At 58.8% G+C, this 114,718-nt stretch carries 104 protein-coding genes (2 of these 104 cut by a window edge); 45 read left to right on the top strand and 59 right to left on the bottom strand.

The annotated features are described in order from the left end of the window. The 4 genes from KQ933_RS27585 to KQ933_RS27570 all read right to left on the bottom strand — a co-directional run. A protein-coding gene (locus KQ933_RS27585; RefSeq protein ID WP_216759178.1) for a carbohydrate ABC transporter permease crosses the window boundary here: on the bottom strand, positions 1–833 show its 5' portion. Its footprint begins 79 nt before the window's first position; the window shows 833 of its 912 coding nt (coding positions 1–833); its start codon is at positions 831–833; the stop codon falls past the left edge of the window. Positions 834–915: 82 nt separating this feature from the next. Beyond that, positions 916–2,154, bottom strand: a complete 1,239-nt coding sequence (locus KQ933_RS27580; protein WP_216759177.1) for a sugar ABC transporter substrate-binding protein — start codon at positions 2,152–2,154, stop codon at positions 916–918. A gap of 40 nt (positions 2,155–2,194) precedes the next feature. Beyond that, on the bottom strand, positions 2,195–3,229 hold the full coding sequence (locus tag KQ933_RS27575) for a LacI family DNA-binding transcriptional regulator (RefSeq protein WP_216759176.1): 1,035 nt from the start codon (positions 3,227–3,229) through the stop codon (positions 2,195–2,197). A 176-nt stretch (positions 3,230–3,405) separates the two neighbouring features. Beyond that, positions 3,406–3,759, bottom strand: coding sequence for a hypothetical protein (locus tag KQ933_RS27570; RefSeq protein WP_216759175.1), 354 nt, complete (start codon positions 3,757–3,759; stop codon positions 3,406–3,408). Positions 3,760–4,325: 566 nt separating this feature from the next. Between KQ933_RS27570 and KQ933_RS27565 the strand changes: the two genes are divergently transcribed. Beyond that, entirely contained in the window at positions 4,326–5,300 is a 975-nt protein-coding gene (locus KQ933_RS27565; RefSeq protein ID WP_216759174.1) for an alpha/beta fold hydrolase, read from the top strand. A 52-nt stretch (positions 5,301–5,352) separates the two neighbouring features. On the opposite strand, the gene KQ933_RS27560 is transcribed toward KQ933_RS27565, so the two are convergent. Both KQ933_RS27560 and KQ933_RS27555 read right to left on the bottom strand, forming a co-directional pair. Beyond that, positions 5,353–6,249 carry a LysR family transcriptional regulator gene (locus KQ933_RS27560; protein ID WP_216759173.1) on the bottom strand — a complete coding sequence of 299 codons (897 nt, stop codon included), beginning with the start codon at positions 6,247–6,249 and terminating at the stop codon, positions 5,353–5,355. A 109-nt stretch (positions 6,250–6,358) separates the two neighbouring features. Beyond that, the gene (locus tag KQ933_RS27555; RefSeq protein ID WP_253958352.1) at positions 6,359–6,685 is read right to left on the bottom strand and encodes a hypothetical protein; all 327 of its coding nucleotides are present in this window, start codon (positions 6,683–6,685) and stop codon (positions 6,359–6,361) included. 360 nt (positions 6,686–7,045) lie between these two features. Here KQ933_RS27555 and KQ933_RS27550 point away from each other — a divergent pair, with 360 nt between their 5' ends. The 5 genes from KQ933_RS27550 to queE all read left to right on the top strand — a co-directional run bounded on the left by KQ933_RS27550 (position 7,046) and on the right by queE (position 11,023). Beyond that, positions 7,046–8,149 (top strand): NADH:flavin oxidoreductase/NADH oxidase, encoded by a 1,104-nt coding sequence (locus KQ933_RS27550; RefSeq protein WP_216759171.1) that lies wholly within the window; start codon positions 7,046–7,048, stop codon positions 8,147–8,149. 252 nt (positions 8,150–8,401) lie between these two features. Further along, positions 8,402–8,911 carry a peptide-methionine (S)-S-oxide reductase MsrA gene (gene msrA, locus KQ933_RS27545; RefSeq protein WP_216759170.1) on the top strand — a complete coding sequence of 170 codons (510 nt, stop codon included), beginning with the start codon at positions 8,402–8,404 and terminating at the stop codon, positions 8,909–8,911. Between the two features lie 320 nt (positions 8,912–9,231). Further along, positions 9,232–9,942, top strand: coding sequence for a 7-cyano-7-deazaguanine synthase QueC (gene queC / locus KQ933_RS27540; protein WP_216759169.1), 711 nt, complete (start codon positions 9,232–9,234; stop codon positions 9,940–9,942). Next, positions 9,942–10,298, top strand: a complete 357-nt coding sequence (gene queD / locus KQ933_RS27535; RefSeq protein ID WP_216759168.1) for a 6-carboxytetrahydropterin synthase QueD — start codon at positions 9,942–9,944, stop codon at positions 10,296–10,298. The genes queC and queD overlap by 1 nt, the downstream gene beginning before the upstream one ends. Beyond that, positions 10,295–11,023 (top strand): 7-carboxy-7-deazaguanine synthase QueE, encoded by a 729-nt coding sequence (queE, locus tag KQ933_RS27530; protein WP_253958351.1) that lies wholly within the window; start codon positions 10,295–10,297, stop codon positions 11,021–11,023. The genes queD and queE overlap by 4 nt, the downstream gene beginning before the upstream one ends. Positions 11,024–11,214: 191 nt before the next feature. Here queE and KQ933_RS27525 read toward each other — a convergent pair whose 3' ends face one another. After that, positions 11,215–12,141, bottom strand: coding sequence for a transcriptional regulator (locus KQ933_RS27525; protein ID WP_183725691.1), 927 nt, complete (start codon positions 12,139–12,141; stop codon positions 11,215–11,217). A gap of 302 nt (positions 12,142–12,443) precedes the next feature. Here KQ933_RS27525 and KQ933_RS27520 point away from each other — a divergent pair, with 302 nt between their 5' ends. Next, a complete protein-coding gene (locus KQ933_RS27520) occupies positions 12,444–13,520 on the top strand; it encodes an ABC transporter ATP-binding protein (protein WP_216759166.1) in 1,077 nt (358 codons plus the stop codon). Positions 13,521–13,574: 54 nt separating this feature from the next. Here KQ933_RS27520 and KQ933_RS27515 read toward each other — a convergent pair whose 3' ends face one another. The 6 genes from KQ933_RS27515 to KQ933_RS27490 form a co-directional block, all read right to left on the bottom strand. After that, positions 13,575–14,417, bottom strand: coding sequence for a carbohydrate ABC transporter permease (locus KQ933_RS27515; RefSeq protein ID WP_216759165.1), 843 nt, complete (start codon positions 14,415–14,417; stop codon positions 13,575–13,577). Then, the gene (locus tag KQ933_RS27510; protein WP_216760836.1) at positions 14,414–15,298 is read right to left on the bottom strand and encodes a carbohydrate ABC transporter permease; all 885 of its coding nucleotides are present in this window, start codon (positions 15,296–15,298) and stop codon (positions 14,414–14,416) included. The genes KQ933_RS27515 and KQ933_RS27510 overlap by 4 nt, the downstream gene beginning before the upstream one ends. A gap of 90 nt (positions 15,299–15,388) precedes the next feature. After that, the gene (locus KQ933_RS27505; RefSeq protein ID WP_216759164.1) at positions 15,389–16,663 is read right to left on the bottom strand and encodes an extracellular solute-binding protein; all 1,275 of its coding nucleotides are present in this window, start codon (positions 16,661–16,663) and stop codon (positions 15,389–15,391) included. Between the two features lie 56 nt (positions 16,664–16,719). Further along, positions 16,720–18,228, bottom strand: coding sequence for an alpha-N-arabinofuranosidase (locus KQ933_RS27500; protein ID WP_216759163.1), 1,509 nt, complete (start codon positions 18,226–18,228; stop codon positions 16,720–16,722). 463 nt (positions 18,229–18,691) lie between these two features. After that, a complete protein-coding gene (locus KQ933_RS27495) occupies positions 18,692–19,483 on the bottom strand; it encodes an SDR family NAD(P)-dependent oxidoreductase (RefSeq protein WP_216759162.1) in 792 nt (263 codons plus the stop codon). A gap of 28 nt (positions 19,484–19,511) precedes the next feature. Beyond that, a complete protein-coding gene (locus KQ933_RS27490) occupies positions 19,512–20,261 on the bottom strand; it encodes an SDR family oxidoreductase (RefSeq protein WP_216759161.1) in 750 nt (249 codons plus the stop codon). A gap of 374 nt (positions 20,262–20,635) precedes the next feature. Here KQ933_RS27490 and KQ933_RS27485 point away from each other — a divergent pair, with 374 nt between their 5' ends. From KQ933_RS27485 to KQ933_RS27460, 6 genes are all read left to right on the top strand, one after another. After that, on the top strand, positions 20,636–21,358 hold the full coding sequence (locus KQ933_RS27485) for a FadR/GntR family transcriptional regulator (RefSeq protein WP_216759160.1): 723 nt from the start codon (positions 20,636–20,638) through the stop codon (positions 21,356–21,358). Next, entirely contained in the window at positions 21,355–22,521 is a 1,167-nt protein-coding gene (locus KQ933_RS27480) for a PLP-dependent transferase (protein WP_216759159.1), read from the top strand. The genes KQ933_RS27485 and KQ933_RS27480 overlap by 4 nt, the downstream gene beginning before the upstream one ends. A gap of 35 nt (positions 22,522–22,556) precedes the next feature. Further along, positions 22,557–23,816 carry a sugar ABC transporter substrate-binding protein gene (locus KQ933_RS27475; protein ID WP_216759158.1) on the top strand — a complete coding sequence of 420 codons (1,260 nt, stop codon included), beginning with the start codon at positions 22,557–22,559 and terminating at the stop codon, positions 23,814–23,816. 94 nt (positions 23,817–23,910) lie between these two features. After that, positions 23,911–24,846 (top strand): carbohydrate ABC transporter permease, encoded by a 936-nt coding sequence (locus KQ933_RS27470; protein WP_216759157.1) that lies wholly within the window; start codon positions 23,911–23,913, stop codon positions 24,844–24,846. 3 nt (positions 24,847–24,849) lie between these two features. Continuing rightward, a complete protein-coding gene (locus KQ933_RS27465; RefSeq protein ID WP_216759156.1) occupies positions 24,850–25,680 on the top strand; it encodes a carbohydrate ABC transporter permease in 831 nt (276 codons plus the stop codon). A gap of 4 nt (positions 25,681–25,684) precedes the next feature. After that, positions 25,685–26,743 (top strand): ABC transporter ATP-binding protein, encoded by a 1,059-nt coding sequence (locus tag KQ933_RS27460; protein ID WP_216759155.1) that lies wholly within the window; start codon positions 25,685–25,687, stop codon positions 26,741–26,743. 869 nt (positions 26,744–27,612) lie between these two features. Here KQ933_RS27460 and KQ933_RS27455 read toward each other — a convergent pair. Both KQ933_RS27455 and KQ933_RS27450 read right to left on the bottom strand, forming a co-directional pair. Further along, entirely contained in the window at positions 27,613–27,963 is a 351-nt protein-coding gene (locus KQ933_RS27455; protein ID WP_216759154.1) for a DUF1330 domain-containing protein, read from the bottom strand. A gap of 210 nt (positions 27,964–28,173) precedes the next feature. Continuing rightward, positions 28,174–29,289 carry an IS630 family transposase gene (locus tag KQ933_RS27450; protein ID WP_216755657.1) on the bottom strand — a complete coding sequence of 372 codons (1,116 nt, stop codon included), beginning with the start codon at positions 29,287–29,289 and terminating at the stop codon, positions 28,174–28,176. 40 nt (positions 29,290–29,329) lie between these two features. On the opposite strand from KQ933_RS27450, the gene KQ933_RS27445 reads away from it, so the two are divergent. Then, complete coding sequence (locus KQ933_RS27445) at positions 29,330–29,602, top strand: LexA family transcriptional regulator (RefSeq protein ID WP_216755658.1); 273 nt, start codon at positions 29,330–29,332, stop codon at positions 29,600–29,602. 31 nt (positions 29,603–29,633) lie between these two features. Here KQ933_RS27445 and KQ933_RS27440 read toward each other — a convergent pair whose 3' ends face one another. Next, entirely contained in the window at positions 29,634–31,118 is a 1,485-nt protein-coding gene (locus tag KQ933_RS27440) for a PAS domain-containing sensor histidine kinase (protein ID WP_216759153.1), read from the bottom strand. 9 nt (positions 31,119–31,127) lie between these two features. On the opposite strand from KQ933_RS27440, the gene KQ933_RS27435 reads away from it, so the two are divergent. The 4 genes from KQ933_RS27435 (at position 31,128) to pepT (ending at position 36,775) form a co-directional block, all read left to right on the top strand. Further along, the gene (locus tag KQ933_RS27435) at positions 31,128–31,460 is read left to right on the top strand and encodes a hypothetical protein (RefSeq protein ID WP_216759152.1); all 333 of its coding nucleotides are present in this window, start codon (positions 31,128–31,130) and stop codon (positions 31,458–31,460) included. A gap of 264 nt (positions 31,461–31,724) precedes the next feature. After that, positions 31,725–34,574, top strand: a complete 2,850-nt coding sequence (locus KQ933_RS27430) for a winged helix-turn-helix domain-containing protein (protein WP_216759151.1) — start codon at positions 31,725–31,727, stop codon at positions 34,572–34,574. Between the two features lie 109 nt (positions 34,575–34,683). Next, the gene (locus tag KQ933_RS27425; RefSeq protein WP_216759150.1) at positions 34,684–35,436 is read left to right on the top strand and encodes a metallophosphoesterase; all 753 of its coding nucleotides are present in this window, start codon (positions 34,684–34,686) and stop codon (positions 35,434–35,436) included. 106 nt (positions 35,437–35,542) lie between these two features. Next, positions 35,543–36,775, top strand: coding sequence for a peptidase T (gene pepT / locus KQ933_RS27420; protein WP_216759149.1), 1,233 nt, complete (start codon positions 35,543–35,545; stop codon positions 36,773–36,775). A gap of 78 nt (positions 36,776–36,853) precedes the next feature. On the opposite strand, the gene KQ933_RS27415 is transcribed toward pepT, so the two are convergent. The 5 genes from KQ933_RS27415 to KQ933_RS27395 all read right to left on the bottom strand — a co-directional run bounded on the left by KQ933_RS27415 (position 36,854) and on the right by KQ933_RS27395 (position 41,634). Next, positions 36,854–37,663, bottom strand: a complete 810-nt coding sequence (locus KQ933_RS27415) for a cell wall hydrolase (protein ID WP_216759148.1) — start codon at positions 37,661–37,663, stop codon at positions 36,854–36,856. Between the two features lie 160 nt (positions 37,664–37,823). Continuing rightward, the gene (locus KQ933_RS27410) at positions 37,824–38,864 is read right to left on the bottom strand and encodes a sulfate/molybdate ABC transporter ATP-binding protein (protein WP_216759147.1); all 1,041 of its coding nucleotides are present in this window, start codon (positions 38,862–38,864) and stop codon (positions 37,824–37,826) included. 10 nt (positions 38,865–38,874) lie between these two features. Then, positions 38,875–39,753, bottom strand: coding sequence for a sulfate ABC transporter permease subunit CysW (gene cysW / locus KQ933_RS27405; RefSeq protein WP_216759146.1), 879 nt, complete (start codon positions 39,751–39,753; stop codon positions 38,875–38,877). Beyond that, positions 39,743–40,600 carry a sulfate ABC transporter permease subunit CysT gene (cysT, locus tag KQ933_RS27400; protein ID WP_216759145.1) on the bottom strand — a complete coding sequence of 286 codons (858 nt, stop codon included), beginning with the start codon at positions 40,598–40,600 and terminating at the stop codon, positions 39,743–39,745. Before cysT ends, cysW begins: the two co-directional genes overlap by 11 nt. A gap of 8 nt (positions 40,601–40,608) precedes the next feature. Beyond that, positions 40,609–41,634: a sulfate ABC transporter substrate-binding protein gene (locus tag KQ933_RS27395; protein WP_216759144.1), complete on the bottom strand. Its 1,026-nt coding sequence runs from the start codon at positions 41,632–41,634 to the stop codon at positions 40,609–40,611. A 356-nt stretch (positions 41,635–41,990) separates the two neighbouring features. On the opposite strand from KQ933_RS27395, the gene KQ933_RS27390 reads away from it, so the two are divergent. Then, positions 41,991–43,004, top strand: coding sequence for a porin (locus KQ933_RS27390; RefSeq protein ID WP_216759143.1), 1,014 nt, complete (start codon positions 41,991–41,993; stop codon positions 43,002–43,004). A 90-nt stretch (positions 43,005–43,094) separates the two neighbouring features. Here the strand turns inward: KQ933_RS27390 and KQ933_RS27385 are convergent, their stop codons facing one another. The 10 genes from KQ933_RS27385 to KQ933_RS27340 form a co-directional block, all read right to left on the bottom strand. Continuing rightward, complete coding sequence (locus KQ933_RS27385; RefSeq protein WP_216759142.1) at positions 43,095–43,550, bottom strand: PTS sugar transporter subunit IIA; 456 nt, start codon at positions 43,548–43,550, stop codon at positions 43,095–43,097. 28 nt (positions 43,551–43,578) lie between these two features. Continuing rightward, positions 43,579–44,271, bottom strand: coding sequence for a response regulator transcription factor (locus tag KQ933_RS27380; protein WP_216759141.1), 693 nt, complete (start codon positions 44,269–44,271; stop codon positions 43,579–43,581). Further along, positions 44,268–46,979 (bottom strand): sensor histidine kinase KdpD, encoded by a 2,712-nt coding sequence (locus KQ933_RS27375; RefSeq protein WP_216759140.1) that lies wholly within the window; start codon positions 46,977–46,979, stop codon positions 44,268–44,270. Before KQ933_RS27375 ends, KQ933_RS27380 begins: the two co-directional genes overlap by 4 nt. A gap of 64 nt (positions 46,980–47,043) precedes the next feature. Further along, positions 47,044–47,613, bottom strand: coding sequence for a potassium-transporting ATPase subunit KdpC (kdpC, locus tag KQ933_RS27370; protein ID WP_216759139.1), 570 nt, complete (start codon positions 47,611–47,613; stop codon positions 47,044–47,046). An 11-nt stretch (positions 47,614–47,624) separates the two neighbouring features. Next, a complete protein-coding gene (gene kdpB / locus KQ933_RS27365) occupies positions 47,625–49,685 on the bottom strand; it encodes a potassium-transporting ATPase subunit KdpB (RefSeq protein ID WP_216759138.1) in 2,061 nt (686 codons plus the stop codon). 45 nt (positions 49,686–49,730) lie between these two features. Then, positions 49,731–49,886, bottom strand: a complete 156-nt coding sequence (locus KQ933_RS27360; RefSeq protein ID WP_216759137.1) for a hypothetical protein — start codon at positions 49,884–49,886, stop codon at positions 49,731–49,733. A gap of 10 nt (positions 49,887–49,896) precedes the next feature. After that, positions 49,897–51,600 (bottom strand): potassium-transporting ATPase subunit KdpA, encoded by a 1,704-nt coding sequence (gene kdpA / locus KQ933_RS27355; RefSeq protein ID WP_216759136.1) that lies wholly within the window; start codon positions 51,598–51,600, stop codon positions 49,897–49,899. Between the two features lie 52 nt (positions 51,601–51,652). Beyond that, positions 51,653–51,742, bottom strand: coding sequence for a K(+)-transporting ATPase subunit F (locus tag KQ933_RS27350; RefSeq protein ID WP_007825856.1), 90 nt, complete (start codon positions 51,740–51,742; stop codon positions 51,653–51,655). A 380-nt stretch (positions 51,743–52,122) separates the two neighbouring features. Beyond that, complete coding sequence (locus tag KQ933_RS27345; RefSeq protein WP_216759135.1) at positions 52,123–52,485, bottom strand: copper resistance protein CopC; 363 nt, start codon at positions 52,483–52,485, stop codon at positions 52,123–52,125. Positions 52,486–52,560: 75 nt separating this feature from the next. After that, the gene (locus KQ933_RS27340; RefSeq protein WP_216759134.1) at positions 52,561–52,761 is read right to left on the bottom strand and encodes a hypothetical protein; all 201 of its coding nucleotides are present in this window, start codon (positions 52,759–52,761) and stop codon (positions 52,561–52,563) included. Positions 52,762–53,001: 240 nt separating this feature from the next. On the opposite strand from KQ933_RS27340, the gene KQ933_RS27335 reads away from it, so the two are divergent. After that, positions 53,002–54,045 carry an NAD(P)-dependent alcohol dehydrogenase gene (locus KQ933_RS27335; protein WP_216759133.1) on the top strand — a complete coding sequence of 348 codons (1,044 nt, stop codon included), beginning with the start codon at positions 53,002–53,004 and terminating at the stop codon, positions 54,043–54,045. Positions 54,046–54,052: 7 nt separating this feature from the next. Here KQ933_RS27335 and KQ933_RS27330 read toward each other — a convergent pair whose 3' ends face one another. The 4 genes from KQ933_RS27330 to KQ933_RS27315 all read right to left on the bottom strand — a co-directional run bounded on the left by KQ933_RS27330 (position 54,053) and on the right by KQ933_RS27315 (position 57,771). Next, positions 54,053–54,622, bottom strand: coding sequence for a DedA family protein (locus KQ933_RS27330; RefSeq protein ID WP_216759132.1), 570 nt, complete (start codon positions 54,620–54,622; stop codon positions 54,053–54,055). 45 nt (positions 54,623–54,667) lie between these two features. Further along, positions 54,668–56,029, bottom strand: coding sequence for an FAD-containing oxidoreductase (locus tag KQ933_RS27325; RefSeq protein ID WP_216759131.1), 1,362 nt, complete (start codon positions 56,027–56,029; stop codon positions 54,668–54,670). Further along, complete coding sequence (locus KQ933_RS27320; RefSeq protein ID WP_216759130.1) at positions 56,029–56,487, bottom strand: DUF4126 family protein; 459 nt, start codon at positions 56,485–56,487, stop codon at positions 56,029–56,031. The genes KQ933_RS27325 and KQ933_RS27320 overlap by 1 nt, the downstream gene beginning before the upstream one ends. Before the next feature lie 96 nt (positions 56,488–56,583). Continuing rightward, positions 56,584–57,771 (bottom strand): acyl-CoA dehydrogenase, encoded by a 1,188-nt coding sequence (locus KQ933_RS27315; protein WP_216759129.1) that lies wholly within the window; start codon positions 57,769–57,771, stop codon positions 56,584–56,586. A 230-nt stretch (positions 57,772–58,001) separates the two neighbouring features. Here KQ933_RS27315 and KQ933_RS27310 point away from each other — a divergent pair, with 230 nt between their 5' ends. Continuing rightward, positions 58,002–58,340 carry a cupin domain-containing protein gene (locus tag KQ933_RS27310; RefSeq protein WP_216759128.1) on the top strand — a complete coding sequence of 113 codons (339 nt, stop codon included), beginning with the start codon at positions 58,002–58,004 and terminating at the stop codon, positions 58,338–58,340. Here KQ933_RS27310 and KQ933_RS27305 read toward each other — a convergent pair whose 3' ends face one another. Further along, positions 58,341–59,294 carry a LysR family transcriptional regulator gene (locus tag KQ933_RS27305; protein ID WP_216759127.1) on the bottom strand — a complete coding sequence of 318 codons (954 nt, stop codon included), beginning with the start codon at positions 59,292–59,294 and terminating at the stop codon, positions 58,341–58,343. A gap of 818 nt (positions 59,295–60,112) precedes the next feature. On the opposite strand from KQ933_RS27305, the gene KQ933_RS27300 reads away from it, so the two are divergent. The 4 genes from KQ933_RS27300 to KQ933_RS27285 all read left to right on the top strand — a co-directional run bounded on the left by KQ933_RS27300 (position 60,113) and on the right by KQ933_RS27285 (position 63,078). Continuing rightward, positions 60,113–60,415 carry a DUF6634 family protein gene (locus KQ933_RS27300; protein ID WP_216759126.1) on the top strand — a complete coding sequence of 101 codons (303 nt, stop codon included), beginning with the start codon at positions 60,113–60,115 and terminating at the stop codon, positions 60,413–60,415. Position 60,416: 1 nt separating this feature from the next. Then, on the top strand, positions 60,417–62,303 hold the full coding sequence (locus KQ933_RS27295) for an AAA family ATPase (protein ID WP_216759125.1): 1,887 nt from the start codon (positions 60,417–60,419) through the stop codon (positions 62,301–62,303). Positions 62,304–62,396: 93 nt separating this feature from the next. Then, positions 62,397–62,591, top strand: coding sequence for a hypothetical protein (locus KQ933_RS27290; RefSeq protein ID WP_216759124.1), 195 nt, complete (start codon positions 62,397–62,399; stop codon positions 62,589–62,591). Between the two features lie 94 nt (positions 62,592–62,685). Then, on the top strand, positions 62,686–63,078 hold the full coding sequence (locus KQ933_RS27285; RefSeq protein ID WP_216759123.1) for a hypothetical protein: 393 nt from the start codon (positions 62,686–62,688) through the stop codon (positions 63,076–63,078). A gap of 13 nt (positions 63,079–63,091) precedes the next feature. Here the strand turns inward: KQ933_RS27285 and KQ933_RS27280 are convergent, their stop codons facing one another. The 8 genes from KQ933_RS27280 to KQ933_RS27245 all read right to left on the bottom strand — a co-directional run bounded on the left by KQ933_RS27280 (position 63,092) and on the right by KQ933_RS27245 (position 72,956). Continuing rightward, on the bottom strand, positions 63,092–63,505 hold the full coding sequence (locus KQ933_RS27280; protein ID WP_216759122.1) for a hypothetical protein: 414 nt from the start codon (positions 63,503–63,505) through the stop codon (positions 63,092–63,094). A gap of 20 nt (positions 63,506–63,525) precedes the next feature. Beyond that, on the bottom strand, positions 63,526–64,500 hold the full coding sequence (locus KQ933_RS27275) for an N-acyl homoserine lactonase family protein (RefSeq protein ID WP_216759121.1): 975 nt from the start codon (positions 64,498–64,500) through the stop codon (positions 63,526–63,528). A 77-nt stretch (positions 64,501–64,577) separates the two neighbouring features. Then, positions 64,578–65,876: an epoxide hydrolase family protein gene (locus KQ933_RS27270; protein ID WP_216759120.1), complete on the bottom strand. Its 1,299-nt coding sequence runs from the start codon at positions 65,874–65,876 to the stop codon at positions 64,578–64,580. A 218-nt stretch (positions 65,877–66,094) separates the two neighbouring features. Further along, the gene (locus KQ933_RS27265; protein WP_216759119.1) at positions 66,095–66,469 is read right to left on the bottom strand and encodes a response regulator transcription factor; all 375 of its coding nucleotides are present in this window, start codon (positions 66,467–66,469) and stop codon (positions 66,095–66,097) included. Next, a complete protein-coding gene (locus tag KQ933_RS27260; RefSeq protein ID WP_216759118.1) occupies positions 66,466–69,123 on the bottom strand; it encodes a PAS domain-containing sensor histidine kinase in 2,658 nt (885 codons plus the stop codon). Before KQ933_RS27260 ends, KQ933_RS27265 begins: the two co-directional genes overlap by 4 nt. Before the next feature lie 127 nt (positions 69,124–69,250). Next, positions 69,251–69,619 (bottom strand): response regulator transcription factor, encoded by a 369-nt coding sequence (locus KQ933_RS27255; protein WP_216759117.1) that lies wholly within the window; start codon positions 69,617–69,619, stop codon positions 69,251–69,253. Further along, the gene (locus tag KQ933_RS27250) at positions 69,619–72,063 is read right to left on the bottom strand and encodes a PAS domain-containing protein (RefSeq protein WP_216759116.1); all 2,445 of its coding nucleotides are present in this window, start codon (positions 72,061–72,063) and stop codon (positions 69,619–69,621) included. The genes KQ933_RS27255 and KQ933_RS27250 overlap by 1 nt, the downstream gene beginning before the upstream one ends. Before the next feature lie 221 nt (positions 72,064–72,284). Further along, positions 72,285–72,956 (bottom strand): VOC family protein, encoded by a 672-nt coding sequence (locus KQ933_RS27245; protein ID WP_216759115.1) that lies wholly within the window; start codon positions 72,954–72,956, stop codon positions 72,285–72,287. A 249-nt stretch (positions 72,957–73,205) separates the two neighbouring features. On the opposite strand from KQ933_RS27245, the gene KQ933_RS27240 reads away from it, so the two are divergent. From KQ933_RS27240 to KQ933_RS27225, 4 genes are all read left to right on the top strand, one after another. Then, the gene (locus KQ933_RS27240) at positions 73,206–74,048 is read left to right on the top strand and encodes an SDR family oxidoreductase (RefSeq protein ID WP_216759114.1); all 843 of its coding nucleotides are present in this window, start codon (positions 73,206–73,208) and stop codon (positions 74,046–74,048) included. A 245-nt stretch (positions 74,049–74,293) separates the two neighbouring features. Continuing rightward, positions 74,294–74,701 (top strand): tautomerase family protein, encoded by a 408-nt coding sequence (locus tag KQ933_RS27235; RefSeq protein ID WP_216759113.1) that lies wholly within the window; start codon positions 74,294–74,296, stop codon positions 74,699–74,701. A gap of 40 nt (positions 74,702–74,741) precedes the next feature. Beyond that, a complete protein-coding gene (locus KQ933_RS27230) occupies positions 74,742–75,770 on the top strand; it encodes a D-cysteine desulfhydrase family protein (RefSeq protein ID WP_216759112.1) in 1,029 nt (342 codons plus the stop codon). Between the two features lie 47 nt (positions 75,771–75,817). Continuing rightward, positions 75,818–76,414, top strand: a complete 597-nt coding sequence (locus KQ933_RS27225) for an NADPH-dependent FMN reductase (RefSeq protein WP_216759111.1) — start codon at positions 75,818–75,820, stop codon at positions 76,412–76,414. A 71-nt stretch (positions 76,415–76,485) separates the two neighbouring features. Here KQ933_RS27225 and KQ933_RS27220 read toward each other — a convergent pair whose 3' ends face one another. The 6 genes from KQ933_RS27220 to KQ933_RS27195 all read right to left on the bottom strand — a co-directional run bounded on the left by KQ933_RS27220 (position 76,486) and on the right by KQ933_RS27195 (position 81,758). Continuing rightward, a complete protein-coding gene (locus tag KQ933_RS27220; RefSeq protein WP_216759110.1) occupies positions 76,486–78,015 on the bottom strand; it encodes an aldehyde dehydrogenase (NADP(+)) in 1,530 nt (509 codons plus the stop codon). A gap of 200 nt (positions 78,016–78,215) precedes the next feature. Then, positions 78,216–78,851, bottom strand: a complete 636-nt coding sequence (locus KQ933_RS27215; RefSeq protein ID WP_216759109.1) for an isochorismatase family cysteine hydrolase — start codon at positions 78,849–78,851, stop codon at positions 78,216–78,218. Positions 78,852–78,868: 17 nt separating this feature from the next. Further along, complete coding sequence (locus KQ933_RS27210; protein ID WP_216759108.1) at positions 78,869–79,420, bottom strand: hypothetical protein; 552 nt, start codon at positions 79,418–79,420, stop codon at positions 78,869–78,871. A gap of 133 nt (positions 79,421–79,553) precedes the next feature. Then, on the bottom strand, positions 79,554–80,546 hold the full coding sequence (locus KQ933_RS27205; RefSeq protein WP_216759107.1) for an enoyl-CoA hydratase/isomerase family protein: 993 nt from the start codon (positions 80,544–80,546) through the stop codon (positions 79,554–79,556). Positions 80,547–80,568: 22 nt separating this feature from the next. Beyond that, on the bottom strand, positions 80,569–81,039 hold the full coding sequence (locus KQ933_RS27200) for a RidA family protein (RefSeq protein ID WP_216759106.1): 471 nt from the start codon (positions 81,037–81,039) through the stop codon (positions 80,569–80,571). After that, on the bottom strand, positions 81,033–81,758 hold the full coding sequence (locus KQ933_RS27195; RefSeq protein ID WP_216760835.1) for an SDR family NAD(P)-dependent oxidoreductase: 726 nt from the start codon (positions 81,756–81,758) through the stop codon (positions 81,033–81,035). Before KQ933_RS27195 ends, KQ933_RS27200 begins: the two co-directional genes overlap by 7 nt. Before the next feature lie 274 nt (positions 81,759–82,032). Here KQ933_RS27195 and KQ933_RS27190 point away from each other — a divergent pair, with 274 nt between their 5' ends. Further along, entirely contained in the window at positions 82,033–83,112 is a 1,080-nt protein-coding gene (locus KQ933_RS27190; RefSeq protein ID WP_216759105.1) for a nitronate monooxygenase family protein, read from the top strand. Positions 83,113–83,246: 134 nt separating this feature from the next. Here KQ933_RS27190 and KQ933_RS27185 read toward each other — a convergent pair whose 3' ends face one another. Beyond that, positions 83,247–83,927: a response regulator transcription factor gene (locus KQ933_RS27185; protein WP_216759104.1), complete on the bottom strand. Its 681-nt coding sequence runs from the start codon at positions 83,925–83,927 to the stop codon at positions 83,247–83,249. A gap of 357 nt (positions 83,928–84,284) precedes the next feature. Between KQ933_RS27185 and KQ933_RS27180 the strand changes: the two genes are divergently transcribed. Continuing rightward, on the top strand, positions 84,285–84,755 hold the full coding sequence (locus tag KQ933_RS27180; protein WP_216759103.1) for a nuclear transport factor 2 family protein: 471 nt from the start codon (positions 84,285–84,287) through the stop codon (positions 84,753–84,755). 49 nt (positions 84,756–84,804) lie between these two features. On the opposite strand, the gene KQ933_RS27175 is transcribed toward KQ933_RS27180, so the two are convergent. Next, a complete protein-coding gene (locus tag KQ933_RS27175; RefSeq protein WP_216760834.1) occupies positions 84,805–85,836 on the bottom strand; it encodes an LLM class flavin-dependent oxidoreductase in 1,032 nt (343 codons plus the stop codon). Between the two features lie 300 nt (positions 85,837–86,136). Further along, the gene (locus KQ933_RS27170; protein WP_216759102.1) at positions 86,137–87,186 is read right to left on the bottom strand and encodes an alpha/beta fold hydrolase; all 1,050 of its coding nucleotides are present in this window, start codon (positions 87,184–87,186) and stop codon (positions 86,137–86,139) included. 275 nt (positions 87,187–87,461) lie between these two features. Here KQ933_RS27170 and KQ933_RS27165 point away from each other — a divergent pair, with 275 nt between their 5' ends. The 5 genes from KQ933_RS27165 to KQ933_RS27145 all read left to right on the top strand — a co-directional run bounded on the left by KQ933_RS27165 (position 87,462) and on the right by KQ933_RS27145 (position 96,616). Beyond that, positions 87,462–87,632 (top strand): hypothetical protein, encoded by a 171-nt coding sequence (locus KQ933_RS27165; protein ID WP_216759101.1) that lies wholly within the window; start codon positions 87,462–87,464, stop codon positions 87,630–87,632. Positions 87,633–88,022: 390 nt separating this feature from the next. Further along, the gene (locus KQ933_RS27160; RefSeq protein ID WP_216759100.1) at positions 88,023–88,385 is read left to right on the top strand and encodes an EF-hand domain-containing protein; all 363 of its coding nucleotides are present in this window, start codon (positions 88,023–88,025) and stop codon (positions 88,383–88,385) included. Positions 88,386–88,528: 143 nt separating this feature from the next. Next, positions 88,529–89,101 (top strand): glyoxalase, encoded by a 573-nt coding sequence (locus KQ933_RS27155; RefSeq protein ID WP_253958350.1) that lies wholly within the window; start codon positions 88,529–88,531, stop codon positions 89,099–89,101. A 724-nt stretch (positions 89,102–89,825) separates the two neighbouring features. Next, the gene (locus KQ933_RS27150; protein WP_253958433.1) at positions 89,826–95,336 is read left to right on the top strand and encodes an ATP-binding sensor histidine kinase; all 5,511 of its coding nucleotides are present in this window, start codon (positions 89,826–89,828) and stop codon (positions 95,334–95,336) included. Beyond that, positions 95,333–96,616, top strand: a complete 1,284-nt coding sequence (locus tag KQ933_RS27145; RefSeq protein WP_216759098.1) for an MFS transporter — start codon at positions 95,333–95,335, stop codon at positions 96,614–96,616. The genes KQ933_RS27150 and KQ933_RS27145 overlap by 4 nt, the downstream gene beginning before the upstream one ends. Positions 96,617–96,768: 152 nt before the next feature. On the opposite strand, the gene KQ933_RS27140 is transcribed toward KQ933_RS27145, so the two are convergent. Together KQ933_RS27140 and KQ933_RS27135 are read right to left on the bottom strand one after the other, a co-directional pair. Further along, positions 96,769–99,195, bottom strand: coding sequence for a PAS domain-containing protein (locus KQ933_RS27140; protein WP_216759097.1), 2,427 nt, complete (start codon positions 99,193–99,195; stop codon positions 96,769–96,771). Between the two features lie 31 nt (positions 99,196–99,226). Continuing rightward, a complete protein-coding gene (locus KQ933_RS27135; RefSeq protein ID WP_367882523.1) occupies positions 99,227–100,423 on the bottom strand; it encodes an MFS transporter in 1,197 nt (398 codons plus the stop codon). Positions 100,424–100,906: 483 nt separating this feature from the next. Between KQ933_RS27135 and KQ933_RS27130 the strand changes: the two genes are divergently transcribed. Continuing rightward, positions 100,907–101,605 (top strand): type 1 glutamine amidotransferase domain-containing protein, encoded by a 699-nt coding sequence (locus KQ933_RS27130; RefSeq protein WP_216759095.1) that lies wholly within the window; start codon positions 100,907–100,909, stop codon positions 101,603–101,605. 428 nt (positions 101,606–102,033) lie between these two features. Beyond that, positions 102,034–102,540 (top strand): hypothetical protein, encoded by a 507-nt coding sequence (locus KQ933_RS27125; RefSeq protein ID WP_216759094.1) that lies wholly within the window; start codon positions 102,034–102,036, stop codon positions 102,538–102,540. Positions 102,541–102,846: 306 nt separating this feature from the next. Here the strand turns inward: KQ933_RS27125 and KQ933_RS27120 are convergent. From KQ933_RS27120 to KQ933_RS27110, 3 genes are all read right to left on the bottom strand, one after another. Then, a protein-coding gene (locus KQ933_RS27120) for an IS3 family transposase (protein ID WP_216759093.1) occupies positions 102,847–104,198 on the bottom strand; the annotation gives its coding sequence in 2 pieces (ribosomal slippage) (positions 102,847–103,862 and positions 103,862–104,198; 1,353 coding nt in all). A 113-nt stretch (positions 104,199–104,311) separates the two neighbouring features. Continuing rightward, entirely contained in the window at positions 104,312–105,487 is a 1,176-nt protein-coding gene (locus KQ933_RS27115) for an IS91 family transposase (RefSeq protein WP_216755074.1), read from the bottom strand. A 12-nt stretch (positions 105,488–105,499) separates the two neighbouring features. Continuing rightward, positions 105,500–106,360 (bottom strand): tyrosine-type recombinase/integrase, encoded by an 861-nt coding sequence (locus KQ933_RS27110; RefSeq protein WP_216755073.1) that lies wholly within the window; start codon positions 106,358–106,360, stop codon positions 105,500–105,502. A 428-nt stretch (positions 106,361–106,788) separates the two neighbouring features. Here KQ933_RS27110 and KQ933_RS27105 point away from each other — a divergent pair, with 428 nt between their 5' ends. From KQ933_RS27105 to mmsB, 7 genes are all read left to right on the top strand, one after another. Further along, complete coding sequence (locus KQ933_RS27105; RefSeq protein ID WP_216759092.1) at positions 106,789–108,000, top strand: ABC transporter substrate-binding protein; 1,212 nt, start codon at positions 106,789–106,791, stop codon at positions 107,998–108,000. Between the two features lie 3 nt (positions 108,001–108,003). Next, positions 108,004–108,789, top strand: a complete 786-nt coding sequence (locus tag KQ933_RS27100; protein ID WP_216759091.1) for an ABC transporter ATP-binding protein — start codon at positions 108,004–108,006, stop codon at positions 108,787–108,789. Then, a complete protein-coding gene (locus KQ933_RS27095) occupies positions 108,789–109,490 on the top strand; it encodes an ABC transporter ATP-binding protein (protein WP_216759090.1) in 702 nt (233 codons plus the stop codon). Before KQ933_RS27100 ends, KQ933_RS27095 begins: the two co-directional genes overlap by 1 nt. Before the next feature lie 4 nt (positions 109,491–109,494). After that, positions 109,495–110,382 carry a branched-chain amino acid ABC transporter permease gene (locus KQ933_RS27090; protein ID WP_216759089.1) on the top strand — a complete coding sequence of 296 codons (888 nt, stop codon included), beginning with the start codon at positions 109,495–109,497 and terminating at the stop codon, positions 110,380–110,382. Between the two features lies 1 nt (position 110,383). Continuing rightward, positions 110,384–111,373 carry a branched-chain amino acid ABC transporter permease gene (locus KQ933_RS27085; protein ID WP_216759088.1) on the top strand — a complete coding sequence of 330 codons (990 nt, stop codon included), beginning with the start codon at positions 110,384–110,386 and terminating at the stop codon, positions 111,371–111,373. A gap of 110 nt (positions 111,374–111,483) precedes the next feature. Next, complete coding sequence (locus tag KQ933_RS27080) at positions 111,484–113,079, top strand: GMC family oxidoreductase (protein WP_216759087.1); 1,596 nt, start codon at positions 111,484–111,486, stop codon at positions 113,077–113,079. Positions 113,080–113,088: 9 nt separating this feature from the next. Beyond that, a complete protein-coding gene (gene mmsB, locus KQ933_RS27075) occupies positions 113,089–113,970 on the top strand; it encodes a 3-hydroxyisobutyrate dehydrogenase (RefSeq protein ID WP_216759086.1) in 882 nt (293 codons plus the stop codon). 7 nt (positions 113,971–113,977) lie between these two features. On the opposite strand, the gene KQ933_RS27070 is transcribed toward mmsB, so the two are convergent. Continuing rightward, positions 113,978–114,718: the 3' portion of a DUF2218 domain-containing protein gene (locus tag KQ933_RS27070; RefSeq protein ID WP_216759085.1), read on the bottom strand. It continues 309 nt past the right edge of the window; only the last 741 of its 1,050 coding nucleotides appear in the window; the start codon falls outside the window, past its right edge; the stop codon is at positions 113,978–113,980.

Raw genomic sequence — 114,718 nt, 5'->3', positions numbered from 1 at the left:
AGGGCGGATCCGTAGCCCAGATTGAAGGACACAAAGGACTGGTTGAAGATGTAGTAGACGACAGAGATCATCTTGTTCTGCGGCCCGCCCGACGTCATGATGTAGAACTGGTCGAAGGCGAGGATCGAGCCGGTGACCGAGACGATCAGCGCCAGCGCGATCGTCTTGCGCATCAGCGGCAGGGTCAGATGTCGAAAGCGCTGCCAGCGCCCGGCGCCATCGATGCGGGCGGCCTCAGTCAACTCGGACGGGATGGCCTGCAGCCCGGTCAACAGGATGATCATCGTAAAACCGGCGATCTTCCAGACGACCATGACGATGATGGTTGCAAAAGCGGTATCGAAGCTTGCCATGATATTGGGGCTTCGCTCGACGAAGCCAAGCGCACGAAGGGCCGGGCCGACAAAACCGCTGTCGACATTGGCAAGCCACACCCAGAGCAGCGATGCTGTTGCCAGGCCGACCACGACGGGCAGGAAGATGATCGTCCGGTAGGTGCTGACGAAGCGGCGTTCCTTCTCGACGAAGATCGCCAGCGGGAAGGCGACTGCGAAGATCGCGATGGTTACGATCACCGTGTAATAGGCGGTGAAGTTCAAGGCCGCCATGAAGCGGCTGTCGTTCCACATGCGAATATAGTTGGCAAAGCCGATCCAGCGCGCCGCGCCCATCAGCGGCCAGTTGTGCAGGCTCATCCATCCCGTGAAGAGAACGGGCATGACGAAGAAGACGATGACGAGCGCCATGGCCGGCGCGATATAGAGAAAGCCGCGCCATTGCGACCTCTGCCGCTTTCGGACAGCGCGCGTGCGCTGTGGACCGGAACCGGTCATCGAAACCTCCGCATTTTACGAGTTCTTCTATCTTTGAATCGGCCGGGGAACTGCCACCGTCCCCCGGCCACGGCCGGGAGAGTTATTGGCCGCTGTCGATGATGGACTGCATCTCGGACTGAGCGTTCGAGAAGGCGCCATCGACGTCATCGCCGAAGATCGCGGCGTTGGTGAAGGTTGCCCAAGGCCCGTTCGCGCTGTTGATCAGATCGTTGAACTGCAGCGTGTAGGGTGTCTTGGCAACGGAGATTGCCTTGAGGCCCACCTGCATACGCGGATCGAGCCCGGCAAGAACCTGGTCGGCAATATCGCCGCGCGTCGGCAGGCTTCCATATTTCGCCATGACCTTCTGGCCATCCATCGAATAGATATATTCGAGGAATTCCTTGACGGCATCGAGCTTCTTCGTGCCCTTGGTGATGACGAAATTGTCGCCGCCGGCAAAGGACGAGGCCTTGCCATCGACGCTGGGGATCAGCGTCACGCCGAAGTTGATGTCGGGATATTGGGTGACCAGCGTGCCGATGGCGAAGGCACCGAGGCTCTGCTGGCCGATCTTGCCGTTTGTAAAGCTCAGGAAGTTCGTGCCGTTGTCGCTCGCGGCACTCGCCGGAACGAGGTCCTTCTTGACCATGTCACGATAGTAGCCGACGGCCTTGCGCATTTGCGGTGTGTCCAGCGTTGCGGTCTTGCCGTCCGCCGAAAGGATATCCGCACCAGCGCCCCAGACGAGCGGCGTGAAGGTGAAGATCATGCAGCCGCCGCAGCCGCCGCCCGAGAAGTAAAAGCCGTAGGTATCATCGCCGAGCTTGCGGATCTTCTCGGCGTTCGCCTCGATCTCCTCCCAGGTCGTGGGCGCTTTTTCAGGATCGAGACCGGCTTTCTTGTAGAGGTCCTTGTTCCAGGCGAAGACCGAGGTTTCGACCGACAGCGGCAGGCCGTAGATCTTGTCCTGATAGGTGCCGAGCTTGACATGCGACGGCGACAGCGAACTGAAATAGGGCAGGCTCTTGGCCCAGTCGGTCAGGTCTTCGAGCTGACCGGCGGCCGCGAAGGCCGGGTTATAGATGAGGTCCATCGACAGGGCATCGGGCGCTTGGCCGCCGGCGATCGCGGTTGCGTATTTTTGCACCAGTTCGCCGAAGGGCACTTCGGTGGTGACCACCTGGTTTTCGTGGCTCGCATTATAGGCCTCGACGACCTTGTTGAAGGAATCGCCGATACCGGTGCGGACCCACATTTCGATCTTCTCGGCAGCCGAAGCTGTCGAAACCAGGCAGAGTGTGGCAAGGCTGGTTGCCACCAATAGGCGCTTCATCATGGCTCTCCTCCCAATAAGGCGCGTCTCCTGCGCGCCGTTGCTATATTCCGAGGGTGTCTCCCCCGCATGACTGCCGCACGACGAGACGGCACGGCAGTTTCCTGATGCCAGGCTCCACCTGATGTCCCTCCGCAAGCGCCAGAACCGTCAATCCAGCCTGCCGCCCCAGTTCCTTCAATTCCATATCCACCGTCGTCAGAGGCGGACGTGTCTGGGCGGCGACAATCTCCCAATTGTCGAAACCGACCACCGAAACATCCTGCGGCACCCGGATGCCGCGTTCGCGCAGCGCATCGATGACACCACGCGCAATCTGATCGTTGCCGCAGAAGATGCCGTCGGGCTTTTCGCTGCTACCGCCCCACAATCTTGCGACGGCTTCGTGACCCCAGCTTTCCGACCAGGCTCCAAACAGAACCGGCCGCGCCTCTCCCGCAACCTTGCGATAGGCATCGGCACGCTCGCGCACCGAAAAGAAACTCTCCGGTCCGGTGACATGTGCGATCCGCTTGCGCCCGAGCTTTGCCAGCCATTCGATGGCAAGCCGCGCGCCCTGTGCATCATCGGAGCGGAACGTCACGGTTCCCGGCGCTCCCTCCGTAAAGGCGTAGACCACGGGCACGTTCAAATTCGACAGATCGACCGGCAACCGTCTGTCCAGACGCTTTCCCGTCGCAATTATGCCGTCGACCTGTTTGTCGAGCATCGCCTCAACATGAATCTGCCCGAGTGCCGGATCCTCCTCGATCGCGCATAGAAATACTGAAACACCATGATCAACGAGAGCATCAGATATGCCCGCCATGACCGGCAGCGTGAAGCGGCCATAGGTATCGTTGGTGAGAAGACCGATCGTGAAACTGCGCTTGCTGAGCAGGCCTCTTGCCAAGGCGTTTGGTCTGTATCCGATCTCCGCCGCGATGCGCTTGACCCGCTCGCGCGTCTCCAGTCCCATCCGGCCCGTATCGTTCAGCGCCTTCGATGCCGTCGAGATGCTGATTCCAGCAGCCGCCGCGACATCATGAATGGTGATCCGGCCTCTTTTTCCTCCTGTTATGTCCAGTCGTCCCTCCATCGAACTTGCAATGAAAAAACCTTTTCCCAAAGAAATTGTCAAGTGAGAAAAGGTTTTCTCAGTCATCGCTGACCAATCTGGGGCTGGTTGAAGAGGGGAGGCTTGATGCCAATGATGAGCCGGCTTCTGATCAAAGCTAGGCACCACAAGGCTTGTCAGCGTGCGAGCGCGATCACTTACAGATATCCGACGTGCTCGCCGAACGGAACATCCTCATCCAGGGTGCCGGTACCGATGCGCTCGCTCTCGCCGGACAGGCGTTCTTCGGCCGGATCGGAGCCCTCCGTATGGGGATGGGTGGAATGATGGTCGAGATGCCGCTCTGCTGCCGGATCGTCATCACGATCGATACGATCTTCATCGCTGTCAGCAGTATGGTGATCGTCTTTTTTCCCACTGCCGGCGGTGATCTTTGCCTGTCGCTCGGCGACCCAGGCATTGTCAGGTTCGGAGCCGATGGAGGTGCTGTGGTTTACATGCGTGGCCGAAGAGGCTGCCGTAGGCGAGGTGGGCGCAATCTTTTCGACCATTGAAACTCTCTGGCTTATGGCCCGACTGGCGGACCTTGCCATGATTTCTGTCGCCCAAGCGGGTGCGCATGGGGATCGATGCTGATCTGGTCGCGACCTCTCATCTTGGCCGCGTAGAGCGCCAGATCGGCCCTTCGATAGATATCATTGGCATAGTCTCCGCTCATGACACAGGCAATGGCTGCAGAAAAACTGTACCGGAAGCTGAGCTGATCGGCCAGCGAGCGAGACGCCTGACGGCTACCAGCATGCGATTGACGATTTCGGGAGCCGTGTTCGGAAGAACCAGAACAAGTTCTTCGCCGCCGACGCGGCCGAGAACAGATTATCCCAATCTTGAACTACCTGCCCGGTGTGAAGAAACGGTTGGCCGCTTCGCATAGGCGCAGATCGTCTCATCGCCGCCGCCGGCGCCGCTGTCCCGGTTCACAACGAGACACTTCACTATTCCGCTAAGGGGAATAATAACTTCCACATTCTGCCGATTAACGGATTCGAGTGAATGGCTATTGTTGGTGCGAGGCCAGCAAGGGTTGTTGGCGGATTTGTTAAAACGGAGAACCAACATGAACCGACTGATCCTTTCCCTGATGCTGGCAACCGTCAGCTTCGCTCCCCTTTCTGAAGCCGCAGCTGCTCCTGCCAAGCAGGTAGCGATGACCCGGCAGGCGCCGGTGACCGTTCATTATCGTTCAGCCAAGATCGATGGCGTCAACATGTTCTATCGCGAAGCTGGTCCGGCTGATGGTCCTGTCGTCCTGCTTCTGCACGGCTTCCCGACATCCTCGCACATGTTCCGCAACCTCATTCCGCTGCTTGCCGATCGTTATCATGTCATCGCACCTGACTATCCAGGTTTCGGTCAGAGCGATGCACCCGATCACACCAAGTTCGCCTACACTTTCGGCCATTATGCCGACATGGTCGATACGCTCATGACTGAGCTCGGCGCCAAGACCTACGCCATGTATGTCATGGATTACGGCGCGCCGGTTGGCTACCGCCTGGCTCTCAAGCACCCGGAACGGGTGAGCGGGTTGATCGTCCAGAACGGCAATGCCTATGAAGAAGGCCTGCGCGAGTTCTGGGATCCGATCAAGGCCTACTGGGCCGACGATTCAAAGGAGAAACGCGAGGCCCTGTCCAATCTCGTCGTCCTCGAAACCACCAAGTTCCAGTACACCGACGGCGTCAAGGACCTCACCCGCATCAGCCCCGACAATTGGGTGCATGATCAGGCCTTGCTTGACCGTCCCGGCAACAAGGATATTCAGCTCGATCTCTTCCACGACTATGGCACGAATGTTCCGCTCTACGCGCAATTCCAGGCCTTCTTCCGCGAACGCAAGCCGCCGACGCTGATCGTCTGGGGCAAGAATGACAAGATCTTCCCTGAGGAAGGCGCGCATCCTTACCTGCGTGATCTGCCGGACGCTGAAATGCACCTCCTCGACACCGGACATTTTGCCCTTGAAGACAAGCTGGATGAGATGGCGCCGCTCATTCACGACTTCCTCGACCGCAAGATCGCAAAGCAATAATCGCTTTCATGAGAGCCCGCGCATTCAGCGATGCATACGCGGGCTTTCGCTGCTAATTGAAATGCCTGTTGGCTCTCAGTTTTCCGACGGCAAAATCGATAAAACTCCGTACCTTTGCCGAAGCGTACCGGCCTTCCGGATGAACGACATGGATCGGCAAGGCCTCCTCCTCATAATTAGCCAGGATCGTGCGCAATTCACCTGCCTCAAGCTGCGGCGCAATCTGGTAGGACAGAACGCGTGTCAGGCCCCAGCCTCGGACCGCCGCCGAAATTGCCGCCTCGTTGGTGTTGCAGAAAAGGCGGGGATTGACATGGACCGCAGACTTCTTCTGCACCCCGAAGCGCCATTCGAGCGACGTCCAAGCACTGGTCGATGCGATAATGCGATGCTTCGACAGATCGCCGGGGGTCATCGGGACGCCATGCTTTTCAAAATAGGCAGGCGATCCGCAGATGACGCGCCTCACCTGGCCGACGCGCGTCGCGCTGAGGCCGGAATCAGGCAGGTGGCCAATACGGATCGCAACGTCGATGCCTTCATCGACCATGCTGACGATGCGGTCGACGAACAGGCCGCGACCGATGACATCGGGGTAGAGATCGAGATATTCGGTCATCAGCGGCGAGACGAACATTGTCCCGAACATGGCGGAGGTTGTGACGGTGAGCGTGCCCGTCGGTTTGCCGTAGGCGCCGGCAGCAGCAGCCTCCGCCTCCGAGAGATCGGCGAGAAGCCTCCGGCAATCCGCAAAATACTGGGCACCTGCTGCCGTCAGTCTGACGGATCGGGTCGTGCGCGTCAGAAGGCGCGTCCCTATGACGTCTTCGAGGGCAGACACGATGCGTGTGACGGCCGGAGGGCTCATGTGGAGTTGCCGTCCTGCATCTGCAAAGCTCTCAGCCTCCGCGACCTTCACGAAGACCCTCATTGCCTGCCATCGATCCATGCGATCCACATTGTCTTGAAAAGATTAAGTCCCGGACAGAGATTTAAGCGCTTTTCTCCCGATCGCAATCTATCGATCCCATAGGGACAAGCTGCCGGGCGAAAGCATCTTATTTCTGTGGCGGTGGTTCCAGCCCCTTGACGAAGGCGAGCAGTTCCGAAGCGACGTCTGGAACACCGAAAACGGTGAGCTGTCGTCGTGCGACGGTGCTTGCCTCTTCATCGCCCGCTTCGATCGCCAGCGCGAGTTTCACGGTGATATCGGCAAGCAAGTCGAAACTGCCTCCGCGTTTTGCTGCGTCGATCTCCGCGCCGCTCAGCGCTAGATGTTTCGCCTCGATCTCCAGAGATCGGAGGGCGTTGAGATCATTTCTCGCGTTTGCGATAGCAAGTTCGACTTGTATGCGCATGATCGGGGTGATGAGATCTTTGCTCACCGTATTATCTCCATAGGCCTCAAACAACGCTCGCCTCGTCGGTCGCCGTTTCGAGCCTGCCGGTAAAGATGTCCTGCGACGCTTTGGCCGATGAAGCGATCGCAGGCCCGTTGGCCGTTCGCGGACGAAATATCGTCGATGGATCAATACATCCGGCCGCACCTGCCCTGAACAGAGGTTGTGCTGAAGGCTTTCTTCCGCGTGGCGAAACAATCGGAAGAAGCTGCCATACGGAGCCGCTTCGCAAGGCGGACCCACACCAAAGAACAGTTCCTGAAATGGGGAGGCTCTGCTAACCGTCGTAAAACTCCGACAGAATGCTATAAACCGAGACCACTGAATTCCGCTTCGAGGAACGCCATGCCCCAGCCCGTCCTGTTCTCGCCCTTCACCGTGCACAATCTCGAACTCGCCAACCGCATCGTGATCGCGCCCATGTGCCAGTATTCGGCTTTAGACGGATGCATGACGGATTGGCACCTGATTCATCTCGGACAGCTGGCGCTTTCCGGGGCCGCGCTTCTGACCATCGAGGCAACTGCCGTCGTTCCCGAGGGACGCATCACCTTTGCCGATGTTGGCCTTTATGATGACGCCTCGGAAGCTGCGATGGCTCGCACGCTCGACAGCATCAGAAAATGGTCGGACATGCCGATTGCAGTGCAATTGGCGCATGCCGGCCGCAAGGCCTCGACTGAGGTTCCCTGGAGAGGCGGCGGTCAGTTTCCACCGACCGATCCGAACGGATGGCAGACCGAAGCGCCCTCCGCTGTCGCTTTCAATCCGAATTACGTGCCGCCGACCGCGCTGGATCGCGATGGCATGAAGCGCGTCCGCGATGCCTTTGCTGCTGCCGCACGGCGGGCGGCAAGGATCGGTATCGACGCCGTTCAGATCCATGGTGCCCACGGCTATCTGCTGCACCAGTTCCTGTCGCCCTTGTCGAACCAGCGAACCGACGAATATGGCGGTTCGCTGGAAAATCGCGCCCGGTTTCCGCTGGAGGTTCTTGACGCCGTCAGAGATGCCTTTCCGTCTGATCGGCCGGTGACGATGCGCGTTTCAGCCACCGACTGGGTCGAAGGCGGTCTGGAGATTTCCGAGAGTGTCGAATTTGCCCGGATGCTCGAAGCACGCGGATGCGACGCCATCCACGTATCGAGCGGCGGTCTGCATCCCTCGCAGGCGATCCCGATCAGCCCAAGTTACCAGGTGCCGCTCGCCAGGGCGATCAAAAGCGCCGTCAAAATGCCGGTCATCGCCGTCGGCTTGATCGCCGAGCCGACCCAGGCCGAGGCAATCGTAGCAACCGGCGATGCGGACCTGATCGCGCTCGCCCGGGCCATCCTCTATGATCCGCGCTGGCCGTGGCACGCAGCCGCCGAGCTCGGCGGGCAGGTGAAAGCAGCCAATCAGTATCTCCGATGCCAGCCATCGCAGTTCAAAACCCTGTTTGTGAAGTGACGTTCGGGTCGGATATTCGCGTAAAGAAGACGTCTGCTGCGTCCGTCACGCAAGCTGTAGTCTGATACGCTTGTGATGATGTACTCTCCCAGCCACCATAGGCGAGCTGCTGGAAGCCGGAATGTGGTTCAGGGAAGGTCCCGATGCCGCGGCAGGGGACTGGCGATTATTGAGCCGAGCACCCATATAGGCGTCAGCGAAGCGGACCTTGACGATCCCCGTCAATTTCGCGCATTTGGAAAGGACATTTCTATGACGACAGAACGTGCGGTACTTGCTGGCGGCTGCTTCTGGGGAATGCAGGACCTTATTCGACGGCTTCCCGGCGTTGTTTCAACGCGTGTCGGTTATACGGGCGGTGAAGTCCCCAATGCAACCTACCGCAACCATGGCAACCATGCCGAAGCGATAGAGATCATCTTCGACCCGCAAAAGACGAGCTATCGCGACATCCTGGAGTTCTTCTTCCAGATTCATGATCCATCGACCCGCAATCGCCAGGGCAATGACATCGGCGCAAGCTATCGGTCGGCAATCTTTTACGCGGACGAGAACCAGCGACAGACAGCCGAAGACACGATCGCCGATGTGAATGCTTCAGGCCTGTGGCCGGGCAAGGTCGTCACGGAAGTCGTTCCCGTCAGCGATTTCTGGGAAGCCGAACCGGAGCATCAGGATTATCTCGAACGCATTCCGAATGGTTACACATGCCATTTTGCTCGCCCCGGCTGGAAGTTGCCGAAACGGCAGAACGTCGCCTGAGTTCCCTTTATTACAAGCTAAGTTGAGCTTCTCAGCGGTGGCCCTCGGCCGCCGCTTTTCTTTTGAAATTGTTCGATCCGATTGCAGACTATAGACTTCACTTTGCCGCCATCAGCGGGACTGCCGGGCAGGTCATCATGCAGGTCATCATAATGTGATTGCAAGAGGAAATGGCCGTTCGAGCGCCGCGCACCGAAGACGCTGATCGCCGCTCGCCATCTTGCCGGCAAAGTTACTGGACATCCCGGTTTCAGAAGTTTAGTAGGTGCCCCGCTAACCGGTCGCAGCCCACCCGGTTCAACAAAACAAGGGATCCTACAATGAAAGTACTTGTCGTCTGCTCAGGCGGTCTCGACTCCATTTCGCTTGCATACAAGATTGCGGCGAACCACAAACTTGTCGGCCTCATCTCATTCAACTACGGCCAACGGCATGTCAAAGAGCTGGAATTCGCGGCTCTCTGCGCGCGAAAGCTCGACGTGCCACACGACATCATCGACATATCGAACGTAGGTAAGCACCTGACCGGCTCCGCCCTTACGGACGACGTCAAGGTTCCTGATGGGCACTACGCCGAGGAGACGATGAAGGCGACGGTCGTGCCGAACCGTAACGCCATCATGTTGTCGATCGCATTCGGCCTTGCTGCTGCTCGTCACGCGGACGCCGTGGCGATTGCCGTCCATGGCGGAGACCACTTCATCTACCCGGACTGTCGGCCGGGGTTCATTTCGGCATTCGAGACGATGCAACAGCATGCTCTTGAGGGATATGCCGATGTCAGATTGCTTGCTCCATATGTAAACGCAACGAAGGCCGACATCGTCACCGATGGCGCGAAGCATCGGACGCCTTTTGAAGAGACATGGTCTTGCTACAAGGGCGGTCGTCTTCATTGCGGAACATGCGGGACGTGCGTCGAGCGCCGCGAAGCTTTCCATCTCGCCGGCGTTGAGGATCCGACCGTCTATGAAGACCCGGATTTCTGGATCGCTGCGACGGGTGCGTTCAAAGCAGAAGAGGCGAAGTGATGTACCGGATCACCAAGGAGTTCCATTTTTCCGCCTCGCATCAGCTGTCCCACCTTCCCGGTGACCATCAGTGCGCACGTCTGCACGGCCACAACTATATCGTGGAGGTCGAGCTTGCCGCGTCCGAGTTGAATGAGGACGGCTTCGTCCGTGATTATCACGAGCTTTCGCCGCTCAAGCGATACATCGATGAGACCTTCGATCACCGGCATCTCAACGACGCGTTGGGCCATGACCGGGTGACATCCGAATGGCTCGCCAAGCATTTTTACGACTGGTGCAAGCAGCGCCTGCCGGAAACCTCCGCCGTCAGGGTAAGCGAGACCCCGAAGACATGGGCGGAATATCGCCCATGATCGGCAAGGAACAAAAGATCCGCATCAGCGAAATCTTCGGACCGACGATCCAGGGGGAGGGGCCGCTCATGGGACTTCCGACCGTCTTCGTCAGAACGGGCGGCTGCGACTATCGCTGCAAATGGTGCGACACGCTCCATGCAGTCGACAGCGCCTTCCGCGACGAGTGGACGCCAATGTCGGTCGATGAGGTCTGGTCGAACGTGGAATTGCTCTCTCAAGGCTGTCCTCTCATGGTTTCCCTGTCCGGTGGAAACCCGGCGATCCAGCCGTTTGCGCCGCTGATTGCCCGAGGAAAGCACGATGGCTATCAATTCGCCTTGGAAACACAGGGGTCGATAGCCCAGGACTGGTTTGCCGAGCTGGATCATTTGATCCTCAGTCCCAAACCACCGTCCAGTGGTATGGAATTCAAGCCGGGCGAATTGACAAACTGCATAACTGCGGCTCGCAACGGCCCCCGGATCGCAATGAAGATCGTCATATTCAACGAAGACGACTATGCCTTTGCAAGGTCCGTCGCAAGGGATTTCAAAGAGCTTCCGATCTTCCTGCAACCCGGCAATCACACGCCGCCGACGGAAGAGGAAGCTTTGATTGATCTCGAAGGAATACTGAACCGCATGCGGTGGCTGGTCGACAGGGTTACCTCGGACCGGTGGTTCGACGCTCGCGTTCTTCCCCAGCTTCACGTCTTGCTCTGGGGAAACATGCGGGGTGTGTGATAACCTTTGAGGAAGATTGCGGCCCCGTGCAGAAGCGGTAGCGAAACTGCTATTTATTGGTGTGATTTGAATCGGCTATGGGCGCGCAGCTTGCGCGACCGCAAATGCTCCAATTCAGCGTTGGGCTAACGTTGTTATCATGCCATATGGAATGGGGCGGACAATGTCGGTGACCCTGCTGGCGACCGTGATCAGACATGCAATCGCATAACGATATCGCGGCCGTAATTTCCGAAATTGCGACCAAAAATGTTAACGCCCCCGGTATGGCGGGCATCCTCCGCAATGCCGACCCTTAGCCGTATGGAAGAGTGCTGGGCAAGCGCGAGATCGTTTATCGTCACTTCTGATGCGGGAGCGCCGTCAACAAAGGTCCCCCTACGTGATATATGCCACGTCTTCTGCATCCCATATTGCGAGCCCTCCAGCTTCCACCATGGTGGAGTAAACGCACCCCGCTTATCGCCGTTGTCACCAGGCGAAGTCCACGTTCCGATGGCCACTCCATTGACCCATAGTGTTATATCCGATGGCCAGTCGGCGTTCGTGCCCGGCACTTCCGACGAGAGTTCCAGGGAGAACTCGATTGCACGGATATCCTTGTTAAGGACTCTGGCATTGTTGGGGAATTTGTATTCCACATATCCCCTGCCGAACCAGATGAGCCCGGCCTGCATGCGCTGCGGATCAAGAAAGTAATCCGGGACGTCAAGGGGACCGATGACGCTTTCGGTGGAACAAAGTCCACACGGCGCGTAAACGTCACAACTGGTATACAGCCCGACCGGCATCTCGACCTCGATAACATCATCAAGCCGTTGAGCCGCCGTCTTTTCGAAACTGATGACGATCTCACTGTAGATCGCCGAGCAGATTTTTTGGTTCCCTTTCCGTGCTTTGGCCAGCCGGGACTCGACGAGCCTCGCGTCTTCCAAAATCTGTATTCCGGTAGCAACTGTCGATTGGGGAAGGGAAAGGGCACGCGCAATATCATTGATGTTCATCGGCCCTTCCGCGCAGAGAAGTTTAAGCATATCAACCCTCGCGGGTGCCGAGAGCGCGCGGATGGCGTCACTGTTCTCGCCAGCGAAAATTGTTAAAAACGCCCGCTCCATCATGTCCCCATGTTTTGTTCATGTGTATATCGGAAATTATGATGTATCAAGGGCGCCGCCCGGCCTGCTAGTCAGGCGGCCCTAGAATCTGAGGACAACAGGTGCCAGCTGGCTGCTGTACGAATGCCGTTCAGCCAAGCACGTCCAACCTTGATTAAGACTGCGCAATGCCGCCGGTATACCGGGTGCTCAAGTGTCCGTTTCGCGAGCGGCGTGAGAGAAGTCACAACAGAATGGTCGTATCCTACTGATATCTTGACTTCTGGTATATACCGGAAAGAATGGTTTTAATCGGGAGGAACTTCATGGCAGAAATCAGGCTTGAAAATGTCACCAAGAGCTTCGGCAATGTCAAAGTCATCGAAGATATATCCCTGACAATCCGTTCCGGAGAACTCATGGTTTTTCTCGGGCCCTCTGGCTCGGGAAAGTCAACGTTACTGCGGATGATCGCTGGGCTTGAAACGATTACGAGCGGGGCCTTGAGCATCGACGGTGTGCGAAGCGAGACGTTGGCGCCAGGTCAGCGCCGGCTGGCCATGGTTTTTCAGAACTACGCGCTCTACCCGCACATGACGGTCCGGGACAACATGGCCTTCGGCTTGCGAAACATAGGCATGCCAGAAAAGGATATCGACCTGCGCGTTGCCGAAGCGGCGCGGATGCTGGAGATGGATGCGCTACTTGGGCGAAGGCCTGCCCAGCTTTCGGGTGGCCAGCGCCAGCGCGTCGCAATTGGTCGTGCAATCGTCAAGGACCCAACAGCCTTTCTCTTGGACGAGCCCCTCTCCAACCTCGACGCTGCGCTGCGCGTACGCACCCGCGTGGAACTTGCCGAGCTTCACCAGCGCATGAAGTCGACGATGATCTATGTAACGCACGACCAGACTGAAGCTATGACGCTTGCCGACCGTATTGTTGTGCTCAACGATTGCAGGATCGAACAGATCGGCACGCCGATGGAGGTTTATCTCAGGCCAGCATCGAGATTTGTCGCGGGGTTTGTCGGCAGTCCTGCAATGAATTTTCTCCCTGTGGACCTGCTACCCGAAGGGATTTTACGGCTAGGAGACGGAGCCGAATTGAAAATCTCGCCGCCACCGTCAGGCCCGGGTCGCTACGAACTCGGAATCCGGCCGGAAGCCGTACGGGCCGTTGAAGGCGAAGGTGCCAGCGCACGGGGCAGTGAGGCGAAAGTTGGTGTCGTGGAGCGGCTCGGCGATCGAACGCTCCTCTATTGCAGCTTGAAGGATGGCAGCGAGGTCATTGCGCAGGATGGAGGACGTTGCAATGTTCAGCCGGGCGATACCGTCTTCATCTCATTCGACATGACTGCCGTCCATCTCTTCGACAAGTACGGAAAGGCGCATCACGTACACTGAGGAGCAAAATCTCTTCTTATACGGAACGGCGGCAGCTCTTGCTGACGGTCAATATCATCCCTTGATGCCGGCTGACAGGGTAATCGCTTCCGTCACGCGCCGCTGAAACACCAGATAGGCGATTGCCACCGGCAGGCCGGCCAGCACGGCTGCAGAGAGTTGCCGGGCATAATAGACCCCGAAGGCATCGTTGACCTGCGTAATGCCGACGGTGATGGTCATCATGTCGGTCTTCGTCACGGCAAGGAAGGGCCAGAGAAAGGCGTTCCAAGACCAGATAAAGGTGACGATCGCAAGTGCCGCCGTGACACCCCAGTTCATTGGCATGTAGACCCGCGTCAGAATGCGCCATTCAGAAGCATTGTCCATGACAGCTGCCTCGCGAAAATCCTTCGGCACTCCATCGAAGAACTGCTTGTAGACGATGATGATCACAGGGTGGATCAATTGCGGAAGTACAATGCCGCTCCATGTGTTGAGAAGCCCGAGGCTTGCCACAAGTTCAAAGTGATTGACGATCATGGTTTGCATAGGGACCATGAAACTCGCCAGGATTAGCCACCAGAGTGGGCGGCGGAGCGGAAATTCGAGTTGCGATATCGCATAGCCGCAAAGAAGCGATGAAGCGACGGTCAGTACGGTGATCGCCAGTGCCGTCACGATCGAGTTCAGATACCAGGTCCCGATCTGGGTCTGAGTCAGTGCGAAGACATAATGCGAGAGGGTGAAGGTGTCTGGCCATAGTTCGATGTAGGGCCTTACCACTTCGTCTTCCGGTTTGAGCGACGAGACGACGCCCCAATAGAGCGGGAACGCCCAGAGCACGGCGATGATGACGGTCGCCAGCGTAATCGCAAAACCAGCCACATTTAGGCGCTGGACAGTTGTTGAGGTCATCGCGCGCCTCCCTTCGACAGGCGTGTGAGCTGGAAGTTGATGACCGAGACGACGATAACGATCACGAAAAGGACGACTGCAGCCGCAGCGGCACGACCTCCCTGGTCGGACTGGAACGCGCGTTGGAAGACATAGTAGACCAGGACAAGGTTGTCGTTGGGGCGGCCACCAGTCGAAAACAGGTAGACCTGGTCGAAGATCTTTAGCTGCAGGATCAACTGTATGGTGAGCACCAAGGCCGTGATCGGCCACATGAGCGGCCATGTAACTTGCCGGAACGTCGCCCAGCGGCCGGCATTGTCGAGAGCGGCTGCTTCATAAATTTCGGCGGGGATTGAACGAAGACCGGCAAGAAACAGAAGGATGGAGAAGCCGGCAGTCCACCAGATGGTGATGAAGGCGACGGCCGGCATAAACCAGCCTGTCGACTTGAAAACTGGGACCCGGCTTATCCCTACCATGTCAAAGAGATACATTGCGATTCCGAACTGGAAGTTCAAAGTCCAGTCCCAGATCAGGTAGACGACCGACACCGGCAGGATATAAGGCAGAAAAAACAGCGCCAGGACGAAGGCCTGAATCCGGCCTGCTAGCCGATTGATGCCGAGTGCTATGGCAAAGGCGGTAAATGTCCCAGGCACAACCGTTAGCAAGACAAAATAGGCTGTGTTCCACAGTGCAGTGTCGAAACGCCGTTCACCCCAGAGGCGCGCATAGTTATCGAAACCGACATACGCGCCGCTGCCGATCAGAGGAGCGTCCGTGAAACTGGTCAGGAAAAGTCTGGTCAAAGGGTAGATAAAGACCAGACCGTATATCGCCACAAAAGGCGCAACCAGTACGGCGGCGATCAAAGCCTCGCTTCGTTTATTCCTGAGCATGATTGATGCAAGCTTCCTTCGTTCCAATAAGGGGATCGTGAGGGCTGCTGACAGGTCGGAGCAACGTGCCGCGACCTGTCGTAGAAGGAGCTAGAGGTCGTTGAGTTCGGTCTTGATCTCCTCGACGGCTTTAGCCGGATCCATCTCATTGTTGAGAGTTGGAACGAAGTAGTTGGACATCACATCGAAGATCGGTCCGGCCACGCCGGCGAGCGGCGTCTTTGGATCGAAGATCATGTTGGCCGTCAGAGGAGAATAGGTAGCATTCGGCTGCATGGCTTTGTATTCGGCACTCTGGGTGACCGGTCCATAGGCGGGGATGTGGCCTGCACTTGCCCAGTAGAGCGAGTTCTTCGAAAGCCAGGAAATGACTTCCAGCACGGCTGCTCTTTTGTCCGCCGTCATGTCCTTTCCTTTGTTGGCGGGAATGGCAAAGGTATGGCTATCTGCGTAGGTAGAGGCGTGTTTGAAAAGCACAGGAAGCTCGACGGCACCCCATTCAAAGAGTTTGCCCTGCTTGTGAAGGTCGACCATGGTCGGCACTTCCCAAACCCCATTGATCATCATTGCGGCCTCGCCTGATGTGAAAAGGGCGACAGTCGCGGGATAATCGGTATATGTCGATTGCAGGTCTTCCTTGGTCCACCCCTGGAGGAGGGCAAGCGCGTTTTGCAGTTTCTGCGCGTTGTCACCCGCGAGGAATTCGCCGTCGGTCAGAAGTTCTCCGTCCTGCTGACCCATCAAGGAGTAGATTGTCCGGAACATGAAGTTGCCATCGGCGGTGACCGACCCAAGCGGGAATTTTACGCCGGCTTTCTTCAGCCCCTGCAGGGTTGCCTCGAAATTTTCCCGGCTGTCGAGCCCCTTGGGCTTGCCGTCCTCGGTCAGCAGACCCGCTTTAGCCAGGATATCCTTATTGTAGTAGAGCACGATCGGATGGGTGTCGAAGGGAACGGCATATTGTTTGCCGTCTATCGTAACGGCATCCCACGTGGTTTCGGCATAGGCATCTTTCGCAAGGCCCATCTTGGACCAGTCGTCAGCAGTTATTTCCTGGAGAATTCCCTGCTTCACCGCCAGCGGAATCCGGCTGGCGTGATAAGTCATGATGTCGGGCGCTTCGCCGACCGAGGCTGCGGTCTGAACCTTGGAATAAAATGGCGTGCCCCATTCCAGCGTGGTCGCCTCGATCTTGATTTTCCCCTCATGGGCCTTGTTGAAATCGGCGATCATCTGTTTCATGCGCACGCCGTCGCCACCGCTGAGAAAATCCCACCAGGCGACCGTTTCCTGTGCATGGGCAGCGGACCCGCATAATGCAGTTGCGACCACAATGCACTTAGCGAGTTTCAGCATTCTGAACATGATATTTCCTCCCTATTGCTCGCGGCCTCCCGCCGCTCACTTGTTTCACAACAAAGTCAAAGCGTGATCCTGATCATCGAATAAGAGTATGGGGGCACGGTGACTTGCACGCCATTGCTGGAAATCGTCGCGCCCTCGACCTTCATCGGGGCAACTGTGTCCGGCGCGTCCTTGGTGTTGCGAGCCTCCAGATCATCGTGCTTGATCAGCGTATGCTCGACGTTGCGGGCTTTGCCGAACCCCTCCACAGAGAGATCGATCGTCATGGCCTCCTCACCGTGGCGATTGATCGCAAAGAAGGTCAGCGTACCCGCATCCCCGTCATGAACGCCGGCGATGTCCAGGTAGGAGACACCCGCGGCGATATCGGCGTCGTACCTGGCGCAATCCACATCGAGCCGAAGGGCGGTGCCGCGTCCATAATTCGACGCGAACTGGAATGGAAAGTAGATGGTCTGGCGCCAGGCAGCGCCGCCCGGTGCGGTCATAATCGGCGCAATGACATTGACCAACTGCGCTATACAGGCGATCCGCACGACGTCCGATCGGCGGATGAAGGTATTGAGTATGCAGCCGACCTGAAGCACATCCTCGAAATTATAGATGTCTTCCAACAGCACGGGCGCATGCGGCCAGTCCCACTCCTTCATTCGCTTGGCATCGCTACGACGCTCGTGATACCAGACGTTCCATTCGTCGAATGAGATGCGAACATTCTTCTTGGAGCGCTTCTTCGCCTTCACATAATCGATAACGCCACCGACCGTGCCGATATACCGATCGAGTTTCTCTGGCAGGGCCAGAAACTCCGAGGTCTTCTTCTCGTAGTTCTCGAAATACATATGCAGCGAGATGTAGTCGACCCGATCGTAGGTCTCTTCCAGAACCGTCGCCTCCCATTGGGGGTAGGTCGGCATGTCGGAATGTGAGGAGCCGCAAACGACGAGCTCCAAGCTATCGTCGAAGGCACGCAGCGCCTTGGCCGTCTCGTTTGCGAGGTGGCCGTATTCCACTGCGGTCTTGTGCCCAACCTGCCAGGGGCCGTCCATCTCATTGCCGAGGCACCAGAGCTTGACGTTCCATGGATCGGCCTGTCCATTTTTGCGACGAAGGTCAGACCAGTAGCTGCCGCCTGGGTGGTTGACGTATTCGACGAAGTTGCGAGCGTCATCAAGCCCGCGGGATCCGAGATTGACGGCAAGCATCATCTCGGTACCCGCAGCTTTCGCCCAACCCGCAAATTCGTGAATGCCTACCTGATTGGACTCGGAAGTCCGCCAGGCCAGGTCGAGCCGTGTCGGACGCTCACTTTTGGGGCCGATACCGTCTTCCCAATTGTAAGCCGATACAAAGTTTCCGCCGGGATAGCGGCAGACTGGCGTATCAAGAGCGCGAACCAATTCAAGGACGTCCTGGCGCATGCCAGACTCGTCGGCTGTTGGATGCCCGGGCTCGTAGATGCCCGTGTAGACGGCCCTTCCGAGATGTTCAAGGAACGACCCATACAATCTCTTGTCGATATCGGCTACCGTATAACGCGCGTGCGCTGTGACTCGAGCCTCCATATTCCTCCCCACCATTCATATCAATTTATTTGGTTTATATCCGTCGGTGGCATAGTAAGCGCTGAGCATGTGCGTTCGTCAAGAGGGTAACGCAACTTGCTCGGCCCTAAAATGCACAAATGTCGCGTGTACCACCCATTGTTTTTGCTCATCTTCATCGAGCACTACTTTTCCCCAATACGAAGGCGATTTCCCGTCCCCAGGATCCCGCGATTGTCGCCCTGCAAGATTACCGGCCGGCGATGCGTAGAAAAAGCCCGCGAAGCGGAGCCGCGAAAGCGGGCTATTGAGTGTTAGCTGGCACTGCTTGGCCGACGGCGCCCGGAGCTAGCGGTCGGTCTCGAAGTCTATCCTACCCGTATGTCTTGCCCGCCACACTCCGTTGCACGGGCGGAAGCCTCCATCTTCTACGGGGGTTTTCTAATGCTGTGAGCTCGACCTTGCGCCGTAAGCCGGCCTCTTCTCAAAGCGTGTCGATGAGGCCGCCGTCCACCCGCATAGAAGCCCCAGTCGTGGCCGATGCGAGCGGGGATGCCAGATAGGTCACTAGGTTCGCGATCTCGTCGACGCTGGCAGCACGTTGGATGAGCGAGCCGCTGCGGTGTTGCTTGACGAAGTCGGCGGCAACTTCCTCAATCGACTTTCCGGTCTTCTGCTGCTCGTCGGCAAGCATTGCCTCGACGCCCTCCGAGAGAGTAGGGCCGGGAAGAACCGAGTTCACAGTCACGCCGGTGCCTGCCATGCGCTTGGCGAGTCCACGAGCGACGGCGATATCGGCCGTCTTGCTGACCCCGTAGTGGATCATCTCGACAGGGATGTTGAAGCCCGATTCCGAGGCGATGAAGATGACGCGACCCCAGTTCGCCTTCTCCATGCCTGGCAGATAGGCGCGGGATAGCCTGATCGCCGACATGACGTTCACCTGCCAGTGCCGGTCCCACACTTCGTCGCTGGTGTCGAAGAAGTCACTCGGCTGGAAGATGCCAGCGTTGTTGATGAGGATGTCGACATGGGCAAGCTTGGCTACAAGTGCGCTGCATCCTTCGGCGGTGGCGAGATCGGCCGCGACTGCGATGACGCTGGCCTTGGCACCCTCATTTCTCAACCGTGCGGCGGCCTTTGCCGTCTTGTCTTCGGATCTGCCGTTCACGACGACGTCCGCGCCCGCTCTTGCGAGCTGCCGGGCGATCGCGTAGCCGATGCCCTCCGTGGACCCTGTCACCAGGGCTGTCTTTCCTTTGAGATCGATCTGCACTTTCTGCTCCTGTGAGGTTGGACGTCGATCAAAGATTGCTCATGCCGCCATCGATTATGAGCTCGCTCCCGACGATATAGGCCGCTTCGTCAGATGCGAAGAAGACGATCGTCTTCGCCACTTCCGACACGTCACCGAACCGACCGACCGGAATTTGGTTCTGGACGCCTTCGGCCATCGCCTTCATGTCGGCTTCCGACATACCGAGCTTTCCGTAAAGCGGGGTCGCGATCGGGCCGGGGCTGACGGCGTTGACGCGGATGCCGCGACCGACCAGCTCGCCCGAGAGCGTCTTTGCCAGCGTCAGGAGGGCGCCCTTCGTCAGCGAATAGACGCTCGAGTTCGGCATGCCGATATGCGCGTTGATCGACGTGTTTAACACGATCGAGGCGCCCTTCGAGAAGATCGGCAGGAGAGCCTGGATGAGGAAATAGGGGCCCTTGACGTTTGTCGCGAACGATTTGTCGAAGTCCGCTTCCGACCAGCTCTCGACGGGACCGAACTGAGCGACGCCCGCGTTGACGAACAGGATGTCGAGTTGGCCGAAGGCTTTCGTGACCTGGTCGACGACCTCCTTCTGACCGGCGACGTTGCCAGCGTCGGACTGAATGACGATGACGTCTTCGCCAAGCTCCTTGCGCGCCTTTTCGACACTGGCAGCGCTGCTGCCCGTCACGGCGACGCGCGCGCCCTCGGCGACAAACTGACGAGCCGTTTCAAGGCCGATGCCGCTGGTGCCCCCGGTGATGAGGGCGATCTTGTTAGCAAGTCTGGACATGTTTGATTTCCTTTTGCGTTGTTGAGACGGCCTCGATGTCGGGGTCGATGACAATGATTTACTACTGGCGAGCCGTTCGAATTAGTGGGCTGAAACCAATTCTATTGTTCGGCGGCGCCGAACGTTTGAGGCGAGGGAGCATCAGGGCTAGGCGAGCTGAAGGGTCAACGGGACAATCCCAATAATCCAGTGGAAACAGTGCTTTGAGCCTCTTCAGCGAGAGCGGGACTCTCTGAACGTAAAAGTAGGTCCGCATTTGCCATCAAGGATCCGCACCCCAAAATACTGCCTTGACGCTGCTTCAGCTTTCGGAAATGCTAGGATGTCAGACCAATTTTAAGAGTCGGCTACCTTAGAAAAGAGCTTGGGGAACCATGAAGGCAAATGGTAGCGACAGGCCGGTAATCCGGCCGCTTCCGGCGATTGACCGCGCCCGTCAAGTGACGGATGCGCTGGCGCATTATGTCGAGGATGCCCGGCTTCAGGCGGGTGACCGCCTGCCGGCGGAGCGGGAACTGATGGCCGCCCTTGCCGTCGGGCGTTCCACCATTCGCGAGGCAATCCGGCATTTCCAGGCGCTTGGCGTCATCGAGACGCGCAAAGGCAGTGGAACTTATCTGTTGAAACCGGTTTCCCCGGACACGATCCACATGTCGCTGTCGCTCGATACCGCGCATTTGCGTGACGTGTTGCTGCAGACGCTGGAAGTTCGCCGGGGCATCGAATGCGAGGCCGGCATGGTCGCTGCACGGCGGCGCACGCCGAAGGACCTCATGGTCATCGAGGAGAAGCTCGACGAGATGGAGCGGGTCCATATCGCCAAGGGGACGTCCGGGCCGGAGGACTTGGCCTTTCACCTCGCCGTCTATGACGCCACGCACAATCCGCTGTTTCGCCAGCTGCTCGAACAGATGCGCGAGACCTTCGAACGTTTCTGGGAGCACCCTTTCGACAGGCAGGACTTTGCTCGCCGCTCCTTTCCCTTTCACCGCACCCTTTTCAATGCCATCGCCGCCCAGGACACCGAGGCGGCGCGGCGTGAGACACTGAAAATCCTCGACGTGGTCGAGGAAGACATCAAGGAAATGTCCCGATGACTGACGGCCTCGAACCGTTTGACCTTGCTTCGCTGATCACCGCCCATGACGAAGGCAACTTCGCCGAAGCGGTCGTTCCGCCGATCTTCCAGACGTCGCTTTTCACTTTTTCAGATTATGACGACATGATCGCCTCCTATCGCGGCGAGAAGGTACGGCCGATCTATACGCGCGGCCTCAATCCGACCGTGCGCATGTTCGAGGAGATGCTGGCAAAGCTCGAAGGTGCCGAGGATGCGCTGGGTTTTGCAAGCGGCATGGCGGCGATCTCTTCGGCCGTGCTGAGCTTCGTGGAGCCGGGCGACCGTATCGTCGCCGTCAAGCATGTCTACCCTGATGCCTTCCGCCTGTTCGGCACGATCCTGAAGCGCATGAGGGTCGAAGTGACCTATGTCGACGGCAGGGACGAAGAGGCTGTCACCAAGGCGCTGCCCGGTGCGAAGGTCTTCTACATGGAAAGCCCGACGAGCTGGGTGATGGAAGCCCATGATGTCAGCGGGCTGGCCGCACTGGCAAAGAAACACGGCGTCGTCACCATGATCGACAACAGCTGGGCGAGCCCGTTCTTCCAGCGGCCGATAACACTCGGCGTCGATCTCGTCATTCACTCGGCCTCCAAATATCTCGGCGGCCACAGCGATGTCGTTGCCGGTGTCGTTGCCGGCTCGAAGGAGATGATCGCCCGCATCAAGGCAGAATCCTATCCTTATCTCGGGGGCAAGCTCTCTCCTTTTGATGCGTGGCTGTTGATCCGTGGCCTGCGCACCCTGCCGATCCGCATGCGGGCGCATGAAACGGCGGCCATGACGATCGCGCAGCGCCTGCAGGCGCTCGATGTTGTCGAGCAGGTCTGCCATCCGGGCCTTGCCAACCGCTTGCCTGCCGGCCTCAACGGCACGTCGGGTCTCTTCTCCTTCATATTCCGCGAAGGCATCGACATCAGAGCCTTCGCAGATCACCTCAAGCTTTTCAAACTGGGCGTAAGCTGGGGTGGACATGAAAGCCTGATCGTACCGGGCGAGGTGGTGCTGCAGCAAAAAGCACAGCCGAATTCCGCACAAGCCTTCGGCATCAGCCCACGATCTGTGCGCCTTCATATCGGCCTCGAAGGAACCGAGGCCCTGTGGAGGGATATTGAAGAGGCGGTAGCCGTCGCCTCATAACCGAAACCTCACAAACAACCAGGAGGGGAACTAAAATGAAAAAGCTTATAATTTCTACGCTCTTCGCCACGATGATGGCAGGCACGGCTTTTGCGGATACGACGCTGAAGCTGGTGGAGGTCATCACCAGTCCGGAGCGCACCGAGACGCTGAAATCGATCGTCGGCAAGTTCGAAGCCGCCAATCCCGGCACCAAGGTCGACATCATCTCGCTGCCCTGGAACGAAGCCTTCCAGAAGTTTGCGACCATGGTCTCGGCCGGCGACGTGCCTGACGTCATGGAAATGCCTGACACTTGGTTGTCGCTCTATGCCAATAACGGCATGCTCGAAAGCCTCGAGCCTTATCTTGCGAAGTGGGAACACACCAAAGAGTTGACGCCGCGCGCGCTCGAACTCGGGCGCGACGTCAAAAACACCGCCTATATGCTGCCCTATGGCTTCTATCTGCGCGCCATGTTCTACAACAAGAAGCTGCTTGCTGAAGCCGGTGTGAAGGAACCGCCGAAAACGATGGAGGATTTCACCAAGGCCTCCGAAGCCGTCTCCAAGCTGCCGGGCAAATACGGCTACTGCATGCGCGGCGGTCCGGGTGGCCTCAACGGCTGGATGATCTTTGCCGCCTCCATGGCGGGCGACAACACATACTTCAAGGAAGACGGCACCTCGACCATGAACAGCGAAGGCTGGGCAAAGGGCATCGAGTGGATGGTCGATCTCTACAAGAAGGGCTATGCGCCGAAGGACAGCGTCAACTGGGGCTTCAATGAAGTCGTCGCCGGCTTCTATTCCGGCACCTGCGCCTTCCTCGACCAGGACCCCGATGCGCTGATCGCGATTGCCGAACGCATGAAAAAGGACGATTTCGGCGTCGCTCCGCTGCCCAAGGGTCCGGCCGGCAAGTCCTATCCGACCATCGGTTACGGCGGCTGGTCGATGTTCACGACGAGCCAGAACAAGGATCTCTCCTGGAAGCTGATTGCCACGCTCGAAGGCCCGGAAGGCAATATCGAATGGAACAAGAAGATCGGCGCTCTGCCGGCCTATACGGCAGCCGAGAAAGATCCCTTCTACGCTGGTGACCAGTTCAAGGGCTGGTTCGAGGAACTGGCCGACAAGGACACCGTCCCGACGGTCATGCCGACCTATCTCGAAGAATTCGCCTTCTTCAAGGATTCCATGGCGATCAAGACCTCGCAGCAGGCGCTGCTCGGCGATATCTCCGCCAAGGACCTTGCCGACCAGTGGGCCGACTACCTCACAAAGGCTCAGCAGAAGTTCCTCGCCAAGAAGTAAGGCAGGCTACTGAAACGGCGGCGGAAATCTTCCGCCGCCGCTCATTCAACGACAGACGGCGCCCTGAAGCGTCGCGAGGGAAAGTATCGGGTTAATGACCACCACCGTCCATACGCTCGAGTTACGCCACGACCGCCGGCCATGGCTGCGCCGTCTGGCCGATGCCTCGGAGCCTTATCTCTACAGCGCGCCGTCGCTCATTCTGATCATCGCGGTCATGCTGGTTCCACTGGTGGTCGGCGTTTCCTATGCCTTCCGCGATATTCAGCTTCTCAATCCCTTTTCCGGCGGCTTCGTGGGGTTAGAGCATTTCCGGGAACTTTCACGGGACAAGGCCTTTTATGGCGCGCTGCGCAATACGCTCTGGTGGACCGGTGCCTCGGTCATCCTGCAGTTCTTCCTCGGTCTTGTCCTCGCCCTTCTGCTCGACAAGCCGTTCTGGGGCAGGGGTGTTATCCAGGCGCTGGTCTTCCTGCCCTGGGCCGTGCCGTCCTTTCTCGCCGGGTTGAATTGGGCCTGGCTCTTCAATCCGGTCATCGGGCCGATTCCGCATTGGCTCTTTGCGCTCGGGCTGATGAGCGAGCCGGGCAATATCCTCTCAGATCCGCGATATGCGATGTGGGGACCGATCATCGCCAATGTCTGGTGGGGCATTCCGTTCTTCGCCATCACGCTGCTCGCCGCCCTGCAGGCAATCCCGCGCGATCTCTATGAGGCGGCCTCCATCGACGGTGCGGGCTGGTTCCAGCGCTTTTGGTCGATCACCCTGCCATTCCTGGCGCCGACGATCGCCATCACCGTGATGCTGCGTACCGTCTGGATTTCGAATTTCGCCGATCTCATCGTTGTCATGACCGGCGGTGGGCCGGCGGATCGTACTCAGATCGTTGCGAGCTACATCTTCACCCAGGCCTTCAGACGTCTCGATTTCGGCTATGCCTCGGCGATCGCGCTGGTGCTGTTGGTCCTGCTTCTGGCCTATTCCATGCTGATCATCCTGCTGCGGCAGAGCCTGCTTGCCAAGGATTGAGCCATGAGACGATCCATTCTTCCCATCATTGCGCACCGTCTGGCGATCCTCGCCTATGTCGTTTTCGCGCTTTTCCCCCTCTTCTGGCTCTTGAAGGTTTCGGTTACGCCGAACGACCTGCTTTATACCGAGGGTGTGCGCATGTGGCCGTCGCGGACCACATGGGAACACTACAGCTTCGTGCTGGAGCACAGCGCCTTCCCGACCTTCTTCAAGAACAGCCTGATCGTCTCGGCCTCAACGGCGGTGGCGGTGACGATCTGCGCCTCGCTCTCCGGCTATGCGCTGTCGCGCTTCAGCTTTCGGGCGAAATATTGGATCATCGCGCTGATGCTGCTGACCCAGATGTTTCCGCTCGTCATGCTGGTGGCGCCGATCTTCAAGATCCTGTCGCCGCTGCACCTGACAAACAGCCTGACGGGCCTCGTCATCGTCTACACCGCCTTCAACGTGCCTTTCGCGACCTTCCTCATGCAGTCCTTCTTCGACGGTATTCCGAAGGATCTGGAAGAGGCGGCGATGATCGATGGCGCTACCCAGTTCACGGCCTTCCGGCAGATCATCCTGCCGCTGACGCTGCCAGGCATAGCGGCGACCCTCGGCTTCGTCTTCACGGCGGCCTGGAGCGAGCTGCTCTTCGCGCTGATGCTGATCAACGGCAATGATGCCGCGACCTTCCCGGTCGGCCTTCTTACTTTCGTCTCCAAATTTTCCGTGGATTTCGGGCAGATGATGGCGGCGGGCATCATGGCGCTCATTCCCGCCGGCCTCTTCTTCCTGCTCATCCAGCGGTATCTCGTCCAGGGCCTGACGGCCGGCGCGGTCAAGGGTTAGTTACATGGCATCGATCGATATCAAGAATATCCAGAAGTCCTATGGTCATTTCTCGGTGCTGCAAGGCGTCGACCTGGAGATCAAGGACGGCGAATTCGTCGTGCTGGTCGGTCCGTCCGGCTGCGGCAAGTCCACTTTGCTGCGCATGATCGCAGGCCTCGAAGAGGTCACAGCTGGCGAGATCCGCATCGCCGGCAACCGTGTCAACGAGCTGCATCCGAAGGACCGCGACATCGCCATGGTGTTCCAGTCCTACGCGCTTTATCCGCACATGAATGTCGCGGGCAATATGAGCTACAGCCTGAAGCTCAGGAAGACGGCGAAGGAGAAAATCGCCAGCGCGGTGGCGAGTGCCGCCTCCAAGCTCGGCCTCGATCCGCTGCTGGAGCGCCGACCGAAGGCGCTCTCTGGCGGCCAGCGTCAGCGCGTCGCCATGGGCCGTGCCATCGTGCGCCAGCCGAAAGCCTTCCTGTTCGACGAGCCGCTTTCGAACCTCGATGCGCGCCTGCGGGAGCAGATGCGTGCCGAAATCAAGAAGCTGCATGGCGACCTCAAGGCAACCTCCATCTACGTGACCCACGACCAGATCGAGGCGATGACGCTGGCAGACCGGATCGTTGCCATGCATGGCGGGATCGTGCAACAGGTCGGCAGCCCTCTGGAGCTCTACGACCGGCCCGCCAATCTCTTCGTCGCCGGTTTCATCGGCTCTCCCGGCATGAATTTCCTGGAAGCAAGTTATGATGCCGGTGGCGTGAAGCTGAAGGACGGCACGATCGTGCCGCTCAACAGTTCGCTGCCGTTGTCGAACGGTGAGAAGGTGACGCTCGGCATCCGACCGGAACATGTCGTCATGACGAATGACGGAGCCGGAATTGCCGCCGATGTCGAACTCGTCGAGCCGACGGGCTTCGGCATCATCCTGCATCTTTCGCTGCATGGCCTGCCGTTCAAAATCTTCACGCTCGATCGCGGGGCGCTGAGCGCGGGACCAAAGGTCAACGTCGCCTTTCCGGCCAAGCACCTGCATGTGTTCAACGGCGAGGGCAACCGCGTCGATTGAACGGAGGCAAGGCGATAGAATGCAACGGTCGCCTTCGGCATACTGCCTTCCTTGTGAATTGAGAGGCACGACATGCTCGTTGCGCTGATATCCGGTATCCATGCCGGGCCGGACAGTCAGTCGTAAGCGGTGTCCCGGTGTCACCTTGACGATGATGCTGTAGGTCGTTTCGACGATTGCCGCAAAACCACGCGGCTGCTTTGCGCTAGAAGCTGACCTGATACGACCGATGAGCTATTTCAATATGCCCAGTAAGAACATTGCATTGGATTTGGAAACCTGGTCGCAATAGCCTCGATTCCAGTAACTGTCTTACCCTGAAGACGGGATGATTTCGGAGCGCCTAATTGCAGCAAAACTTTCTCGAATTTCATTCTCTGACGCCCGATGCCACCACCAGGGTCATTGAACGCGCTTGCGACTTAGGAAAGCATTGGGCAGATCGCACCTCAGACGCTTTCGGGCAAGCGGATTGCTCTCATTGTAGACGATGCTGGATGGCGAAATACCACAGCCATTGAACCCGGCGTGAAGGCGATGGGTGGGATTTGCGTCGAGGCACCGGTCAAATTCGGCAGCGGCGAAGCCAGTGCGGACCTGGGGGGGCTATCTCTCCAACTGGTTTGACCTACTCGTCATAAGGCCAAGGGTTGGCGAATCTGAAGGCACTTGCATCCGCGATTGATATCCTGTCATCAACGCACTGACGCGATCAAACCATCCATGCGAAACACTCAGAATACGCTCATGGAGTTTCTTGTCTCGCGTCCCCAGCTCTACTGATCTGACCACTTCGGATCGAAAAGAGCCTGCAGACGACACGTTGGTTGTACCCGAATGTCGTTTTGTTAACCCCTTGTCGCGCGACATCACGCGCTTTTCATAACGTTGCGGATTTCGTTCGCGAACGCCTTAATGGAGAACCCTTCTGGCAAGGAATCGATAAAGACTATGTCGGATATCGCACTCTTGATCCGGAGATCGCGAATGGCGGTGTATGCCGCCGAGTTGTACCATTGGTCAGCGGCCTCCCGGGTCGGGAACTCCATCAGAACAACAGCGCCAGGCCAAGCCCCCTCGATTACGTCGCCTGGCCCCTGCGCTAGCCATTTACCGCCGTAGGGTGCAACTGTCACCTCGACTTGGTCGAGGTAGTTCAAGGCATCAATGTTCGGGACATCGCCCGGAATCCTGAGATGATTTACGAGGTAGGTTGGCATCGTGGTTCCTTAAGGTTGCTGATTTCTACGAATTGCCAGGGCGCGTGCCAGCGCCTTGGCCTTGCTCGGTTTAAAGTCAACCTGATGCTGCCCGTCAGCCGCCTGTTGAGTGTTAAAACCTCCTCAGGCTAACCCTCGAGGAGGCAACACTTGCATCGCTCGTAGCGTCGGGTATCAGAAGTCTCCCGTACTAGTACCACACCACAGAGATTATGACTCTTTGACGGGGTAAGCTTTGCGGAGCTTTTGGCGAGCATTTTCGGTTGTGAACATCCATTGGATCTTTGCGCCATGGGTGTTGCGTTGCTGCTCCCAGGCTGCGACTTCGGCGATGATGGTTTCTTTGTTGTCGATACGACGGTCGAGGCATTGGCTACGCAGGACACCGATCTCGATCTCGACCATGTTGAGCCAACTGGCGTGCTTGGGCGTGTGGTGGAACTCCAGTCGCTTCAGCACCCTTCGAGCCTCCGGGGCGGGAAATGCGTCGTAAAGCGCGCCGGCGGAATGGGTGGAGAGGTTGTCCATCACCACGCGGATGATCGGGGCGTCGGGATAATCGACGTCGACCAGTTCGCGCATGCACTCGGCGAAGTCTTGGTTGGTTCGCCGATCAGTGACCTTGACCCTGCGCCAGGGCCGGTGGGCGTCCATGAAGACAAACAAATTGACCGTGCCGTTTCGGCGATACTCGCAGTCGTGGCGTTCAAGCTGGCCAGGCTTGGCCGCAATGGGTTCGCGCACTTCGCCGATGAGTTGGGTCGGGCTCTCGTCGAAGCAGACCACGGGCTTTTGTGGATCAGGCGTTTCTGCGTAGAGGTCGAGAACATCCTCCATGCGCGCGACGTATTCCCCATCGATCTTTGGGATGCACCACATGTCTTTGCGCCAAGGCTTGAGATGGTTCTCAGCCAGCCGGCGACGCACGGTCTCCGAGGACAACTCGTCATGGTCGGTGAGCCGGATCATCTCATCGGCCAGAAGCTCCAGGGTCCAGCGGGCTCGCCCGGGCGGCGGCTTTGAGCAAGCGGTCGCTACCAACAGCGCCTCCTCCTTGCTCGATAGCTTGCGCTCAACACCCGGACGCGGTTCTTCGCTGAGTGCCCCTTCCAGATTGGCTTCCACAAACCGGCGCTTGGTCCGGTAAATCGTCGATCCGCTGACGTTCAAGGTTGCCGCGATCACCTCGTCGCTGAAGCCTTCGTCCGCTGCGACCAGGATCTGGGCGCGCTTGATCTTGCGAGACCTGTGGCACCCCCCGCTCAACAAAGCGGCCAGTTGGTCACGTTCCGATTGGCTAAGCTCTATGTGAAACTTTATATTCATCGACACCTCCTTCAGCGTGGAGACGCAGATGAATCCCAAAATGAGTCCCCCACTTGACCCGCAAGCCGCAACGGCAAGACGGCGCCTTACGCAGATCCAAGGCCAGTACCTGGCCTTCATCTACGCCTACAGCCGCATCTTCAAACAGCCTCCGGCCGAAGCCGACATGCGGCGCCACTTCGGTGTTACGGCTCCGTCTGTTCACCAGATGGTGCTGACCCTCGAGAAGGCGGGCTTTATATCCCGCGTGCCAGGCGCCGCACGCAGCATCCAACTTCTCATCCCACCAGAAGCCCTGCCCATTCTACGATAAGACAAACCGTCATAATCTCTGTGGCGGGCTACTAGTTGGGTGAAATGGTCGGCAGGCGGACGACGAATGTCGCGCCGCCCGCCGGGCTCTGGCTGGCGGTAATCTTCCCGTCGTGCGCCTCAACGATTGACCTGCAGATGGCGAGACCCATTCCCATCCCGTGTTCCTTCGTCGTGTGAAAGGGCTTGAAGAATGCTTCGCCATCGCCGGAAAAGCCGGGTCCGTTGTCGCTGCACGAAATGACGACCTCATCGTCGTCAACGCGCGCCGATACACGCACGATCCGGCTGCTGAAATCGTTGTGGGAAAGCGCCTGTATTGCATTCATTATCAGATTGATGATGACCTGCTGAAGCTGGACGGGATCGCCGTTGATGTTGGGCAGATCGTGCGCGATGTCGATAACAACCTCGACCTTGTTTCGCCGGGCCAGAGCTTCGACGTAGGACAGCGCCCCTGATAGGAGTTCGACGCAGTCTACCTTACTGAACGTCGATCCCCCCTTTTCGAAAAGCGTTCGGACACGCGCGATGACGTCACTTGCCCGTTGGGCATAGCCGATCATCCGTCTGGCGTTCGCCTTAGCCTTTTCGATATCCGGCTCATCGCGTTCGATCCAGCGGAGCAGCGCTCCGCCGCTGGCGACGAGAGCGCCGAGAGGTTGGTTGACCTCGTGCGCGATCGAGGCGGTGAGTTCCCCGGCCATCGCGACGCGGGCGACATGGGCGATCTCCGCCTCACTCTTCTTGAGGCGTTCGGCGCTCTGGAGCTCGGCGGTGACGTCCATGATCACGGCGGTATAGGCGGCTTTCCCGGCCGAAATGAGCTGTCCGAGTACCCGGATATGCTTGATCCTGCCGTCATTGAACGAAAGACGGAACGTCGCCTCGATCTTCTGGCTGCCCTTGCGCAACTCCGCGCGGAACCGCTCGAACTCCGAAAGGTCGTCTTCGTGAATACGCGATACCAGGAGCGAAAGCGACGGTCGGGTTCCCGGATGATACTCGAGTATCCGGTAGGTTTCGTCCGACCAGAACAACCTTTCAGTGGAGAGCTCGAAGCCGAAGGTGCCGATCTTGCTGAGTGCCTGTCCTTTCGCGAGATAGGCTTCGCTCAGTTGCAAAGACGTCTCTGCCGCCTTTCTCTCCTCTATGTCGAAAATCACACCGTACCAGGCGGAGATAGCGCCGTTCTCGTCGTATCGAGGCGTTCCGATGCTGAGGCACCAACGGTATCCGATCTTGTCATTGCCGACGCGGGCCTCGTAGCTTCCCTCGGTGCCGCTGGCGAGCATCCCCCGCCAGTAGGTCTCTATGCCCTCCCGGTCCTCGGGATGCACCCCGTCGCGCCAGCCCCACCCTAAGGCTTCAGCGAGGGTCAGGCCGCAGAAATCAAGCCATCGTTTGTTGGCGTAGTCGAGGAAGCCGTCCGGCCTAGCTCGCCAGATCATCGCGGGTACGTGGTTGAGCGTCCGCTCGAAATCGGCGGCCATCTTCTCGCCGGCGATCTTCGACACGATAACGCTATGAGCTTCCATTCCGACAAGGAGGCGACCCTGGTGGACATCCGACGCTCTGAAGAGATGCGAACGAAATTCACCGTCCCCAGCACGCACGCGTACGACCGCTTGGTCATCATCACCGGATGGCAGGCGCGCCAGAACGGAAACCTCAGCCGGGTGCAGGAACGACTTCCAACGGTCGCCGAGCAGGGAGGAACCGTGCTCGCCCGTAACGCGTACCCAGTGCCTGTTCAAGTAGATCGCATGCCCTTCGTGGTCCAAAATTATGGCCAGCGCGGGCAGTTCGTCAGCGATTTCGGATGGTTTAAACATCGGGCTAACTGTGCGACGGTCTGATGGAGGTCGCTGACAAATGTGGATAACCCGTTGCTGGAGTGACCTCCTCAATCATGGCTGTCTTCCTCAACGAAAGCCGAAAACGCTCTTTTCACTCCGTTCATCGGATGCTCCGTCAACGACTGTTCTCGGGATGCCCTACCTCGTTTGGCCTCTCTTGGCGGAAACGCTTTGATTTTTGAGCACCATCGCGCGACTCCGCCGTTTGTGGGAGTCGTGCTATGTTAATAGTTGTAAATCGATGCATAGGGTTTGTGCGAAGTGATGAACTCCGACCAGGGTGGCATCGTACATTTCGGGCCGTTCGAGCTAAACATTGATGAGAGAATCCTAACAAGGAACGCCGAAGACATTCGGCTCGGTTCTCGCGCCTTGGACATCTTGATTAGTCTGATCGAGCGGGCCGGTGAGGTTGTCAGCCGCCACGAACTCATGAAGCGCGTCTGGAGGGACGTAGTCGTCGAAGAGGCCAATTTGCGAACGCAGCTTTCGATCTTGCGAAGGGCTCTGGCGGATGGAGAGGGCGGAAACAGGTATATCGTGAACATCGCGGGACAAGGCTACTGCTTCGTGGCCCCTCTTACCCGAATGGCAAGGGCTGCGGTCCCGGTGGCGGTTGCGTCGTCGTGGCCAGGCATGCGCCACGAACTTCCCCCGCTTCTGGCAACCCTCATCGGACGAGAAGAGGCGGTCACCAGCGTCAGGCGGCGTCTCAAGGAGCGGCGCTTCGTCAGTATCGTAGGTGCCGGCGGGATCGGGAAGTCCAGTGTCGCGGTCGCTGTCGCCGACCAGATGAGGCAAGAATACGGGGATGATCACGTCTTCTTTGTCGATCTCGGTTCGGTTGCCGACGAGGCGGACGTGCCGAGCGCGATAGCGTCGTCTCTCGGGTGCGCCGTTCAGGGACCGAACGCCGAACCGGCGATCCTCGCGTTCGTTGCGTCCAAGAATTGCCTGGTCGTACTCGACAGTTGCGAGCACTTGATTGTCGCAGTCGCGCAGATCGCCGACCGCATACATGCCTATACACCGACAGTCTATGTCCTCGCTACCTCCCGGGAAGCCCTGCGGGCCGACGGCGAGACGATCTTTTTGCTGGGACCGCTTGAGGTTCCACCGGAAGGAACCGTCTTCAGAGAAGAAGTTGTTCGTTTTCCTGCGGTTCAATTGTTCCTGGAACGTGCCAGTGCGAGTGGCCACGACGGCGAGCTAACGGATGACGAGGTGTTGAAAGTCGCCGGCATGTGCCGCCGTCTGGACGGTATCGCGCTTGCAATTGAGCTTGCCGCGAGCCGTATTGGCACCTTTGGTATCGGCGGGACGGCCGAGCTTCTAGCAAACGGTGCCGAACTTCATCTGCGGGGTCGGCGTAACGCGTTGCCCAGGCATCAGACCTTGCAGGCGATGCTTGACTGGAGTGTCAACCTCCTTTCGGACGTCGAGAGGACGATGCTGGTCAGGCTATCCGTCTTCGCGGGTCCCTTCAGCGTCGAGGCAGCGCACGCAGTAGCAGCCGAGGATGGATGGACCCTGGGACAAACCAGTCTCGTGATCACCTCGCTGGTCGACAAGTCGCTGATTTTCGTGTCGCCCATCGGCGGCCACCTGTTTTACAGGTTGCTCGACACCACTCGCTCCTACGCCGCAAGCAAGTTCGCGTCGCGGGAGGACGTCAACGTCATTTCACGCAGACACGCAGACTATTTCAGGAATTTCCTGAAGTCGCATTCTGTCGAAAGCGCGATCCACGATGCAAGGACCATGTCGTCCTTCATCCCGCATCTGGGGAACATCAGAAAAGCGCTTGCATGGTGCTTTTCCGATAGCGGGGACACACTTGTAGCCGTTGATCTTTCCGCCAGCGCCGCGGTACTGCTGATGGACCTGTCGCAGTACGGCGAGTGTCAAAGGTGGTGTTCGCGGGCACTCGCTATCATCGAACCGAATGCAAAGGGCACGCCACTGGACTTGCGCCTGTCCGAAGCACTTGCCCGATCGGCGATGTACACACTGGGTAACCGCGACGAAACGAAGTTCCTGATCGAAGCGGCTCTAGACCTCGCGGAGCGGTTGGGCGACAACCGGCGGCAGTTGAACCTTTTGACCGACCTGAACATCTTCTTTACAAGACGGGGAGACGCTCGCGCTGCGGTCGATGCGGCCAATCGAGCGGCCGTCATCGCCCAGAAAATCGGAGTTTTAGAAGACGAGATCGCCGCCGAGCTCATGCTCGGAGTGGCGTGTCATCAGGCGGGTGACCAGGCAGGCGCTCTCAGGCACTGCCGGCATGGTTTTGAACTGGCTGCACAGGCCGGACCAATTCAACTCGACCTGCTCACGGAAGCGCGCGGGCGTTTCATGCTGGCCCGGTCACTGTGGCTCGTCGGGTATCCAGACCAGTCCCTGCAAGTCGCTCGACAGACGATCCGAGAGATTTCCAGATACAGCCATCATGTGTCCTATTGCGTGGCCCTGACCTATTCCATCCCGGTTTTCTGTTGGTGCGGTAACTTCGACGAAGCATCTGCCGCCGTTGATATACTTCTGACGCAGGCGGATAAATATTCGCTTCATGCCTTCAAGACACTCGGGGCTGCCCTAAACGGCCAGATCATGGTGGAGACCGGGCGGAGCGAGCGAGGGACAGTATTGCTGCAAGCCTCTCTTGAGGCGTTGAAAGCAGAGAACTACAACATCGTTTCATCGTCGGTATCCTGCTTCCTCGCGAAGGGTCTGGCTGATCTCGGTCGTTTCTCGGAAGCCCAAACCATTGTCGCGGAAGCCCACCGGCTTGCCGACGCGATCGGCGAAATCGTCTGGCTTCCCGACCTCTATCGTACTCGAGCAGAAATCTTGCTCGCCCAGCCGGACGCTGACCTCGCGCAGGCCGAAGGCTTTTTGGTGCTGTCGATGGAGGAGGCCGTTCGACAGTCTGCCAACAGTTGGGAGTTGAGGTCGGCCATAGCGCTTGCCAGACTATGGCGATGCATGGGAAGAGAAAGCAACGCCAAAGAATTGCTCGGTCGTGTCTACGCCAAATTTGAGGAGGGATTCGACACATCTGACCTCGTCGCGGCCCGACAGATCCTTCTCGAGAACGGGCCCGCCCACTGAGTCGGCGGGGATTTTGCCGCCATCGACCTTTGGTTAGAACGGAGGCAAGGCGATAGAATGCAACGGTCGCCTTCGGCATACTGCCTTCATTGGGAATTGAGGGCACGATATGCTTGTTGCACAGATATCCGATATCCACGCCGGACCGGACAGTCCGTCGCTGCTCGTATTCGAAAGGGCGATCGATTGGCTGAAGGCATTTCGGCCCGATGCGCTCGTCCTGACCGGAGATCTGGTGGATAACGGATGGCGGGAGGGCTATCGCCGCATGGCGCAAAGCCTGCGGTCGCTGGATTTTCCTGTCTATCTGTTGCCGGGCAATGGCGATGATCAACCCGTGATGCGGGGCGAACTTGCCGGGATTGGCAACTGGGCCGGCACGTCCGTCCCGATGCATTTCCATGCAGCTCTCACTGGTGTGACCCTTGTTGGGATCGATGTAACGGTAGCCGGACAAAGCTATGGTGACATCCTGCCGCATCTGCCGTGGCTAGGAAGCACGCTTGCCGATGCGGCGACACCCCTTCTCGTCTTTTTGCATCAGCCGCCGTTCGAGATCGGCATAGAGGTGCTGGATCAGGTCGGATGCAAGAATGGTGATGCGCTCCTTGAGCTTTTGAAAGCGGTGGAACGTCCACCACTTGGAATTCTCTGCGGCCATGTTCACCGGCCCGTTCTCGGCAGAACGGGATCGATCGCCCTTCAGACATGCGGTTCGCTTTGTCCGCCCAATCCGCTGTTGCTGGGAGATCGGGGTGATCTTCCCGTTCTCGACGCCTCCTCCTTTCTGCTGCACGAGATCAGGAACGACCGGCTGTTGTCGCATATCGTGTCGATACAGTCGTTCGCCGAGGGCGGATGAGTTGGATTGAGCGGTGAATGCCGGCCCGCTGCCGGCGGAAAGAGCTTTCACCACAGGGCCTTCGGACGCTATATCATCAGATGATGATCATGCTGGAAGGGATATTATGACAAGTACCGTTCTCGACCGTTTTCTCCGCTATGTCGTCATTGACACCCAATCCGATCCCGCCTCATCCACGCAGCCGACCACCGAGAAACAGAAGGATCTCGGCCGGGTTCTGGTTGCGGAGCTCCTGGAGATCGGCCTTTCGGATGCGCATCTTGACGAGCACGGCTATGTCTATGCGACCATTCCGGCAAATACTGATAAGAAGGTGCCGGTCATCTGCTTCTGCTCGCATATGGACACGGCGCCTGACTTCACCGGCAAGAACGTCAAGCCGCAGATGGTGAAGAACTATGCCGGTGGAGATATCCAGCTTCCCGGCGACCCGAGCCGGGTGATCCGTGTCTCCGAGCATCCGCAGCTGAAGAACCAGATCGGCAACGACATCATCACCACGGATGGTACGACCCTGCTCGGTGCCGACGACAAGGCGGGACTGGCGGAAATCATGGCCGCGGCAAAGATCCTCGTCGACGATCCGGAGATCAAGCACGGGACGATCAAGATCCTTTTTACGCCTGATGAGGAAGTCGGCCGAGGCGTCAACAAGGTCGATCTGAAAAAGCTCGGCGCCGATTACGCCTATACGATGGATGGCGAGACCGCCGGCCATATCGAGGACGAGACCTTCTCGGCCGACAGCGTCGATATCGTCATTGCCGGCGTCGCTATCCATCCGGGTTTTGCCAAGAACCGGATGGAAAATTCCATCAAGATCGCCGGCGCCATCATCGACCGGCTGCCGAGGGATATCGCGCCGGAGACGACCGAAGGAAAGCAGGGCTTCATTCATCCGACGGGTGTGGCCGGCTCGATGGAAAAGGCAGCGATCAGCCTCATCATTCGCGATTTCACCGACGAAGGCCTTGCCGAAAAGGAGACCATGCTGGAAGCGATCGTCAAGGATGTGATGAAGTCCTATCCGGGCTCGACCTATCGCTTTGAGGTGAAGGAGCAGTACCGCAATATGAAGGTGGTACTCAACCGTCACCCTGAGATCGTCGAGAACGCTGTCGAGGCGGTGCGCAGGGTAGGGATGACACCGGTGCGCGGCAGCATCCGCGGCGGCACGGATGGTTCGCGCCTTTCCTTCATGGGCTTGCCGTGTCCGAACATCTTTGCCGGAGGCCATGCCTTCCACTCGCCGCTCGAATGGATCAGCCGCCAGGATATGGAAAAGGCTGTCGGGACGATCGTGGAGCTTGCGAAGATATGGGAAGAGCGCGCCTAGCGCCGCTACTCTAAGCGTCGGCCCGAAATCGGAACTGATTTTCGGGCCGATGCTGAAGCGCTCTTCATTCTTCCCGCATCAGCCGCCGTATGCCGGAATGCTTCCGCGCAGCATCACGTTGTCATAGGCAGGGCGGGGCGTCGGAATCGCAATCGGCATTCCGGGTTCCGGCTCGATCGACGTCACCGGCTCACTGACCGGTATCAGTTGTGTGCTCGCCGTCGCCATGGGATCGGGCGCTGGAATCGGCACGGGAACGGCTGACGGGATCAGCGCCTCGAACTGTGGCGGCAGCATGCTTTCGCCGGGTACATAGTTCATCGCGACTTCGTAAGAAGGCAGCGGCGGCGGGGTCTCGAGCGTGCCGTCTTCATCACGCTTCTCGTAAAAGGCATTGCCGCCCGCAACCGTCACATAATGCATGTTATTGTAGGGGAACTTCAACCCTGCGGTGTGGAAGAACATTGCGTCCTTCACTGCGGGATGGCGCGCGCCGCTCAGGATCGCATCAGCCGCGGTCGCAAGCTCGGGCTCTGCCTGCGATTTGACCTCGCGAGTCATAACACCTGGCGCAAACTGCCTCTTCTGGGCCACGACACCGCAGATGGAGTCGGCATAGGCGCCGGAGGTCAAGCGGTTCATGATGACGCTGCCGACGGCCATATAGCCGGCCTCATCCGAATGCTCGGATTCGAAGTACATCGCCCGTTTCAGGCAGTCGCGATCCTTGGTGGTGTAATTGAAAGTAACCTTTGCCGGTTGAAGCTGTTTCGGTTTGGCTTTGACCGGCGCTGTCGCCGGTTTCGGTGTCGTCGTGCAGCTCGCGGCTGCCAGTCCTACGAATAAAATCCCTACCAGGGATTTTCCAAAGGAAATCTCCGCCCTCAACGCCAGGTGCCTCCTATTGGAATTAGTCCAGCCCTTTTCGATCTAAGCGAAAACGTTTTACCCGGCATGTGACAAAAATACAAACAACCGGAGATCACAAAAATACCAATGGGTTCCCGCCCGGAATTCGATTCTGGCGGGAACCGGTGCTGCGATGATATCAGCCTCGGAAGAGCTTCCAGCGTGTCGGCTTGAAGGCGACACGCGTGCGGTCCAGCCGGTCGGCTTCGCTCGGCGGAAGCTCGATTTCGATATGTGGGCGGTCCTTGCCGATATCGAGCTCTATATGGCGAGTGCCCGCGACACGGCGGCTGGCAACCGGCTGGCCGGCAATGCAGTTCTCCGCCGATTCGCAGAGCCTGACATCATGAGGACGAAAATAGAGCTGGGCGGCGCCATCGGCCTCATCCTCGGCGTTGAGGCCCAGCGAACGGCCTTCGAAGTGAATATCGCCGCCGGCGACCTCCACCTGCAGGCAGTTCGACTGGCCGACGAAGCCGAAGACGAAGGGCGAATTGGGACTGTCATAGACCTGGTCCGGCGTGCCGACCTGCTCGATCGCACCTTGGCTCATGACGACGACGCGATCGGCAAGCTCCATCGCTTCGTCCTGATCATGGGTTACGAAGACGGTGGTATGGCCGGTACGATCATGGATCTCGCGCAGCCATTTGCGCAGATCCTTGCGAACCTGTGCATCGAGCGCACCGAAGGGCTCGTCGAGCAGCAGGACGTTCGGCTCGACTGCCATGGCGCGGGCGAGCGCCACGCGTTGACGCTGGCCGCCGGAAAGTTGGGCCGGATAACGCTTTTCAAGACCCGAGAGCTGCACGAGATCGAGCAGTTCCAGCGCCCGCTTGCGGATCTCCGCCTGCGGCGGACGGCGGGATGAATTACGCACTTTCAGGCCGAAGGAGACGTTCTCGAGTACCGTCATATGGCGGAACAGCGCATAATGCTGGAACACGAAGCCGATGTTGCGCTGCTGGACCGTCTTCCTCGACGCGTCTTCGTCACCGAAGAAGATCTGGCCTTCGGTCGGGCTTTCGAGGCCGGCGATGAGACGCAACAACGTGGTCTTGCCGGAGCCGGAGGGGCCGAGCAGTGCAATCAGTTCGCCCGAGCGGATGTCGAGCGAGACATCGTGCAGTGCCGGAAAGCGATCGAATTCCTTGCGTAGGTTCTGGACGCGTACTTCCATTCTAATTCCTTCAGTGCCGCCGGCTGGCGGCGATTTCGGCGCTATAGCGCATTTCCAGCAGCGTCTTCAAAACAAGCGTGACAAGGGCAAGCAAGGCTAGAAGCGAAGCGACCGCAAAGGCCCCGGTGAAATTATATTCGTTGTAGAGGATTTCCACCTGTAACGGCATCGTATTGGTCTGGCCGCGAATATGGCCCGATACAACCGACACGGCACCGAATTCTCCCATGGCGCGGGCATTGCAGAGCAGCACGCCGTAAAGCAGGCCCCATTTGATGTTCGGCAGTGTGACGTGCCAAAAGGCTTGCCAGCCGCTGGCACCGAGCGAAAGGGCGGCCTCCTCATCCTGCGTTCCCTGTTCTTGCATGAGCGGAATGAGCTCGCGCGCGACAAAGGGGAAGGTGACGAACATGGTGGCGAGGATCAGTCCCGGCGCTGCAAACAGGATCTTGATGTCGTTGGCACTCAGCCACTGGCCGAGCCAGGTGTTGGCGCCGAAGAGCAGCACGAAAACGAGGCCTGAAATGACCGGCGAAACCGAAAAGGGCAGGTCGATCAACGTCGTCAGAAACGCCTTGCCCTTGAATTCGAACTTGGCGACGGCCCAGGCGGCGGCGACGCCGAAGGTCAGGTTCAACGGCACGCTGATGCCGGCGACGATCAGCGTCAGGCGGATCGCCGAAAAGGTTTCGGCATCCTGAAGCGATGTGAAAAATGAGCCGGCACCCTTGCGGAAGGCCTCGACGAAGACCGCCGCCAGCGGCAGAAGCAAGATCAAAAGCAGGAAGACGAGCGAGATGGCGACCAGCGTGACGCGGGCGACCTTGCTTTCGGTGACCGCCGAATGGAGCTTGTGCGGCTCGGTCGATGGGATGGTATCAGACGCCATAACCGTACCTCCGTCTGCTCCAGCTCTGGATGAGATTGATGACGAGCAGCATCGCGAAGGAGATGATCAGCATCATCGCCGCAATGCCGGTCGCAGCCGCATAATTGTACTCTTCGAGCTTGATGACGATCAAAAGCGGGGCGATTTCCGACTTGAACGGCAGGTTGCCGGCGATGAAGATGACCGAACCATATTCGCCGACGGCGCGGGCAAAGGCGAGCGCAAAGCCCGTCAGTACCGCCGGCGCAAGGCCCGGCAGCAGCACGCGCGCGATGGTCTGGAAGCGGTTGGCGCCAAGCGTGGCGGCGGCTTCCTCTACTTCCTTGTCGATCTCTTCCATGACCGGCTGGACCGTTCGCACGATGAAGGGCAGGCCGACGAAGATGAGGGCAACGACGATACCGGCTGGCGTGAAGGCGATCTTGATGCCGAGCGGCGTCAAGAATTGCCCGACCCAGCCGTTCGGAGCGTAGAGAGTGGTCAGTGCTATGCCGGCGACGGCCGTCGGCAGGGCGAAGGGCAGATCCACCATGGCGTCGATAATGCGTTTGCCGGGAAACCGGTAACGCACCAGAACCCAGGCAAGGATAACGCCGAAGACGACATTGAGACAGGCAGCGATGAACGCACAGCCGAAGCTGATGCGCAGCGCGCTCAATGTCCGCTGGTCGAATGCGATGCCGAAGAACGTCTCCCAGCCGAGTGCGCTCGACCGCCAGGCAAGGCCGGACAGGGGAATGAGGACGATGAGGGTGAGCCAGATCAAGGTAAGGCCGAGCGCCAATCCGAAACCCGGAATGACGCTCGGCCGCTTGAACCGCCACCGTGTGGGGTTATGTGCGCTCATAAGATCTATTATTGGGCCGGCTGGTAGATCTGGTCAAATACGCCGCCGTCGCCGAAGAATTTCGGCTGCGCATCCTTCCATCCGCCGAAGTCATCGATCGTCGCGAGCGTCAGCTTCGGGAAGCGGGCAATATCGGCCGGATCGGCTGCTTCCGGCTTGATCGGGCGGTAATAGTGCTTCGCCGCAATCTTCTGGCCCTCATCCGAATAGAGGTAGTTCAGATAGGCTTCTGCGACCTTGCGGGTGCCTTTCTTGTCGACGTTACCGTCGACGATTGCAACCGGCGGATCGGCACGGATCGAGAAGGATGGGGTCACGATCTCGAACTGGTCGGGACCGAGTTCTTCGAGCGAGAGATAGGCTTCGTTTTCCCAGGCGAGTAGTACGTCGCCGAGCCCGCGCTGGACGAAGGTGGTCGTCGCGCCACGTGCGCCGGTGTCGAGAACCGGAACGTGCTGCAAGAGCTTGGTGACGTAGTCTTGTGCCTTGGCTTCGTCGCCGCCATTCGCCTGCTTGGCCCATGCCCAGGCGGCAAGGAAGTTCCAGCGGGCGCCGCCCGAAGTCTTCGGGTTCGGCGTGATGACCTGCACGTCGTCCTTGATCAGGTCGCTCCAATCCTTGATGCCCTTGGGGTTACCCTTGCGCACGAGGAAGACGATCGTCGACGTGTAAGGGGTCGAATTGTTGGGGAGCCTAGTCTTCCAGTCGGCTGGAATCTTGCCCGTTGCCTTGGCAATTGCGTTGATGTCGCCTTCGAGGGCCAGCGTCACGACATCGGCATCAAGGCCGTCGATGACCGATCGCGCCTGGGCGCCGGAACCACCGTGAGAGGCTTGGATCGTTACGGCTTCGCCAGTGTCGGTCTTCCACTTTGCAGCGAAGGCGGCGTTGAAATCCTTATACAATTCGCGCGTCGGATCATAGGATACGTTGAGAAGCGTCTGGTCGGCGAATGCGGGCGCGACGCTGCCGATCGCAAAGCTGCCTGCCATGACCGCGGCCGCGATGAGCCGTGTGAGCCTTGAAGTCTGCATGGGAACCCTCCGTGGTTATACGCTAAACTCTATCAACTAAGTCGTATAATGAAACGAAGATTGTTCCGCTTCCGGGGACCAACCTTAGAAAGCCATCCCATTTTCAGCGGGTGATTGCGAATGGGACGTGCTGCCAGTCGGCCCGCGGCTAATTAAGGCGCTGCGCCATAGTCGTGATTTTTCTGCCACAGTTCGACCGCCAAAGTGACATTGGTGTGTCGATTTTTAGTCTTCTTTTGCAGCGCTGACGTTTTCGAGTGCCTACATGGACTTCCGGTCGTTGGGATTCGGCGACCGATGGTGGGGGTGTCCTTGAAGCACTGCTTGCCTCTTTCAAACCGTAAAAGGTCTTTCTGATGTCTATTAAAACTATCCTTCTTGGCTCTGTTGCCGCCCTTGCAGCGGTTTCCGGAGCACATGCAGCCGACGCTATCGTCGCAGCCGAGCCGGAGCCCGTAGAATATGTTCGCGTTTGCGACGCCTACGGGACTGGCTACTTCTACATCCCGGGCACCGAAACGTGCCTTCAGATCAGCGGTTACATCCGTTTCCAGCTTAACGCTGGCGAAAACGTCGGCGGCGACTCCGACTGGGATGCCGTTACCCGTGGTCAGGTCACCTTCCAGACCAAGAACGACACCGAGTACGGCACGCTGACGGGCGTTATCACGCTGCGTACCAACGCTGACAACGCTACCAACCAGACGACGACGCTCGATGAAGGTTACATCGATATCGCCGGCTTCCGCGTTGGTAAGCAGTACAGCTGGTGGGATGACGATCTGAGCGGCGAGACGGACACGCTCTCGAGCAACGAGACGACTCACAACTCGATCCGCTATCAGTACGAGACCGACCGCTTCGCAGCCGGTATCTCTGTCGACGAACTTGAAGAAGCCTACGACGAGAAGCCGGGCGAAGGTCCGAACAACTTCGGCGTTGCAGCCCAGGTTTCTTTCAAGAGCGGCGCATTCAGCGGCTACCTGCTCGGTGGTTACGATAGCGACAACGAAGAAGGCGCTATTCGCGCAATCTTGTATGCCGACATCGGCCCCGGCACCCTCGGCCTCGCTGGCATCTGGGCCAGCGGTGCTAACTACTATTACGAAGCGTCCGAATGGACGGTCGCTGCCGAGTATAAGGTGAAGCTCACCGACAAGTGGGCCGTTACCCCGGCCTTCCAGTACTTCGACAAGATCGATCTCGATGCCGATGGCGACTTCAGCGGCGGCAGCGCTTACACGACTGGCGTCACCATCGACTACCAGATCGTTGAAGATCTGCGCAGCAAGCTCAGCGTTCAGTATCACGACGAAGAAGACGGCGACGACGAAGTCTTCGGTTTCCTGCGTCTCCAGCGCGACTTCTAATAAAAAGGGGTCGAAGCGGCCCCTTTGTTCCGATTTGCCTTCCCCCCGCTATGGCGGGGAGAAGGTCGAAAGCGCGAAGCGAATTTTCTCTTATATGCGCGAATCTGCTATGAAATCCGAATAGAATTCATCGACGCTTCTGGCTTTTCGCATGGCGGCCAAGACGCCATCCGACTGAAGCCGGCGGGCGATGGCGGCAAGCACGTTCAGATATTCCCCACGATTGTTTTCCCCGAAGAGCAGCACGAAGGCGATGTCTGTCGGGATATCGTCGATCGCATCGAAATCCAGTGGTTGAGCGAAGCGGATCAAGAGGCCGCGTGGGCTCGTCATGCCGTCGATCGCCGCATGCGGAACGGCAATGCCGTTGCCAATGCCGGTAGAGCCGAGCTTCTCGCGGGATTCGAGCGCTTTCAGCACGGTCTGGCCGTCAATTTCGAAAGCCTTGCCGGCCTTTTCGGAAATCGCCTGCAGCGCGCGCCACTTGGTCGTCACCGACAGGCCGATGAAGGTATGCTCCGGCCGGATGATGTTGGAGAGGTTCATTTCATTCTCGATGCTGTTTCGACTTGTATCAGTCAGGCTCACGGAGCCGGTAGCCGACGCCGGTCTCGGTGGTGATATAGTGTGGCTGGTCGGGAATCTGCTCGACCTTTTGCCGCAGCTGGCGCACATAGACGCGCAGATACTGCACGTCCGCCGCCGGACCCCATATCTGCTTCAGAAGAAATTGATGTGTCAGAACCTTGCCGGCGTGCTGGGCGAGCACGCGCAGGATGTCGTATTCCTTCGGCGACAGCTTGATCTCCCTGCCGTCAACCTTGACGATGCGCTTGACGAGATCGATCGACAGACCGCCGGTCTGAAAGATCGCCTTTTCTCCCTGCTGTTGCAGCCGATGGCGGAGCGCCACGCGGATTCGTGCGCCGAGCTCGTTAACACCGAAGGGCTTGGTCACATAGTCGTCGGCACCGGTTTCCAGCGCCTTGACGATGCCGGCTTCGTCGGTACGGCTCGACAGGATGACGACGGGCATGGTGAGCCCATCCTCGCGCCATTCCCGCAAAAGGTCATGGCCCGAAATATCGGGAAGACCGAGATCGAGCACGATGAGATCGGGCTGGTCGTCCTTGACGGACTGGCGGGCAGCACCGGCATTCGGCGCTTCATGGACTTCGTAGCCCTGTGCGGTAAGGCCGACGCGTAAAAGCTTGCGGATCGGGGGCTCGTCGTCCACTACGAGAATCTTGACGGCTGAACCGGTCATTTGAGTTCATCCAGTTTGGGAATGTCATTCGGTTTGGGAAGGCGGATGGTGAAAACGGCGCCGGACCGGTCCGTCCGGTTGCCGGCGGTGATCGTTCCGCCCATTGCCTCGATGAAGCCCCGGCATATGGAAAGGCCGAGGCCAGTGCCGGCGCGGACCTGATCGCCCTTGCGCACGCGGTAGAAGGTGTCGAAGACACGGGTGAGGTCTGCAGGGGGAATGCCCGGGCCTTCGTCGGAGACCTGGACGACGACATTGTCGGCGTCCGCCCAACCCTCGATGCGGATGACCGAACCCTCGGGCGCGTATTTCGCGGCATTGTCCAGCAGGTTGAAGAGGACCTGCTCGAAGAGCACGGGATCGACACGGACCATTGGCAGGTCTGCGGGGATCGTCATTTCCGTTCTGTGACGATCGAGAATCTTGGCAGCGCGGCGCAGCGCGCTGCCGGCGATGTCGCCGGCATAGTGCAGTGCATAGTTCGGCTCCATGGCACCGGATTCGATCTTCGTCATGTCGAGCAGGTTGGCGATGAAGCGGTTGAGGCGCTCGGATTCATCGACGACGGTCGAGAGAAGGTCGGTGCGGTCCTCCGCAGTCATGGAATCGAAATAGTCGCGCAGCGTGCCGGACGCGCCGAGGATCGCCGCAAGCGGCGTCTTCAGATCATGCGAAATCGAAGTCAGCAGGGCCGAACGCAAGCGATCTGCCTCCGCAGCAAGTCTGGCGCGATCGACATCGGCGACAAGCTGGACACGCTCGATGGCGAGTGCTGCCTGATCCGCCAGGGCGTCCAGAAGACGTTGCTGCTCGGGCGTCAGCAGCGGGCCGTCGCGACGGTCGCTGTCCAGTCCGATGACGCCGACGGCCGTGCGGCCGGTGCGCAGCGGTACATAGAGACGCTTGGCGCCCGGCAGCGTATCGGCGCCGCGTCCGGCAGCGTGATTATGCTCCCAGGCCCAGCGGGCGGCGGCAATATCGGCATCGTCGAGCGTATCGTCAGGCGGATAGCCGGCCTTAACCGCGATGGAGCCTTCTTCCGGAAGGAGCAAAACGACGCGCACCTTGAGCATCGAGGCAAGCTGAAAGGCGGTCGCCCAGAGGACGTCATCCAACGTGCCGGTACCGGCGAGCTTCTTGGAAAAGAGATAGAGGTCTTCGGTCGTTCGCGCCCTTTGACGAGCCGCTGCTGCCTGACGCTGCACCGTCGCCGTGAGATTTGAGGCGATAATGGCGACGCCGAGGAAAAAGAACAGTGCCAGCACGCTTTCGGGGTCGCTGATCGTCAGCGTGTAGCGTGGCGGCAGGAAAAAGAAGTTGAAGGAGAGCGCGCTGAGGATACACGTATAAAGCGCCGGTCTCAGTCCATGGATGACCGCTGACGTCAGAACCGCCATCAGGAAAACGAGCGCCAGGTTGCGCACATCGAGCACCTGATCGAGCACCACACCGACGGCCAGAGCGATGGCGACATAGGCTGTCGAGACGATATAGGCCCTGAAATTCAGCGCCGGGGCGCTCGGGGCTGCCTTGACACCGCGCTGCGAAGCCGTGTCTTTCTCGCTCCCGGAAATGACATGAACGCTGATATCGCCGGCCTGGCGGATGAGCTCGTCAGTCGTCGAGCGGCTCCACCACCATTCGCGCCATGTCGGCTTCTTCGGTGCGCCGATGACGATGTGGGTGACATTGTTGGCGGTGGCGTGGCGCACCAATTCTTCGGTGACTTCGCGACCGGGAATGGTGATCGCCTCACCGCCGAGCTGTTCGGCAAGCCGGAGCGTGGCCGCGATCGTGTCTCGCTGCGTTTCCGACAGATTGATGGAGCGGTTGGTCTCGACATAGACGGCAGCCCAGGGCGCGCGCAAGCGCGCAGCCATGCGCGAGGCGTAGCGCACGAGCGAGGCGCAGCGGGGATGATCGTCGATCGACACCAGCACGCGCTCGCCGGCAGCCCATGGGCCGGAAATCGCATGCGCCTGCATATGGGTCAGCAGCTGGTCGTCGACCCGCTGGGCGGTCTTGCGCAGCGCAAGCTCGCGCAGAGCCGTCAGGTTGCCGGGGGTGAAATAGTTGGTCAGCGCTCGCTCGGCGGTTCTTGCTACATAGACCTTGCCGTCATGGAGGCGCTTGATGAGGTCGTCGGGTGTCAGGTCGATGATCTCGATATCGTCGGCCATGTCGATGACAGAGTCCGGCACGGTCTCGCGCACCCGGATGCGGGTGATCTGCGAAACAACGTCGTTCAGGCTTTCGACATGCTGGATGTTCAGCGTCGAATAGACATCGATGCCGCGATCAAGCAGCTCCTTGACGTCGAGATAGCGCTTCGGATGGCGGCTGCCCTCGGCATTGGTATGGGCAAGCTCGTCGACGAGAACGAGATCGGGCTTGCGAGCGATGATGGCGTCGAGATCCATCTCTTCGAGCGATTGGCCGCGATAGGCGACCTTGATGCGAGGGATGATTTCAAAACCGGCGAGCAGCGCCTCGGTTTCCTTGCGGCCGTGGGCTTCGACAACGCCGATAACCACATCGAAGCCGTCGGCCATCTTGGCGCGGCCGGAGACGAGCATTTCATAGGTCTTGCCGACGCCTGGTGCAGCACCCAGGAAGATCTTGAGGCGCCCGCGCGACTCCGCCCGGGCCTTTTCAAGGAGCGCATCGGGCGAGGGCCTGCCGGCCTGGTCGCGGTTGTCGTCTGGCATGCGGTCCGGTCTTTCTTCACGAGCGAGCCCCGGCCCGCCTGCAGCGCTCCGGGGCTCTCAACCTTTACTGAGTCATAGAAGCATCAAGGCTCTGGTTCAACGCCAGAACATTGACGGTCGGCTCGCCAAGCAGGCCGAGTTCGCGGCCGGTCACGGCCGCATCGACCAGCGCCTTGACCTTGGCTTCGTCGACACCACGCGCCTTGGCGACGCGCGGCACCTGGAAATAGGCGGCATCGGGCGAGATGTGTGGGTCGAGGCCACTGCCCGAAGCGGTGACGAGGTCGGCAGGAACCTCGGCATTCGGGTTCGCCGCCTTGGCCGCATCATAGTCGCCCTTCACGCGGTCGATCAGCTTCTGGCTGGTCGGGCCGAGGTTGGAGCCGGAGGATGCAGCGGCATTGTAGCCGTCACCCGCGGCGGATGGGCGGCCGTGGAAATACTTGTCGCTGGTGAAGGCCTGGCCGATGAGCGTGGAGCCGATGACCTGGCCGTCCTTTTCAATGAGGCTGCCGTTTGCCTGAGAGGGGAAGAGAGCCTGGGCGACCCCTGTCATGGCGAGCGGGTAGAGGAGGCCGGTGATGGCCGTGGTGGCAACGATCATGACGATTGCCGGACGAATTTCTCTAAACATTGGATATCTCCTTAGGCGAGGCCGACGGCCGTGATGACGATGTCGATCGCCTTGATGCCGATGAAGGGGACGATGATGCCGCCGAGGCCGTAGATCAGCAGGTTGCGGGACAGCAGCGCACCGGCCCCGATCGGGCGGTAACGGACACCCTTCAGCGACAAGGGGATCAGCGCGATGATGATCAGCGCGTTGAAGATGATCGCCGACAGGATGGCGCTCTGCGGTGTGGCGAGGCCCATGATGTTGAGCACGCCGAGTTGCGGGTAGAAGGTCAGGAACATCGCCGGAATGATGGCGAAATACTTGGCGATGTCGTTGGCGATCGAGAAGGTCGTCAGCGCGCCGCGAGTCATCAAGAGCTGCTTGCCGATTTCGACGATTTCGATGAGCTTCGTCGGGTCGGAGTCAAGGTCGACCATGTTGCCGGCTTCGCGGGCCGCAACGGTGCCGGTGTTCATGGCGACGCCGACGTCAGCCTGCGCCAGTGCCGGCGCATCGTTCGTGCCGTCGCCGCACATGGCGACCAGCTTGCCCTTGGCCTGTTCCTCGCGGATCAGCTGCAGCTTGTTTTCAGGTGTTGCCTGGGCGAGGAAGTCGTCCACGCCGGCTTCGGCTGCAATGGCGGCTGCCGTCATCGGGTTGTCGCCCGTGATCATGACTGTACGGATGCCCATACGGCGCAGCTCGTTGAAACGCTCGCGGATGCCGCCCTTGACGATATCCTTGAGCTGGATGATGCCGAGCAATCTGCCATCGCGGGCAACGGCGAGCGGGGTGCCGCCGGTCTTGGCGATGTCGTCTGATATCGACTGCAGTTCGCGAACGACTTCGGCGCCGTTCTTCGAGGAAGCGTCCCCATTGACGTAGGTGAGTACCGCATCGACGGCACCTTTGCGGATCGCAGACCCTTCGAGGTCGACGCCGCTCATGCGGGTCTGGGCGGTGAAGGGCACGAAGGTGGCCTTCAAGCCTGCCATGTCGCGGCCGCGGATCGCGTATCTTTCCTTGGCGAGCACTACGATCGAACGTCCCTCAGGCGTTTCATCGGCGAGCGAAGCAAGCTGGGCCGCATCGGCGAGATCCTGTTCGGAAATTCCGCGCACCGGGCGGAAGCTGGTCGCCTGGCGATTGCCCAGCGTGATCGTGCCGGTCTTGTCGAGCAGCAGCGTGTCGACGTCACCGGCGGCTTCGACGGCGCGGCCGGACATGGCGAGCACGTTGAAGCGGACGAGGCGGTCCATGCCGGCAATACCGATCGCCGAAAGCAGGGCGCCGATCGTGGTCGGGATCAGCGTCACGAAAAGGGCAACGAGCACGATGATCGGGATCGAGCCGCCGGCATAGGAGGCAAAGCTCGGGATCGTTGCCGTTGCGAGTACGAAGATCAGCGTCATGCCGGCAAGCAGGATGTTGAGCGCGATTTCGTTCGGCGTCTTCTGGCGTTCCGCCCCTTCAACGAGCGAGATCATGCGATCGAGGAATGTTGAGCCGGCAGCCGCCGTGATGCGCACGCGGATCCAGTCGGAAAGAACCTGCGTACCGCCGGTTACGGCCGAGCGGTCGCCGCCGGATTCACGGATGACGGGAGCGGATTCACCGGTGATGGCCGCTTCGTTGACCGAGGCGACACCTTCGACGACTTCGCCGTCGGAAGGGATGATGTCGCCGGCTTCGACAAGAACGAGATCGCCAACCTTCAGGCTCGTGCCGGGCACCATGCGGTAGCCGCTGCCATTATTGGCTGTCAGCAGCTTGGCCTGTGTTTCGGTGCGCGCCTTGCGCAGCGATTCGGCCTGCGCCTTGCCGCGGCCTTCGGCGACGGCTTCGGCGAAATTGGCAAAGAGCACGGTGAACCAGAGCCAGAGATTGATCTGGAAGGAGAAGCCGAGATTGCCGTTGCCCGAGACGAGGTCGCGCAAGAACAGAACGGTGGTCAGTGCCGAGACCGTGGCCACGACGAACATGACCGGGTTTTTCGCAAGGGTGCGTGGGTTGAGCTTGGTGAAAGCTGCACCCACGGCCGGAATGAGAATGCGAGAATCAAGGATGCTCGCGGATTTTGCCTGGCTCATAAGAGACTCCAGCTTTGAAACGAGGATGGCGAACCGGACTGCCGGTCAGCCCTGTAAAATTCTGATTGCGCAGACGACGACGAGCAGGCCTGCCATCATCACCAGGATGATGTCGGAGGCGCGCGGCATCCGCTGGGCTCCACGCCCCGGCAGACCGGGACGTGGATGGAAGGCTTTTCGGAGCCTGCGGCGCACGAGCATGGCTGAGCCCTCAGAATGTCTGGCCCGCAAGGCCAACGAGATGCTCGACAACCGGACCGAGAGCCAGTGCCGGCATGAAGGTAAGGCCGCCAACGATCAGGATCGTGCCGACGAGCAGGCCAACGAAGAGCGGGCCGTCCGTCGGGAAAGTGCCCGCCGAGGCCGGAACCGTCTTCTTGGCAACCAGCGAGCCGGCAATGGCAAGCGCGGGAATGATCACAAGGAAACGGCCCATCAGCATGTCGATGCCGAGCGAGATATTGTACCAGGGCGTGTTGCCCGTCAGGCCGCCGAAAGCCGAACCGTTATTCGCCGCGCCCGACGTGTAGGCATACAGGATTTCGGAAAAGCCGTGTGGACCGGCCGTGCCGACGGAGGCGACAGCCGAAGGCATCACGGTGGCAATGGCAGTGAAGACCAGCATGGCGAGCGGCAGGCAAAGGATGGCGAGAACAGCCATCTTCATTTCCTTCGCCTCGATCTTTTTGCCGAGATATTCCGGCGTGCGGCCGACCATCAGACCCGCCACGAAGACGGCGACGATGATGAAGAGCAGGATGCCGTAGAAGCCGGCGCCGACACCGCCGACGATGATTTCGCCGAGCTGCATGTTGATGAGCGGGATCAGGCCGCCGAGCGCAGTGAACGAGCCGTGCATGGCATTGACCGCGCCGCAGGAAGCAGCCGTGGTGATGACCGCAAACAGCGAGGACATGGCGACGCCGAAGCGCACTTCCTTGCCTTCCATGTTGCCCCCCTCAAGACCGAAGGCATGCATCAGCGGGTTGCCGGCAGCTTCTGCCCAATAGGTGATGCCGACGCCGACGATGAAGAGGACGCCCATGGCAGCCAGGATCGCCCAGCCCTGGCGCTGATTGCCGACCATGCGGCCGAAGACATTGGTGAGGGCTGCACCGATCGCGAAGATCGATACCATCTGGATGAGGTTCGAGATCGCGTTCGGGTTTTCGAAGGGATGGGCGGAGTTGACATTGAAGAAGCCACCGCCATTGGTGCCGAGCATCTTGATGGCAAGCTGCGAGGCCACGGGGCCGACGGCGATCGTCTGCTTGGCGCCTTCAAGCGTCGTCGCATCGACATAGGGGCCGAGTGTCTGGGGCACGCCAAGCCAGACATAGGCAAGCGTCAGCACAATGCAGATCGGCAGCAGAATATAGAGCGTTGCGCGGATCATATCGACCCAGAAATTGCCGATCCCCTTGCCCGATGCGCGCGAAAAGGCGCGGATGAAGGCAACGGCAATCGCCATCCCGGTCGCAGCCGAGACGAAGTTCTGAACCGTCAGGCCCATCATCTGCACCAGGTATGACATCGTGCTTTCGCCGCCGTAATTCTGCCAATTCGTATTGGTGACAAAGCTGACGGCGGTATTGAACGAAAGCTCTTCGGGCACTGCGGCCATGCCGGCCGGGTTATAGGGCAGTACGCCCTGCAGACGCATCAGCGCGTAAAGCACGATGACGCCAAGCAGATTGAACATCAGCATGGCGAAGGCATAGGAGGTCCAGTGCTGGTCTTCGCGCTCGCTGGTGCCGGCAACGGCGTAAAGTCCCCGTTCGATCGGAACGAGGACCGGTGAGAGGAATGTGCGCTCGCCGCTGAAGACACGCGTCATGTAACCGCCGAGCGGTTTGACGAGCACAAGGACGATCCCGCAGTAAAGCAGGATCTGAAGCCATCCGTTGAGGGTCATGGGAGGAAACTTTCAGTACCCGGCTGCTTCCGAAAGAGAAGCGCCGGTTTTGTCAGAAACGTTCTGGGCGGATGAGAGCGTAGGTGAGGTAGACGGTGAGAAACACGGTCACGGCACCGCTCAAGACATAATCGAGGGTCATCAGTGTTTCTCCTGTCAAAGCCTGTCGCAGGCGCGCGTATAGGCAAAGCAAAGCCCGAAAAAAATGATTGCAGTGCCGAGTAGAATTATATCCATCATCGATCGTGACTCCGGTTGATATTCTTGGAGTCAGACAAGACAAAGGGCGCCGTCTCGCCGAGGCGGCACCTTTATGCTTTCTGGCGTGGAGACGATCTTTGCGATCTCTCGGACATTAATATGTGGCCGAAGCGCATAAAGGTTCGAGACTGGGAAAGAGGCATCAATATAAAAATCTTATAAATGCCTTTATGCGATCAACACGCGCATAGGTGGCCCGATAGACAAAAAAGCCGTGCCTGGACGGCACGGCGCAATTTCGAACAGTTTGTATCGGAAAATTCAGGGATCGACCCGGAATTGGTATTGGCCCTGAGCGCTGTGGCCGTCCATCGAGAGGACACGCCAGTTGAGTGTATAGACACCGGGCGCTATTGCTGGATCGAGCGGGACCTTGAAGACGGAACCTTCCGGGCCGGAGAGGAATGGTTTGCCGGTCGGCAATGCCAGGCCCTGGGCATCGAGAAGGGTGGCCGTCGAGTGGGCGAGATCGACTGGCCCGGTAAAGGTGAGCTCGAGGTTGGCCGGCACCAGCTTTTCTTCCTGCTGTGGCGGCGGAAGCGATGCTTCCTCGATCGCCGCAGACGCGTCGTTTGCGGCCAGCAGAAGGGATGCGAACAGGCAGAATGACACAATCGATTTCATGACGGTCTTCCTTACATTGCCGATCCGCATGGTGTCGGAGGCGTCATGCCCCCTCCACGCCATGCCGGCGCATGCCTAATAACGCTGCTGGGGGCGATTTCGATCCCGCGCCCGCGCAATAACCCGCACCGGTTGGAGCAGCAGCTGCGGCTGGCGACCTTGCTGGAGTGCAGCAACGGCCTCATCCACCAGGTCGCGCCAGAATTCACGGAGCTGTTTTGTGATCCGCGAGTTGGAAGCAGGGTTCCTGCCGACGTTATCGTTGTCGTGCTTCATCGCTTTTCTCCTTCCCACGTTATCGTGGTAGCTGGAGATAAGTGTAGCCCTCGCTGGGTCTTTCCGGAATCATACGGACGTCTAGGGAGTGCTTATCTTTCGGGTGATAGGTATGTGAGCACTTTGTCACGCATTGAGCAAAAGCCTGCCGGACAAGATTGAATTGCTGCGCCTTACGGTCTTATAGTCGCCGCAACGGCGCCCCATGAATCGCGGGAGCCATAGGGAAGGAAACCGATCATGACCAAAGTCCGTGCTCTGGTACTGGAGCGCCAGCATGAGCTTGCGCTTCGCGATATTGATCTGCCTCTGGAGACGGGACCGGGGCAGGTGAAGATCAAGATCCATACCGTCGGCGTCTGCGGCTCCGACGTCCACTATTACACACACGGCAAGATCGGCCCATTCATCGTCAACGAGCCAATGGTGCTCGGCCACGAAGCGGCAGGCACGGTGGTCGAAGTCGGCGCGGGTGTGACGCATCTGAAGATCGGTGATCGCGTCTGCATGGAACCAGGCATTCCCGATCCCAATTCCAAGGCAAGCCGCCTCGGCATGTACAATATCGACCCGGCCGTCAACTTCTGGGCGACCCCACCGATCCATGGCGTGCTGACGCCTGAAGTCGTGCATCCCGCCAACTACACGTTCAAGCTGCCCGACAATGTCAGCTTCGCCGAGGGCGCGATGGTCGAGCCTTTCGCGGTCGGCATGCAGGCTGCCACTAAGGCGAAGATCACGCCCGGCGATACGGCCGTCGTTCTCGGTGCCGGGCCGATCGGCACCATGGTGGCGATTGCCGCCCTTGCCGGCGGCTGCGCCCGTGCGATCGTTGCCGACCTCGCCCAGCCGAAGCTCGATATTGCCGCACAGTATCAGGGCGTCATTCCGGTCAATATCCGCGAGAAGAACCTGGCCGAAGAAGTCAGCCGGCTGACCGATGGCTGGGGTGCTGATGTCGTCTTCGAATGCTCGGGTTCACCGAAGGCCTGGGAGACGATCATGGCCCTGCCGCGTCCGGGCGGCGTCATTGTCGTCGTCGGCCTGCCAGTCAATCCGATCGGGTTCGACGTCTCTACGGCTTCTACCAAGGAAATCCGCATTGAGACGGTGTTCCGCTATGCGCACCAGTACGAGCGCTCGATCGCCCTTCTCGGATCGGGCCGCGTCGATCTGAAGCCGCTTATTTCCGAGACCTTTAACTTCGAGGATTCGATCAAGGCTTTCGATCGTGCGGTCGAAGCACGTCCAACAGACGTCAAACTGCAGATCGTCATGGCATAAGGCGCCGCTACGGGTGCCTTATGCCGGGTTTCATCCTGTGAAGCAGCAGCGCCGCGCCCGCGATGATGGCCGCGGCGGCAAGCGCAACGAGCAGATGGTTGTGTAGCGGAAGGCGGCCGAGCATCTGTTCTATTCCATGTCCGAAGGCATAGCCGAGGGCGGTAAAAAGCTGGCCCCAGACCAGCGCCGCCAGCAGGTTGATGACGAGGAATTTCTGCGTCGATATGCGCGTCGTCCCGATGACGATGGGGCTGATCGTTCGCAATCCCACCAGGAAGCGGAACACGAAGATGAAACCCGTCGGGTATTTTTCCAGAAGTTGCGTTACCCTCGCCAGCGCTGGCGTCTCCATCAGGCGGTGAACGAAGCTCCATTGGGCAGCGTAGCGCCCGGCGAAGAACCACATCTGATCGCCAGCAAAGGATCCCGCCGAAGCCGCCATCGAGGCAGCCCAGTATGTCAGAAGGCCTCTGTGCGCGATGACACCGCCCAGAAAGGCCGCTGTCTCACCCTCGAAGGCGGTGCCGAGAAAGATTGCGGGTAGGCCGTAATTCTCGATCAGCAGTTCGATATTCAATGGCCGGCCTCCGGCTGATTGCGATGCATCTGTCGGCGGTGCAGATCAGACAGCCTTCAAATCTCCGAGCAGCGTCGGAATCAATTCCGACACCGTCGGGTGGATCGGCACGGACCATTGCAATATGGGATAGGTCGTGCGGGCGTTCATGGCGTCGATAAAGCCGTGGATTGCCTCGTCGCCTTCGATGCCGAGGATCGCCGCCCCCAGGATTTCCTTGGTTCCGGCATCGGCGATCACCTTCATGAAGCCCTTGGTTTCGCCGCGTTCGCTGGCACGGCCCACCCGGCTCATCGGCCGCGTGGAGACCATGATCTTGCGGCTCGATGCGCGCGCTTGCTTCTCGGTCATGCCGACACGGCCGAGCGGTGGATCTATATAAAGGGCGTAGGCAAGAATGCGGCTCGAAAGCTTGCGATCTTCGCCGTCGAGCAGATTGGCGGCTGCGATCTCGAAGTCATTGTAGGACGTGTGGGTGAAAGCGCCGTGGCCGTTGCAGTCGCCAAGCGCCCAGATGCCGTCCACATTGGTGGCAAGCCGGTCGTCGACGGTGATGTAGCCGCGCTTGTCGGTGGCCACACCCGCGGCATCGAGGCCGAGATCGTCGGTATTCGGCGTGCGGCCGGTAGCGATAAGCACATGGCTTGCCTCGATCGTCTCAGTGTCGATCGTGACGGCCGCGCCATCAGCACTCTTTGCGAAGCGGATGTCCTTGACGTCAGTATGGATCTTTATCCCCTCGGATCTGAGGATATCGGCGATCGCATCGGAAATATCCTCATCCTCGCGGGAGGCGAGCTTCGGGCCGCGCTCGATCACCGTTACCTCCGAGCCGAAACGCCGGTACATCTGCGCAAATTCCAGGCCGATATAACTGCCGCCGATGATGGCGAGATGTTTGGGCAGGTTGTCGAGATGGATGATGCCGGTGGAGGTGAGATAATCGATATCGGCAAGGCCCGGCATGTCGGGGATCGTTGGCCGCGCGCCGACATTGAGGAAGATCTTCGGCGCCGTCAGCCTCTCGCCGTTGACGGCGACTTCCTTGGGAGACGTGAAGCGTGCATGGCCAGAGATGACCGTCATGGTTTTCATGCTGGCGAACCAGTCGCTCAGACCGTTGCGGGCATTCATGGTGACCGTCTCTGCGCGACCGCGCACGGTCTTCATGTCGATGCCGATCTCCCCCGCTATCCGCACCCCGTAATCAGCTCCGCGTCGCGCCACCTGGGCGGCGCGCGCACTTGCCACCAGCGTCTTCGTCGGCATGCAGCCGGCATTGACGCAGGTTCCGCCGAGGAACTTGCGTTCGATAAGCGCCACCTTCATGCCTTTTTCCGCCATGCGGGCGGCAAGGAACGGGCCAGCCTGGCCGGCGCCGATGAATATTGCGTCGAAGGTCTTCATCAGACCGCTGCCACGATGATGATGGCGCCGATGATGGCGACGGCGTCTTCGATCAAGGCCGCCGGGCGATCCTGGCCGAACGAGGCAGCGAGCCTGCCGCGTAGGGCAGCCCCGCCAAGCGTGCCGATGACGGCGCCGATGACGCCGGCAATCAGGCCGCCGAAGAGCAGGCTGCTGGCCGCGCCGATCACGGCGCCGCTAAGCGCACCCATGACGATGCGGGCGCCGAACTGGATCGGCACCTTGCGCGACGGCGTGGTGGGCAACTGGTCGGTGACGAGCTCAACGACAGCCAGTATGGTGAAGATCCATGGCGTCCACTGGTAGCCCATGAAAGCAAGCGGCGTCTGAGAGAGATCGTACCAGCCAAGTGCTGCGCCCCAGGCGACGGCGGCCGGTGCAGTCATGGCGCGAAGACCGGCAACGACGCCGATCAGGAGTGCGAACAGCAGAAACATAGGCCGATCCCCCTTGAGCCGCCGGCTTGTCTGCCGCGGTAGGGGAAAAGTTGCACATTGTTAACTCCGTTGCAATTCGCCTTGTCCGCGGCAGATTCAGTTGGAAAAGGCTGCAATGCCCGTGATGGCGCGGCCCAGGATCAGCGCATGGATGTCATGCGTTCCCTCATAGGTGTTGACCACTTCGAGATTGACGAGGTGGCGGGCAACGCCGAACTCATCCGAAATGCCGTTGCCGCCCAGCATATCGCGGGCTGCACGGGCGATATCAAGCGCCTTGCCGCAGGAATTGCGCTTCAGGATCGAGGTGAGTTCGACCGGCGGATGACCCTCTTCCTTCATGCGGCCGAGCCGCAAACATCCTTGAAGGCCGAGCGAGATTTCAGTCGCCATGTCGGCAAGCTTTTTCTGGATCAGCTGGTTGGCGGCAAGCGGCCGGTCGAACTGCTTGCGGTCGAGCGTATATTGCCGAGCCATGGCATAGCAGGCCTCCGCAGCGCCAAGCGCGCCCCAGGCAATGCCGAAACGGGCGGAATTGAGACAGGTGAAAGGCCCCTTGAGGCCGGTGACTTCCGGTAGCAGGTTCTCTTCCGGCACGAAGACGTCGGCCATCACGACTTCGCCTGTTATCGAGGCGCGGAGTCCGACCTTGCCCTGGATTTTCGGCGCAGAGAGACCCTTCCAGCCCTTTTCCAGGATGAAGCCGCGGATGACGCCATCCTCGGTCTTTGCCCAGACGACGAAGATATCGGCGATTGGAGCATTCGAAATCCAGGTCTTGGAGCCGGTCAGGCTATAGCCGCCGTCGACCTTCTTTGCCCGCGTCGCCATGGAACCGGGATCGGAGCCGTGATTGGGTTCGGTCAGTCCGAAACATCCGATCCATTCGCCGGTCGCAAGCTTCGGGAGGTATTTCTTCTTCTGTTCTTCGGAGCCGAAGGCGTCGATCGGCACCATGACGAGCGAGGATTGCACGCTCATCATCGAGCGGTAACCGCTGTCGACGCGCTCCACCTCGCGGGCGATGAGGCCATAGGCGACATAGCCGAGGCCGGCGCCGCCATATTCCGGATCGATCGTCGGGCCGAGCAGACCGAGTTCGCCCATCTCGCGGAAAATTTCCGGATCGGTCTTCTCGTGGCGAAAGGCTTCGAGAACGCGTGGCGCGAGCTTTTCCTGCGCATAGGCATGGGCGGTATCCTGCACCATGCGCTCCTCATCGGTCAGTTGCTCCACGAGCCGGAAGGGATCGGCCCAGTCGAAAACCTCGCGCGTATGCTGCATGTCCAGTCTCCTCGCCAGTATTCATGGGCCACTGTTCAAAGGGCCATTGTTCAGGCATGCCTGATTTAAGGTCGCCATAGACCTGCCGGCTGACGGCGTCAACAGAAGTGACTATTGCACCAAAGATGCGGAAGTCATCTTTTCAATTGACGGCCGGTGCGCCAGTTTGCGCGCGACGGATCTGGTCGGATAGATTCCGGTCAGGTGGATTCTGGAGCGAGGAGGCAGACATGTCATCAAGCGATCTTTTCGTATCGGCCGAGGCCGCCGAGTGGGTGAACCCCGAGCCAGGTGTGACCCGGCGTATCATGACCTATCTGCCCGAGATGATGATGGTGGAAGTCGTCTTTGAGCCGGGCGCCGTGGGGGCTGCGCATTTTCACCCGCATATCCAGGCAAGCTATGTTGCCGAAGGCAGCTTCGAGGTGACGATCGATGGGCGCACCGAAGTGCTGAAGCAGGGCGGCAGCTTCATCGTTCCGCCTAATCTCGTCCATGGCGTCAAGGCGCTGGAAAAGGGCCGGCTGATCGACACCTTCACCCCGCACCGCGCCGAATTCCTGAAATAGTCAGGTTTCGGCCTTCGCCTTCCGTATCGCGCCTGACACGCTGATAAAAGGCGGGATAAAACGGGCATCCTCGCTGCGAACTGTTTCCCGCAGGAAGTCGATGACGGCGCGCACGCGCGGTGCCTGCTTGAGATCCCGATGGCAGGTGATCCAGTAGTGGCGCTTGAGGTCGATTTCGTCGGGCAGCACGCGCACAAGCTCAGGATAACGGCAGGCGAAGAAATAGGGCAGGATGCCGAGGCCGAGGCCGTTTCTCGTGGCGGTCAGTTGCGCGAAGATGCTTGAACTCTGGAATTGCGGCTTGATGCGCGGATGCACGTCGCCGAGATAATCCAGTCCCGGCGCGAAGATCATTTCCTCGATATAACTGATGAAAGGATGTTTCAGAAGATCGTCGCGCGTGCTGATCGGTTCGGCGCGCGCCAGATAGTCCCGGGAAGCGTAGACCTGCAGATGGTAATCCGTGAGCTTCTCCGCAAAATAAGCCCCGCCCTTCGGCTCGTCGAGGACAACGGAAATATCCGCCTCCTTGCGCGACAGCGACATGATCTGCTGAATGGTGACGAGTTCCAGCGCGAGATGTGGATGGCGCGCGGCAAATTGTGGCAGCACCGTCGCAAAGAAGAAGTTGGCAAAGCCTTCCGGCGCGCTCAGCCGCACGAGCCCGCGCTGGCTTCCGGAGCCATCGGAAAGATCGGCTCGCAGGCGCTCCGTCTCCTGCTCCATCTTCTCAGCGGTTTCGACAAAGCGCGCACCCATGGCGGTCAGCACGTAGCCGCGCGGATTTCGCTCGAAAAGCTTCACTTTCAGCGCAAATTCCAGCCTGTCGATGCGCCGCGAGACGGTCGCATGGCTGGAGCGCAACTGCCGCGCCGCCGTCGAAAGTTGACCGGTGCGCGCAACGGCTAGAAAAAACTGCAGATCGTCCCAGGTAAATTGCGAAGCGTGGCTCATTGGCGTCGCCTATCCGTCTACGTCTTATGCAATCAGTTCAAAACCAATCTTTCAGGAAAAAATCCTGTTCAATATTAGCGGCTTTCTCTGTTCAAACCATTGATTATTATAGAATCGCCCGACATTTTTATCGTTCAGTTTGTGGGTGGTCTCTAGGTTTTTCAGCCGGCGACGTGCCTTTCGCGAATGCGCAGGCTTTACTGGATAACCGCAGAAACCCACGCCTGAATCCTTTATTTGATCGAGTGGCAAGATCGGAGCCGGGTTAAAGCCGAAGCAACATCGAGTCCACTCTAACATCCAGCATCGATATTGCAGGGTGAAATCAGAAGGCGATTCCGAAAGGGGGCTTGCTTCGGTTACGGGATAACTTCGGGTGCTCCATGCAACGCGTCTCAGCTTTCAGAAGATAGATGCTCGTCGTCATACTGATGTCTGAGGAACTCTGCCTGGAGGCTCCAGCCAGAAGTTGTTGTGGGCGGCGAGAACGAAATACCTTTCTTGGCGTAATGACGAACGAGCTTCTCAACGCTTGCGATACCAGCCGTGCCATTCTCCGCCATGTAGATCGTTCTGGAGCTCACGCCTGATTCATTACTCACCTCGATCTGAGTCTGACCGACGAGAAGGCGAGCGGCTATCAGGAGGCGGGATGGCGGTCTCATAAGGATTGAGTGTCATCAAATCCTTCGGCAATCAAATAATAGTTGACAATTGCTGATTAGTCGCAAAGAAATGCGGACACGAAGATTCAAATTGCCGATAATCAGAAAATTAAGAAATGCGAAAATCGAATCGTAACCGACAGGGGAACCCGCTTGAACACGTTTCAATGGATAGACAGCCAAACGACAGAGCGCCTGCTGGAGGACCTTCGCCGAGCGAATGCAGGCCAAATCGAAATAGGCGTCATCGCAAATGCTCCATTGCTGGATAGCTATCGGGCCGTACTGGGACGCGCCTACGCATTGAAGGGGATTGTGACCGGTCATCCCCGTCTCGAGGACGGCAAGGAGATCATCACCAGCCAGCTCTTCTACTTGGATCCCGAGCGCGGCGTCGCGCGGACCATGAACAATTGGTATCGCCTGTCGCAGCGGGATCAGAGCAGGGGCAATTAGAATGCAGTTCGTCGACGCGAGGACCCGAAACCAAAAGCTTTCAAAGGATTCAGGCGTATTCCTAGCTGGCTGTGGCCTGGTTCGAGCGATGAGAGGAATTGGCCGACTGCGGCATGGCGTCAATGGCTTCCTTGTCTTCGTTGTTCCCCTGGGATACCGCACTGAGGAGTATGAGGCCGCCGCACTAGCAATTCTTGGCACCTTGCGGGATCGGTGGGCCGATGACTGGGTCGACAAAGATAGTCGGGTTCGTCTTGCGAACCCGGTCCGGAAAAAGGGGACTCCACACAGGCCCGCATCGATCTTCGATCTGAAGGGGCTGGACATTTTGATCGCCCGAGACATCACTGAGGTTCCGCGAGACGTGCGCTTTGCGGCAACCGCCGTCCTGTTTTTGGAGCCGCCGACAGTTCAGCACCTCAACGCCGCGAGGCGTCTGTCCGGCAAAGCGCCATTCCGCAGCAAATTGGCATCTGTCTTGGTCGGACGCCCACAGAATGTTCTGCTCGCAGCCATTCTCAGGCCAATCCTTTCCGAAGACGATATTGAGGAACTCGATCGTTTCGAAAAGCCAGACGTTGTTGGTCCGGATCTGTTCGAGCTGCCCGGCTACGATGAGGTCAAGCCGTGGGCAAGGGATCTTGTCGATAACGTGTCGCGATGGCGTCTGAGGAAGCTTGAGTGGAAACTTGCGCGGGCAGGGGTGTTGATCTCGGGTCCACCCGGAACAGGGAAGACGCTGTTCGCATCGGCGCTCGCGACCGCGCTCGGGATGAGGCTGGTTTCTGTGACGGTCGGCGCCTGGCAGTCGGCTGGGGCGCTAGATGACATGCTCGCGGCGATGCGAAAGACCTTCGAGAACGTGAATGATGGGAGGGGCGCTGTCCTCTTCATCGATGAAATCGACGCTATAGGCAAAAGGCTTGCGCGACCGTCCGGCAATCATAACGATCAGTATTGGCAAGTCGTCGTCACAGACTTCCTAACCCTATTGTCGAGTCTTGGGGAGGGCGTCGTCGTAGTTGGTGCTACAAACTATCCCGACTGGATTGACGCGGCGATCTTGCGCGCTGGAAGGATTGACGACCACTTCGTGCTTTCGCTGCCAGATAGCCGGACGAGAGCAGAAATCCTGAACTATCACGCAGGTGGCGTGCTGCCACTCGATTCTCTGGTTGATATCGCGTTGCATCTTGAGGGAAGGCCGGGCGCGGATATCGCACGCTTGGTCCAGAATGCTCTACGCAATGCAAGGAATGAGAATAGAGAACTGGAATTGCACGACTTGGAGGCCCAGCTTCCTGAAAAGCATCATTATTCGCCCGAGCAGTTGCTCAGGCTAGCAGCACATGAAGCCGGGCATGCCTTAGTTTCGCTGGCACTAGGTTACGCGACGGCCGCGACTATCGAGATCAGGGACAGCTTCGACCCAAATGGTGATGGATCCATTGGCGGAAGTACAGTTTATGATCTGGAGCCTGATCACTTTCCGACAGAGACGAGCCTGCTAAATCGAATTGCGGTGTCCTTGGCGGGTATGGCTGCCGAGCTTGTGGTATTCGGCAATCGATCAATCGGAGCGGGCGGGGTCATGGGCAGCGACATCGAGCGGGCGACTGCTGTCGCGAGGCGAATGGTTGGCAGTTACGGACTCGGCAAATCTCCGGTTTTCATGGGCGCCATCAAGGATTTAGCCGACCGGCCACTCCCGGAAAGGATGGAAGTTGAAGTGGCACAGATCCTTGAAGACCAGTGGAAACGAGTGCGGGACATGTTGATGGAGGACCGAGAGAGAATCCTTGGGCTTGCAGGTGACATTGTAACCCACGGTTCTGTTAAACTAGAGCGCGCAGGGACGGCGAGGTCGGTAGAGCAGCATTCGCTCTAGCGTTTTTTGAGGCATCGGCGCTCCATTTAACTGCGGTTTTGCACTAGGACGATGAACTCGTGTGAAGAGCGCATTGACATGTAGGAGGCAGATTTGTCGGACGATAATCGGAAGGAGGACGAAAAGGCTAAGAAGTCGAGCCCGCTGGGCAGGTCGGTGCGCGGGAGCGAAGGGGTCAGCGGCCTTCCGCTGAAAGAAGGACTCGCGCCGGCCCGGATCGGGCGCAAAATTGTCGGTCAAGGCAAACGCAGAGAAGCCTTGAGGAAGTGGAAGAAGGACAAGGACTAGACAGATCTGTTCGAGGACGGCATGGCAGCCTCGTGCGCGCCACACACACCCGTGCCTGGTAGCTTGGATTCACGACAGGTGCCTTGAATGCTCGATGGATCGCATGATCGGCGAAGGCGTCGAGGTTCTCGAAGAACTTCATCTGGGTCAGGAATTCATAGACCTTCACGATCACATCTTGCGGATCGTCACGTTCCTGCAAAGGACGTACATCGTCTCGTTCGTCCCCAAAATCTGGCGAAGGCGTCGCGAATCTTTGCAGCTCGTGTACGCGTTGTATGTCTGGTCGGGCTTGTCGGGAGATTTCACCACGACATTGCTGATCGATTTCTTGCCCTGCCATACCAGCGAGGCCATCCGATGGGCTTCGGCGCGAGCCGACTCCTTGACAGCGAACAGCAGTGCCGCAGACATCGTTAAAAGGAGAAAGGGCGCGGCGCGTCTCGCGGGTTTCATGAGAGGCCGATACATGGTCGCCAGTAGATAAATGACAGCGACTATTACGATCGTCCCGAGAACCGGCCAATGGGAACGAAGGCATAAACCAAAACCGTAGCGAGCGAAATGTTGACCTGTGTGGCGTCGATATCGAATTCAGCCAAGTAGACTGACAGGTATGCCCAGCCGCTGAAATAGACGAAGGCCAGCGGGGTTGCCGCTGCAACAGCTTCGACGATCGCTGTCCTCGTTCCCGCCACATGACCCCCATGCATTGACGCTACGACGGCGCGATGATGACTCAACTTTAAAGTTTGGCAAGCGACTATCAAATGTCCACTGGGCCATACCTTCGTGACGGTCGGAAGCCCGGCCCTCCGGCAGTCGTCCTCGCATTCCAACCCATCGCCGGGTCCGTTGTTGCGGATGACGCGATATAATCCCGCTTCGACGGGAATGGTAAAGCGTTCGTGCATCGATAGCTCGAATCACAGGTTCAATCGTAAAAATCCGGCAAAAGCTTGAGCCCGTCGGTCTGGTGCTTGTCGTGGTTGATGAAGAGCTGCGCATCGTATTCGCTCATTATTTGCTTGATCCGGTCCATCGACGAGATGGATTCGGCCTTATCGACGTTCAGCGCAGGAACGATGTCCCGCTCGAAGTTGTCTTCGAGGTGTGCCACATCTCCGGACAGGATGACGTAACCAGCCTTGGCCAAATGGACCATCAGCGACTGGCTACCCGGGGTATGCCCCGGCGTGGACAGCAATCTGACGCTACCGTCGCGAAATAGATCGACGTCTCCAGTCACGAGTTTAAGACGGTGGGGATGTCCGAGCAGCTTCCGGGCCAATTGCACGAGAGTGTTGAGGTTCGGGTCTGACGGTGGAGGCGAGTTGATCCATTCGTATTCCGGCTGCTGCATTACAACGGTTGCGTCCGGAAAGAGTCCTACGTTACCGATATGGTCGCCATGGGTATGTGATACGACGACGTAGTCGATATCCGCTGGCTTCAGTCCAATTTCAGCAAGCTGCGAAGAGATCGTCTTGTCGAGATGATAGACGATTAGACTGGGAAGTGTCGACCATCCCTCCGGATCGCCGATCGCCGTCTCAGGTACCCCTGTATCCCACATGATGTAGTCGCCACGGTGCTGGATGAGATAACATGTCGAGGAGAATTCAATCGACTTGCCCTTATTCTCGCCGGGCGTCCAGACGGACTCGTCATTCGCGAGGGAGTGGCCGCAGTCGACCCGGTAAAGCCGATCAATCGTTGCAGCAGGAGTTTTTGATTCTGCTGCTGACAACTGCGGGGCTAATGCTGTTGCGAACAACATGAGGCAGGTGATTTCAGCAATTGCAAAAGGAAGTTTCATCATCTGTCTCCGATCTAGCAGCACAGATCCATTGTGGCGGCGAAGCGCCACGATAGGAAAGTTCATGATGGCGTTGGAGGTTCGCAGCATCAGAGGTGACTTCTCCGGCTGATTGGTTCGATACACCGGGTGGGAAAGAATTAGGAGCCGTGGAGTTAAGTGCCGCCCTAGGTTTCGTCGCGCAGCGACTTGAAGGAGGCGCGCAGCTCGTCGGCAAACAGCTCCGGCTGTTCCCAGGCGGCAAAATGCCCGCCCTTTTCCGGCCTGTTGTAGTGGATGAGCTTCGGATAGGCCTTTTCCGCCCAGCTCTGCGGCGCCTGATAGATTTCGTCCGGGAAGGCGCTGACGGCGACCGGGATCTTGATGCCGCGCGGATCAAAAAAGCCGCCGGATGGGAAATGCGCATTGTCCCAGTAGAGGCGCGCAGACGAGATCGCCGTATTCGTCAGCCAATAGAGCGTGACATTGTCGAGCACATCATCGGGCGTCAGGCCTTCCTTCTCGCCGTCGAAGGAGCGGGCGATCATCCGGTAGCTTCTGATATCGTGGTCGAGCATCCAGGAGGCGAGCCCGATCGGCGAGTCGACGATGCCGTAGAGCGTCTGCGGCCGGTTATTCATCTCGATCGCATAGCCGAGACCGTTCTTGTAGAAATCGTCGAGCTGTTCGTAGGCGCGCTTTTCATCGGCCGAAAGATCGGCCGGGGCCGGGCTTCCGGCCGAAAGCGCCTTGGCGATATCGGCCGGCACAGTCGCTGCCATATTGGTGTGAATGCCGAGCAAACCCGGAGGCTCCTGCACCGCCATCAGTTCGGAAACGGCATTGCCCCAGTCGCCACCCTGGGCGACGTATTTCGTGTAGCCAAGACGCTGCATCAGCACGGCCCAGGCCTTGGCGATGCGTGGCGGATTCCAGCCGGGCTGCTTTGGCTTGCCTGAGAAGCCATAGCCCGGCAGTGAGGGGATGACGACGTGGAAGGCATCGGCCTCCGTGCCGCCGAAGGCGGTCGGATCGGTGAGCGGCTTGATGATCTTCATTTGCTCGATGATCGAGCCCGGCCAGCCATGGGTGATGATGATGGGCAGCGCATTTTCGTGCTTGGACTTCACATGGATGAAATGAATGTCCAGGCCGTCGATCTCGGTCATGAACTGCGGGAAGGAATTGAGCCGGGCCTCGACCTTGCGCCAGTCATGGGCGCGCCAGTATTTGGCGACCTTCTGGATCGTGTCGAGCCGCACACCCTGCGTATCGTCGGACACCGTCTCGCGGTCGGGCCAGCGGGTGGCTTCAACACGACGTTGAAGATCCTTAAGCTGCTCGTCGGTAGCCGAGAACTTGAACGGTTTAATATCGGGACTCGTGGTCGAAGCGGTGAGCGTTCCCGGCAGCATACCCACCGCGCCTACGGCTGTGGCGGCGGCAAGAAGAGTTCGACGTGTGACTTCGGGCTGTATACCGGACATGGGCATCCTCCTAAGTGTTTGCCTGGGTTGAGTGGGAGGAAGGTCACATTGAACTGGCGTGGGAACCATTGCACTATGGTATCGCCGATACTTTGGTATTTACGATGCTGTTCGTTGTCCAACAATGACGAAGTCGAGATCTCTCCGAACATCGCTTTCCGTCGAAACCCACAACAGTCCCCTCAATAGCGGTACCGCGAGGGACCAAGGCTGAATCGTCAGATCACGAGCGAGGCGAGGCGAAGCGCATTCTGCAGCTCGTCTTCACTGAACGGCTTGAACAGGCACTCCACCGCCCCGTCCCGTATCACGCGCTCGCGCACCATGTCGTCAGCGAACGCTGTCACAAAAATGATCGGAATTTGCAGGTTTCTGTCTCGTAGTTCCCTTTGCAGTTCCGGTCCCGTCATGCCCGGCATCGCCACGTCCAGGATGATGCCGTCGCTGGCCCCCAGTGCCTGCGACCCGAGAAACGCCTCCGCTGAAGGAAACGCTTCGACGGATAGGCCGAGCGACCGGAGCAGGTCTGGGAGAGCTTCTCGAACAGACTCGTCGTCATCGATCACCGATACGAGCTTCGATCGTTTCCTCATCGAACTGTCCCCGAGGGCGACTGTGACCTGTCTTTAGCTCTAAGGTCGCAAGACTCGCTGGCGACCTCATATATCGGAATGGCAAATGCAACCGTTGCGCCAAGGCCATTGTTTGCGTTTGCCCACAGCCGTCCATTGTGATTTTCGACTATGGATCGACTGACAGATAGCCCGATGCCCATGCCATCGGGCTTCGTGGTGTAGAATGCGTCGAAGATCCGTCCCATCCCTTGCGAGCCGAAGCCGACTCCGTCGTCACTCACTGAAACCTGGACCTCACCTTTCGGGTCTGCTTGCGTCCTGATTGTGATTTTCCTCGGTCTGTCGTTGATCACAGCCAGAGCCTCGATGGCGTTTCGGAGCAGGTTCATGATCACCTGCTGGAGCTGGACACGCGCACCTGCGACGCGTGGCAGGTCGGGGCCGAATTCTGTCGCGATCGACACGCGCGCCCGCTGGAGATCGCTGAGTGCCAACGCGATCACTTCGCTTGCTATCTCGTTCATATCGATCGGTTCGATGCTCGGAGGTTTTCTGCTGAACAGCGCCCGCAGCCTGACGATCACGTCGGCGGCCCGGTTGGCATCGCGGATCATGCGGCGAGCCGTGTCTTTAGCGACCTCCATGTTGGGAGGTTCCGTAGCCAGCACGCGAAGACACGTATTCGCATTGGTGACGATTCCGGCAAGAGGCTGATTGACCTCGTGGGCGATCGACGCGGTCAGCACGCCAAGGCTTGTCGCGCGGGTGACATAGGCGAGCTCGGACCGAACCTCGTTGAGTGTTTCTTCTGCCCGCCGGCTTTCAGTTACGTCCTGCACTGCGCCAGTTAGTTCCTGCTCGCCGTCCTTGTTTCGCTCGCTGTGCGCCAGCACGCGAACGTGCTTCATCGACTTGTCGGGCATCACGAGCGTGATGTCGTAGTCGAAGTCGCCATTTCCTTCGCGCGCGCGTTCGAGGATGCGCTGCACCCTTGCAAGACTGTCGTGATCCAGCCGCGACAGAATCGTGCGCAGCGTGACCCTCGAGGAAGGATCGACCTCGAAGATGCGGTAGGTTTCCGCCGACCAGGTGACCTCGTCTGTGGCTAGCTTTAGTGAGAAGCTTCCAGTCTTGCTGAGTCGTTGGGCATCGGCGAGAAAGGCTTCGCTTCTGCGGAGGCTGTCCTCCGTCCGCTTTCGATCGTCTATGTCCGTCAGCAGGCCATACCAGCGCACGATCTCACCGTCGGTGTTTCGCAATGGCAACCCGCGAAGCTGAAACCAACGCCACGTTCCATCGTGTCGCAGGAAGCGGGTCTCGTAGTCATAGGGCTCTCCGGTCGCGATGGCTCCCATGAAACTGTCGATGCAGATCTGCAGATCGTCGGGATGGGTGATCCCGTTCGTTGCCCAGTTGTCGAGCTCCTCGATAGGACGCTGGAAATAGTCGATTATCTGCTGGTTGCCGCCAATCAGTTTGGCGTCCGGCGAAAAGATCGCAATCATTCCAGCTATGCCGTCGATGACAAATCGTGACTCGCGCTCACGTTCCGCCAGCGCGTCTTCTGCCCGCTTCCTATCATCAATGTCCATGTGAAGGGCGTACCACCGGATGATCCTGTCATCCTCCGACTTCAGGGGATGTCCGGTGACTTGGAACCACCGATATGTTCCGTCGGCGCGCCTCAGACGCACTTCTGTATCATACGGAGATCCGGATGCGACGGCATCCGACACGGCTGCGATCATCCGGGGCATGTCGTCCGGATGAACGACATCTGTGCTGCCCCATTCGCGCAGCTCATCGAGCGTGCGGCCGTAGTACCGCAGCAGCGGTCCGTTGACCGCCTCGACCTCTCCATCTGGAGCGAGGACGCCGATCCCGGCCGGGATGCTTTCCAATACGAGTTGCGCTTCGCGCTCGCGCGCGGCGAGCGCCAATTCAGCCTTTTTGCGGTCATCAATGTCGACGAGAAGATGAAACCAACGCAGAATATTTCCGTCGCGATCCTTGAATGGCAAGCCAAGCACATTGTGCCACCGATATACGCCGTCCGAGCGGAGATGCCGGCTTTCGACATTGTAGAAGGTCGCTGTCCTGTGAGCCTCGAGCTGATCGGCGATGGTTTGCTGCAGGTCCTCGGGGTGAACGACTTCGATCGCCTTCCAGTTCTTCAGTTCCTCCAGCGTCATGCCGAAGTATTCGAGAGCGGGATTGTTCAATGCTTCAACGTCTCCGGTCGGTGTGGTGACCGCGACTGGAACAGGAATGCTATCCACGATGCGCTGAAAGTCAGTTTCGTGCTCGGAACGGCTATCGCTGCTTCCAAGCCTGGATTCGGAGGCAAGCCCATACCATTTCTGGACATTGCCGTCTGTGAGCATGGGATTGCACTGAACCCTCAGAAGGCGGCGCTCGCCGTCAGCGCGCAGGGTTGGAATCTCCATCTCGAATGGCTCACCCAGAGATAGCATCGAACGAAAGCGTTGCAGGATCATCGACGCCTGCGCAGGTTCCGCGTGCACCGGCCATTCCCACGAGTCTGCCTCGGTCATCGGGACGCCCGAAAAGTCGGCCAGGTCCTTGTTCACAAAATCGATGCGTCCGTCCGGAAGAGCGCTGAACACCATCCCAGGCAGCGTATCGAGAACCCGACCGAGTTCCGTCTGCATGCATGTCCTTTCAAGGGCTGAGCTACCCTTCTCGTGCACTGTATGGGTTCCGCAACTTGTCGTACATTGTCCTATGGTGTCGGATGCTGCCGGACTTTGCTGAGATTGCACCCGAGCTCACACTCTCCTAGGCAAAAACCCGATCCAGCGTTTCCTGGAGCGCGACATCGCTGAACGGCTTGAACAGGCAGGCAACCGCGCCGTTCTGCATGAGTGGAATTCGATCGTTCTCATCCTTGTGGGCTGTTATGAAGACCACGGGAATTCGGTCACCGCGACGGATCAACTCTTCCTCAAGCTCGGGACCGGACATGCCAGGCATGGCGACGTCGAGTATCAGGCAGTTCGTTCTTGACACCCATTCGGAATCCAGGAACTCATCGGCAGAGGAGAATGCGCGGACGTCGTATCCGAACATCCGGATCAGGTCGGGAAGAGACTCTCTGACCGACTCATCATCATCAACGACAGATACCAGCGCGCGCGCGCTCGTCATTATCGATCCGCCTTCGAGCAGGGGCTGTCCTGCGTTCTCCGAGCCCTTATCGAAAAGCCAAATATGGCGCCGCCTGCGGAACCCGAGGTCGCCCAGATTTTACCTCCATGCGCTTCGACTATGGAGCGGCTTACCGACAAACCGATTCCCATGCCATCGGGTTTCGTTGTGCGGAAGGCGTCAAACAGGCGATCTGTTTCCAGAGTTGCCAATCCGCACCCAGTGTCGGAAACTGTCAGTTTCACGCCTCCATCGTCCTCCGCCTCTGTTCGAACTAGGATGCTTCGGGACGAAGGCGATATGTCCGCCATGGCCTCGATGGAATTTCGGAGGAGGTTCATTATGACCTGCTGGAGCTGCACGCGATCTCCAACGATGAGGGGCAGGCTATCGGAAAGTTCCGAATGCAGGCTGATGCGGCCTCGTTGCATGTCGTTTGTCAAGAGCGCGATCACTTCCCGGGCCGCCACGTTGAGGTCGAGCGGCTCGACCGTCGCAACGCCTCGCCTGAACAGATTTCGCAGCCGGACGATCACATCCGCCGCCCGGTTGCCATCGCGGATCGTCCGTCGTGCTGTTTCCATTGCACCGCTCACATCTGGCGGGGTCTGCGACAGCATTAGCAAAGATGTACTGGCGTTCGTGATGATTCCGGCCAAGGGCTGGTTCACCTCGTGCGCAATGGATGCGACCATGGTGCTCAGGCTCATCGCTCGAGCAAGCTGAGCCAGGTCGGAGCGCAGCTTGTCCCGGGCCTGCTCCGCCAGCCGCTGCGCTGAGACATCCTGCACTGCTCCAATGCACTCCGTCGTGCCGTCGAGGTGTTGGACTATGCGTCCCACGACCCTGACATACTTCATACGACCATCGACGAACAGCCTGATGTCGTAGTCAGGGTTGTCGCCTCCCGAGCGCACCTCAGCCATCTTCTTCGCCAGAAGGCCAAGATCCTCCTCGTAGACGCGTGCAGCTATCTTGTCGAAATCGATTACAGTGTTCTGATCGAAGCCGAAGATCCGGTTCAGCTCGTCCGAGAATGTCAGTTCGTCGGTGTCGACCTTCCAGGAAAAGGTCCCGGTCAAGCTGATCCTTTGTCCTTCCGCAAGGAGCACTTCACTTCGTCGGAGCGTCCTCTCCGCGATCGTTCGCGCGGTGATGTCTGTCACGGCGCCTATGAATTCTGGGTCAGCGGCATTCAAGCCGATGTTCTGAAGGACCACGTGCACGTATTTGATTTCCCCGTTTGGCATCAAGAGGCGGTGCTCGAGGTCGACATTCATGCCATCGTGCGCCGCGCGGGAAATGAGCTCTCGGACTTGAGCTAGGTCTTCGGGGTGGCAACGGTCGAACATCATGGTCACCGTCGGCTTCTGCGTGACGGGCAGGCCGGCAACCCGGTAAGCCTGGTCCGACCACTGGATCTCGTCAGTCGACGGTCTCCACCAGACGCTGCCCGTCTGGGTCAGTTCCTGGCCCTGCGCGAGAAACGCAGCGCTCTTGCGCAATTCTTCCTCTGTTCGTTTCCTGTCGTCGATGTCGGTATTCGTGCCGTACCAACCCGCCAGCGACCCATCTTCGGCATATGACGGATTTGCACGGAACAGGAACCACTTGTAGTCGCCATCGCAGCCGCGCAGGCGGGCCTCAGCTTCTCCAGCGCGCCCCGACCTGAGAAGTGCGAGCCATGTGTCCTTCAACGTCGTTGCATCGTCCGGGTGAAGGGCCGTCATCCAGTTCCAGCCAATAGCCTGTTCCCTCGTGTATCCGAGAAACCCCAGGAAATGCGTGTTGAGGTGATCGGCGCGACCGTCCGGTAGGGCGAACCATGCCATCAGTGGAATCGCATCGTCGATCCTGTTGCGCTCGCGAATGATTGCCGCCTGATTGTCATCCCGAAGTTTGAAAGCCTGTCCGATTGCGACGGCTGCCTGGATTGCTGCAACGCGCAGGATGACCCTGTCCTCTTCATCAGGGAAGAAGGATTCACGGGTGCCGGCAACGAGCGCGCCATTGGCGATGTTTGCGTTGAGTTCCTGGAGAACACAGGAGAACGTCGATGTGCCCCATTGCAACGTAGTGGCAGATAACGTGGAAGTCACATCGCCAAGCATGGCTATCAGGTCATGTCGGAAACCACTCGCGTCGTCCAACCCAGCGAGTCTCCCGAACCAAGTGATGTTGGTGCTCCGTTCGCCTTGGCGCGCGGCAATTCTCAGAACCAGGAAATCGACGTTCAACAGAGGGCCGACGACATCCAGGAGTCTCTTGCCAATGTCATCAAGGCCTTTTCCGATCCATGTAGTAGGAAGAGCCGTGATTGTCAGGATGTCGTCCACGCACCGACGAAGCCGATCGCGACCTGTCATCGCGGCGATCTGGGCTGAAGCATGCGGCGGCAGCGCAGGATTGTCTGCATGGGTATTGTCCGGATTCTGGTTCGTCACAATTTCCCTTCGTGAGCTGGAACATCCGAATTGCTTGTCGTAGCCGGTAGCCGTCCGACAGTCGCTCCGTGCTTTTGCGAGGACAATGTCGCCGCCGGATCATGCCTCACCCTGCTGCTATCCATCTATAGTGCAATGGTATCGGTATCGGCGGAAAATCAGCGAGCCCGCGACGCCGCTAGTCCCACCTTGGACTCATTCAGCGCCGCCACGCACAATGCTCATCGAGTCGGGAGAGGACCGCCAGACTGCTCGCTCACGATATATTCGGCGTACCAGTCCGGCCATGCATCGTCGTGTTTCCCACCCATGCGTTTCTCATGTTCGCCATGGGCTTCGGCGGCACGACGAAGCGCGGTCGCAAGATCGGCGGCGGAGCTGAAGGCTGCACCTGTGGCTTCGATGCGGCCGGGAAGTCTCGCGGTCACTTCTTGGAGCAGCCACCCGTTGCCGTCCGGATCCGTGAAGGACGCGAACGAGCCATAGCTGGCGCGAGAGGGGTGGGGGCCGGGGAGCCGTCCGTCTGTACCGTTGTGATGAAACACACCACCCGAGTCATGGAAAACACCGCTCATTTCCGCTCCGCGAGCCGCGAGCGCCGCATGGGCCATCTCGATGTCCGAGACGATGAGATGCAGGCCCTGTGCCGATCCCGGAACGGCCGCAGCAACTTTCCTGCCGAAGATGACGGAGCAGGGCGATCCCGGAGGCGTAACCTGGACGACCCGGAAACCATCTGCGCCAGAGACGTCGGCATCGAGTCTCCAGCCAAGGGCCGTGTAGAAGGACTTCGAGCGATCAACGTCGGATACAGGTATCACAATGACCTCAAGCTTCATGTCGATGTCGTTCACAGCGGTGGCAGACTGAGTGCTGCGCTCCTGGATGGTCATTCGCCTTCTCCCTCTAGGTGAACCTGCGGACCATCCGCAGACGGCGTGACGATGCTCTCGCGCACCGGTCGCGTCCATTGTCCGATGGTGTTGGTTCCGGCGTGTGATCGATCGCGAAAACCCTTCCAAGGTATCGCCGATACCTTCGTCCAATGGATTCTGGGTGGGTTCCGGCCGATCCCTATGACGATTAACGGCCAACAGTCAGATGGGCAGCACGCCCACGGACGCTCAGCAGGGAGACGCTAGATGACCCAATCCTCCAAAGGGACAGCCCTGATTACAGGTGCATCCTCAGGCATCGGGGCGATCTACGCCGACAGGTTCGCCAGACGAGGCTACGATCTCGTCCTCGTGGCGCGCAGCCAAGATGCGCTCACGAAGGTTGCCGGAGAAATCACCCGGGGGACTGGGCGTCGCGTTACGACCCTGCGAGCCGATCTCGGCGCCAAGGAGGACCTTCTCAAGATCGAGAGGTTACTTCACAGCGATCCATCAATCGCGGTGCTCGTCAACAATGCAGGCGTTGGCGCGGTGCAGCCGCTCCTTGTCTCTGATGTTGACGACATGGAGCGCATGATCAGGATCAACGTCACGGCATTGACCCGGCTTGTCTATGCCGCCGCTCCGTCCTTTGTGGCGCGCGAGAAGGGCACGATCATCAACGTCGCATCGGCGCTTGCTCTCGCCCCCGAAATTCTCAACGGCGTCTACGGTGCCACCAAAGCGTTCGTTCTCGCGCTGACGTTCTCGCTTCACAAGGAACTTGCCGAGAAGAACATTCGCGTTCAGGCCGTCCTTCCGGGGGCTGTGGAGACTCCGTTCTGGGAGGCTTCCGGCGGATCGCTCAAGCATCTTCCTGAGAATATAGTCATGAAAGCCGACGACACGGTGGACGCTGCTCTCGCGGGCTTGGATTTGGGGGAGCTGGTGACGCTTCCATCCGTTCCGGACGCGGATGACTGGAATGCATATGAGGCGGCGAGGCAGAAGTTGATACCAAACCTGTCGCGGAGCATTCCTGCGCCCCGATATCGCCCCGCAGCGATCCCGCAGAATGCCATGCCCGGAGCGTCCCATGCCGGGGTTTAAGTTGCCGATCGCACTCAAATCTTGGGTGTCGGCAGGACGGCAGGCAGTCGTCCTCGCCACGATAATAGGTGCGCTGGCATCATGCTCAAATGTATCACAGACGAAGTCTGCCTTCACGCCTTCCGAAGGTGGCGAAGGTCGTAACATGGGTGACCTCAACTCTCGGAATTCCGGTGCGAGCTGCACGCCATCGGGATGCGAATCCACGTCATGACGAAGCACCGCACCGAAGAAGGAGATGACCGATGCCATTGGTGAAGATCCACGTCTTCAAAGGGCGCAGCGTCGATGAACTTCAAACGCTGCTCGACGTAGCCCACGATGTCGTGGTCGAAGCGCTCGGCGTTCCGCGCCGAGATCGATATCAGATATTGGAGCAGTACGACAAATCGCATCTCCAAGTCCTTGATACCGGTCTCGGGTTTGATAGATCCGAAAGATTCGTTCTTGTCGAAATCATCAGCCGCGTCCGCTCACGCACGACGAAGCTCATCCTATACGAAACGCTTGCCCGGTCGTTTCGCATCGAGTGCGGTATCGATCCGTCCGATGTCATGGTCTCTATCGTGGAGAATTCGGACGAAGACTGGTCGTTCGGTATGGGGCGGGCTCAGTTTATCACCGGAGAACTGACTGCAAGCAGAACCGACTGAGGCAGTCGTGCCGCACATCAACCTTCGTGGAGACAGTCCGATGACTAAAACACCGCTCCTAAGCCGTTTCCCGCGCACGCGCCTGATTGAGGGGACGACGCCAATTCAGCGCCTCGACCGCCTCGAGAGTGTCCTCGGTGCGCGTGCAAAGGGTATCACAATATGGGCGAAGCGGGACGACCTCATGGGGTTGGGGGGAGGCGGCAACAAGCTGCGCAAGCTAGAATTCCTTGTAGGGCAGGCCGCAGCCGAGGGCTGCGACACCCTAGTGGCGATCGGAGGAGTCCAATCGAACTTCGCCCGGCTCGCCGCCGCGGCGTGTGCGCGATCCGGCCTGGCATGCGAGCTGGTTCTCGCAAAGATGGTTCCTCGGGATACGGCGATCTATCAGGAGAACGGGAACGTCCTGCTGGATCGCTTGTTCGGGGCTCGCTTGCACGTCCTGAAGCGGGGAGATGACGCGGGTGTGTTCGCCTCACGCCGGGCGTCCGAGCTGGCCGCGTCCGGGCGCAAGCCCTTTGTGGCCACCCTTGGTGGTTCAACACCGGTTGGGTGTCTAGGCTATGTGGACTGCGCTTTCGAGATCGCGATGCAGTCTGCCGAGCTGGGAACGGAATTCGACCACATAGTCATCCCGAATGGCAGCGGTGGAATGCATGCGGGGCTTGCGGCGGGAATGGTGGTCGCAGGCCGTGAACCTTCCCGAGTACTGGCTCACACCGTCCTGTCACCCGTTGATGCCTGCCTTCCCGCTACAGTCGACAAGGTCAATTCTGTTCTCCAGCTTATGTCCAGGAAGGAGCAGGTGGGGCCTGTCGATCTCAGGATCAGCGGCACACAGCTCGGAGGCGGCTACGGCATTCCGACACAGGAGATGGTCGAGGCTGTGAGGTTGCTCGGCAGCACGGAAGGCCTTCTTGTCGATCCCGTCTATGGAGGCAAGGCATTCGCCGGCATGCTTTCTGATTTCGACAGCGGCGCCATCAGGTCGGGATCAAACGTCCTCTTCCTAATGACCGGAGGTTCGCCAGGGCTCTACGCGTACGCCGATGTCCTGAACGACGACTAACCCTCGCACGAGGGCCACAGACAGAAACCAACAGAAGTGAGGATCGCATGGCTTTCAAAAAACCTAAGATCGCCGTCATCATCGGCTCGACCCGTCCGACCCGTTTCGGAGATAAACCAGCGCAATGGATGCTGAAGCAGGCTCAGGCACGCGACGACATGGATGTGGAGGTGGTCGACCTGCGTGACCATCCGCTGCCGTTCTTCCATGAGGTGGCATCCAACGCATGGGCGCCTAGCCAGGATCCGGAAGCGGCCCGTTGGCAGAAGACGGTAGGGCAGTATGATGGCTACATCTTCGTCGTCGCGGAATACAATCGCTCGATCACCGGAGCGCTGAAGAACGCGCTCGATCAGGCCTATACGGAATGGAACCGCAAGCCCTTCACCGCCATCGCCTATGGGAGCACTGGCGGCTCGCGGGCCCTCGAGCATCTCAGGGGTATTGGTGTGGAACTGCAGATGGTCTCCACGCACGCTGCCGTTCACATTGGCGGAAGCGATTTCTTCGCGGTATTCCCGATGGGTGGAAACAAGCCAATCGAGGATATCGAGGCAAATCTCCTGCCGTCGGCCAAGATGGCGCTCGACGAGCTTGTGTGGTGGGCGAAGGCAACAATGGCGGCCAAGGCAGCCGAGCTCTGATCTTCGGAGATGAGGGTTGGTCGGGAAGGCGGTCCAGCCTGCCCGACTTCTTCGTCACCACCCGAGCGCGCTTACGACCTTCTAAGTGACTCCGGAAGCAGCTCCGCCGGGAAGTCCTGGTAGGAAACAGGTCGCAGGAAGCGATAAATCGCCAGTGTCCCGACTGAGGTCGATCTACCGTCTGACGTGGCCGGATACGGCCCCCCATGGACCATCGCCGGGGATACCTCGACGCCGGTTCCGAAGCCGTTTACGAGAAGTCGACCCGCGAGAAGCTCCAACTGCGGGATGATCATCGAGGCGTCAGCGATGTCCTCAGCATCCACGTGCAGGGCGATCGTCAACTGACCTTCCAAGGATTCGATCACTTCAAGTAGCTCCGTTTCGTCCTCGCAGCGAACGATCAGTCCCGAAGCGCCGAAGACTTCCTCCTGAAGCTCCGGATCGCGGAGGAATGCTGCGGCAGTCGTTTCGAAGAGCGCGGCCGCGGCCTGATAGGAAGTTCCGTTCCTCCCCGCAGCGACCTTCGAGACGGACGATGACGACGACAGCCTTGCCACGCCCTTGCGATAGGCGTCGCAGATCCCGCCCGTCAGCATGGTCTGGGCCTCCGTTTCTGAAATCGCTGCACTGGCACTTTCGATGAACGCATCGAGCCCCGCACCGTCGACGGCGATGATAAGGCCCGGATTGGTGCAGAACTGGCCTGCACCCAGGGTTAGAGCGGATGCGAACGATCTTCCGATCTCGGGTGCGCGATTGCGAAGCGCATTCGGATAAAGGATGACCGGATTGATACTGCTCATCTCTGCGTAGACTGGTATGGGCTGCTTCCGCTCCGAGGCGATCTTCATCAGCGCGGTGCCGCCCCGGCGCGAACCGGTAAATCCGACGGCACGGATCCGGGGATCGGCGACGAGGGTCTGTCCCATTTCGAACCCTGCATCGAACAAAAGGGCAAACGTCCCACGTGGAAGACCGCATGCCGCGACGGCGTCCACGACTGCTTTGCCAACGAGCGCGGACGTTCCGGGGTGGGCGGAGTGGGCTTTAACGACAACCGGGCAGCCGGCGGCGAGAGCCGAGGCTGTGTCGCCGCCAGCGACAGAGAATGCGAGCGGGAAGTTCGATGCTCCGAATACGGCGACCGGACCGAGAGCAACGTTTCTCAGTCGTAGGTCCGGTTTGGCAACAGGCTTGCGCTCAGCGTCGGCCGGGTCGAAGCGAAGCTCCTGAAACTTGCCGTCGCGGACCTCTTTCGCGAACAGGCGCAACTGTTCGACAGTTCTGGCGCGCTCGCCTTCGATTCGAGCGCGCGGCAGACCAGTTTCGTCCGACGCTCGCAGGATGAGATCGTCGCCGAGTGCGATGATGCCATCAGCGATGGCTTCCAGAAAGCGCGCCCGATCTTCGAGCGTCGTCTCCTTGTAGACCGGGAACGCGGCCCACGCCAAAGCCGCGGCCATCTCCGCCTGCTCCTTCGTCGCGCCTGCGAAAGTCGGTTCCATCGAGCTGCCGTCGGCAGGGTTTGTCGCGGTGAACGTCGCAGCCGCGCCACGCACGTTTGCGCCGCCGATGAGGAGGTCGCCGGAGAGTGTCATGTGGATCCTTTCGAATAGGGAGCCTCTGTGCTGCATGGGAGCATCGACATAGTCGGCGGCAATTGGCTGTCGAACTCACATAGGTGCAGGTGAAGGGCCTGCCAACCCTTCGAAACGAAAAGTATTACTTTTTAGTTTCAAGAGAGATCCGGCGCGCGCGTGAACGCCCGCCGGATACTGGTGGCGGCTGAGATGCGAGCTTACGCCGCTTGTGTGAGGGCGATCGCTTCGATGGCCTCAGTGGTCTCGACGATAGCGCTGGCATAGCTGGGGAGGTTGACCTCCAGAGCGGCATGCATCATCTCCGGCGAGTAATCGGCTACCGCGTCCTTGACGACGGTCACGTCGTATCCGAGTTCGGCGGCGTAGCGGACTGTCGCCTCGATGCAGGTATGCGCGACGAGCCCGATCACGATCAGCCTCTGGATTCCATGCCGCTTCAGCTCGAGATCGAGATCGGTGTTGGCGAAACCGCTGGAGCACCAGTGTTCGGAGGCCACGACCTCGCCCGGTTGCGGCACGAACTCAGCGCGAAATTCTCCGCCCCATGTGCCGAACTCGAAGCTCTTGCGATGCCAAGCCGCGCGCTGGATAGGAGCGATGAACTTCCAATTTTCGTAATCGCCTGCGCGATACCTGTGATGCATTGCGTAGAAGACACGAAGCTTCGCCTCGCGTGCCGCATTGAGCACCTGGAGCATGTGCGGCACGCAGTTGTTCGCCTCGGCCACTTCCTTGATCCTCGGCCAGATCTTGCCGCCTTCGGAAATGAAGTCGTTGTATGGATCGACCACGAGCAGACCAGTATTGTTCCGGTCGAAAGACAGTTGTGTCATGGGTATTCCTCCGGTGATCAGGCCGCTTTCGTGGAGGCGGCGTTCTTCAGCGCCGCCCGCTCGATGCTTGCCGCAAACAGGGGTGTTTCGCCTTTGTTGTGTGCGATCGACATCGGTTGCCGCTGCGTCCGGAAGATCTCGAACGGGATTCCCTGGCGGTCGAGCGAGGCCATCATCTCGTCCGTCGCATAGGACCTGACGCGGTTGGTGAACTCGCATCGACCCGCGTCGAGTTTCTTGACGCTGAGCTCCCAGGTGACGTGGATCGTAACGCGGCCATTTGGCGTGAACACGTCGGAATCGGAATCAAGAATGAGATGATCCTTCTCGCCGAGGGTTTCGAGGTAATGCTGGACCATGAGGCTCCCGCCGATCGTCTCGACATTAATCGACATGCGAGTTCCGTCGGAAGCCGTCGTGAAGCCTGCGGCGATGTGTGCGGGAGAGCATCCTTGGTATTCCTTCTCGGGCAGGGTGAAGCACCACTTCGGTATATCCACCTGTTCGATCGGCGCGTTGATGATTGCCGAGAAGCTGGAATCGACGATCTGGTTTTCGATGCTGTGCATGTGACTTCTCCATCGCTGGTTGGTTGTCGGTGCGGAAAATCTCCGCGGCTGGGACGCGATTTATCTGAGTGGACGATTGGCAGGATGTGCGCCCGCGCGACCTGCCGTTCCGACGCGCGGGCGCGGCTCCGGCCTACTTGTCGGCCAAAGTCTGCGTGTAGTGCCCGAGCCGCGCTTCGATGTCGGGGTTCGTCTGAAGCCCCATTTCCATCAGGCGGCCGATGTTCTTCTGCGCCACGGGGCGCTGGACGGACTGGATGAACGCGTCCCAGCCCGCTCCGATTTCCGGATCGCTGGGGAGGCTGGCGAAATCGACGAGGCGTTTCGTATCGGCGATCGCCTGGCGGTCGAAACCAGAAATCCTCGCGGCGAGCGCATCGACGAAGGGGTCGAGCTTCTCGTCGTCGAACGAACGGTTGACGTAGCCGTACTCCTCGGCAAGCTCGCCGTTGATGTCATCGGACCCGAGCAGCACCTCGAGTGCACGGCCGCGGCCCATTAGACGCGGAAGGCGTGCCATTGGGCCGCCGCCCGGGACGAAACCGGCTCCGACCTCCCATTGAGAAAGGATTGCATTCTGCTTGCTGGCAAACCGCATATCGCTGGCGAGCGCCAATTCGCTGCCGACGCCCGTGGCTCGCCCGCGGATCAGCGCGATAGAGACAACGGGCGCCTTGCTGATACGAACGAGCATGTCCGGGAGGGGATGGAGGCCGGTCTTCCCATAAGGCAAGCTTGTGGATTCGGAGAGCGGCGGCGTAAAGTTGTAATGGGTGAGGAAGAAGCCCGGCACAGCGCTGTCGAAGACAACGACCCTCAGGTTCGGGTCCGCTTCGATCTCCGCGACGACCTTCTCCATCTGTGGAATGGTCTCCGGCCCGAATATGTTGAAGGGCGGATTGTCGAAGGTGACGCGCCAGTATGCGGGTGTGCGCCTCTCGATCCGGATCTGCGGTTTCTCGCTCGCAGGCTGTGACTTGGCGTCAGCGGGGCGATCGGTCTTTTGCGCGACCATGGTCTGCCCGGAAAGAGCGAGCGCGGGAAGCATGAGCACTGCGGCAGCAGTCAGGAACTTCGATGACGCGATCATTGCGCTCCTCGAGATGGGTTTCATGAATACCTCCATTCAGGTTGTTGGAACGATGTCGCTAGGATTCGATTTCGAGCACGAGTTCGATTTCGACCGGCATTCCCAACGGAATGCTGGAGACGCCAAGGACGATGCGGGGCGGAACCGACGACGCGCCAAAGACATCCCGCAGAAGCTCGGATGCTCCGTCGGCCACCTTCGGGTGCTCCTGGAAATCGCCCGGCGATGCAATGTACACGCCGAGTTTGGCGATACGGCTGATCTTATTCAGCGACCCCAGGTGCGCTTTCGCCGCGGCGAGCCCACTGAGGCAGGCAGCACGGGCGGCGTCGTATCCTTGAGGAACCGAAAGACCCTCGCCGACGCGCCCATGGTAGATCGCTTCGTGTCCAATCACCGGGAGCATGCCACTGAGGAAGAGAAGCGGGCCGACCTGGACCGCCTCGACATAGGCGCCGAAAGGTGTCGGCGGGGGAGGGAGCTTGATATCAAGATCCCGCAATCGTGCGTCAGCGCCAGGGACTACCATTTCCCCAAATGTGCGCCGTTGTCGACGTGCAGCACCTCCCCGGTAATGTTGGTAGATTCCGTCAGATAGACGACACCGTTGACGATCTCCTGGACGGCGGTGATCGTACCGATCGGCGAGAGAGACTTCAGAAAATCCTTCGGATCCTTTTCATGCATCGGCGTGTCGACGATGCCGGGAGCGACGGCGTTCACCCGGATGTTGTCCTTGGCGAATTCCATCGCGAGGCTCTTCGTGACCGCATTCAGGCCGCCCTTGGTGATCATGGCGAAGGACGCGGTCACACCGGCAATCGGGTGGTCTGTCAGCGAAGTCGTAATCGTAACGACGCTTCCGCCGGATCCCTGGCGGAGCATCTGCCGGATCGCGTGTTTGGTGAAGTGTATGAATCCTTCAACATTCGTCGCGGTAAGCTGCCGAAGGTCGTCGATCGTGTATTCGAGGAACGGCTTGGTGAAGAAAATGCCCGCGTTGTTCACCAGCGCGTCGATCGATCCGAAGCGTTCGATCGCGCGGTGCGCCACCCGTTCGGCGGTTACTGGATCTCCCACATCGCCATCGACCAGTTCCAGGTGTTCCGGAGCGTCCGGCAGCGATGCTTCCGTGACACGGCGCGATGTGCCGACGACATTGTAGCCTCGTTCGAGGAACGATCTGACCAGTCCTGCCCCGATCCCCTGCGACGCGCCGGTGATCAAGATTGTTTTACGCGTGCTCATTAGCACCTCCATTGTTGGACCACGCACGATCCTCCACCCGCCGACGCGCGGCAGGTTCGCTAGGATCTTCAAAGTCATGTCTCTGCTGTTGGGGGTGGGAACGATCGTCGCCACCCGCCCTGACAACACCATCTCGCGGTTCAACGCTTCTAACTATTGTACGAAGGTGTCCCCGATACCTTTGGATCGGGTGCCAGATCATCAGGTGCAATAGACCCGCCACGTGCAACGATCTAACGAGTGGTCGAGCCACACGAATGGGATGGTATCTGATATGACGCACTGGCCAGACCGACGCATTCTCGATCTTTTCGGTATTGAGCTTCCGATCATCCAGGCGCCCATGGCGGGAGCCACGACAATCGAGATGGTGGTCGCCGCAGGGCAGGCTGGCGGACTAGGCTCGCTGCCGAGTGCGCAGTTGACCGTCGACCAATTGGAAGCAGCGATCCGCAACATACGTGGCTTGAGCAAGGCGCCGCTGAATATAAACTTCTTCGCGCATCAAACGCCTCCGGTCGACGCGGTCGCTCAGATGCGATGGAGGGCGTTGCTGGCGCCCTACTATGTCGAGTTCGATCTCGACCCTGCTGCTCCTGTTTCAGGCGCGGGTCGTGCGCCATTCGATGAAGCTTTCTGCCAGGTTGTCGAAGAGCACAGGCCGGAGGTGGTGAGCTTCCATTTCGGATTGCCCACAAAGCCGCTCGTAGACCGCGTGAAGGGAGCCGGGGCGAAAGTGGTGTCTTCGGCAACGACTGTGGCCGAAGCCGTGTGGCTGGAGGCGAACGGGGCCGACGCCGTGATCGCGATGGGTTCGGAGGCCGGAGGGCATCGTGGCAACTTCCTCACGCAGGACATGTCCACACAGGTCGGAACGATGGCGCTCGTTCCGCAAGTTGTCGATGCCGTAGCGGTTCCTGTGATTGCTGCCGGCGGTATCGCCGACGGGCGGGGCGTCGCCGCAGCCATGATGCTGGGCGCTTCCGCGGTTCAGGTCGGCACTGCCTACCTATTCTGTCCGGAGGCGAAGATCCCGGCGGTACACGCGCAAGCGCTCGCCAAGGCAGATGACGATAGTACCGCGATCACGAACGTCTTCACCGGTCGTCCCGCCAGAGGTATCGTCAACCGCCTCATGCAGGAACTCGGTCCCATTTCAGAGGCCGTGCCAGCGTTTCCAACCGCAGGTGCCGCACTGTCTGCCGTGCGCGCCCAAGCGGAAAAGGCGTCCCGGAACGACTTCACGAACCTGTGGGCGGGCCAGTCGGCGAGGCTTGCGCCCAGGATGGGCGCCTGCGACCTCACCCGAAACCTATACGAAGCAGCGTTGATGGTGATCGAGCGCCGAGCTTGACTGCTTTCGAACATGTCGTCGGTCGGTTCGCATGCACACACCGCTCTTTTGTCGCGATGATAGTTCACTATCCATCCGAAAGAGTCGAAGTGCGAGGAAAATCGGCTGCCGCGATAATTGGTCTGCTGAACGTTTCAGTCTGTCTCGACACTTTCTCCGAGGCGGAGCTTTGCAGCCATGTTCACCAGTTCCGGTAGGGTGCGCGCGTCCATTTTACGCATCACTTGGCCGCGATGCGCCTTCACGGTAATCTCGCTTATGTCGAGGTCGAAGGCGACCTGCTTGTTCAAGAGACCCTTGACCACGCGTATCATCACCTCGCGTTCCCGCTTGGTCAGCGTTTCGTACGAGCGCTGCAGCCGTCGAAGCTCCTCGTCGTTGCGCAACATTTCTTCGCTCCGCGCCAGTGCCGATCGGATCGCCTCCAGAAGCGCCATCGTGTCGATGGGTTTGGTAAGGAAATCCATCGCGCCCCCCTTGAGCGCCTTCACAGTCATCGGGACATCACCAAAGCCGGAGACGAAAATGATAGGCATGCGATTGCCGCCCATATTGATCATGGTCTGCAAATCGAGGCCGTTCAGGCCAGGCATATTGACATCGAGTACGAGACAGCAGGGAGCTGACGAAAGCGGTGTTGCAAGGTAGGCTTGGGCGGATTCAAAGAGCAGTGGCCGCCATCCCGCAGATAGTATCAGGAGCTCGAGGGATTCCCTGACTGATATGTCGTCGTCGATAACTACGACTGTTGGTCGCTCGACATCCCGGCTGTCGGGAAGCGCTGCGTTCGTCATTGCCGAGATCATCCGATACATGTGCTTCGTCCCCAGAGAAGACAGCAGGCTCGTCGTCCAATCGAAGTATGTATATCATAACTCTCAATTTGCGGCGCGGGCAGCGCAATGCGCCTGCTCCGACCGCCTGGCGAGGATGCGCCGTTCTGGCGAGAAGTCCATTGTACAATGGTATCGGCTGAGTCTTGTCGGGGTTAAGCGGCGTTGGGTTTGCGCCAACACCATCGTACAATGGATTACGCCACCGCCGCCGCGCATGCTGCCTTCGCTGGCTTGGCAACCCGAATTTCTCTGTGGCGCGTTCCCACGTCCGTCAAGTCGGCCGATCGACGCAGTGGGTTGGCGTAGCGCGCCAAGATTCCGGAGAGAGGTTTAGACATGAACGAACGTTTTGAAGAAATTACGGGTGTTGAACAGAGGGCGGGGGATGATAGCGCCCTGGATGCGCTGATCGAATTCTACAGGGCATTCAATTCGGCCGATATCGTGGGCTTGGAAGCGGTCTGGTTTCCTGGGGCGGCTCCTAGCATGGACAACCCTATCGGCGGAATTCGTCGTGGGTGGAACGAGATCGCTGAGGGTTATGCTAAGCTGTTCGGTGGCCCCGCCACCGTAAATGTGACGTTCCATGATTTCACCAGCCAAGGTGGACGCGAGTGGCATCTGTTCGTCGGTCGGGAGCGGGGTACGTGTAGAACTGCCAGCGACAGTCTCGATGTCGCCTTCCGAACAACCCGCTGGTTCGTTCGGATGGATGGCGCCTGGAGACAACTCCATCATCATGGCTCCGTCGAGGATCCGGAGATGCTCGCCGCCTATCAAAACCTCATTTTCGGCAGCAGCGATTGATAACAAGGCCAGTTATCTTCCTTGAACCTTGCGTCGTTCAATGACGCACTTAACCTTGTCCGCGAACAAGAGGCGCGACATCAGTGCCGAGAAGTTCGATAGAGCGGCGCATCGCCTCGGTTTCCAGTGCAGCGGTACTCATCTGGAAGGTGATGCGAGAAACTCCGCGCAAGGTGTTGTTAATATGCAAAATCTTGGCCGCAACCGTTTGCGGACTGCCAACCAGGAACGCGCCACCCGGACTGCACATGTGGTCAAATTGCGCCTTTGTCGGCGGCGGCCAGCCCCGTTCCCGTCCAGCGTCCGTGAACATCTGGAACCAGCCCGGGAAAAACGCTTCCCTGGCAGCCGCGTCGGTTTCTCCGACGAAGCCCAGGGCATGTACACCGACCATTTGGTCCTTCGGGGGATGGCCGGCGGCATCCCATGCGCGACGATAAAGATCGACCAGGGGCAGGAAACGCTCGAAGCTTCCGCCGATGATGGCGACCATCAACGGTAATCCGAGTGTCCCCGCGCGGACAAACGATTCAGGTGTGCCACCCACGCCCAGCCAGATTGGTAGTTTGGGCTGGTGTGGACGGGGAAAGACACCCTCGCCATTGATCGCTGGACGAAAGCGGCCCTGCCATTTGACACTGGGTTGCTCCCTGATCCTCAGCAAGAGGTCCAGCTTCTCGGCGAACAGTGCGTCGTAGTCCCGCAGGTCGAATCCGAACAGAGGATAGGCCTCGACTGATGAGCCGCGACCGACCACGATTTCGGCTCTTCCGCCGGATATCAGATCCAGTGTGGCGAACTCCTGGAAGAGCCGCACGGGGTCGGCGGCACTGAGGACTGCTACGGCACTAGTCAGTCTGATGGATTTTGTGCGTGCGGCGGCGGCCGCAAGGATGACAGCAGGGGCTGAATCAAGCGCGTTCTCACGATGGTGTTCGCCCATTCCGAAGATATCGAGCCCGACTTGATCCGCGAGCTCTATTTCCGCAAGCACACTCTCCATGCGGTCAATGGCTGACTGCAATCGCCCGGTGGCAGGGTCGGTCAAAAGCATTGCGAAACTATCGATACCAATTTCAATCATAGATCCTGCCGGGTTTGAGCTGGTGGTGTCGCCTTACTAAAGATCCTTCCAGCTACGAACGCTCCTCGCCGTCCAATCGCGCAGAAAAGCTGTGCTATCTGAAAGTGCCTTCCACCATCACACGACCAGCGGGTGCCGCACCAGCCGCCATTTTTTGATCGATTTCATCTAAGGATTCGATAGGGTGTATTTTGATGGGTCACCATTGGACAGGCGTCGAGCCCGGACAGACGTGCGTGAAACCTGTCGGATGTTCCGTGCTCCCTGAAAAAGGCCGGGGCCTGCGCTAATGCGGAGCTACACCCAGCCGTCCACATCAATCACGGCGCGGGCGAAAGATTCCGGGGCTTCTTGTGGGAGGTTGTGACCGATCCCACCTGTGATGAGGCGGTGCTCATATTTCGCCTTGAACTTCGCTGCATAAGTCTTTGCATCTGGGTGGGGTGCCTCGTTGGCGTCACCTTCCATGGTAATCGTGGGCACGTGTATTTCGGGGCCGACTGCCAGCTTGCTTTCCAACTCGTCGAACCGCTTCTCGCCTTCGGCCAGTCCGAGACGCCATCGATAGTTATGGACGACAATCGCGACATGGTCTGGGTTGGCGAACGCCGTGGCACTTCGCGAGAACGTTTCTTCGTCGAATTTCCACTTTGGGGAGGCGAGCTTCCAGATGAGCTTGGCGAAGTCGTTCGTATATTTCTCATAGCCGTCGCGACCGCGATCTGTGGCGAGATAGAATTGGTACCACCACTGGAGTTCGGCGGGCGGCGGCAGGGGGGCCTTTCCGGCGGTCTGGTTTCCGATCAGATAGCCGCTGACCGATACGAGGGCCTTACAGCGTTCCGGCCAGAGGGCGGCGACTATGCCGGCTGTCCTCGCTCCCCAGTCGAAGCCAGCGATTGTAGCCTGCTTGATTCCCATGGCGTCCATGAGCTTGATCGTATCAACTGCAATCGCCGCCTGCTGGCCATTGCGTTTCGTCGCGGCTGATAGGAAACGCGTGCCGCCGTAGCCTCGGAGGAAGGGCACGATGACGCGGTGGCCTTGGCTTGCAAGGAGAGGTGCGACCTCCGCGAAGCTGTTGATGTCGTACGGCCAGCCGTGCAGTAGCAAGACTGGTGATCCGGACGCTGGTCCGACGTCGGCATAAGAAACTAGCAGGTCACCTGCCTCGATGGTCTTGTTTGCTTCGAGTATGGCTCCGGCAGGAGCCGGCGGTACCTCCGCACGCGTGGGCGCATGAGAGGCTTCCGCCATCTTCTCGCCGAGCACACCCGCCGCAGTAATAGCGAGTGCGACGCTGCCTAACGATCGGCGTGTGAAATTTGCGGGTACGCCTTTGGACATTGCGCCAGTCTCCAATGGTGATTGCTGGGTAAAGGCTGCACTCACGCTCCGGATTCCGAGAGTGTTTGCGCTGCCTTCCGTATCGAGATCCGTTGTCGATCCGTACCCGAGAACATTGAGACCGGCCCCTGGGGCGCGATACTGCACGATGGTATCGCCTATACGAACGTATCGCCTATACCAAGGTGCAAATGCCTTCCTGACGGTCCGCCGACATAGTCTCGGTCGAAGCCGGCGGCTGCGGATCAGCCACAGCCAAAAATCGGGAGCAGACGATGATCTATCGCGACCAGGAACCTCGTAGCTCAGGCTTTCCGCTTGTTGTGATCGCAATTGCCATGGTGGCGATCGTTGGGGCTCTGATTTCCATCAGCGAGCGGCCGGCACCGACGCGTGTCTGGGTGCCTTCTGCTTCCGTCGGTTCTGGAGCGAGCGCCGCTCTGTAGGATCCCGTTTGACCTGTCGAGGGAAATACAATCATGCCAGGCCCAATAGACAGGCGATGCCTTCGCCCGCTCATGCCGGAGGAGGTGTCGATAGCAGCAGACGTACTGAAGGAATACTGCGAAGCTCGACACTGGAACAGAAAGAGCGAGGAAGCGGAGGCAGTAGCACGAGACATCATTCGGTGGCTCCAGTCAGGAGCTCCGAGCCGGGAGCGGCTTCAGGAGATCCTCAGAGCAAGATGTTGAGATGGGTCATTCCATGCAGTCCGCTGACCTGGCACAGTATTGGGAAGCGAAACTCTTCAGGTACGCTCAAGCTTGCCGCCCCAAAGGCTACCTACGCGCCGGAAACGCGCGATTTACAAGTAGATGTTACGAATTGGGGATTTCATGACGACTGCGACTGACACTTCACCGCTTACCCAGGTGCTCAACAAGGCGTTCACCAAGTTCGATCGCAACGGGGACAACAAGCTGACCGGGCAGGAACTTGAGAACTTCGATCAAATCCTAATGCCTGGAGTTGCCGTCGATGACAACGGGCGTCCCAAGGTGGACATGAAGCAGCGGCTGGACCACGACGCCGACGGTGCTGTCGGCCGTGATGAAATGCACTCCACTGGGATACTTATGCCTGCGGAGATGACCGATCCGTCGTTGACTTCGCTTCTCAATTATCTGCATGCCAAGAATGATCCGGCGGCGTTGCAGGCAGCGGCGATACTGGAGCTTGATGACTCCACGGAAAGTTGAGCATCGAAAAACGGGAGCCATAGGGGGCGCCGACACACCATAGTATCGGCGACACTATGGTCCAATGGTTCCGGAACAAGATGATGTTTAACCTCCGTCACGTCGCCGGCTGATCGACGGCGACTTAAACTAAGGAGCCGGACATGAACCATCTTGAACTTGAAACGAAAGTCACGCAAGCCGCGCCAAAGAACACTCCAGTAAGGATGAACCTAGAACTCCTCGTGATACCTGTGTCGGACTCCGACCGCGCTCGGAAATTCTACGAGAGCATTGGCTGGCAAGTCGACATTGATCACTCCGTTGGAGACGACTATCGCATCGTTCAGATGAGCCCGCCTGGGTCCGGTTGCTCGATCATGTTCGGAACAAACATAGCACTAGCGCCTCCCGGTTCCGCTCAGGGAATGCATCTCGTGGTCTCCGACATCGAGGCTGCCAGGACCGATCTGCTATGCCGAGGCGTCGCTACCAGCGAGCCTTTCCACGACGTTGGTGGGATATTTCATCATTCGAACGGCAAGGGGATTGTTTTCGGACCCAATCCTGATCGGAAGAGCTATGCATCGTATTTCACATTTTCCGATCCGGACGCAAACGTTTGGACAGTCCAGGAGGTCACAGCACGACTTCCGGGTACAAAAGGTGACACCCGCTTCACGACACAGCTTTATGAAGCAGTTTGGGGCGCCTCAGGCCCCGCCTCGGATGCGTGACACCGAGGCCAAACAGCAGCGTGCCGCGCTCGGCGCTCTCCTGAAGGTTTACGGCGAGAGCTATCACCCCGAGCGCTGCTTGGATCCGCTTGAGACGGCCTCCTTCTTCTAAAGAAAGGCGAAAGAGCTGCACGAGGCGGCTCTGGGTGCAGGAAACGGTGGTCGTCAACTGGGATTTCTTGGTCGCCGGGTAAGGTGCTTAACTTTAGGTCGGTTTAGGTCACTCGCCACGGTCGCCTTATCACGGGACAAAACCCAGCATCCTCGACAGCCGGCGCGCAACACCTGGTAAAGCTGCTGACAAGTGGCCACGCCTTAACGCGGCGTGACTACCGATCAGCCCTTAGCTAATCCCGATGCCAAATCAGCAAGAACCGGAGTGCCGAGAAATAATAAAGGTTCTGATGGCAAAGTCCGCGGTCTTGTTTAGCCCATCACCATGATGCCGCCTGTTGATTGTCTGAATTCCGCGTGGCGGAGCAGTGATCATGCTGTGCGTCCACTTAAATCGATACTTAAGTACAAGTGCACAACTGCCTAAGTAGCGGCAATGTTGTTCACTGGGCGAAGCAGTGCCGAAAGCCGCGGGAGTTGCGGCGCGCTTCGATTCAAGCATGAGATAGGCAGGCAGGCCTCGACCGAAATCCCGCTCACGATTATTGTCCCGGAAGCAGATGACGAAAGGTGGAAGAATAGATCGAGGGCAATATGAGAGCCGCTGGTGATGGTTGAAGGCGCAGGCGAGTCGGTCTCAGGCTACGAACTGCGTCCGGTTAGGGAGAGCGAGCAGCACGTTCTTTATCGCGGTATCGAGCGACGTTCTCGAAGAAGGGTGCTCGCCGTTTCGGCGCCAGGGGGGCGGGACGCGGAACACGCGCTCCGCCGCGAGCACTCGATGGCCGACAGACTTCTCGAACATTGGGCGGTTCGCCCCTTGGAATTTGTCCACTATCAAGGCCAAGAAGTTTTAATTCTTGAAGATCCCGGTGGGATGCCTCTTGACTTGCTCGTGAGCCAACGACCCGGTCGGTTGCTCCGGGTCCGTGAATTCCTGGAGATTGCGGCGAACCTGGCGGCCATCCTGTCCCTAGTTCACGAACGAGGGCTCATACATAAGGACATTAAACCACAGAATGTCTTCGTTTGCGAAGATGGGAGCGTTCGTCTGTCCGGCTTCGGTTCCTCGACGGAGCTCCCCAGTCAGAATATAAGCCCAACCGGGTCTCAGTCATCTGGTACTCTAGCCTACATGTCGCCCGAGCATACGGGGCGGGTGAATTGGCCGGTCGATGCCCGAAGCGATCTCTATTCGCTCGGAGTCACGCTCTACCAGATTCTGGCAGGCTCGCTCCCCTTCAACACAGACGATCCTCTTGAACTTCTGCATTGCCACATAGCACGCGCGCCTGCATCGCCATCTACCCTGCGCCCGGAAATCCCGGATGTTGTTGCGTCAGTTATCATGAAGCTTCTCGCAAAATCGCCGTATGATCGGTATCAGACGGCCTCTGGGGTCGAAAATGATCTCAGAAGATGCCTGGCTCAATGGGAAACTCGAGGCAAGATATCGCCTTTCCCTCTAGCGGAGCATGATCTTTCCGCACGCCTCACCATCCCTACGAAATTCTACGGACGACGTCGCGAAGTCGACGCTTTTCAAGCTGCGCTGCGAGGTTTCCTCCAAAACGGTTCATCGCGCCTGGTGCTAATCGGCGGTGAACCTGGAACGGGTAAGACGCACCTCGTCCGGGAGCATTTGTCGGGCCTGGACGTACAAGAAATTCTGATCGCAACGGCTAAGTACGAGCCTCACCTTCGCGACAGTCCGCTCGCTTGCATGGTCCCTGCACTTCAATCTCTGACCCGAATGGTTCTGAGTACGGGTGCATCGGAGTCGGAGGAATGGGCCAAGAGGTTTAGGCATGCCTTAGGCGCCAACGCTGCGCTTTTGACACATGTTGTTCCTGACCTGGAGATAGCACTGGGCTCTACTTCGGCCGACGTGGAGCTGCCAGTCAGGGAATCGAGAAGACGCATCCAGGCTGCATTGCGCGATTTTATTCAGCTATTTGCGCTTCCCAAGCGCCCGCTCGTTCTAGTCCTGGACGATCTGCAATGGGCCGACAGGGCCAGTTTGGATCTAGTCGAGCAACTTCTCCTAACAGAAAGGGCCGGCGGGCACGTCCTTGTCGTGGGAACATGTAGAAGCCGCGACCTTGCTGACGATCATCGGTTGATGCGCCTACCAACTACTTTACGCGGGGAGGGGGTCGATGTAACCGAGATAGAGATTCCGGCGCTCACCCGCGAAGACCTCGGTGAAATGATCAGCGACGCCATGAAGTGCTCGCCGAGCAAAGCGCAACAATTGGCGAAAACCATCCATGCGAAGACGGGCGGGAATGCGCTGTTCGCGACGAGATTGCTTTACTCCCTCGAAAATGAGGGAGTCTTAAGAGCCGACGGGGCACTTGGGCGTTGGACCTGGGACGAGGGCGGCGTCAACGCGAGAGAGCATAGCGACAACGTGGTTGACATGATGGTCGCTGATCTTGCCAAGCTCCCTCGTCCGGTCCTGGATGTCCTTCGCTGGCTCGCTTGCTTTTCTATGGCGAGCAGCAGCCGACTGCTCGCCGAAGCGACCGAAATGGCCGTCGAGGAAATGCAGGGACTGCTCAATCGGTGTGCTAAATCGGGGTTCATAGCCTGCTTCGACGATGACTACGCGTTCGTACACGACAAGGTGCGAGATGCGGCCTATTCCATGCTTCCGCCGGAGGAGAAGGCCCGACGACACGAGCGGATAGGACGTATTCTTGAGCGCGCTCGAACCCTTCAGGATTTCGACGTCGGAATCTTCCAGATTGTCGATCAGTTCAATCGCGGGTTCAGGACGATCGAGACTCCCGCTGATCACCTTCATATCGGACGCCTGAACTTCGAAGCTGGGATGGCGTCGAAAGCCGCGGGTGCGTATGAGGACGCACTAACATACCTCCGACGAGCAGGGGAGCTATTGGCGTCCGGTTCCGGGTTCGCCGAGCCTCAAATGTTGTTCGAGTGCGATCTGGCTCTTGCACAGAGTGAATTCGTATGTGGCCACACGTCGGACGCTGAGAGGCGTCTTCTCGACCTACACCGACGCGCCCCCGACATTACTTCCCGCGCGGCCGTCGCCTGTCAGCGGATCGACCTCTACGTTTTTATGGCGCTTCCAGACCGAGCCGTTAAACTGGGCATCGAATTTCTCGCCGAAGCAGGACTCGACGTATGCCTTCCCCCTTCACGCGATGATGTCGCCACTGCCTACAGCCGGGTTTGGAAGCTCTTGGAAGGTAGGATGGTGGAGGACTTGGTCGATTTGCCGATGACGAGCTCGGCGGACGCCGACGCGACTTTGGCTGTCTTGAACAGGATGATCCTCTCGGCCTTATACGAAAACCCCACTCTCCATCAATTGCTCATAATCCTGATCGTTCAGTTCAGCATCGAGCACGGCAACAATGCGGCCTCGGTCCTGGGCTACGTGCTATTTGGTCGACAGCTTATCACCGAATTCGGCGACGTTGTCGCGGGCCGCCGTTTTGGAGAGCTTTCGCTTGCGCTCGTCGGCAAAGGTTTGTCGACCTTCAAGGCCCGAGTGTATTTCAACTATGGAACCGGTATTAGCTCGTGGTCAGAGCACCTCTCGGTTGGTAGGTCCTATATAGAAGCAGCACTCGAAACCGCACGACGGAACGGCGACCTGCTTTACGAAGCCTATTGCCGAAGCAATCTCATCGGAAACGCGATCTCTTCCGGAGAGAGTCTTCCCGCCGTCTACAAGATGGCAACCGATTCACTGAATTCCATCGCTTTCGACTTCAAGATCGCGCTCGCGTTCGTCGTAGGGCAGCTTAGGCTAGTTGGCTCGATGATGAGGTTCGGGGGCTACCTCGACGGCCTTGAAGAGATGGGCGTCGACGTTGAGGAGGTCGAGCAATCTTTGATCCGAGGAGACCACCCAAGTACGGTTCAGGACATCTACTGGAGTAGACGCCTACAGGGCCACGTCTTTCTGGGCGAGTACGAATTGGCAATCGAGGCGGCGCGCAAGTGCGAGACGATACTCGTCTCCCCTTGGCCTAACATAGAGGGCGCCGAGTTTCACTTTTACTCTGCCATTGCCTATGCAGCATTCCTCGCCGACGCCAGCAAGGAAGCTCCTCGTTTTGTAGATCACAGGGATCGTGTGCGGGAGCACGCAAACAGACTGGAAGCATTCGCAAAAAAATCGCCGAAAAACCTCATGTGCCGGGCTGCGCTGGTTGAGGCCGAGATCGCTCGGATTGAAGGTCGTCAGATCGAGGCGGACACTTTATACGAGAAGGCCATAAGATCGGCGCAAGCCAATGGTTTCCTTCAAATCGAAGCGCTCGCATGTGAAGTGGCGGCTCGATCGTACCGCGGCAGAGGACTTGAGGAGATACACGACCTCTATATCAACAGAGCGAAAGTGGCGTACCGCAAGTGGGGGGCAAACCGTATACTTCAAAGACTAGGGGAGTACCATTCTGGTGACGCTCGTGCCAGCCCCTTGTCGCAGACGCTCTCACTGGATACGCAGTTAGATGTCGCCGCGATCGTCAGGGCATCTCAAGCAATTTCCCGCGAAATGAGGCTTCCCGAGCTGATTGATCGGGTTATGCGCCTGGTGATAGCGCATGCCGGGGCAGAGCGTGGATTGCTCATGCTTCTTAAGGATAACGTGCCGCTTCCCGTCGCGGATGCGCGTGTCGTCGGAGGTGCGATACAGGTCGACACCATCGAAGCGACGGTTGATGGCGGCCTCCTGCCACAAACCGTCCTGCAGTATGCGATACGAACAGGGCGCCCCGTCATCCTCGAGGACGCTTGTCTCGATAGTGTCCACTCGAATGATGCGTACGTTCGCGAAAACCGTTGTCGATCCATCCTTTGCATGCACATCGGTGGCCAAGGCCGATACGTAGGTGTGCTCTACTTGGAGAATAACCTCACGCCTGGAGCCTTTACGAAGGAACGCATGAGCGTGCTGGATCTGCTCTCATCCCAGGCAGCAATCTCGCTGGAAAACGCGCGGCTATACAGAGATCTACAGCGTAGCGAGACTTTCCTCCTTCAGGGACAAACTGTTAGCAATACCGGGAGCTTCGGGTGGAGCGAGGCAACTCGCGAGTTTTTCTGGTCGCGGGAGCTCTACCAAATCCTCGAGTACGAACCCGACATGAAGGCATCTCCCGAACTGGTATTGACGCGAGTGCATCCAGGGGATCGCCCTCGGGTTACAAAACTGCTGGAGCAAGCCATCGAGAGGGGCACTGATTTCGATAGCGACCACCGGCTACAGATGATGGATGGCCGGGTCAAACATGTTCAAACCATTGGCAGATCGGTTCGTAATGAAAACCTGGATTTTGTGGGCTCTATTCGAGATGTCACGGAGAAGGTTGCGAACGAAGAGGCTCTTCGTGAAGTTACAACCAACCTTGCGCATGTCGCGAGGGTGACGACACTCAATGCCATGACTGCATCGATCGCGCATGAAGTCAATCAGCCCCTCTCCGGGATAATCACCAACGCAAGTACAGGGATGAGATTCCTCTCATCGGATCCGCCAGATCTAGTAGGAGCAAGGGAGACCATAAAACGGACGATGCGGGATGCGAACCGCGCATCCGACGTCATCGCCCGTCTGCGTGCAATGTTCCAGAAGCAGGCGCCTGCCATCGAGCTCGTCGATCTCAACGAGCTGGCCAAGGAGGTCGTCTCCTTGACGAGCAGTGAGATCCTGAAGGCGGGCGCGAGCATAGCCACCGATTATTTCGACGGTCTACAGCTCGTTCGAGCTGACCGCGTGCAATTGCAGCAAGTGATATTGAACCTTCTCATGAACTCCGCAGAGGCGCTGACCGGATATGACGGTCCAAGGAATATAACTATTCAAACCAGCGTCCATGTTGACGGCGGAGTGCGGCTCGACGTCAAGGATACCGGTCCCGGCATTGACGACCAGATTATTGATAGGCTGTTCGAGCCCTTTTTCACCACCAAAGCGAATGGCCTGGGCGTAGGTCTGTCGATCTGCCGATCAATACTTGCAAGCCTTGGCGGCCAACTTTGGGTAGATTCGAGAAAGGGAGTTGGAACTTCATTCAGCTTCCACATTCCAGTCCTCCCTCAGGAGGCGTCCACATCATCGGGTGACGAGCGATGAAATTCTGGGATCGAAAGATCAACCTGTTCGGACGGACGGCCGACGTGGCTGCGTCCAGGCCGGAGCAAACGACCTCTTTCGTTAGCACGATAGGCATCCTGCTCGCGCTCGCGATGTTCATCAACTACGTCGACCGAGGAAACCTCGCCACAGCCGCGCCGCTTATCAAGGATGAGCTGCGGATCACGAATACGGAGTTCGGCGTCCTCATCTCTGCGTTCTTTTGGATCTATGTGCCATTCCAGCTTATTGCAGCTTGGTTCGTGACGAAGTTCGGTGCGTATCGGGCTCTCGTCGGCGGGTTGCTAGTCTGGTCGGTCGCTACTGTTCTTACCGGGCTAGCCGGGGGCTTCTTCAGCCTGTTGGTTTTACGCGTGGTATTGGGGCTCGGAGAAAGCGCAAGCTTTCCGGCGACCTCCAAGCTGCTCGCGCAGAACCTTCCCGTTGAGAAGCTCGGTTTTGCGAACGCTCTGGTCAGCACCGGTATCATCTTGGGACCTGCCGTTGGGACCTTCGTCGGAGGTTTGGTGATGGCCCAATACGGATGGCGTATGCTTTTCGTTTTGTTTGGGCTGGTGTCACTGCTCTGGCTCGTTCCCTGGCTAGCTGTGACCCGGTCGTGGGTCGCTGCAAAGCTCCTCGAGGTTAGATCGGTGGAGCAGCCGAGTTTTCGGAAGATGCTCCGAAGACGTGAATTGTGGGGCGCGGCCATTGGGCATTTTGCGAACAACTACACGTTCTATACCATCCTTACTTGGCTACCTCTCTATCTAGTGAAGGTGCAAGGTTTTACCTTGGCCGAAATGGCTCGAATGGGAGGGGTTGTCTATATTGCCGCGGCTTTCTTCTCTCTGACTTGCGGCTGGATAGCGGACCGGTGGATGAGTTTCGGTGCGAGCTCCAATCGAGTTCGCAAATTCTTCATCGGTAGCGCTTGCGCGATCGCAATAATGTGCATGCTTTTGTGCGCCACCGGCAACCCGAGCCTCGCCATAGCAGGGCTGCTCATATCCTCAATCGGCCAAGGCATGGGAGGTTTCAACCTCTATGCGATCGGCCAAACCCTTGCGGGACCCGCTGGCACGGCGAAGTGGATCGGTCTTCAAAACTGCATTGGGAACATTGCGGGGATTGTGGCCCCTGTGATCACGGGTGTAATCGTTGATCTCACAGGTACATATCAGGCAGCATTCCTCGTAGCGGCAGCCGTTTCGACAGTCGGGCTCATATCTTGGACGATCGGCATATCCAGGATTGAGAGAATAGATTGGAGCGAATAGGTGAACGCTGCCAGTTTGGCGTACAGAATAACTGACAGCCGTTCCATCCGGAAAGGGAGGATGCTGTCGCAGAGGTCCTTCAGGGCGATGTCGTTGTCTCGGACTGCACAGATGTCGTGGTGTCAGGCGAAGACCAGATCGCGGCATATGGCTTACTGGGACAGTTGAACGCTCTGGGCTAAGGAAGGCGTTCTCGGTATCGAAAAGGCCACCGTCATGCCTGGCCCGTCATTAGGCATCGCCCACATGCGGCCTCCATGGGTTTCGACGATCGATCGGCTGATGGAAAGTCCGATCCCCATTCCGTTAAGTTTCGTTGTGAAAAACGGTTCAAACATCTTGTCCGTAGAGTCAGCCGCGCTGCCGACGCCCGCATCCGAGATTGACAATGTGAGCATGTCCTCAGCTAGTGATGTCCGCACGAACAGACGGCGGGGGCGTCCCTCGGTTTCTGCCATAGCTTCGATCCCGTTCAGGACCAAGTTCAAAATGACCTGCTGGAGCTGGATACGATCGCCCCTGACGGACGACAGTCCAGACGCCAGGCTGGCATCGAGGACGATAGATTTCTCCCGCATGTCGCGCGCTGATAACGCGATCACCTCTCGAGCTATTTCATTGAGATCTATCTCCTCCATAGTCGGAGACTGACGGTTAAACATGGCCCGAAGGCGCTTGACGACTTCGGTTGCACGCATGGTGTCCCGGATCGTTCTCCGCGCAGTGTCTGTCGCGGAGGCGATGTCCGGTGGATCGAGCGCGAGAAGGCGAACACAGGCGTTGGCATTAGCGAGAATACCCGATAACGGTTGGCTCACCTCGTGCGCAATGGATGTCGTCAAGGCACTTATAGTCATCGCGCGTGAAATGTAGGCAAGTTCTTCTCGCGCTTTCAATAGAGCTTCCTCACCCCGCCGGATAGCATCTTCCGCGCGTTTCGTCTCGGTGATGTCCTGTACAGTCCCCATGAAAACCGGGTGATCACCGATGTAATCCGTTACTCTGGCGAGACCGCGAATGAACCTGACGGAACCGTCCGTCCTGATGATCCGAAAGACAAAATCGGCGTCTTCGCCGGCCAGCCCCTTTCGCATCTCGACGTCGAAAAGTTCCAGGTCCTCCGGATGGATCCGCTCCCTGACCGCATCGATGCTTGGCTCGACCTCAGGATCGAGATCGAATATTCGATAAAATTCCTCAGACCAGATATTCTCGTCCCGCTGGATGTCCGATGTGAAGCTACCTGTCGAACTGATCCGCTGCGCTGCGACGAGCTGTGCCTGGCTCCGCTTGAACTGGGTCTCACGCTTTACTAACGCTTCTTCATGGCGGGTCCTGTCTATGGAAATCCCTGCGATATGCGCTGCTCGGTCGACAATTTGCCGTTCGCGAGGTTGAAGTTCGGTATGTTGATGACGAAGGATGGCAAAGATCCCAGCCGTGTTCCCATAGGGCGAGAGAATAGGAATTGCGTGGCAGTAATTGAGCCTGTTCGCTAACATGAACTGGCCCATCGACGTGTGGCGATAATCGCTTTCGAGGAGGTTTTGGATTTCAACAGCCTTTTTTGTGAGTGCTGCGAATGAGCACGCATTCTTGTCCAACGCCACGCTCTTTTGGTCGAAGATCTCTCGGAATTCGCTTGGCATGCGCGGAGCCGCGCCCATTCGAAAGAATTTGCGATCGAGCGACAGCTCGAGAAAACAGCAAAAGAGATCCGGGATCAGATCTTCGACGACATTGCAGAGCTTTTGGAGGACGCTTGCTGATGGCGTCCCCCGAGCCACCATATCGAGCATCTCCATTTCCTTCCCGAGCAGGTAGGCGGCATCGCGGGAGTCCTGAACGTCGTTCTGAAGTAGGCAGTAGCTCGTAAGTTCGCCTGACTTCCCGACAATCGGCACGACTTGCGCCTCAAGCCACCGCAGTGTGCCGTCGGCATGCTGTGCTTGGTACCGGAAGACCGGCGTCTGCTCTCCTTCCATGTATGCCTTGAGCGGAAGCAGGATATCGTCGAGTTTCCTCGGCTCCATGTCGGCCGAAGCCTCTTGCTCCGTCCTCTCAGGCAGAAAGCCGTACCAACGCAGCGCTGCTTGATTGGCAAACTCTAGTTCCAAATCAGGGGTGATCAGCAGCGCTGAAAGCGACAAGGAATTTAGGAAGCGCCGGAACCCGCCTTCAATTTCCTCTTGGGTTCGGTCGTTAGCGCTCTCGTGGCGTTCTGTCGCGAGCCAACAGATCTTTCCATCATCCGCTAGCGGCGACCCAGCAAGCTCGAACCAACTGAAATCTCCATCTTTTCGTCGCAAGCGGGCATTGATCACCCTGTGCCCTTCGGTCCGCCGCACGTTTTGCCAGTACCCGACCGCGAAGACTGCATCATCCGGATGCAAAACACTCACCCAGTGTGATGGGCGGCTCAAGCCGAAATCTATACCAGCATACTCTCCAAAACGGGAGTTGCAGTATGAGATTGTGCCCGTTTCGTCTGTCGTCCAAACCAGACCCGGTAGGTGGTCCAGGATCAGCGCCGCATCGGCCTCAACCGGGGTCGCCTCCTCGTTGAGTGAAATGGACATCCTGACGTCCCGTTACCTTCCTTGCCCGCTCTCACCGGGCATTTGGCGCTTTGGCTAATCTGGTACGCTCTGCGTGCGCGCCGCGGACATGCGCGGCCCGACGATCAAATCCTGCACTGAAATCATTCCCAGCACAAAAAAGGAGCAACCATATCGCTGCGCTCAGCGTTAAAGAGACAGATGTCCAACCAAGCATCGATGACGCCAATATCGTCCCAACCGAGGTGGATATCTTCAGCACCGAGAACGTTTCGGCCCTCATTTCGGGCCTTGCCAATCTATTGATCTGCAAAGAGTAGTGAATACCGAGTGACGGGGCAAATAGTCCCACCAACGCGCAGCCGATGATCGACAATCCAAAGGAATTTTGAAGTACGAGCGCGATCCCAATGAGGATTGCCGCCAGCATTCCGGCGACCTGGTGCCTCGAAAAAGCTCGGTTAAGGAAGCTATTTCCAATGGCGCCAATCAGGGAAGCCGCACACAAGGTTCCAGTGAATACTGCTCCATATCCCGCTTGGAACCCAAATCCCATAGCAAGCGATACCGCGCCAACCTCGATCGCACTGATTGCGGCAGAACTGGCGCAAGCGCACGCTAACCAAATAAGGACATCTGGAGATATCGCTCTTCTCTTCTCCGCCTCCTCGACCCTCGCGTCGGCGGTCGGTGCTGACGGCAAGATGAGGGCAGGAAGCGCACCCAGAGCTGCGATAGCAGCTATCGCCAATGATGCGGAGACGGTCCCCAACGCCGCCGCCAAAATCGGCGTGACTAGAAAAGTGAGTTCGGTTGCGAAGGCTCCGAATGCAAGGAATCTGGTCATTTGCGTCGGTAAGACCAGATAGTTCGCTGCGTTGCGCAAATGGCCGAAGGCTGCTCCTTGCACCAGCCCGGACGCAACTGCCGCAGCAATGAAAACTGAGTATGGCGCCCTAGCGCTGCACGCTACGGCGCAGCAAAATAGCGCCACGGTCCTAATGACAATGAGGATCTTGAAATACGCGATCGAGTTTGATCCGCGTCCCAGTCGGGCAACGGGTATAGCTCCTGCCAGTTGCGCAGCGGTCATAGCAGCGAGCGCTGTAGTCCCGCCCGCTGCGCTACCAGTGATCGAAATAGCAGCGATAGCAAAGGCTATCGACGCCCCGGAACGCGGCACGCCGAACAATCCGTATGCGACCACCCAGCGGAGAGACCGATGACACTTCAAACTGCCCCCGTTCATTTTCCCGTCAAACTCTGGTCAGTCACGTCCGAACCGACGGACGTTGTCGATCTATACCAAAACGCCCCCGGCACTGATGCATCACGTCCTTGATCTTGCCCGATGCCCCGACCGTGTGAAGGTGAGCTTACCGCAAACTGGCACCAAGCACATCATACTATGGTATTGCCCAAAGCGTGGCTCCGGGCAGCAGCCGATGGCGGCCGCCATAGAGACGCCTTGGTCCAATGGACGAATTCGAAGCCGGCTGTCATCAAAGCGAAGATTGGATCTGTCAGCTTCAGTACGCCAAGCGTCGGTTGCCTATCGGAAGTTTCCGAACTCGGATCCTCACCTTTCGGATCGTAATCATCTCTGGCAGTGAGCTGCACTTCGATACTTTGGTATCGCCGATACTAACGTCCAACTGCGCCATCCAACCATCGAGAGCATAGTCCCCGCCGCGGTCTCTTTCGGCTGCATAACCTGGAAGGAGATACTCCGATGAAGATACTAATGGTTTTCACCTCTCATGACACCCTCGGCAATACGGGGCGCAAGACCGGCTTCTGGCTCGAGGAGGGCGCGGCTCCTTACTACGTGTTCCGTGACGCCGGCATCGACATTACTCTTGCGTCACCCAAAGGAGGACAGCCACCTGTCGATCCAAAGAGCGATCTCCCTGGGAACCAGACACCTGCGATGGCCCGCTTCAAGAAGAATCCCGATGCGCAAAAGGCTTTCGCCCACACAAAGCTGCTAAAGGACATGCGGTCGGAGGACTTCGACGCCATATTCTATCCGGGCGGCCACGGCCCGATGTGGGATCTGGCAGAGGATCAGGATTCCATCAAGCTGATCGAGAACTTCTACAATGCCGGAAAGCCTGTTGCTGCGGTATGTCATGCACCCGGGGTTTTGCATCGGGTGGCCTACAAAGGCGCTCCTATCGTGAAGGGCAAGCGTGTGACGGGCTTCACTAATACAGAGGAGGAAGAAGTTCAGCTCACCAACGTCGTTCCCTTCCTCGTGGAGGACGAACTCAAACGGCTCGGCGGCCTCTACGAAAAGAGAGGAAACTGGGAGAGCTTCGCCATTACCGACGGTCATCTGATCACGGGGCAGAATCCAGCATCCTCCACAGCAGGCGCTCAGCATCTGGTAAAGCTGCTGACCAGTGGCCATGCATCGACCGCAGCGTGACCACCGTGCGCCCAGCCTTGAGGGCGCAGAGCACTATCCTGCGGGCTTTGACGTTAGATGGCGGCTATTGCGGGCGGAATGCCTTCTTAGCCTCCATATCTGCTCCCGGTCGGTTTATTTCAGTGTGTGAAGCTGTGAATCAGCATCGACGCGACCCCTGAACCGATTGCCCATTAAGTACATGAGTTTGCTGACAAATTTATAGCGTGGGTGGGTCATCATCGGCGTGACCCCATCCAATTTCCATTTTCTGCATGTAGATCAAATGGCTCACGTCACGAGGGGGCAGCCTTCGGCGCCGATTCACATGAAATCAGGATGACCGCCGGAAGTATGTGACAAGTGAATTGCTGAGCCGTCCGAGGGCCTCCGCGATTGACACAGGCAAAAAGTGTCTCCAGCCTTTCATAAGGACAAAGGAGGTCCCGATGATCGTCCAGCAAACGGCCACCGCAGAGGGCAGCCTAGAGATGCTATTAATCGAGCATGTGCGCAGGCTGGCTCGTTGGGAGCATGTATTCGGTCCGGCCACCGCGTTGAGTTCATTCGGGCGCCTGTACACTTCGATAGCAAACCGTCCCCGTTGGCTGCTCTCGGGCCAGGCGAAGCAATGCTTCCTCAACGCTACCGCGTTTGCTCTTGTCCGGGATGACGTGACGTATGTGGAAGGATTCGCGCTCGATCCGGGCATTCCCATCCCTGTGGAGCACGCCTGGCTCGTTGATGACAATGGACACGTCATCGACCCTACCTGGGACGAGAACCGTGGGCACCTCTACTACGGCGTGCCCTTCGAAAAGGATTTCGTTGCCACGATGATGAAACAGTCTGGCGGTGAGTGCGGGGTGCTAGATCATAGACTAATGCGCCAGTACGCGCGGTCGGAGCAGCAATTTGGGCGAGGCGTGCGAGGCAACTTGAAGTCATCGGCCTGATCGGGAGTGTCTTCATCGACTTTGACACCATAGTCGCACTCTATCGTGGGGTCTTGCCCTTCCTGATCGAGACTGCTCTTGGGTATTCGCACTGAGCTGGTAATCGGTGGCGACAATCCTGTCCGGACTGCGCCGCTCGCGGCATGCAAGACACTCCCATCCCTGTGGAACACGCCTCATGGCAACAGGCACGTCGCGATTACCGCAAGCCGTTGGGGTGTGCTGTGATTTCTGTCCGTCGTCGAATGATTTGAGACTTTTTGGGCTTTGGAAGACAGGGGTTTCCGGCTCGGTTTGCGGGTCGATTTAAGCCGCTTTGGCTTGGTGGTTCAAGCGGCGCTGTCTGATTGTGTCTCGTTTAATCCTTTCGCGTTCGAGCAGTATGGCCTGGCCTCGCCCGAAGTAGACGTCGGCGGGGGTGAGGTTGTCGAGGCTCTCGTGATATCGGCGATGATTGTAATGCTCGACCAAGGCCGCGATCTGGGCTTCGAGGTCCTCCTGGAAGAAGTAGTTTTCCAAGAGAATGCGGTTCTTCAGCGTCTGGTGCCAGCGTTCGATCTTGCCCTGCGTTTGCGGATGGCCGGGAGCGCCATGGACCTGGTCGATCTTGTACTTCTCCAGCCATTCGCCGAGATCGGAAGCGACGTAACAGGGGCCATTGTCGGACAGCAGGCGCGGCCGGTGTTCGACCTTGACCTTGTCGCAGCCCGAAGCGGCCAGTGCCAGGTCGAGCGTATCGGTGACGTCATCGACCTTCATGCTGGTGCACAGTTTCCAGGCGACGATGTAGCGGGAGTAATCGTCGAGGATAGTCGAGAGATAGAACCATCCCCAGCCGATGACCTTCAGATAGGTGAAGTCGGTTTGCCACATCTCATTCGGCCGTGTGGTCTTGTCCTTGAACGCGTCATGGGCCTTGATGACGATATAGGCTGGCGACGTGATCAGGTCATGGGCCTTGAGCAGGCGGTAGACAGAAGCCTCTGATACGAAATAGCTTTCCTTGTCGGTGAACTTTACCGCCAGCTCGCGCGGCGACAGATCGGCATGATCCAGCGACATGGTGATAATACGGTCGCGGATGTCCTCGGGGATGCGGTTCCAGACCCGTGATGGCGCGGATGTCCGGTCTTCCAGCCCCTCGACGCCGTGGGTCAGGAAACGATCATACCAGCGATAAAAGGTCGGTCTTGGAATGCCGAGCTTGTCGAGTGTCTGACTGACCGACAGATGCGACTGCTCGACCAGCCGGATGATTTCCAGTTTCTCGGAGGCGGGATATCTCATTCTTCGTCGCCCCCATCCGCGATCATGCTTTTTTTGAGCAGGCGGTTCTCCAGGGTGAGGTCAGCCAGCGCCTCTTTCAGGTCGCGGCTCTCCTTACGCAGCGCCTTCACCTCGTCACTGGTCGCCGCACGGGTGGTGTCCCCTGCGAGCCGCTTCTTGCCCGCTTCGAGGAATTCCTTTGACCAGCTATAATAGAGGCTTTCGGCGATCCCTTCACGGCGGCATATCGCGGCAATGCTGTCTTCACCGCGCAGGCCCTCCAGCACGACGCGGATTTTGTCCTCGGCTGAATGATGCTTGCGCGTGGCGCGGCGGATGTCCTTGATCGTCCTCTCGGCCGACGATGTCTGCGGCCCGGTTTTCTGTCTCATCTTCGCTTCCTTTGATAGAGCTACGATGAGCCGAAAATCCTCTCTTCTCAATTAAGCCAGTTTCGTCTCAAGGGCGTTGATCCGGGACAGCAATGATGCCGCCCGTGATATGATCATGAACTGTCGTTCCATGCTGGTCGGCAGACCGGCGACATTGGAGTCCACGCGCCGATGATCTTAACGGCGCCGCCGCAACAGGAGCAGCGGTGCCGCAAAGGCGGTGGCTTTGCGTCCGGTTCTTCGACCGGGTGTTCCGGCGGCGGGACGTCGAGCAGGCTTCGGCACAGGTCCAGCTTCAGTTGCCGATGGCCATTGGCAAGCAGGCCGTAATGACGAATGCGATGAAAGCCGTCCGGAACGGTGTGAAGCAGGAAACGGCGGATGAACTCATGGGCATCGAGTGTCATTACCTTTTGCTTGCCGCCCGTTCGATAATCCTTCCATCGGAATGTGACTCGATCGCCATCGATGCTGACGAGGCGGGAATTGGAGATGGCGATGCGATGGGTATAGCGACCGAGATAGGCCAGCACCTGTTCGGGTCCGGCAAAGGGCGGCTTGGCATAGACGATCCAGCCGACACGCCGCGCTTCTTTGACCATGCGGTTGAATGCGGCCGGACTGGCCAGGCCGGCGATGTCGCCGAAGAACTGAAGCTGGTCCAGGTCGTAGGCCTGCTTCAGCTCTTCAAGAAACAACCGCCTGAACAGGCATGACAGGACCCGCACGGGCATGAAGAAGCTTGTCCGGCAAGCCACCCAGCGGGACTGGTCCGCCGACAATCCACCGCCCGGCACGATGCAATGGATATGCGGGTGATAATGGAGGTTCTGCCCCCAGGAGTGTAGCACCGCGATGAAGCCGATCTCTGCACCCAGATGCCTGGGATCGGCAGCAAGCTTGCGCAACGTCTCGGCGACGGCGCGAAACAGGATCGCATAGACGACCGCCTTGTTCTGGAAAGCGATAGCCGCAATCTCTTGCGGCAAGGTGAACACGACATGGAAATAGCCGACCGGCAGAAGATCGGCCTGCCGCGCGGCGAGCCAGTCACGGCTCGCCTGTCCCTGGCACTTCGGGCAATGCCGGTTGCGACAGGAATTATAGGCGATGCGCAACGCCGCGCAGTCCTGACATTGCTGGACATGCCCGCCCAGCCGAGCGGTCCGGCACATCTCGACGGCGCTCATCACCCGGCGTTCGACACGCCCGAGATGGGTGTCGTGGGCTTGACGATATCTTTCCCCGTGGCGGCGAAAAATGTCCGCCACCTCCAGTCCCGCCGCCATGGCGAAGCTTACTCAGCTTGGCGGCACCACCTCCAGTGTCAGCCGGTCGAGCGGGCTGGTCGTGCTGCGGATCAGGGTATTGGAAACCTTCGTGTAGCGTGCCGTGGTAGACAGATTGTTGTGGCCGAGCAAAACCTGGATGATGCGGATGTCGGTTCCGCTTTCCAGAAGATGGGTGGCAAAGCTGTGGCGCAGCGTATGCACCGTTACCCTTTTGTCGATACCGGCCGCGGCACACGCCGAACGGCAGGCAGAATACAGAACCTGGACGTCGATGGGCTTGGTCTCGTCCCGGCCCGGGAACAGCCAGACCTCGGGTCTCGCCAGCCGCCAATAGACCCGCAGGATCGCGAGCAACTGCGCTGACAGCATGACGTTGCGATCCTTTCCGCCCTTGCCATGCTCGACGCGGATGATACCGCGTTCGCCATCAATGTTGCGGACTTTGAGATGGACAGCTTCCGAGGCGCGCAGCCCCGCCGCATAAGCGGTCGTCAGTGCGGTGCGGGTCCTCAGGCTTGGAACCGCTTCCAGAAACCGCACGATCTCGTCGCCGCTGAGGATCGTCGGCAGCTTGGCCGGTGTCCGGGCATAGGCAATGCGCTCCGGTATCTCGGCATGACCAAGCGTGACGCCAAAGAAGAACCGCAGGGCACAAACTGTCTGGTTCAAGGCCGGCCATGATAGGCCCGACGACACCAGATGCACCTGAAACGCGCGCACGTCTTCCAGTCCAAGACGGTCTGGCGATCGCCCGAAATAACGCGAGAACTTGGTCACCGCATGCAAATACGATCGTTGCGTCGCTGGCGAAAGATTGCGGATCGTCATGTCATCGATCATGCGCCGGCGTAGCGGGCTTATCTCTGTCATCGTCATCTCCTGTTTAAAGGTTGGGCTAAAACAGCCCAATCCTTCAAATCAGAAGCGCATCATGCAAATCCCACGCTCCAAATGCCGCGAAAGCGGCTTCGTTCAATCTCTTTTTTGTTCGTCGCCTGAATCGGATTTCTGACACTATCTCGTAATTTCAATAAGATAGTTGAATCCGTTTGTTTTGATTGCATACTACGTCTTTGGTCTAATGCCGCCCGTCAAGGAGGCGCCGCGACTGTCGCCAGAGCGGCTTGTGACGGGTTCTGTTCAAAAACGAACAGATACTGTTTGGAATTAGATGTAAACCGCCAGTTGCCTCATGGAGGAAATTCCGTGATCGTAAGGGCGGAGTGGCCGCTTTGAGGAGGGCGGGTCGCCAAATTTGAACAGATTCGCAATCTGGCCAATCTCTGGGAGGAGAGACTATGCGAAAGAATTTCATTGCGTCCGTTGCATTTTTGCTTGCAAGCAGCACTGCCGTGTTTGCCCAGAGCGCAGCCATTTCCGATGGAAAGGTCAAGATCGGTATTCTGAACGACCAGTCGGGCGTCTATGCCGACTTCGGTGGCAAGTCTTCTGTCGAGGCTGCGAAGATGGCGGTCGAGGATTTCGGCGGTAAGGTACTCGACATGCCGGTCGAGATCGTCGATGCCGACCATCAGAACAAGCCTGATATCGCCTCCAACATTGCGCGTCAGTGGTATGACACCGAACAGGTGGATGCCATTATGGAGCTGACGACCTCTTCGGTGGCGCTTGCCGTGCAAGCTATCGGCAAGGAAAAGAAGAAGATCGATATCGTTACCGGCGCTGCGACGACCGATCTCACCGGCAAGGCCTGCTCGCCCTATGGCTTCCATTGGGCCTATGACACCCATGCTTTGGCCGTCGGCACCGGCGGTGCGCTGGTCAAACAGGGCGGTGACAGTTGGTTCTTTCTGACGGCGGACTATGCCTTCGGCTATTCGCTGGAACAACAGACCACCGATTACGTGAAGGCGAGCGGCGGCACGGTTGTCGGGTCGGTGCGCCATCCCCTGTCGACCCAGGACTTCTCGTCCTTCCTGCTCCAGGCGCAATCATCAGGCGCCAAGGTCATCGGCCTTGCAAACGCCGGCCTCGACACGTCGAACGCCATCAAGCAGGCCGCTGAATTCGGCATCACTCAGGGCGGCCAGCATCTGGCGGCGCTGCTTTTCACGCTTGCCGAAGTCCATGGCCTCGGCATGGAGGCCGCGCAGGGCCTGACGCTGACGGAAGGCTATTACTGGAACCGCGATGACGAGAGCCGGGAATTCGCCAAGAAGTTCTTCGCTCGTACCGGCAAGATGCCGAACATGGTCCACACCGGCACCTATTCGGCCGTTCTGCAATATCTGAAGGCGATCCAGAAAGCTGGCACGGACGAGACGGAAGCCGTTGCCAAGCAGTTGCACGAGATGCCTGTCGACGACGTCTTCGGCCGTGGCGGCACGGTTGGCCCGAACGGCCGCATGATCCACGACATGTACCTGCTGCAGGTCAAGAAGCCCTCGGAGAGCAAGGAGCCGTGGGACTATTTCAACGTTCTCGCCACCATTCCGGGCAAGGAAGCCTATATCGACCCCGCCAAGAGCGGCTGCGATCTGGTGAAGTGAACAATGGCGGTTTCCGCAAATGAAACTCAGGCCAAGCCGCGGGTGGTGCTTTCCGCCCGCGGCCTGCAGCGCGATTTCGGCGGCTTCACGGCCGTCAAGAATGTCGATCTCGAAGTGCATGATGCGAGCGTCCATGCGCTGATCGGGCCGAATGGCGCCGGCAAGACGACGGTGTTCAACCTGCTCACCAAGTTCCTGCAGCCGACATCGGGCACGATTACGCTGATGGGCACGGATATCACCAGGACGCCGCCGGACAGGGTGGCGCGCATGGGCCTCGTCCGCTCCTTCCAGATCTCGGCGGTCTTTCCGCACCTTACGGTGCTCGACAACGTGCGGGTCGCCCTGCAGCGGTCGAACAATCTTTCCACGCAGTTTTGGCGGCCGCTTTCGGCGCTTGACAGCCTGAATGAGCGGGCCGAGCAATTGCTTGCCAGCGTCGGGCTTTCCAAGGAGCGCGATCATATCGCCGTCGATCTCTCCTATGGCCGCAAGCGGGTGCTTGAGATTGCCACCACGCTGGCGCTCGATCCGAAGGTGCTGCTGCTCGATGAGCCGATGGCCGGCATGGGGCAGGAGGATGTCGGCGTCGTCTCCGCCATCATCCGGGATGTTGCACGCGATCGTGCGGTTCTGATGGTCGAGCACAATCTCTCCGTTGTCGCCAATATCTGCCAGCATGTCACCGTGCTGCAACGTGGAGAAATCCTTGCCGAGGGCGACTATGCGACCGTCAGCCGGGACGAGCGTGTGCGCCAGGCCTATATGGGTACGGAGGAGCACGACTGATGGCACCGCTTCTCGAAGTCCAGGGCCTCAACGCCTGGTACGGCGAAAGTCACATCCTTCACGGCATCGACATGACGGTCGGCGAGGGCGAGATGATCACCATTCTCGGCCGCAATGGTGTCGGCAAGACGACGACTTTGCGCACCATCACCGGCATTGTGCGCGCTCGAAAGGGAAAGATCAGCTTTGCCGGCACGGACATGATGCAGGTGCCGCTGCACAAGACGGCGCACAAGGGCATCGGCTTCGTCCCCGAGGAGCGCGGCATTTTCTCGACGCTGACGGTTTCGGAAAACCTGCTGCTGCCGCCCGTCGTGGCGCCAGGCGGCATGAGCCTGGATGAAATCTACGAGCTTTTCCCGAACCTCTACGAGCGGCGCACGAGTTCCGGTACCAAGCTCTCCGGCGGCGAGCAGCAGATGCTGGCGATCGCCCGCATTCTGCGCACCGGCGTGCGCCTGTTGCTGCTCGACGAGCCGACGGAGGGACTGGCGCCCGTTATCGTGCAGCGCATCGGCGAAGTTCTGAAAACGCTGAAGGAGCGCGGCATGACGATCGTGCTGGTCGAGCAGAATTTTCGCTTCGCGAGCCGTATTGCCGATCGCTTCTATCTGATGGATCATGGGCAGATGGTCTCGGAATTCCCTATCGGCGAACTGCCGCAGCGCATGGATGTGCTGCACAAGGTTCTGGGAGTGTGACGCGATGACGATGATCTTCGGCATCCCCCTGCAGGCGTTGTTCGGCCAGTTGCTGATCGGCCTGATCAACGGCTCGTTCTATGCGCTGCTGAGCCTCGGTCTTGCGATCATCTTCGGTCTTCTGCGTGTCATCAACTTCGCGCACGGCGCCCAGTACATGCTCGGCGCTTTCGTCGCCTATCTACTCTTGAATTATCTCGGTATAGGTTACTGGCCATCGCTGATCCTGGCGCCGGTCATCGTCGGGCTTGCCGGCGCCGTTATCGAGCGGCTCTTCCTTCGTCGCCTCTATGATCTCGATCCGCTCTACGGCCTGCTCTTCACCTTCGGGCTGGCGCTCGCCGTCGAAGGAACGTTCCGTTATCTCTACGGCTCATCCGGCCAACCCTATGCGACGCCACCGGCGCTCGCCGGCGGCGTGAATCTTGGCTTCATGTTCCTGCCGATCTATCGCGGCTGGGTGGTGGTTGTTTCGCTCGTCGTCTGCATCGGCACATGGCTGCTGATCGAAAAGACCAAGCTTGGCGCCTATCTGCGCTCTGCAACGGAAAATGCCACTCTCGTCCAGGCCTTCGGCGTCAATGTGCCGGTTCTCTTGACCTTCACCTATGCGCTCGGTGCCGGCCTTGCCGCTTTTGCCGGTGTATTGGCAGCACCCATCTATCAGGTGTCGCCGCTGATGGGCTCGAACATGATCATCGTCGTCTTTGCGGTGGTCGTGGTCGGCGGCATGGGATCGATCATGGGCGCCATCGTCACCGGCTATGTACTCGGTATCGCGGAAGGTCTGACCAAGGTCTTCTATCCGGAGGCTTCCAATATCGTCATCTTCGTCATCATGGCGATCGTGCTTCTCATCAGGCCCGCGGGCCTCTTCGGACGGGATGCGTGACATGGCTGACATCACCGAAACGATCCGCACGGAAAAGAGCCGCACCGCGATGTCGGTGCAGACCGGGTTCCTGATCATCGGGCTGCTGCTTCTGCTGCTTGCTCCCTTCTTCTTCTACCCGATCTTCCTGATGAAGCTCTTGTGCTTCGCGCTCTTTGCCTGCGCCTTCAACCTCCTGCTCGGCTATACCGGTCTGCTCTCCTTCGGTCATGCGACCTTCTTCGGGGGAGCGGCCTATTTCACTGCCTATACGGTGAAGTCCTGGGGCTTTCCGCCGGAGCTCGGAATTCTCGTTGGTGTTCTCGGGGCAGCATTTCTCGGCCTCGTCATGGGCTTCTTCGCGATCCGCCGGCAGGGCATCTATTTCGCGATGATCACGCTGTCGCTGTCGCAGATGTTCTTCTTCTTCTGTCTGCAGGCGGAATTCACCGAGGGCGAGGATGGCATTCAGTCCGTGCCGCGCGGCCATCTCCTCGGTTTCATCGATCTCAACAGTTCGACCAACATGTATTATTTCGTGCTGGCGGTATTTCTGATCGGCCTTTTGATCATCTGGCGCTTTATCAACTCACCCTTCGGCATGATCTTGAAGTCGATCCGCGAGAACGAGCAAAGGGCGATCTCGCTCGGCTATTCCGTGGCGCGTTACAAGCTCGGCGCTTTTGTCATGTCTGCAGCACTTGCCGGCCTTGCCGGATCGGTCAAGGCGCTGGTTTTCCAGTTTGCGACGCTGACGGATGTCGCCTGGCAGATGTCTGGCGAGGTGATCCTGATGACGCTGCTTGGCGGCATCGGCACGCTGATTGGCCCGGTCTTCGGCGCCGGTCTGGTCGTGACACTGCAGAATTATCTCGCCACCTCGGAATTTCCGGTGACCATCATTACCGGTGTGGTCTTCATGATCTGCGTGCTGATCTTCCGTCGCGGCATTATCGGCGAATTCTACGCCTCTCGGCTCGGGCGTAAACTGGGCTTTGTCTATCGCCGCTGAATGGGCGGACCGCTTTTCCTGCAACGGGAGAAGATGTGCAGCGGCGGCGCGAAATCCCGCTTCCCCGACCCCGGGGAGGCGGGACGCAGCCATTTCGGAGTGCACGATCCATGGATCGCTACGACTATATCATCATCGGCGCCGGCAGCGCCGGCTGCGTGCTCGCGAACCGGCTGTCGGCCGACCGCAACACCAGGGTTCTTCTGCTGGAGGCGGGCGGCAACGACAACTACCACTGGATCCATATTCCCGTCGGTTATCTCTACTGCATCAACAATCCGCGCACCGACTGGTGTTTTACGACCGCGCCCGAGGACGGGCTAAACGGACGGGCGCTGAACTATCCGCGCGGCAAGGTGCTTGGCGGCTGCTCGTCGATCAACGGCATGATCTACATGCGCGGCCAGGCGCGCGACTACGATCTCTGGCGGCAGATGGGCTGCACCGGCTGGGGCTGGGATGACGTGCTGCCCTTTTTCCGCAAGTCGGAGGATCACTACCAGGGTGGGGACGATATGCATGGCGCCGGAGGCGAATGGCGCGTGGAAAAGGCGCGGGTGCGCTGGGACGTGCTCGACGCTTTCCAGCAGGCCGCCAAGGAGGCCGGCATTCCCGAAACGGCGGATTTCAACCGCGGCAGCAATGAGGGTTCGGGCTACTTCGACGTCAACCAGCGCTCCGGCATCCGCTGGAATGCGACGAAGGCCTTCCTGCGCCCCGCGATGAAACGCGGCAATCTCACTGTCATGACAAAGGCACAGGTGCGCCGGCTGCTTATCGAGGAGGGCGCTGTTGTTGGTGTCGAGTTCCAGCATGGCGGCACGGCGAAGCGAGCCTATGCGGCGAGGGAGACCGTGCTATCGGCCGGCTCCATCGGTTCGCCACATATTCTTGAACTCTCCGGCATTGGCCGCGGTGAGATTCTGCATCAGGCCGGCATCGATGTGCTGACCGAGGTGAAGGGTATCGGTGAAAACCTGCAGGATCACCTGCAGCTTCGGCTTGCCTACAAGGTCACCGGCGTGCCGACACTCAACGAAAAGGCCTCCAAGCTGATCGGCAAGGCGGCGATCGGGATTGAATATCTCCTGCGCCGCTCCGGCCCGATGGCGATGGCGCCAAGCCAGCTCGGTATCTTCACCCGTTCCGGTCCTGACAAGGAAACGCCTGATCTGCAGTATCATGTCCAGCCGGTTTCGCTGGACAGGTTCGGAGATCCCGTCCACCGCTTTCCGGCGATCACGGCGAGTGTCTGCAATCTCCGGCCGGAAAGCCGCGGTTCCGTGCATGTTTCCAGCCCGGATTTTGCCGCCCAACCCGTCATCGCGCCTAAATACCTCTCGACGCAGCGCGATCGCGACATAGCTGTTCGTTCAATAAAGCTGACGCGCCGGATCGTGGCGCAGCCTTCCTTTGCCCGCTTCCGCCCGGAAGAGTTCAAGCCGGGGCCGAGCTATCAGAGCGAGGCGGAACTGGAGAAGGCAGCGGGCGATATCGGCACGACGATCTTCCATCCCGTTGGCACCTGCCGCATGGGTGTGGACAGGGACAGCGTGGTTGACCCGCGGCTCAGGCTGCGGGCGCTCGCCAAGCTCAGGATCGCGGATGCCTCGGTGATGCCCGCCATCACCTCGGGCAATACCAATTCGCCGACGATCATGATCGCCGAAAAAGCAGCGGCCATGATCATCGAGGACAAGAGATAGGAGATGAGCATGGCAAGGATCGCATTTATCGGCCTCGGCAATATGGGCGGGCCGATGGCCGCCAATCTCGTCAAGGCCGGTCACGAGGTGCTGGGCTTCGACCTCGCTGCTCCTGTACTCAAGGCAGCCGAAGAAATTGGCGTGAAGCCGGCAAGCCATGCCAGCCAGGCGGTCAAGGATGCGGACATCGTCATCACCATGCTGCCGCAGGGTAAACACGTGCTGACGGCCTGGACCGATATCCTGCAGTCGACCACGCAGGGCACGCTCGTCATCGACTGCTCGACGATCGATGTCGAAAGCAGCCGCAAGGCGCATGAGATGGCGAAGACCGCAAGCTGCCTGTCGCTCGACGCACCGGTTTCCGGCGGCACGGGCGGGGCAAGCGCCGGCACGCTGACCTTCATGGCCGGTGGCTCCGACGAAGCCTTCGACAAGGCAAAGCCAGTCCTCGAGGCCATGGGCAAGAAGATCGTCCATTGTGGTGAGGCAGGCGCTGGTCAGGCTGCGAAGATCTGCAACAACATGATCCTCGGCATTTCCATGGTCGGCGTTTGCGAGGCCTTCGTGCTGGCCGAAAAGCTCGGCCTCTCGCATCAGGCGCTCTTCGATGTCGCCTCCACCTCATCGGGCCAATGCTGGTCGATCAATACCTATTGCCCGGTGCCGGGGCCGGTGCCGACCTCGCCGGCCAATAATGACTACAAGCCGGGCTTTGCCGCAGCGCTGATGCTGAAGGATCTCAGGCTGTCGCAGGAAGCGGCGCTGGTGAGCGGTGCGTCCACGCCGCTTGGGGCGGAGGCAGCACAGCTCTACGCGCTCTTCGAAAAGCTCGGCAATGGCGGCAAGGATTTTTCCGCCATCATCGAGATGTTCCGCGAAAAGATGTGAGGAGCGTCTAGCGCTCCCAGTAAGCGCCGATGCTCATCTTGTGGCGATCATGGGCGCGTTCGGTCTTGAGAAAATCGCGAATGCGTTTGGCCTCGGACCGCTCGCAGCCGGCCCAGACGAAAGTGTCCGTAGCGGCATCAGCCAACGCATCCTTGATGGCATTTTCGATGAGACCCATAGTGCCGGCAGGCGCGCCGTTGCGATGCATCCAGGTCAGATCGACCGTACCGGCCGACGGCAGGGGCAGCTCTTCCGCAGGGCCATCGACTTCGAGGAAGATGCGCAGCCGTGTTCCGGCCGGGACTTCGGCGGCGATGCGCGAAATGGCCGGCAGCGCCGTCTCGTCTCCGGCGAGGATCATCGTGGTTGCATCGGGAACGCCGCCGCCGCCAGGCCCCAGAGCACCGGCGATATCGCCGGGCTTCGCATTCATCGCCCATTCCGCGCCGGGCACGTTTTCGCCCTCGTGCAGCACGAAATCGATGTCGATCTCGCCACGCTCCAGATCGATGCTGCGGAACGTGTAGATGCGCACCGTCAGCGCATCCTCGTCTTTCGCCCATTCGATACGCCCATCCGCGAGCAGTTTCGGCCAGACAGGCACGCGACCCTTCGGCGGGATGAGCAGGCGGAAATGCAATCCGCCATGAGCGAAATGCCTGGTGTCGTCGCAGGCAACAGTTACCCGGCGCATGTGCGGGCTGATATTGCGGGCGCCGATGACCCGGATTTCTCGCAAGTCCGGCAG

This window comes from Rhizobium sp. WYJ-E13 (assembly GCF_018987265.1).
In the GTDB taxonomy this organism is placed as follows: Bacteria; Pseudomonadota; Alphaproteobacteria; order Rhizobiales; family Rhizobiaceae; genus Rhizobium.
Note: the sequence above shows the minus strand (reverse complement) of the source record. Positions and strands in the feature narration are given on the sequence as shown.

Excerpts from the sequence above, each read along its gene's own strand:
- KQ933_RS27285 (WP_216759123.1), top strand. The coding sequence starts at position 62,686 with ATGGATCGCATGATCGGCGAAGGCGTCGAGGTTCTCGAAGAACTTCAT.
- KQ933_RS27220 (WP_216759110.1), bottom strand. The coding sequence starts at position 78,015 with ATGACACTCTCCGGCGACCTCCTCATCGGCGGCGCAAACGTGCGTGGC.
- KQ933_RS27455 (WP_216759154.1), bottom strand. The coding sequence starts at position 27,963 with ATGCCAACCTACCTCGTAAATCATCTCAGGATTCCGGGCGATGTCCCG.
- KQ933_RS27430 (WP_216759151.1), top strand. The coding sequence starts at position 31,725 with ATGAACTCCGACCAGGGTGGCATCGTACATTTCGGGCCGTTCGAGCTA.
- KQ933_RS27125 (WP_216759094.1), top strand. The coding sequence starts at position 102,034 with ATGATCGTCCAGCAAACGGCCACCGCAGAGGGCAGCCTAGAGATGCTA.
- KQ933_RS27385 (WP_216759142.1), bottom strand. The coding sequence starts at position 43,550 with ATGAACCTCTCCAACATCATCCGGCCGGAGCATACCTTCATCGGCCTG.
- KQ933_RS27335 (WP_216759133.1), top strand. The coding sequence starts at position 53,002 with ATGACCAAAGTCCGTGCTCTGGTACTGGAGCGCCAGCATGAGCTTGCG.
- KQ933_RS27205 (WP_216759107.1), bottom strand. The coding sequence starts at position 80,546 with ATGGAGGTATTCATGAAACCCATCTCGAGGAGCGCAATGATCGCGTCA.
- KQ933_RS27580 (WP_216759177.1), bottom strand. The coding sequence starts at position 2,154 with ATGATGAAGCGCCTATTGGTGGCAACCAGCCTTGCCACACTCTGCCTG.
- KQ933_RS27310 (WP_216759128.1), top strand. The coding sequence starts at position 58,002 with ATGTCATCAAGCGATCTTTTCGTATCGGCCGAGGCCGCCGAGTGGGTG.
- KQ933_RS27465 (WP_216759156.1), top strand. The coding sequence starts at position 24,850 with ATGAGACGATCCATTCTTCCCATCATTGCGCACCGTCTGGCGATCCTC.
- KQ933_RS27475 (WP_216759158.1), top strand. The coding sequence starts at position 22,557 with ATGAAAAAGCTTATAATTTCTACGCTCTTCGCCACGATGATGGCAGGC.
- KQ933_RS27095 (WP_216759090.1), top strand. The coding sequence starts at position 108,789 with ATGGCACCGCTTCTCGAAGTCCAGGGCCTCAACGCCTGGTACGGCGAA.
- KQ933_RS27460 (WP_216759155.1), top strand. The coding sequence starts at position 25,685 with ATGGCATCGATCGATATCAAGAATATCCAGAAGTCCTATGGTCATTTC.
- KQ933_RS27505 (WP_216759164.1), bottom strand. The coding sequence starts at position 16,663 with ATGTTCAGAATGCTGAAACTCGCTAAGTGCATTGTGGTCGCAACTGCA.
- kdpA (WP_216759136.1), bottom strand. The coding sequence starts at position 51,600 with ATGACCCTCAACGGATGGCTTCAGATCCTGCTTTACTGCGGGATCGTC.
- KQ933_RS27135 (WP_367882523.1), bottom strand. The coding sequence starts at position 100,423 with ATGAACGGGGGCAGTTTGAAGTGTCATCGGTCTCTCCGCTGGGTGGTC.
- KQ933_RS27485 (WP_216759160.1), top strand. The coding sequence starts at position 20,636 with ATGAAGGCAAATGGTAGCGACAGGCCGGTAATCCGGCCGCTTCCGGCG.
- KQ933_RS27215 (WP_216759109.1), bottom strand. The coding sequence starts at position 78,851 with ATGACACAACTGTCTTTCGACCGGAACAATACTGGTCTGCTCGTGGTC.
- cysW (WP_216759146.1), bottom strand. The coding sequence starts at position 39,753 with ATGGCGTCTGATACCATCCCATCGACCGAGCCGCACAAGCTCCATTCG.
- msrA (WP_216759170.1), top strand. The coding sequence starts at position 8,402 with ATGACGACAGAACGTGCGGTACTTGCTGGCGGCTGCTTCTGGGGAATG.
- KQ933_RS27270 (WP_216759120.1), bottom strand. The coding sequence starts at position 65,876 with ATGTCCGGTATACAGCCCGAAGTCACACGTCGAACTCTTCTTGCCGCC.
- KQ933_RS27500 (WP_216759163.1), bottom strand. The coding sequence starts at position 18,228 with ATGGAGGCTCGAGTCACAGCGCACGCGCGTTATACGGTAGCCGATATC.
- KQ933_RS27550 (WP_216759171.1), top strand. The coding sequence starts at position 7,046 with ATGCCCCAGCCCGTCCTGTTCTCGCCCTTCACCGTGCACAATCTCGAA.
- KQ933_RS27225 (WP_216759111.1), top strand. The coding sequence starts at position 75,818 with ATGGCTTTCAAAAAACCTAAGATCGCCGTCATCATCGGCTCGACCCGT.
- KQ933_RS27450 (WP_216755657.1), bottom strand. The coding sequence starts at position 29,289 with ATGAATATAAAGTTTCACATAGAGCTTAGCCAATCGGAACGTGACCAA.
- KQ933_RS27085 (WP_216759088.1), top strand. The coding sequence starts at position 110,384 with ATGGCTGACATCACCGAAACGATCCGCACGGAAAAGAGCCGCACCGCG.
- KQ933_RS27445 (WP_216755658.1), top strand. The coding sequence starts at position 29,330 with ATGAGTCCCCCACTTGACCCGCAAGCCGCAACGGCAAGACGGCGCCTT.
- queD (WP_216759168.1), top strand. The coding sequence starts at position 9,942 with ATGTACCGGATCACCAAGGAGTTCCATTTTTCCGCCTCGCATCAGCTG.
- KQ933_RS27115 (WP_216755074.1), bottom strand. The coding sequence starts at position 105,487 with ATGGCGGCGGGACTGGAGGTGGCGGACATTTTTCGCCGCCACGGGGAA.
- KQ933_RS27245 (WP_216759115.1), bottom strand. The coding sequence starts at position 72,956 with ATGACCATCCAGGAGCGCAGCACTCAGTCTGCCACCGCTGTGAACGAC.
- cysT (WP_216759145.1), bottom strand. The coding sequence starts at position 40,600 with ATGAGCGCACATAACCCCACACGGTGGCGGTTCAAGCGGCCGAGCGTC.
- KQ933_RS27180 (WP_216759103.1), top strand. The coding sequence starts at position 84,285 with ATGAACGAACGTTTTGAAGAAATTACGGGTGTTGAACAGAGGGCGGGG.
- KQ933_RS27360 (WP_216759137.1), bottom strand. The coding sequence starts at position 49,886 with ATGCTCGTGCGCCGCAGGCTCCGAAAAGCCTTCCATCCACGTCCCGGT.
- KQ933_RS27395 (WP_216759144.1), bottom strand. The coding sequence starts at position 41,634 with ATGCAGACTTCAAGGCTCACACGGCTCATCGCGGCCGCGGTCATGGCA.
- KQ933_RS27275 (WP_216759121.1), bottom strand. The coding sequence starts at position 64,500 with ATGCTGCGAACCTCCAACGCCATCATGAACTTTCCTATCGTGGCGCTT.
- KQ933_RS27515 (WP_216759165.1), bottom strand. The coding sequence starts at position 14,417 with ATGACCTCAACAACTGTCCAGCGCCTAAATGTGGCTGGTTTTGCGATT.
- KQ933_RS27350 (WP_007825856.1), bottom strand. The coding sequence starts at position 51,742 with ATGACCCTCGATTATGTCTTGAGCGGTGCCGTGACCGTGTTTCTCACC.
- queC (WP_216759169.1), top strand. The coding sequence starts at position 9,232 with ATGAAAGTACTTGTCGTCTGCTCAGGCGGTCTCGACTCCATTTCGCTT.
- KQ933_RS27320 (WP_216759130.1), bottom strand. The coding sequence starts at position 56,487 with ATGTTTCTGCTGTTCGCACTCCTGATCGGCGTCGTTGCCGGTCTTCGC.
- KQ933_RS27260 (WP_216759118.1), bottom strand. The coding sequence starts at position 69,123 with ATGCAGACGGAACTCGGTCGGGTTCTCGATACGCTGCCTGGGATGGTG.
- KQ933_RS27570 (WP_216759175.1), bottom strand. The coding sequence starts at position 3,759 with ATGGTCGAAAAGATTGCGCCCACCTCGCCTACGGCAGCCTCTTCGGCC.
- KQ933_RS27315 (WP_216759129.1), bottom strand. The coding sequence starts at position 57,771 with ATGCAGCATACGCGCGAGGTTTTCGACTGGGCCGATCCCTTCCGGCTC.
- KQ933_RS27235 (WP_216759113.1), top strand. The coding sequence starts at position 74,294 with ATGCCATTGGTGAAGATCCACGTCTTCAAAGGGCGCAGCGTCGATGAA.
- kdpC (WP_216759139.1), bottom strand. The coding sequence starts at position 47,613 with ATGTTTAGAGAAATTCGTCCGGCAATCGTCATGATCGTTGCCACCACG.
- KQ933_RS27130 (WP_216759095.1), top strand. The coding sequence starts at position 100,907 with ATGAAGATACTAATGGTTTTCACCTCTCATGACACCCTCGGCAATACG.
- KQ933_RS27160 (WP_216759100.1), top strand. The coding sequence starts at position 88,023 with ATGACGACTGCGACTGACACTTCACCGCTTACCCAGGTGCTCAACAAG.
- mmsB (WP_216759086.1), top strand. The coding sequence starts at position 113,089 with ATGGCAAGGATCGCATTTATCGGCCTCGGCAATATGGGCGGGCCGATG.
- KQ933_RS27575 (WP_216759176.1), bottom strand. The coding sequence starts at position 3,229 with ATGGAGGGACGACTGGACATAACAGGAGGAAAAAGAGGCCGGATCACC.
- KQ933_RS27200 (WP_216759106.1), bottom strand. The coding sequence starts at position 81,039 with ATGGTAGTCCCTGGCGCTGACGCACGATTGCGGGATCTTGATATCAAG.
- KQ933_RS27185 (WP_216759104.1), bottom strand. The coding sequence starts at position 83,927 with ATGTATCGGATGATCTCGGCAATGACGAACGCAGCGCTTCCCGACAGC.
- KQ933_RS27525 (WP_183725691.1), bottom strand. The coding sequence starts at position 12,141 with ATGATGGAGCGGGCGTTTTTAACAATTTTCGCTGGCGAGAACAGTGAC.
- KQ933_RS27165 (WP_216759101.1), top strand. The coding sequence starts at position 87,462 with ATGATCTATCGCGACCAGGAACCTCGTAGCTCAGGCTTTCCGCTTGTT.
- pepT (WP_216759149.1), top strand. The coding sequence starts at position 35,543 with ATGACAAGTACCGTTCTCGACCGTTTTCTCCGCTATGTCGTCATTGAC.
- KQ933_RS27105 (WP_216759092.1), top strand. The coding sequence starts at position 106,789 with ATGCGAAAGAATTTCATTGCGTCCGTTGCATTTTTGCTTGCAAGCAGC.
- KQ933_RS27510 (WP_216760836.1), bottom strand. The coding sequence starts at position 15,298 with ATGCTCAGGAATAAACGAAGCGAGGCTTTGATCGCCGCCGTACTGGTT.
- KQ933_RS27470 (WP_216759157.1), top strand. The coding sequence starts at position 23,911 with ATGACCACCACCGTCCATACGCTCGAGTTACGCCACGACCGCCGGCCA.
- KQ933_RS27230 (WP_216759112.1), top strand. The coding sequence starts at position 74,742 with ATGACTAAAACACCGCTCCTAAGCCGTTTCCCGCGCACGCGCCTGATT.
- KQ933_RS27240 (WP_216759114.1), top strand. The coding sequence starts at position 73,206 with ATGACCCAATCCTCCAAAGGGACAGCCCTGATTACAGGTGCATCCTCA.
- KQ933_RS27140 (WP_216759097.1), bottom strand. The coding sequence starts at position 99,195 with ATGTCCATTTCACTCAACGAGGAGGCGACCCCGGTTGAGGCCGATGCG.
- KQ933_RS27520 (WP_216759166.1), top strand. The coding sequence starts at position 12,444 with ATGGCAGAAATCAGGCTTGAAAATGTCACCAAGAGCTTCGGCAATGTC.
- KQ933_RS27190 (WP_216759105.1), top strand. The coding sequence starts at position 82,033 with ATGACGCACTGGCCAGACCGACGCATTCTCGATCTTTTCGGTATTGAG.
- KQ933_RS27170 (WP_216759102.1), bottom strand. The coding sequence starts at position 87,186 with ATGTCCAAAGGCGTACCCGCAAATTTCACACGCCGATCGTTAGGCAGC.
- KQ933_RS27295 (WP_216759125.1), top strand. The coding sequence starts at position 60,417 with ATGCAGTTCGTCGACGCGAGGACCCGAAACCAAAAGCTTTCAAAGGAT.
- KQ933_RS27435 (WP_216759152.1), top strand. The coding sequence starts at position 31,128 with ATGAGCTTCCATTCCGACAAGGAGGCGACCCTGGTGGACATCCGACGC.
- KQ933_RS27345 (WP_216759135.1), bottom strand. The coding sequence starts at position 52,485 with ATGAAATCGATTGTGTCATTCTGCCTGTTCGCATCCCTTCTGCTGGCC.
- KQ933_RS27560 (WP_216759173.1), bottom strand. The coding sequence starts at position 6,249 with ATGGATCGATGGCAGGCAATGAGGGTCTTCGTGAAGGTCGCGGAGGCT.
- KQ933_RS27325 (WP_216759131.1), bottom strand. The coding sequence starts at position 56,029 with ATGAAGACCTTCGACGCAATATTCATCGGCGCCGGCCAGGCTGGCCCG.
- kdpB (WP_216759138.1), bottom strand. The coding sequence starts at position 49,685 with ATGAGCCAGGCAAAATCCGCGAGCATCCTTGATTCTCGCATTCTCATT.
- KQ933_RS27340 (WP_216759134.1), bottom strand. The coding sequence starts at position 52,761 with ATGAAGCACGACAACGATAACGTCGGCAGGAACCCTGCTTCCAACTCG.
- KQ933_RS27390 (WP_216759143.1), top strand. The coding sequence starts at position 41,991 with ATGTCTATTAAAACTATCCTTCTTGGCTCTGTTGCCGCCCTTGCAGCG.
- KQ933_RS27110 (WP_216755073.1), bottom strand. The coding sequence starts at position 106,360 with ATGACAGAGATAAGCCCGCTACGCCGGCGCATGATCGATGACATGACG.
- KQ933_RS27380 (WP_216759141.1), bottom strand. The coding sequence starts at position 44,271 with ATGACCGGTTCAGCCGTCAAGATTCTCGTAGTGGACGACGAGCCCCCG.
- KQ933_RS27155 (WP_253958350.1), top strand. The coding sequence starts at position 88,529 with ATGAACCATCTTGAACTTGAAACGAAAGTCACGCAAGCCGCGCCAAAG.
- KQ933_RS27195 (WP_216760835.1), bottom strand. The coding sequence starts at position 81,758 with ATGAGCACGCGTAAAACAATCTTGATCACCGGCGCGTCGCAGGGGATC.
- queE (WP_253958351.1), top strand. The coding sequence starts at position 10,295 with ATGATCGGCAAGGAACAAAAGATCCGCATCAGCGAAATCTTCGGACCG.
- KQ933_RS27410 (WP_216759147.1), bottom strand. The coding sequence starts at position 38,864 with ATGGAAGTACGCGTCCAGAACCTACGCAAGGAATTCGATCGCTTTCCG.
- KQ933_RS27565 (WP_216759174.1), top strand. The coding sequence starts at position 4,326 with ATGAACCGACTGATCCTTTCCCTGATGCTGGCAACCGTCAGCTTCGCT.
- KQ933_RS27490 (WP_216759161.1), bottom strand. The coding sequence starts at position 20,261 with ATGTCCAGACTTGCTAACAAGATCGCCCTCATCACCGGGGGCACCAGC.
- KQ933_RS27100 (WP_216759091.1), top strand. The coding sequence starts at position 108,004 with ATGGCGGTTTCCGCAAATGAAACTCAGGCCAAGCCGCGGGTGGTGCTT.
- KQ933_RS27280 (WP_216759122.1), bottom strand. The coding sequence starts at position 63,505 with ATGCACGAACGCTTTACCATTCCCGTCGAAGCGGGATTATATCGCGTC.
- KQ933_RS27145 (WP_216759098.1), top strand. The coding sequence starts at position 95,333 with ATGAAATTCTGGGATCGAAAGATCAACCTGTTCGGACGGACGGCCGAC.
- KQ933_RS27480 (WP_216759159.1), top strand. The coding sequence starts at position 21,355 with ATGACTGACGGCCTCGAACCGTTTGACCTTGCTTCGCTGATCACCGCC.
- KQ933_RS27210 (WP_216759108.1), bottom strand. The coding sequence starts at position 79,420 with ATGCACAGCATCGAAAACCAGATCGTCGATTCCAGCTTCTCGGCAATC.
- KQ933_RS27090 (WP_216759089.1), top strand. The coding sequence starts at position 109,495 with ATGACGATGATCTTCGGCATCCCCCTGCAGGCGTTGTTCGGCCAGTTG.
- KQ933_RS27425 (WP_216759150.1), top strand. The coding sequence starts at position 34,684 with ATGCTTGTTGCACAGATATCCGATATCCACGCCGGACCGGACAGTCCG.
- KQ933_RS27375 (WP_216759140.1), bottom strand. The coding sequence starts at position 46,979 with ATGCCAGACGACAACCGCGACCAGGCCGGCAGGCCCTCGCCCGATGCG.
- KQ933_RS27265 (WP_216759119.1), bottom strand. The coding sequence starts at position 66,469 with ATGAGGAAACGATCGAAGCTCGTATCGGTGATCGATGACGACGAGTCT.
- KQ933_RS27080 (WP_216759087.1), top strand. The coding sequence starts at position 111,484 with ATGGATCGCTACGACTATATCATCATCGGCGCCGGCAGCGCCGGCTGC.
- KQ933_RS27150 (WP_253958433.1), top strand. The coding sequence starts at position 89,826 with ATGGTTGAAGGCGCAGGCGAGTCGGTCTCAGGCTACGAACTGCGTCCG.
- KQ933_RS27255 (WP_216759117.1), bottom strand. The coding sequence starts at position 69,619 with ATGACGAGCGCGCGCGCGCTGGTATCTGTCGTTGATGATGATGAGTCG.
- KQ933_RS27305 (WP_216759127.1), bottom strand. The coding sequence starts at position 59,294 with ATGAGCCACGCTTCGCAATTTACCTGGGACGATCTGCAGTTTTTTCTA.